Consider the following 98,514-nt stretch of genomic DNA (forward strand, 5'->3'; position numbering starts at 1 on the left):
ACACCAGCTGCGTCGGCCGTAGACTGCGCGGCCTTGGCAGCCTGATCGACCGTGTTGAGCTGGCCGACATTCACTGCATCGGTCGCTTTCACACCGGTCGCGACGTTGGCAATCTGGCTGCTTGCCTGCCCGTCATGGGCGGCATCGTAGGCGCCCAGGTCTTCGTTCCAGCGGAGGCTGTCACGCGCCAGGCCATCGACGCGATCATTGACCGTGCCGATGTTCTGATCCAATGCGCCCAGTGCATCACCAACGTTGCCGTGCTGGGTCACCTCGCCAATGCTGCCATCGGCATTGATGGCGGCCACACCATAAGACGGCGCGGACACGCTGCCGTCGGCATTCACATTGGCACCGCCGCCCAGGGCATTGGCCACGGACTGGCCCGCGTCCTTGATCCGGCCGGCGACGGTTTCCTGCGGGCCGATACCCGCCAGCTGCGTATTGGCCGCACCGGCTGCCGCCTTCGCCTCGTTGGCAGTGACCTGCGCCGCGTCCGCCGCACGCTGGGCGTTGCCGGCATCGGTAGCCGCCGCCGCGGCAGCACTCGCCGCCGAATCGGCGGTTGCCTGTGCCCGGTTTGCCGCAGACGCCGCCCCATCCGCCGTGCGCTGTGCACCATCTGCCGCGACACCAGCTGCGTCGGCCGTAGACTGCGCGGCCTTGGCAGCCTGATCGACCGTGTTGAGCTGGTCGACGTTCACTGCATCGGTCGCTTTCACACCGGCCGCGACATTGGCGATCTGGCTGCTTGCCTGCCCATCATGGGCGGCATCGTAGGCGCCCAGGTCTTCGTTCCAGCGAAAGCTGTCGCGCGCCAGGCCGTCGACGCGGTCATTGACCGTGCCGATGTTCTGATCCAATGCGTTCAGCGTGTCGCCAACGTTGCCGTGCTGGGTCACCTCGCCGGTGCTGCCATCGGCATTGATGGCAGCCACTCCATAGGATGGCGCAGACACGGTGCCGTCGGCGTTGGCGCTGGCGCCGCCGCCCAGGGCATTGGCCACGGACTGGCCCGCGTCCTTGATCCGGCCGGCGACGGTTTCCTGCGGGCCGATACCCGCCAGCTGTGTGCTGGCCGCACCGGCTACCGCTCTGGCTTCATTGGCGGTGACCTGCGCGGCGTCCGCCGCGCGCTGGGCAGTGGACGCCGCCGTGGTTGCACCGTCAGCCGTGCGCTGCGCATTGCCAGCATCCGCAGCCGCCGCCGCAGCAGCATTCACCGCCGAATCAGCGGTTGCCTGTGCCTGGTTGGCTGCAGACGCCGCCCCGTCGGCCGTGCGCTGTGCACCATCTGCCGCGACACCGGCTGCGTCGGCCGTAGACTGCGCGGCCTGGGCCGCCGACTGCGCCACCTTGGCAGCCTGATCGACCGTGTTGAGCTGGCCGACATTGACTGCATCGGTCGTCTTCACGCCGGCCGCGACATTGGCGATCTGGCTGCTTGCCTGCCCATCATGGGCGGCATCGTAGGCGCCCAGGTCTTCGTTCCAGCGGAGGCTGTCACGCGCCAGGCCATCGACGCGATCATTGACCGTGCCGATGTTCTGATCCAATGCGCCCAGTGCATCACCAACGTTGCCGTGCTGGGTCACCTCGCCAATGCTGCCATCGGCATTGATGGCGGCCACACCATAAGACGGCGCGGACACGCTGCCGTCGGCATTCACATTGGCACCGCCGCCCAGGGCATTGGCCACGGACTGGCCCGCGTCCTTGATCCGGCCGGCGACGGTTTCCTGCGGGCCGATACCCGCCAACTGCGCACTGACCGAACCGGCTGTTGCCTTGGCCTCGTCGGCGGTGACCTGCGCGGCATCTGCCGCGCGCTGGGCAGTGGACGCCGCCGACCCTGCGTCAAGCGCGGTGCGCTCCACCTCCCGCAACTGACCCACGTTCACGGCGTCCTGCGTGCCGGTTCCTGCAGCAACATTGACGATTCGATTGGCTCCGGGGGTAGCGCCTTTCTGGGCAGAGTACGTACCTTCCGTCTCATGCCAGAGCAGTGCATTGTCGAGCAGCACGCCTAGTGCGCCGTTTATCTTGACCATCTCCCCATCCAACGCGTCAATGGCGCCGAGCAGCGAGGTCGGTTGCGCCACCGGGACGGTGACGTCACCGGATTGTTGACCGAGGCTCTTGAGCGTCAGCTGCGGCAGAGAAAGCCTGCCATTACCATCCACTTGCGTATCTGGACCGATTGCCGCCGCCACCGTTGCGCCGTCAATGCCCTTGGGCAGTTTGTTCAGGCGATCCTCCAGCTCGGCGCCCTTGGCAGCCAGCGCGACGTCCTTTTGACCCAACTTATTGATTTCCTGATACGCGGCAAACAGCTGCGAGCCATTGACGGCGTCGTAGCTGGTCGCATCAAGCACGCCCGGAGCGACATTGATGAGCTGTCGCGACACAGCTGCGCTACCAACGCTGACGACGCCATTCACATTGGCTTCTGCAAGGCCCGGGGGCAGGAAGTTGTAGCGTGTGCCATTGAGGTCCGTCGGCGAAACAACGCGATGCGGAGCAGTCCGCGCAGCCGTACCGAGCGCAACGCCGTTGAAGTGTTCGGCCACCGCCCCGACGCCGATCGCGACCGCGTCGGCGGCGTTACCCCGTGAATCCTTGCCGATGGCAACTGCATTGCTCATCTCGGCACTGACCAGTGCGCCGCTTCCCATTGCCAGCGAATCCAGTCCATTCGCCTGAGCACTCGCACCGATCGCCACGGCTCGGTTGGCAGTGTTGCCGGTTCTCGCGCCATACCCGACCGCCGTGGACTGCTCGGCCCGTGCGATCGTGTCACGACCAATTGCGGTGGTGCTGTGCCCGTTTGCTTGAGCAAAACGTCCGACTGCGGTGGCGGAATGAGCTTGGGCAGTGGCGCTTCGGCCCACTGCGGTCGAGCGCGCGCCTAGCGCTTTCGTGCCAATCCCCAAAGCCAGTGCCTCCGTGTGCTCGGCGGCCGAGTTGTTGCCAATCGCCAAGGCGTTGCCGACAGAGCCGGTTTCCGCGTCCACCTTCTGAGTGGAGTCCGCTTTGGCAGCTTCACCAATTGCCCAATCGGTAGCGTTCGCTGCCGTAGAATTCCAACCAAATGCAAGGTTTTTGACGTCGATCCTGGCAAGACCAGTTGGGTTCAGGCTGACTTTTCCATTGACCCATAGATCCCCACCCAGGCCGAGTGATGTTGCTCCCACGCCTTCCACTGTAGACGGACGATAGAACAGCACTCCGTTGGGTGAATTCGGAATGGCACTGCATTTGGGATCCTTGTCCTTGAAATTGATGTTGTTGTTCAGCTGCTCCGCCTGGGTCCGCGTGATGGGATCCCATCCCGGTTCGTTGATGCTCACGCATTCGCCATCGGAACCCGAATTGATATGGATGCCATTACCTGCCAGCACCTCGATCGGCAGCCCCATCAGTGCGGCGAGCACCGCAGCGCCGAGCAGGCTTCGGTTGATCGGCCCTGTGGAAAGCGTGACACCACGGCTGGTACCCGAACCATGGCGCGATGCCAGCTCGGACGCTACAACCAGCCTGCCCAGCGCCTTGCTCCAGACTTTGCTGAAAATTCTGTTCATGTTATGGACCCTTATCTATCGAAACGTTGACCGGGCACGCGCGGCCTGGCGAAATCGGGACGCGCACCCGCCCAGCCGCGCCGCTCGGCGCGGCATCGGGACAGGAACGCTTCAAGAGGATCGGACTGGAGCCTTGGCGGACCGTCCGGGTGCAGCCGGGATCAGTCCGGCGGCGGAACCGGACAATCCTGCCCGCCGAGCAACAACAGTCGCCCGCTGGGGCGAGAAGACATTGCTTTCATCTGTCAGTCCGTGTGAATGAGACAAAAGGCACATATCAAGTGCCATGGAGCGAAATGCTAGGAACCGCAGGCCAGCGCGACATCTAGGGCCCGCTCATTCGTTCTCATTCCATCTCATTCGAAATTTTTCCCAGACTTTTCAATGTGTTGCTAGCGAATCGGGCAGCACAAAGAACATCAGGAAGCGGCGCCTCGCCGCTGCTGCCGCCATTCACTGCGGGCCCGGCTGCGCTCTACATGAGCGCGCAGCGCCGCACCCAGGGGACTGTTCACCCCGAGTCCATCACAAACGTCGGCCCAGTAGCCCAACTCCGCCCAGCGGACATAGCGGACATAGATCGGACGCCACGGCCCGGCCTCTTCGGGGATGCTGGCCCAGGGGGCATTTCCCCTTGCAACCCAAAGTACGGCCTCGATGAATTGCCGATAGGCATCATCCCGGCGGTGGACGCGTGCGCGCAGCGGGAGGGCCAGGTGACGTTTGACCTCGCTCCATTGCAGTTCGCTCATGCGGCTGCTGGCAAGCGGATGTGGCTTCATGGTTATGGACAGGTAGGAAGGGCCGCGGCGACCCCATGGTCGACGGCGCGCGTGCACGCTGCACGCTGCACGGCGCGTCACCCTAGGTGAAGATCGCGGCAAGGCTCAATTACGCCCGTCTCATTCATTCTCAATTTCGCCGGTGCGCCGGTCTGTACACCGGCACAGGTCAGCCGGCCATGCCCGATCTGCACGAACAGCAGGTCCGGAAGGCTTGAATCGAGCCTTGGCCTCGCCGTTGCGAGCGGACGCTCCAGTTGAACAGGACGCGGTACTTCCCCTATGTTGCAGCCCAACAGGGCATTGGATCGCCCTGCTTCCAGCGCAGCCGGACGTCGGGTAGCTCACCGCCGTGCTGGCCGCGCCCATTCGCGCCACAACCGCCATGGGATTGGATCCCATGATTGTGAGAACCCTTGAAGCACACCGCACTGATCGCCCTTACCCTCGGCCTGCTCGCGCCGCTGGCCGCCCATGCCGCGCAGGATCTCCCAACGCTCTACCAGGCCTTTGAAGAGGCCGGCAATTCGACGTTGAGCATGGACCAACTCAACCAGACGGTGACATTCACTGCCGTGGCACTGAGCGTTTCCAGCAACCTGGCGGGCGAGCCGCTGATCGAGGCCGGTGACGACCAGGACAATGTCCTGGCCCGGCTGACCACCGACGACGAACAGCAGGCCGCCAAGCTCGGCGCACTGGAAGAAGGTGCCGTGTTCACCGCCAGCTGCACGCTGCAGTTCAGCTCCGGCTCGGACTACCTGTCCTTCGGCGATTGCAGCCTGAAGTAACGACGAAGCCGGCGAAACGCCGGCTTCTCTTCTTTGCCGCTGCGGAGTCGAGCCATGCTCGACTCATGCAAGGTCACGGCCCCGTAGGCACCGGACCATAAATGTTCTCCTGCGGCGTGCCCGGCAGCAGCGCGAAGATCAGGATCACGATGCCCCCACCCGGCACCAATGCCAGCAGGTACAGCCAGCCCGACTGGTTGCAGTCATGCAGGCGGCGCACGGTCACGGCGATCAGTGGCACGATCGTGGCCAGCCACATCACACACAGCAGCACCACCATGCCGATCAGGATGCCAGCCAGTGCATCGGCACTGTTGCGCAGGAGGATCGCCAGCACACCGGCCAGCAGTGTCACCGCGGTTGCGACCAGGAACAGGAACAGCTGGTACATCCAGTATTCGCGGCGGTTGGCGCGACCCTCGAACTGGGCATAGCGCTTCAACGGCAGAATCATTTCCTGCACAGCATCGATCCTTGAAAATGTGGCCGCGCAGTGTGCCAAATGCAGGCGCGCAGGACAATGTGGCGACGAACCATGCTCGAATGCCTTACCGGGGGCCTCTTCAAGCGATCCTTTTGTTCCTCACGGGGCATTTGCGTCAACGCCATTTGACCAGCTCAGCAACATCACTACGCTAGGTAAATGAAGAGCATCTTTATCGCGTTACTCCTGACGTCCACACCGCCCTCAGCAGAACCCGGACACATAGAGCCCGGCTACATAATGGGCAGCCTCAAGGCAAACCCGTCTCCGATGCCTGCCGCGCTCAAAGCAATGGATGCGAAATGGGAAATGGACTACAAAACGCTGCGCCGTTTCCTGTTAAAGGCTGGATGGGTCGCCACGCCACGCGAGTATTCTCACCCTACCGTCTACGGATTTCCCGAGGTCAATTGTGGCCAAGGTTGGCAGGCGGTCTGCTCGTCCGGCTTTCACAAAGGCAAGCAGGAAGTCTTTCTCTGGCTTCATCCAACAGGCACCAACCTGATCCTAATCGGCGCAGATTGACGTATCCGCCACATGCACGGGTCAGCGACCCTTCGCGGCCCTTGCCGCCTCACGCTCCGCGCGCAGCCGATCCAGCTTTTCCTTCAGCTTGATTTCCAGCCCGCGCGGCACCGGGTTGTAATACACCCGCTCACCCATCGCATCCGGGAAACCGGTCTGGTCCAGCGCGATGCCGCCTTCTGCATCATGGTCGTACTGGTACTCGGCGCCGTAGCCGAGTTCCTTCATCAGCTTGGTCGGCGCATTGCGCAGGTGCAGCGGCACCTCTTCGGTACCGCTCTCGCGCACGTCGGCCTTGGCCTGGTTGAAGGCCGCATAGCCTGCATTCGACTTGGCGGTGCTGGCCAGATACAGCACCAGCTGAGCGAACGCGAGTTCGCCTTCCGGGCTGCCCAGCCGCTCGTAGATATCCCAGGCTTCCAGCGCCATGCTCTGCGCGCGCGGATCGGCCAGGCCGATATCCTCGATGGCCATGCGGGTCAGCCGGCGCGCCAAATACGACGGATCGCAACCGCCATCCAGCATGCGGGTCAGCCAGTACAGCGCGGCATCCGGGTTGGAACTGCGTACCGACTTGTGCAGCGCCGAGATCTGGTCGTAGAACTGTTCGCCGCCCTTGTCGAAGCGACGGGTACGGTCGGCCAGCACCTGGGTCAGGGTCTGCGGGGTGATGCGACCACCCTCCCCGCCCGCCAATTCGGCGGCGATCTCCAACAGGGTCAGCGCACGGCGCACGTCACCATCGGCGGCGGTGGCGATTTCCAGCAGCAGTTCGGGAGCGACCTCGATGCCCTCCTCGCCCAGGCCGCGCTCGCGATCACCCAGCGCACGCTCCAGCGCCTCGACGATGTCGGTCGGCGAAACGCCTTCCAGCACATGCACGCGGCAACGTGACAGCAGCGCCGAGTTCAGTTCGAAGGACGGGTTTTCGGTGGTGGCACCGACGAACAGGATGGTGCCACGCTCGATGTGTGGCAGGAACGCATCCTGCTGCGCCTTGTTGAAGCGGTGCACCTCATCCACGAACAGCACGGTGCGCCGGCCTTCGGCGAAGCGCTGCGCGGCTTCGGCCAGCACCTGGCGCACCTCCGGCAGGCCGGACAGCACGGCCGAGATGGCACGGAATTCGGCGTCGGAATATTCGGCCAGCAGCAGCGCCAGCGTGGTCTTGCCGCAGCCCGGCGGCCCCCACAGGATCATCGAGTGCACACGACCGGATTCGACCGCGCGGCGCAGTGCGCTGTCGGGCGCCAGCAGGCGCTTCTGCCCGACCATTTCGTCGAGGGTGCGGGGGCGCATGCGCTCGGCCAGCGGGCGCATGTGTTCCCGATCAACGCTGAGCAGATCGGGGCCGGGGAATGAAGTGGAGCGATGTCTTGGCACGCGGTCATTGTACCGCGACGCCCAACGGTATCGCCGGACGAGCTCTGGTAGTGCCGGCCGCTGGCCGGCAGCCCCGCAATGTGTCGGAAATGAGCCGGAGCCGGCGCCACCCATACATCGGTAAGCCACTGATTCACATAGAGCGTTCTTTCCCGGGGTCCGTGCATCCACATCAGTAACCGAGAATTTGAAACTCAACCCTTCAGGACCCACACATGCGCGATCCTGATTCCAATGCTCTGGAGTTCGTTGCCGGCTGCGCTGTCAATGCGGACATCTACTATCTGGCTGCAGCTCTCGGCCCCGGGCATGAATACTACGACCCGGATCCCGGCCCACCCAGCCGGATGTTCGTCTTTGGCCGTGTACCCCAGGAAGGATGGTTCCATCATGACCTGCTGGACTTCCAGGTCATGTCCACACTATTCATCCCACCAGAAGACAGCGGTGGCACACAGCGCTTACTCGCGCTGGACTATTGGGGACAGCTGGAATGCTACGGCCGCGCTGGCGCCACGATTGAGCGCGTGAATGCGGATACGGGCGGCCTCACCCGCATTCGGCAGCTGGGTGAAGATCTATTCTGCTGCGGTGTGCACGGAATGATCTATCACCGCAACGAAGCTGGGTGGACTCAACTTCCCACACACTTCCCCGCACCCGAGCGCAGGAGTCTCGAGGACGATCTTGATTCGATGGACTTCGAAACGTGGCTTTTGTATTGCGGCCACATATATGAACTTGACGCCGCTGCCCCACTACCCACTGACCCGACGAAGCGTGAGGCCGAGCTGCGCCGGGAGTTCGACGAAACGCGCGGCCAGATTGCTGAGGGCCGCAAAGACCCTGAGTACAGGGAGTGGCTCGCCAGTGTTGACGTGCCCAGTGTGAACGACCTCTGCGGAACCGGTCCAGCAGACCTCTACGCAATCGGCTCTGATGGCCTGATTGCGCACTGGAATGGCTTGAACTGGACGCTGCCCGAACAAGTCACCACTGCGGAGCTGTTTCACGCCTGCAGAACCGACCAAGGTCGCCTCGTCTTTGTCGGCAAGGAAGGCACCATCATTACGGGCGACATTTCCACTGGATTCGAGCACCTACGCCACGACGCAAGCGAGGACATCAACTTCAATTCGGCCTGCCAACATGGGCAACAGATCTTCATCGGCACTGAATATGGAGGCCTGTACGTCTATAGCCTCGAAACCGGCGTAGTTGAACCCCTGCTGGAAGGCATCCCCGACGAGCTGAGAGAAGCGACGATCGTCGACATCAGTTCCGTGGATGGCGTGCTGTGGGTGCTGACACCCTGGGACCTGACGCGATTTGATGGCACCGAGTGGCAGGTGATCGTTCATCCGGACAACGGATGAACCAACCGAAAGCGTGCCAACCAAGGTTGGCACCTACCAGAGCGGGCCAGGTTGGATCGCGGTAGCGCCGGGCCCTGCCCGGCAGATCAGGCCGCAGGGTTCGGTAGTGCCGGCCGCTGGCCGGCAGATCAAGAGAGTGTCAACCAAAGTTGACCTCCACCAAGGCGGTGCCGGTTGACACCCACCAGAGCAGGTAGCGCCGGGCCATGCCCGGCGACCCGTATCAATTACCGATGACGTCGGTGCCCTTCGGCGGGGTGAAGCTGAAGGTGCCGGCGGCAAAGCCCGGGTTGCGCTTCCAGCCACTGAAGGTGATCACGGTACGCTGGCCGACGGCATCCGTGATTTCCATCTTCGCCAGGCCCTGGGCATTGAAGCCCAGCGCGGCGTACTGGAAGCTGGCTTCGGTATCGCGCTTCGGCGACAGCGACAGCCACTGCAGGCCATCCCGCTGGGCGGCTTCTTCGCTGAGGTCGTACTGCTGCTCCAGCAGCGCCGGGTTGATCAGCGCGGTCAGCGGGCTGTTCTGCTCTTCCTTGCCCTGCTCGCGCACAGTGGCCTGTTCCAGGTCCGGCTCGTACATCCAGACCTTCTTGCCGTCGGCCACGATCAGCTGTTCGTGCGGGCGCACGTATTCCCAGCGGAACAGGCGCGGCGCCGACAGCGCCACACGGCCGCTGGTCGATTCCTTCACCTTGCCGCGGCTGTCGAACACCTGCTGGTTGAACTGACCATCCAGGCCCTTCAGGCCACTGGTGAAGGTCTTCAGGTCATCGCGGGCGCCAGCCCAGGCGCTGCCGGCGGCGGCGCAGGCCACGGCCAGGGTGGTGGTGGCAAGGAAACGGCGGAAGCGGAAGTTCATGCGGGAATCCTGTGGGCGCGGGCGCCAGGAAAGGTGGTTGCCAGTGTGCCCGGGGAAAGATGAATGGGCGATCAGGGCGACATTATGCCGCCCCGAACGTCCATCGGCGATTCAGCCGCCGGATGCCGGCAGCTTGCCGTACAGCACCTGGCCACGGAAGCCGCGCCGCACTTCGCGATACAGCGCGCGGAACGCCGGATAGTCCTGCGGCTGGCACAACGCCTCTGGCCCACGCACCGCGTTCTGCTGCAAGCGGTGGTGCACGATCACGTCCTGGCCCTCGCGACTCCAGTCGACCCGGTACTCACCCGCGGCGTTGCTGAAACGCTGGCTGGCCGGGATGGCGATGATCGGTGCATTGGCCGGGAACTGCAGGCGATAGGTTTCCTCGCGCAGGCTGGCATTGCAGTAGAACGGCGTCTCGTTGGCCGGCGCCGAGGCGGTGGCGTACAGGCCGCGCACCGATTCGCCACCCGGCGGGTCCGGCACGGCCATGCCGCCGGCCACGCTGAAGTCGGCGTAGTCCTCGGCCTGGAACGCCATGCGATAGCCGAACGGCCGGGTCAGGTCGACCGGCACGCCCTGGATCTGCAGCTGCCCTCGCCCGTCGAAACCGGAGGCGGCCATGATCTGCTCTTCAGCGCGCGCACGGTTCTGCGCGTTGAGCTGGGAGAACTGGGCGCGCATGCCGATCTCGGCGTTCTCGCCCAGCTTCGGAATCGTCTCGCCGCGCAGGTTGCCATTGGCGTCGAAGGTGAAACGCACCTCCATCGAAGTGGCATTGCGCTCCGGCGTGTTGGCCGGGGTGCGTGCCAGCGTGGCGTCGCGGGTACGCATCACCGGCGCACCCAGATCACCTTCCGGCAGCTGCCCGAAGCGGGCCCACGCGGTGGTTGAATCCAGGTACAGATCGAATTCGGGGATGTAGGTGATGGCGTGGTTGAAGCGGCCCAGCACCGGAATCTTCGGCAGCGTGGGGCCACCGCCGGCACCGATCAGCACCGGCGAGCTGGCGATGCCCTTGGCTGCCAGCAGCGCCTCGAGGATCGTCACGTGGTCCTTGCAGTCACCATAGTGGTTGTCGAGGATGCTCTGCGCGCTGTTCGGCTCAAGGCCGCCGTTGCCCAGGTACACCGCCACATAGCGGATGTTCTGCGCCACCCAGCGGTACAGCGCATCGGCCTGCTCGCGGCGGTCGCTGATGCCGGCGGTGACCTGGTCGGCCAGCGCCTGCAGTTCCGGCGTGACCTGCGCGGCCGGGCCGGCCTTGAGCTGGTAGGCGCGACCCATCTGCGACCAGTCACGATAGGTGCTCGCCATGATGTTCGGGCCAAACTCCCAGCCCGCCGCCGACCAGTTCTGTGCTGGCATGGCTTCGCGCCGCTGGTAGCGCCAGCGCCACTGTGCCTGTCCGTTCTTCACCGTCGGCCGGTCGCTGCCCTGCACGCCGCGACTGTCGACGAACATCGGCAGATTGGCCGGCGCACTCAGGGTGACCTCGGCGTCCTCGTACTCGGTGAAGACGTTGAAGGTTTCCCACAGGCCGAAGTAACCCGGGAAGTACGGCGTAGCCTGCGTGCGGCGCACCTGGTAGTACAGGCGCGTGCCCGGGGCCAGGTTCGGGAACACGATCACCCGCACCTTGCGGTCGGCATACATCGCCGCCGAGGCGCTGGAGTAGCTCTCCTGGGTGTAGATGCGGTCGGCCGGCACGTCGCGGCGCTGGCCATCGGCGGTGATGGTGTAGGCGCCAAGCACCTCCAGCGTCTCCATCTTCTCGCTGTAGCTCAGCCGCACCTGGCTGAACTGCTCGACGGAGGCCTTGGTCTTGAGCAGGACTTCGTAGGTTTCGGTCTGCACATTGCCCGCATCCGGCCGCACCTGGTAGTCGGCGCGGTAACGGACAATGCTGAAATTATTGCTGGCTTCGGTATCGCCGCTGGTGGAAGGCGGCGCCGTGGCGGGCGCGGAGGTGGCGGTGTCTGCCAGTGCCGGGCCGGCAGCCATCAGGGCTGCCAGCGCCAGTGCCAGCGCGCTTGGTACGGGGTGAAGCATGCGTCGGTTCCTTGGACGTCGTGGGGGATACGTCGGGTCTTACTTCGGCGGCGGCGGTGCCAGCACCGTCCGGTCGCCGTTGTGCTCGGGCGGACTGACCACGCCGGCCGCTTCCATGGCCTCGATCAGTCGCGCTGCACGGTTGTAGCCGATCTTCAGCCGGCGCTGCACGCCGGAAATCGATGCACGGCGGGTCTCGGTGACCACCCGCATCGCTTCGTCATACAAGGGGTCGGACTCATCGCCGGCAGAGCTGTTCTCGGGCAGGCCGGTGGCACCGACGACCACGCCGTCGCCCATCGTCTGCACTTCGTCCAGCACGCCGTCGACATAGTCGGCCGGGCCCATCGCCTTGAGGTGCTCGACCACGCGATGCACTTCCTCGTCGGAGACGAAGGCGCCGTGCACGCGCTCGGGCATGGCGGTGCCCGGCGGCAGGTACAGCATGTCGCCGTGGCCCAGCAGGGTTTCCGCGCCCGACTGGTCGAGGATGGTGCGCGAGTCGATCTTGGAGCTGACCTGGAAGGCGATGCGGGTCGGGATGTTGGCCTTGATCAGGCCGGTGATCACGTCCACCGACGGGCGCTGCGTGGCCAGGATCAGGTGGATGCCGGCCGCACGCGCCTTCTGTGCCAGGCGCGCGATCAGCTCTTCCACCTTCTTGCCGACGATCATCATCATGTCGGCGAATTCGTCGATGAAGATGACGATGAACGGCAGCGTCTCCAGCGGGCGCGGTGCCTCGCCCAGCTCCGGGTTCGGCTTGAACAGCGGGTCCATCAGCGGCTGGCCGGCGTCCTGGGCTTCCTTCACCTTCTTGTTGAAGCCGGCCAGGTTGCGCACGCCCACCGCGCTCATCAGCTTGTAACGGCGCTCCATCTCGGCCACGCACCAGCGCAGGCCGTTGGCGGCCTCCTTCATGTCGGTGACCACCGGCGCCAGCAGGTGCGGGATGCCCTGGTAGACACTCAGTTCGAGCATCTTCGGGTCGATCATCAGCATCCGCAGGTCTTTCGGCGAGGCCTTGAACAGCAGGCTCAGCACCATCGCGTTGACCGCCACCGACTTGCCCGAACCGGTGGTACCGGCCACCAGCAGGTGCGGCATGCGCGCCAGATCGGCCACGGTCGAGCGCCCGGCGATGTCCTTGCCCAGCGCCAGGGTCAGCACGCTGGCCGACTTGTCGTATTCCTTCGAGCGCAGCAGCTCGGACAGGTAGATCATCTCACGGGTGACGTTGGGGATTTCCAGGCCGATCACCGACTTGCCCGGAATCACATCCACCACGCGCACCGACTTCACCGACAGGCCGCGCGCGATGTCCTTGTCCAGCGAACTGATCTGGCTGACCTTGATACCCGGCGCGGGCTCGATCTCGAAGCGGGTGATGACCGGGCCCGGGTTGGCGCCGACCACCTGGGCATCGATGCGGAAGTCCTTCAGCTTGAACTCGATCTGCCGCGACAGTGCGTCCAGGGTTTCCTTGTCGTAGCCCACCGGCTGCGGCTTGGGATCGTCCAGCAGGGCGAGCGGCGGCAGGTCCGAACCGTCGCCGTTGACGCCACGGAACATCGGAATCTGCGTGTCGCGCTTGGCCCGGTCACTCTTCTCGATCACCGGTTCCGGGCGCGGCTCGATCTTCACCGGCTCGCGCTTGGCGCGCACCTCGGCATCGGCCTTGCGCACTTCCTGGCGCTCCTCGCGCATCACCCGGGTCTGCTGCCACTCGGTGACTTCTTCCTTCTTGCGCGCCAGCAACGGCGCCAGCGACATCACGCCGCGGCCGATCTTCTCCATCACCGTGAACCAGGACAGCCCGGTGGCCAGGGTGATCGAGGCCAGCAGCAGCACCAGCACGAACAGGTTCGCTCCCAGCGCGCCGAAGCCCACCGTGAGCGAATTGCCCACCAGCTTGCCGAGGATGCCGCCGGCACTGGAGACATCGCCACTGAACAGCCGCACATGCAGGAAGCCGGTGCCGGCGATCAGGAAGCCGACCAGGCCAACCAGGCGCAGCGCCGGGTCCAGGTCGTTCTCGCCCTTGCTCTCGCGCTTGAGGCCGAACATGGCGATCCACGCCAGCGCGCCCAGCACCACCGGCAGCAGGAAGGCGATGTAGCCGAACAGCTGCAGCAGCACGTCGGCGATCCAGGCGCCGGCGCGGCCACCGAGGTTGTGCACCGGCGCGACCACGCTGCCGGTATGCGACCAGCCCGGGTCCGTCGCTGAATAGGTGAAAAGACTGGCCGCCAGGTACAGCAGGGCCGGCGCGATGGCGATCAGACCCAGATCGCGCCAGAGACGCTGGCGGCGTGGATTGTCGGTCGTCGCCGCCGCGGCCGTGCGACGTGACGCCTTGCTGTCGTCGGACTTGGAGCGTTCGGGGACCTGCTTCGCCACCTTAGACCATACCTTTGGAATGCGCTGTTAGTGATTGATAATAAATGAGACGGCGTCAGTTTTCAGTTATGCGACATCCGACAGGGCATTCAGAGCGCCGGAACCACCGCTGGATGACGGCGTTCTGTTCATCGGCTTGAATCGCCCTGCCCCAGCCGCCACTCTATGACCAGCCACGGATGCTGCGCAAATATCGCCAGCGCCTTGTCCCATCTACCTTTTCGCGAGTTTACATGAGCACCAGCCTGCCCTCCCGCCACCAGCGCCTCGTCATCCTCGGTTCCGGCCCGGCCGGTTGGACCGCCGCCGTCTACGCCGCCCGCGCCAACCTGAAGCCGGTCGTCATCACCGGCCTGCAGCAGGGCGGCCAGCTGATGACCACCACCGAGGTGGACAACTGGCCGGGTGACGCCCACGGCCTGATGGGCCCGGACCTGATGGCGCGCATGCAGGCCCATGCCGAGCGCTTCGAGACCGAGGTCATCTTCGACCACATCCACACCGCCGACCTGTCGCAGCGCCCGTTCAAGCTGATCGGCGACAGCCACGAGTACACCTGCGATGCGCTGATCATTTCCACCGGCGCCACCGCCAAGTACCTGGGCATCCCGACCGAAGACGAGTTCAAGGGCCGCGGCGTGTCCGCCTGTGCCACCTGTGACGGCTTCTTCTACCGCGACCAGGACGTGGTCGTGGTCGGTGGCGGCAACACCGCCGTGGAAGAGGCCCTGTACCTGTCCAACATCGCCCGCAAGGTCTACCTGGTCCACCGCCGCGACACGCTGAAGGCGGAGAAGATCATGCAGGACAAGCTGTTCAAGAAGGTGGCCGAAGGCAAGATCGAGACCGTCTGGCACCACCAGGTGGAGGAAGTGCTGGGCAATGACGCTGGCGTGACCGGCGTGCGCGTGAAGTCCACCCTGGACGGCAGCACCCGCGACATCGACGCCCACGGCTTCTTCGTGGCCATCGGCCACCACCCGAACACCACCCTGTTCGACGGCCAGCTGGCGATGAACAACGGCTACCTGGAAATCCGTTCGGGCCTGGGCGGCAATGCCACCCAGACCTCGGTGGAAGGCGTGTTCGCCGCCGGCGACGTGGCCGACCAGCACTACCGCCAGGCGATCACTTCGGCCGGCTTCGGCTGCATGGCCGCACTGGACGCCGAGCGCTACCTGGACGCGCAGGGCAAGGCCAGCTGAGAGGCTGACCCGCTCCTGTAGCGTCGAGCCACGCTCGACTCCGGATGAAAGGCCGACGCCAGTGCGTCGGCCTTTCCGTTTCATCTGCCCTATCCTTCCCTCATGCCCTCCCCCCGCTTCCTCGACTCCCTGCAGTCCATTGCCGCAACCGACTGGGACGCCCTGCACGACGGCCGCAACCCCTTCGTCAGTCATGCCTTCCTTTCCGGGCTTGAACAGCACGGTTGCCTGCGCGAGGACTGGGGCTGGCAGCCCCGGCATTTCACGCTGTGGGAGGGCGGCACTCTGGTCGGCGCCATTCCGGGCTACCTGAAGACCAATTCGCACGGCGAGTTCGTGTTCGACCATGCCTGGGCCAACGCGTATGCCCGTCATGGCCGCGACTACTACCCGAAGTGGCTGGGTGCGGTGCCGTACTCGCCGGTCACCGGCCCGCGGTTGCTGGCCCGTCACGATTCAGAGCGCGCCGCATTGCTGTCGGCATTGCGCGAGGCGCTGCCGGCACTGGACGTGTCCTCGGCCCATATCAACTTCCACACCGCAGTGGACGAGGCGCTGTTCGGCGATGACTGGCTGCTGCGCGAAGACGTGCAGTTCCAGTGGCAGAACCCGGGTGACTGGGCGACGTTCGACCAGTTCCTCGGCGCGATGGACCACAAGCACCGCAAGAACATCCGCCAGGAACGCGCCAAGGTCACCCGCCAGGGCATCACCTTCCGCGTGGTACATGGCGACGAGGCCAGCCGCGCCGACCTGCAGGCGATGTACCGCTTCTATCTGCAGACCTTCCTCGAATACGGCAACGCCCCGGCGCTGACCGAGGCCTTCCTGCGCCATCTGGCTATTTCATTGGGCCGCGGGCTGGTGCTGTTCCTGGCCGAACAGGACGGCGAGCCGATTGCCGGCGCGCTGTGCCTGCGCGGTGGCGACACGCTGTACGGCCGCTACTGGGGCGGCGCCACCCTGCCCGGCCTGCATTTCGAGGCCTGCTATTACCAGGGCATCGAATACTGCCTGCGCGAAGGGCTGGCCCGTTTCGAACCCGGCGCACAGGGCGAGCACAAGCTGGCGCGGGGCTTCCTGCCGACGCTGGTGCGCAGCCGGCACTGGGTGGCAGATACGGAGTTCGCCGAGGCGCTGGGGGACTGGTGCAGACAGGAGCGACGCGATGTGCGGCGTTATCAGCAGGAGCTGCAGGGGCATGGGCCGTTCCGCGTAGAGACTCCAGGCGACAATGCCCGCCCGTAACTCAAAGTTGCCGCGCGCCTAAATGATTTTAATGTGGGGCCAGATGGCGCTATCGATGTCGATGAACTCCACACCCTTGAGCCTCTGACCCGCAGCCTGCCGGAACTCCTCAGAGCAAATCAATGTATGACTGCTCCCCGACATGCCCTTGAATCGAAAAATGGGCTCGACAAAGCCCTCTCTGACGACAAGCGTCTTCACCCGATGGATGTTGCCGTACGTCCTGTCACGAACCAGAAGTGACTCAGGCGCCGCAACGTCAAGAACGTCAAGTTCCTTGAAGATCACCGCGTTATAGCTGAACTGCACCAAGTCGACACCGCGCTTCGACCGCACTGTAAGAGGTGACTGATCGACGAATCCTGCACCTGCGTTGCGACTGATCTCCATAAACCGATCACTCGCAAAGTACGCACCTTGACTGGCGCTACAGATGTCAAACCTCCACCGAGGATCCCAGTTCACCGCGATCATTTCAGGCTGAAAGACTGGAGCGTATTCCCCCTCTCTTCTCCTATGCCATAAGGGCCGTTTGCAGCGCTCATTGTCGGCATAGTAGTGATCGCAGAGGTGCGGGTGCCCCTTGTCAACGATAAAGGCTTCCACAAGCCCGGGACAGCCCGGCTCCTTGAGCCGGGACATCACAAAGAATTTCATCAAATAATCTGGGGATTGGATGTGATCCCCAGACTGACGAGCTCATCTCAGCTCTTCAATAGGATTTTTTGCATATCTTTCAGCGACACAGATGACCAAGCCAGCACAACGCGACCCGTAGCCGGGGCCGATTTACCAGCGGACCTGCGCGGCTTCCTGCCCACGCTCGTGCTCAGCCAACACTGGGCGGCCTATGTAGATTTCACTCGTAGCATCGAGCCTGCTCGACTCAATCAGCTGTACTGGCTGTAGTTCTGCCAGCCACCCACATGGTTCGGCGGTTGCCGGAACCGACCCGGAAGCTCGACCAGATCGATCCCCGCCTCCATCAGGGTGGTCGACATTTCAGGACATGCCCGAGGATCGAATACCTGCGATTCAAGGGCGACGGGAAGGCGCTGCGAATCGTGGCGGAAATACAGGGGATCTCCGCGGCACCAACCGGACTCGCCAGGATGAGCAGTGCCGAGAGGGCAGCAGGATCACGCTCATCCAGCATCGCAACCAAGGCTCCATCTGAGCCTCCCGGCATTCGGGCCAATTCAAGCAGCTCTTGCATGACGACAACACAGGTCATGGCGGTCAGCTCAGGGCATGTAAGCCAAGAGGGTGACTGGCGATGCATCCCTCGGGAATGCAACAAATCTCAAAAAACAAGGAAACCTTCCGACCACCGGGACCGTCAGGTGCACTGCCAGAAATGTCCGCTCACCCGGCACTTCGCGCACCAGAATGTGTAGAGCATGCCGCCACTGCCCCATAGCAGCGTGCCTCCATCGGTGGTCGGCAGCGTCGAATCCAGCTGCATCACGAAGGGCATCTCCTCACCGCAATCGATGCACGCCGGATACCAGGCACTCTGCACCCAGCTGGGCGCGCCGCCCACGCGCGACAGGTTCTGCCGATGGTTGGACTGGCCCCAGTCCTGTTGTTGCCAGCGCGCACTGTCCATGGCGGCCAGACCCACCTCGGCCTGCATCAGATCACCGCTGTCGGTCGGCGTGGCCGGCACCTCCCGATGCTGGCTGGGGTGGCAGCTGGGCAGGCCGGCGGCATCGTGGCGATAGAAGCGCACGGGCGGGTCTTCCCAGCCGCAGCAGTCCAGGCACAGGCCCAGCGTGATCTCACCCGCCGCGCCCGGCTGCAGCGCGCCAGCATCGGTCCGCAGCAGGCGCTGCAGCGGTGCATGGCAGCTGCCACACAGCGTTTCCAGCGGTCCTCCCATCTGCCCGGCGTGATGCACCTGCCCACCACTCCAGGTCGGGTGCAGCCGCCAGATGCGCTTGCGCCAGCTCGGTTCGTCCGCCTTCTGCGCGCGATGCTGTTCGCGGCCAAAGCGGATGTGCAGCGACCGCTCCCCATGCAGGCGGCGCGGCAGCGGCCCATCGGCGACGCCAGCCCAATGCGCCCAGACCTCAGCATCCAGCGCGCCCCAGTCAGCGAGGTAGCCGCGGGCAACGGCATAGTTCTCGGGCTGCGCCGCGAGCAGCAGCGCCCTGGCCCGCGCCATCTCGCGATCGTCATCGGCCTCAGCCAGAATCTGCGCCCACTGCGCGGCAATGGCGGAAGGCAGGCCCCGCCATATCTGCGAAGCCAGCTGCAGCTCATCCTCAATGGCGATCGCCAGCAAGGCCTCCCAGTCGTCCTGCAGCACCTGCGGCGCCTGGTAGCTGGTGAATTCGATCACGCTGGCCAGCAGCTCGCCGCGCTCGCCATCACGATAGCGCCGCCAGGCCTCGGCACAGACCGGCGCAACCGCTTCGTCGGGCAGCAGATCCAGCGCCATGTCGAGAAAGGCCGAGCTGGGCGAACGCCGGGCGAGGGCCAGCAGCATCAGCGCACCGAGCTGGACCGGCTGCTCAGTCGCCAGCGCCAGCAGCATGCTCTGGCTGTCGTTACGCGTGCGCGGGGTGTCGTGCACATCGAGGATGGCGGTGATCGCGTCACTCATGTGTGGGCTCCTTGCCGTTGGACGCTGATGGTGCCAGACATCAGCGATCGCCACGACGAATACAATGAGGACATGACCCGCCAGCTGCCCTGGCGCCTGGCCGATGCGCCGGACGCTCCCTTCCCTCCCGCCGAGACCGCACTGCGCCAGCCCGACGGCCTGCTCGCGGTGGGCGGCGACCTGCATCCGGTGCGACTGCTCAACGCCTATGCCGGCGGCATCTTCCCGTGGTTCAGCGAGGGCGAGCCCATCCTGTGGTGGTCGCCAGACCCGCGCATGGTGTTCCGCACCGAGGGCGTGCATCTGTCCAGCCGCTTCCGCCGCCAGTTGCGCAGCAGCACGTGGGAGATCACCGCCGACACAGCCTTCAGTCGCGTGATGCGTGCCTGCGCTGCAGCACCGCGGCCGGGCCAGGACGGTACGTGGATCAGCCCGGCGATGGTCGAGGCTTACAGCCAGCTGCACGATCTCGGCTTCGCCCATTCCTTCGAGGTCTGGGATCGGCAGACGCTGGTCGGCGGCATCTACGGCGTCGCGATCGGCGCCATGTTCTTCGGCGAGAGCATGTTCAGTGGCGCCAGCGGCGGCTCAAAGATCGCCCTGGCCGCCCTGGCATCCACCCTGCGTGGTTGGGGCTGGGAACTGATCGATGCCCAGGTGGAGAATCCGCACCTGCTGCGGATGGGCGCCGAACACCTGCCGCGCGCGGACTTTCTGGAGCACGTCCGCCTGGCCGTACACCGTGACGGCCGTGAAGGCCCCTGGACCCAGGCGGTTGGACGCTTGCCAGCACGGCGTTTGGCCGGGGGTTAACACAAACTTTGCAAGCCGGGCCCATCACGCGTAAAATACCGCGCCTTAGGCCCAGCGTGGCCGTTTTCTGAACCGCACAGGACTACATGTCGAAAGACGATTCCATCGAGTTCGAGGGCACCGTCAGCGAGACGCTGCCGAACACCACTTTCCGCGTTCGTCTGGAAAATGGGCACGAAATCATCGCCCACATCTCCGGCCGCATGCGCAAGAACTACATCCGCATCCTCACCGGTGACCGGGTCAAGGTTGAAATGACCCCGTACGACCTGACCAAGGGTCGTATCACCTACCGCATGAAGTAAGCGGTCGGCGCACTGCGCCACTCCGACAGGGCCGGCCTCGCTGCTGGCCCTTTGTCGTGCGCGGAAGAAAGTACCCGACACCGAGGTCGTTCGATTTTTTCGTCCTTGTCTGAAATCCAGCATCGCGCCGGGACTCTAGACTCAACGCGTTCTTCACAGAAGGCGTTGCGCGCATGACCTACCTGATCGTCCTGGACCCCCAGTCCGTCACCAGCCGCTGCTACGCCAGCAAGGGTCCGGATGGCACCTGGTTCGGCCAGCCCTGCCTGGTCTGCACCAGCATGGACGCATCGCACCCGCTGTACCTGGCCGTGCAGCGCGAGATCGCACATGCGGGAGGCACCCTGAAGCAGCGCCTGCATATTCCACATGAGGCAGTCGCATTCGTCATCGAGGATGGCGGCGACCAGGGGCGCCAGCAAGGATTCCGCTCAATCGCCGCCTGACGCGCCAAAGGTCATCGTGACCGATCTCACCGTGACGTCGGTCAGCCCTGCTTGCGGCAGATTCGCATTTGCAGCAGCGGCGGCATCTTGGGATCCGATCCAGTCCGGATCGCCACCCCCTGCCCCGCCATGAATCTGTCTTCCCTGCTCATCCCCCTGGCTTTGTCGGCCATCATCCTGGTGGCGCCGGCCGCCCATGCCGCCGACACCCCGCCGGCGCAGTGCGTACCACTGACCGGCGAACAGCAGATCGTTCGCGCCGGCGCCGACAAGAACATCCTGCTTCGCTCCGGCGAAGATCACTATGTCGTGCATTTCCGCAACAGCTGCCCTTCTGCCGTGCTGGCCACCCGCCTCGGCTTCAAGACCGACGGCAAGGAGGCTGACGAGCTGTGCAGCGAGGGCCGAAGCGCTCTGGACACCGGCCGCGGCAGCTGCGAAGTAGCGCGCATCGAGCCAATCGATGCCGAGCGGTTCAAGCGTGAAGCACGCCGCCGCAGCCGCTGACCCCATGGATGGCAAGGGCGGCCGAAGCCGCCCTTGTCATTCCCAGTCTTTCACGCCAAGCCTGTGGCGTCAGCTCATTCCACCGTGACCGGCAGCAGCCGCTCCGGCTCGGCCTGGGTCTCGACCACCAGCTCGTCGTCGCGGACATCGATGCTGACCTTGCCACCGTTGACCAGCTTGCCGAACAGCAGCTCGTCGGCCAGCGGACGCTTGATCTTGTCCTGGATCACGCGGGCCATCGGGCGGGCACCCATCAGCGGGTCGAAACCGTGGTGGGCCAGCCAGTCGCGCGCGGTCGGGGTGGCCGACAGGCTGACGTGCTTGTCCTGCAGCAGCATCTCCAGCTCGATCAGGAACTTGTCGACCACGCGCAGGATGTGCTCGAAGCCCAGCGCCTGGAACTGCACCACCGCGTCGAGACGATTGCGGAATTCCGGGGTGAAGCTGCGGCGGATGGTCTCCATCGCATCGGTGGCATGGTCCTGCTTGGTGAAGCCGATCGAACGCCGCGTGGCCTGCGCCGCACCGGCATTGGTGGTCATCACCAGCACCACGTTCTTGAAGTTGGCTTCACGGCCGTTGGTATCGGTCAGCACGCCGCGGTCCATCACCTGCAACAGGATGTTGAAGATATCCGGGTGCGCCTTCTCGATCTCGTCCAGCAGCAGCACGCAGTGCGGCGTCTTGACGATCTTCTCGGTCAACAGGCCGCCCTGGTCGAAGCCGACGTAACCCGGAGGGGCGCCGATCAGGCGGCTGATCGAATGCGGCTCCATGTACTCGGACATGTCGAAGCGGACCAGTTCGATGCCCAGCTGCAGCGCCAGCTGCTTGGTCACCTCGGTCTTGCCGACACCGGTCGGGCCGGCGAACAGGAAGTTGCCGATCGGCTTTTCCGGGTTGCCCAGGCCCGAGCGGGCCAGCTTGATCGCCGAGGACAGCGTCTCGATGGCCGGGTCCTGGCCAAAGATCACCATCTTCAGGTTGCGCTCCAGATGCTGCAGCACATCCTTGTCGGTGGCGCTGACCTGCTTGGTCGGGATGCGCGCCATCTTGGCCACGATCGCCTCCACTTCCTCGACGTCGATCAGCTCCTTGCGCTGGCCTTCCGGCAGCAGGCGCTGGCGGGCGCCAGCCTCGTCGATCACGTCGATGGCCTTGTCCGGCAGCAGGCGGTCGCCGATGTGCTTCACCGACAGGTCCACTGCAGCCTGCAGCGCCTCGTCGGAATAGGTGACGCCGTGGTGCAGCTCGTACTTGGACTTCAGGCCCTGCAGGATCTCATAGGTCTCGCCGACGGTCGGCTCGACGATGTCGATCTTCTGGAAGCGGCGGGCCAGCGCCCGGTCCTTCTCGAAGATGCCACGGTATTCCTGGAAGGTGGTCGAGCCGATGCAGCGCAGCTCGCCGGAGGCCAGCGCCGGCTTGATCAGGTTGGACGCATCCATGGTGCCGCCCGACGCCGACCCGGCACCGATGATGGTGTGGATCTCGTCGATGAACAGCACCGCGTTGGGCACCTTCTTCAGCGCGGTCAGCACGCTCTTCAGGCGCTTCTCGAAGTCGCCGCGATACTTGGTGCCAGCCACCAGCGCGCCCAGGTCGAGCGAATAGATCACCGCGTCGGCCAGCACCTCAGGCACCGAGCCTTCGACAATGCGGCGGGCCAGACCTTCGGCAATCGCCGTCTTGCCCACGCCAGCCTCGCCCACGTACAGCGGGTTGTTCTTGCGGCGGCGGCACAGGACCTGGATGGTGCGCTCGATCTCGTCGGCACGACCGACCAGCGGGTCGATGCGACCGGCCCGGGCCTGTTCGTTGAGGTTGCTGGCGAACTCGGTCAGGGCATCACCCTTCGGCTCGCCCTCCCCGCCTTCGATGCGGCCTTCGCCCTCGGAGGAGGAGGACGGCTGCTCGCCTTCCTCGCCCAGCTTGGCGATGCCATGGGACAGGTAATTGACCACGTCCAGCCGGGTGACATCCTGCTGGTTGAGGTAATAGACGGCGTGGGAGTCCTTTTCGCCGAAGATGGCGACCAGCACATTGGCGCCGGTGACCTCCTTCTTGCCCGAGGACTGCACGTGGTACACGGCCCGCTGCAGCACGCGCTGGAAGCCCAGGGTCGGCTGGGTATCGCGGCCGTCATCTTCGGCCAGGCGGGACACGGAGGCCTCGATGGCCTGTTCCAGCTCCTGGCGCAGGCGTTCGGCGTCGGCGCCACAGGCCTTCAGTACGGCCTGGGCGGACGGGTTGTCGAGCAGTGCCAACAGCAGGTGTTCGACCGTCATGAACTCATGCCGGGCCTCACGGGCGCGCTTGTAGCACTGGCCGATGGTGTGTTCGAGGTCTTTGCTGAACATGGATTACTCCGGCGGCAGATGGGGACAATATGCGGCCTGACTACGCGATTTCCATCACCCTAGCGGATTGCTGCGTTCAGATGGCGTTAGCAGTACAGATCGCTTGATCTTCATTCACTCCAGGACAGCCCACCCAGCATGAGCGAACCCTACCTGAGCCGCTGGCGATTGCGGCGTGATGGCGCGGCCATCGAAACGCCCCATGCCCAGCTCTGGCCGGTGCTGACCGCCGCCGGCGAACCGGCCATGCTGAAGATCAGCAGCGAAACCGAAGAGCAGAACAGCCATCGCCTGCTGCGCTGGTGGGAGGGCGATGGCGCTGCCCGCCTGCTGGCCCACGAGGGGCCGGCAATCCTGATCGAACGTGCCGGCGGCGACTCGCTGCGGCAACGTTCGATCGAGGGCGACGATGACGCCTGCACCACGATCCTGTGCCAGGTCCTGCAGCGGCTGCACCGGCCGCGGAGCGCGCCGCCAACGGAACTGGTCTGCCTCCGTAGATGGTTCGCCGACCTGCTGCAGCCAAGGGCCGCGCTGCCGCCACTGCTGGAACAGTGCAGATCACTGGCGGTGGCCCTGCTGGAAGAGGAACAGGAAATCCGGCCGCTGCACGGCGACCTGCATCACGACAATGTGCTGGACTTCGGCGCGCGCGGCTGGCTGGCGATCGACCCGAAGCGGCTGCTGGGCGATCGCGCCTTCGATTACACGACGATGTTCAGCAACCCGGACCTCTGTGGCCCGGGCATCCACGTTGCCACACGGCCCGAACGGTTTGCCGCCCGGCTGGAACAGGTCAGCGCCTTGGCCGGGCTGGAACGCGCGCGCCTGCTGCGCTGGATCGCAGCCAGCGCGGGGCTGTCAGCGGTGTGGTTCCGGGATGATGGCGACCCCGCCGAGGTCGACGAGGCGGTGGCGCGGATGGCGCTCGAGGCGTTGGCGGAGGGGTGACCCAGCTGTAGAGCCGAGCATGGGCTCGGCTCTACAGGCTTCTGCCTTGGTAGGTGCCCACCTTGGTGGGCACGCCGTGTCCGGAGTCGATGTACCCGGACGACGATCGGCAGCCGGTCAGGCCTTTTCCATCGTGCACAGCAGCGGGTGCTGGTTCATCCGCGAATACTCGTTGACCTGGGCAACCTTGGTCTCGGCCACTTCGCGGGTGAACACCCCGCACACGCCGCGGCCGCGGGTATGGACGTGCAGCATCACCTGCGTGGCCTTGTCCAGGTCCATGCTGAAGAACTGCTGGAGCACGTCCACCACGAAATCCATCGGGGTGTAGTCGTCGTTGAGCAGCATCACCTGGTAGAACGGCGGCGGCGCCACTTCCGGGCGCGCGGGCTCCACGGCAACGCCGTGCTCGTGATGGGAATCGGGGGAAGACTCATGGGGCATCTGCCCATTATAGAGGCACGGGCAAGCCTGCGTCGGCCCGCCGCAGATTGGACGGCACGCACGCCCACCGTCACAATTGCATCCTCTCCCAACACTGTTTCACAGGATCTTCATGAAAAGGACCCTTCTCCCCGCCCTGCTGATCGCCCTGGCCGCCGCCGGCTCCGCCGCCGCTGCGCCGGAGGGCGACAAGGCCGTGGCCCGCCACCTGGACAAGCTGGGCTACACCTACGAGGTCGACGAGGACGGCGACTACCGCATGGTGTTCGACGTCGAGGGTGACCGCACCCAGATGGTCTACGTGCGTTCGTCGGTGGAAGATTTCGGCACCCACAATATCCGCGAGATCTGGTCGCCGGCCTACAACGCCAAGACCAAGCAGTTCCCGGTGGCCGTGGCCAACCGCCTGCTGGAAGATTCGCAGGACGCCAAGATGGGCGGCTGGGTGAAGCAGGACACCACCGCTATGTTCGTGGTCAAGATCGACGCCGATGCCACCGCCGACCAGCTCAGCGACGCCATCGATGCGGCCATCCGCACCGCCGACGCGATGGAGCTGGAACTGACCAAGAAGGACGAGTTCTGAGTTGAACGCTACGCCGGACCCGCGCTGGGCACCGCACGCCACCGTCGCCACCGTGGTGGTCGACGGCGGCCGCGTGTTGCTGGTTGAAGAGACCATCGACGGCCACCAGGTGCTGAACCAGCCGGCCGGCCACCTCGAGCCGGGCGAAAGCCTGGCCGAGGCAGCCCTGCGCGAGACCCGCGAGGAAACCGGCTGGACCGTGCAGCTGACCCATTTCATCGGCTGCTACCAGTGGACTGCCGGCGACGGCACCACCTTCCTGCGCTTCTGCTATGCGGCGCGCCCGGTCTCGCACGACCCGGCGCAGCCGCTGGACACCGGCATCGACCGCGCGCTGTGGCTGACCCCGGCCGAACTGCAGGCCGCCGGCGAGCGCCAGCGCAGCCCACTGGTCTGGCAGGTGGTGGCCGATTACCTGGGTGGCCAGCGCCATCCGCTTTCGCTGGTCCGGGAGGTCGCATGAGCACTCCGCGCGTGATGGTGGGCGTCTCCGGTGGTGTCGATTCCTCGGTCGCCGCCTGGCGGCTGGTACAGCAGGGCGAGGCCGTAGCCGGCCTGTTCATGCAGAACTGGGCCGACGACGGCAGTGGTGACTGCCGCGCCGAGGACGACCGCCGCGATGCGGTGGCCGTCTGCGGCCTGCTCGGCATCCCGTTCCACTTCAGGGACTTCTCCAGCGAATACTGGCAGGGCGTGTTCGAGCACTTCCTGGCCGAGTACGCGGCCGGGCGCACCCCGAACCCGGACGTGTTGTGCAACCGCGAAGTGAAGTTCAAGCACTTCCTGGATGCGGCCCGCGAGCTGGGCGCCGAACGCATCGCCACTGGCCATTACGCGCGGGTGACCCAGCGCGGCCACCAGTGGCTGCTGCTGCGTGGTGCCGACCGTTCCAAGGACCAGAGCTACTTCCTGCACCAGCTGGGCCAGGAGCAGCTGGCGGCCACCCTGTTCCCGATCGGCGACCTGGAAAAGACCGACCTGCGCCGGATCGCGCGTGACGTCAGCCTGCCGACCCACGCCAAGAAGGACTCCACCGGCATCTGCTTCATTGGTGAGCGCGACTTCCGTGAATTCCTCGGCCGCTACCTGCCGGCCAAGCCCGGCCAGATCCTGGACCCGGCCGACGGCAGCGTGATCGCCGAACATCCGGGCGTGTTCTATTTCACCCTGGGCCAGCGCGAGGGCCTGAACATCGGCGGCGTGCGGGGGCGTCCGGCCGCGCCGTGGTACGTGGTTGGCAAGGATGTGGCCAGCAACGTGCTGTACGTGGACCAGGACCGCGACAGCAAGTGGATGCTGTCCGAGCGCCTGCGTTCGGAAACCGCGCACTGGATCGCCGGTTCGCCACCGGCACGGCGCTTTGAATGCACCGCCCAGACCCGCTACCGCCAACCCGACGAGCCGTGTACGGTCGAGGTGCTGGACGATGGCAGCGTGCTGGTCACCTTCGCGCGCCCGCAGCGCGCCGTTACCCCCGGTCAATCACTGGTGCTGTATGACGGTGACGTGTGCCTGGGTGGCGCGGTGATCGCCGCCACCGATGCGCCGCTGGAACAGAGCCTGCGCACCACCCCTTCCCCTTTTGAGGTAATCGCTGCATGAGTTTCACTGTCGACGACCGCGTCCTGGCCCTGGCCGGCATTGCCCAGGCCCTGCAGCAGGTACGCCGCATCGCCGATACCGGCCATTCCGACGCCGCCGCCGTGCGCACCGCCGTGGACAGCGTGTTCCGCGTCGATGCCTCCTCGCCGCAGGAGGTGTTCGGTGACCGCCATGCACTGAAGGCCGGGCTGCGCCTGCTGCACAACTACTTCCGCAGCCAGGGCCAGGACCCGATCCTGCCCAAGCTGGCCCTGTCGGTGCTGCAGCTGGAGCGCCGCTTCGTTCAGGATGGCGCCACCGTGAACAAGGTCGCCTCCGGCATCGAGCGCGCCCAGCGCCAGGCCGTCGAACTGGGCGACAGCGGCCATCCGGATGTGCTGGCCAACCTGGGAGGCCTTTACGCCGATACCATCAGCCACCTGAAGCCGAGGGTGATGGTGCAGGGCAACCCGCATTACCTGGGCCAGGCCGGCGTGGTGGCCGAGATCCGCGCCCTGCTGCTGGCCGCGGTGCGCTCGGCAGTGCTGTGGCGCCAGCTGGGCGGCAGCTACTGGGACTTCCTGTTTGGCCGCAAGGCGATGATCGAAGCCGTGGACCGGCAGCTGGCCTGAGCCCCATGGGGTCAGAGCCCTTTTCCATGGAAAGGGCTCTGACCCCGAAGCCGCCAAGGCGTCGGAAAACCGGCGCATTCAGAATGCACTTCGAGGCATATCGACGTTAAAGAGAAAGGGGGTACGGCCGATACATCCTCCGTGCACCTCCCGAGAACGTCCATGTACTCACGCATTTTCATCCGTCTGGCCGCCCCCCTGACTCTGACCCTGCTGCTCCCCTTCGCCATCGGTTTCGAATGGCCGGCCGCCCTGCGCTGGGCGATCCTGACCACGATGACGCTGAGCTGGCTTGGCTTTGCGTGGTGGACCACCCGCGCCCAGGCGCACCGTTCCCCGGAACACGCCCGCGTCCTGCGTGAGCAGGACCAGTTGCTGACCGAACTGCGCAACTTCGTCGGCAACGAAATCGACGGTTCGCGTGGCGAAGTGGAACGCGCCCGTGACCTGATCCGCCAGGCGGTCTCCAGCCTGGGCGGCAGCTTCGATGCCATGAACCGCAAGTCGCGCCAGCAGAGCCAGGCCCTGTCGCGCATCGTCGACCGCGCCGGCGATGAAGGCAATGCCGGCCTCGACGTTGCCCGTTTCGCCCAGCACGCCAGCCACCGCATGGAACAGCTGGTGGAAGCACTGGAACAGGTGAGCGGCCAGAGCAGCACCACCGTGCAGCACATCGACCAGATGGCGCAGCACCTGGATGGCATCTTCGCGCTGCTGGAAGACGTCAAGTCGATCGCCGACCAGACCAACCTGCTGGCCCTGAACGCTGCAATCGAAGCGGCGCGCGCCGGTGAAGCCGGTCGCGGCTTCGCGGTGGTCGCCGACGAAGTGCGCAACCTGTCCGAGCGTTCGACCACCTTCAACGAGCAGATCCGCAAGCTGGCGCACAGCTCCAAGGACGCCATCGCCAAGGTGCGCGAGACGGTCTCGCACATGGCCTCGCGTGACATGGACCGCTCCCGCGAAGCCCGCCAGGAAGCGGCGGCGATGCTCGACAACGTGGCCCAGATCAATGCCTCGCTGGGCGACGGCATGCGCGAAGTCTCCGACTGCGCCCGTTCGATCGATGGCAGCGTGGCCGAAGCCGTGCGCGCCCTGCAGTTCGAAGACATCGCGACCCAGGCCCTGGGCGGCGTGCACACCCACCTGGACCGCCTGACCGCGATCAACCGTGAAGCGGTGGCCCTGCAGGAACTGCTGCACCGCAATGGCGGCGTGTTCGACGAAGAGATCGCCACCGCCCTGCAGCGCACCGGCAGCCGCCTGCGCGAACTGCGCAGCGAATGGGAGCGCCCGCCGCACAAGCCGGTTGCCCAGCAGAGCATGGGCGCCGGCACCGTCGAGCTGTTCTGATCCTGATGTCCGCTGCCATCGCCGGCAGCCCGCAAGGCCCCGGTTCGTCCGGGGCCTTTGCCTGTGACCCGCCGTTGGATGCATCCTGTACGCGCACCATGACCCTGATCCGCGCCCTGCCCTCCCTCACCGACACCGAGCGCCCGCGCAACGCGAGCGTGCGTGAGCAGCTGCAGCAGCTGGAAGAGGTCGCCCGCGAAGAGATCCGCGAACTGCAGCAGCTGGCGGATGCGCGCCCTGCCCCGTCACGGGCGGACGAGGCGCTGCTGGGACTGGCGTGGGACCTCGGGCTGGATGGCGAAGCGCTGAGGTAGATCCACGCCATGCGTGGATGGCGTTCACCGCCACCCGGTCCAGACCCATGGCATGATCCGCCCACGCCCCTTACGGCTGGACACGGAGTGTCGTCGCATGAGTACCACGTTCATGACCTGGCTGGGATTTGCTGCGATGGTGCTCATCGCGGTCACCTTTACCTGGCGTCCCGCCTACGCCACCTTGCGGCCGCCCCGGCATCGACCTGTCGCGTTCCTGTTCGGCAGCCTGCTCTTCATGCTGATGGCCTTTCTATGCGCCTGGATGGCGGCAACTGCGATCAACACCGGGCATGTCCATCTAAGCCACCACCGCGCCGGCACCATTGATGCATGGCGGGACATCGAGCCGGTGATGTATTGGCTGATCATCGTGGCGGCGTACGTGTTCGGACTGATGATCGCCAGCTATTCCATTGCGGGCATCGCATTGATGAATCGGTAGATCCACGCCGTGCGTGGATGGCTTTCATCCGCCGGTGTGACGCCTGGCCCTCGCCGCAACATCCGCGCATGGCGCGGATCTACCGGGGTGGCGAAATCGTTGTGGCATGATGCCCCGGACCCGTTCATGGAAGACCGATGGCCATCGCCCTGATCGCAGCGCTGTTGATCGAGACCGTCCTTCTGATGGCGTGGGTGGCCGGCTATTTCAGCTGGGGCATCACCCTGTTCAATGAGCGCATCGCGGCGTCACCGGCCATGCAGGCCCGGCTCTCGCTGGGCAGCCTGGAACGCGACCTGCCACAGGACAAATGGCTGCAACTGGCCTTCCATGCGCTGCCCGACGGCAGCATGGCGTTCCGCGAGAGCTTCGCGCCGAGCTTCGGCCTGCGCTACTTCCCGGTGATGCGCGGTCGTATCGTACTCAACGCGCGACGGCACGAAGTGCGGGTGATCGGCCTGTGCAGCTGGTTCGTGGCAACCCTGACGCTGCTGCTGTTGCCGCTGGTGGCGATGCGCCCGATGGCGGCGCCGATGCTGATGGTGCTGCCGCTGTTCCTGGCCAGCTATCTGATCCAGAAGCGGCGCTATGCGGCCATCGTAGAAGCGCTGCGCATGCAGCTGAAAGCAGAATTTCCAAGGTAGATCCACGCCATGCGTGGATAATCGAGAGGCACAGGCATCCGTGCCGACCAACGGTCGGCACCCACCAGAATCGGCGCCGTCAGTAGATCCACGCCATGCGTGGATGGTCGCGCGTGCAGGCATTCGTGCCGGCCAACGGCCGGCACCCACCAGAATCGGCGCCGTCAGTAGATCCGTGCCACGCGTGGATGGACACAGCAGCCAAGGTCAGTTCCAACCAGTGCAGCTGATCACCGCACCAGCACTGCTTCGCCGCTGGCGTCGGTGCGCATCGGCGTCGGGTGCTGCTGGCGCAGCCACTGCGCCAGGTCACGCGGGCTGAGCGGGCGCGAGTACAGGTAACCCTGGATCTCGTCGCAGCCCTGCCGGCGCAACATGTCTTCTTCCTGGTGCGTTTCCACGCCCTCAGCCACCACCTTCATGCCCAGCGCGTGGCCCAGGTGCACGATGGCCTGGGTTACTTCGGCCGTGCCCGAATCATGCAGCATGCCCTGCACGAAACTGCGGTCGATCTTCAGCCGCCCCACCGGGAAGCGGTTGAGATAATTGAGGTTGGAGAAGCCGGTACCGAAGTCATCCACCGCCAGCGGCACGCCGTGCCGTTCCAGCACATCGAAGCAATGGCGCAGGATGTCGGTGTCACGGATCAGCGCCGACTCGGTCAGCTCCAGCTCCAGCCGCTGCGGCGGCCAGCCGTGGGCATGGCAGATCTCGATCACGCGTTCGGCGAAGCCGCGGTCGCGCAGCTGCACTGCCGACACATTGACCGCGATGCGGTCGAAACGCAGCCCAGCACGGTCCCAGGCAATCGCCTGGCGGCAGGCTTCGTTCAGCACCCAGTCGCCGATGCGCACGATCTCGCCGCACTTTTCGGCAATCGGAATGAACTCGGCCGGGCTGCAATAGCCGATGCCGGGCCGGTGCCAGCGCAGCAATGCCTCGATCGCCGGTGGCTCGCCATGATGCGCGTCCAGCAGCGGCTGATAGGCCAGGCTGAATTCTTCGCGTTCGATGGCCCCGTGCAGGGCATGTTCAAGCTCCAGCTTGCGCTGGATACGGGCCAGCGCGTCCTGGCTGTAGTACTGGTAGGTGTTACGCCCCGCTTCCTTGGCCGCATACATCGCGGCATCGGCCGCGCGTAGCAGCGAATCAAAATCGGTCTGAGCCTCACCGAGCATGGCGATGCCGACGCTGGCACCGACCTTCAGCGTGGTCTCACCCCGGCGCAGCGGCTCGGCCAGCGAGGCGATCAGCTTGCGCGCCACGTGGCCGGCGTCTTCCGGCTCGGCCAGGTCGCGCAGCACCACGATGAACTCGTCGCCACTGAAGCGGCCAAACAGATCGTTGTTGCGCAGGTTCTGGTGCAGGCGCGTGGCCGCGGCCTTCAGCAGCGCATCACCGGTGGCATGGCCAAAGCTGTCGTTGATGGTCTTGAAGCCATCCAGATCGATGAACAGCATCGCCAGCGAGGTGCCACGGTCGCGCGCTTCCTCGATGGCCTCTGCCGTCTGTTCGCCGAGCAGCACGCGGTTGGGCAGGCCGGTGAGCAGATCGTAGTGGGCCAGCAGCTCGATGCGCTCGTTGGCCTCGCGCTCGCGGGTGATGTCACGGAACAGCACCACGAAGCGCGGTGGCAGTCCGTCACGGCGATCCAGCTCGATCAGCACCTGCACCCACACGCGCAGGCCTGACTGGCGGTAGAAGCACAGGTCCAGCTGTTCGGGCAGTCCGCCGCCGGCAATCCGGACCAATGCGGCGTCGAAGGCATTGCGCGAATCCTCGGTGTACAGCGCCAGCGCCTGATCGAGGGTGATCGGCTCCTTGCGCAGGCCGTGAATGCGGTAGCACTCCTCGGTCCACTGCATGTGCCGGGTCTGCACCTCGATCTCGCAGCCGCCGATGCGGCCCAGCGCGGAAACACGGTTGAGCAGTTCGGTGCGCCAGCGGATCAGTGCATCGGTCTGGTGCTGCTCGGTGATGTTCTGCACCTGGCCGAGCAGGCGCTTGGGCTGGCCATCCATGTCCAGCAGCGGCTGCATCCATAGCCGCAGATGCTGCGACGGTTCGTTGCCCCGGGTCAGCTCCAGTTCGATGTTGGCGGCCCGGCCATCGCGCCACAGGCGCCGCCATGCCGCGCGCAACGCACCACGCGAGCGCGGATGCAGCTGCTTCAGCCAGCGTCGCTGACCGGGCGCGCTGCCCTGCTCCAGCGCCAGCATCGAGCGCAGCTCCGGCGACCACCAGAAATGACCACTGTTGGGGTCGAACGACCAGCTGCCCATGCTGGCGATGCGCTGGGCCTCGCTCAGGTGCAGCTGCTGTTCCTGAAGCAGCCCTTCCAGCTGCTTCTGCTGTTCGATATCGGTATGCGTGCCGACCATGCGCAGCGGCTGGCCGTCGGCGGTGCGCGCGACCACGCGCCCGCGGTCCAGTACCCAACGCCACTGGCCATCGGCCTGGCGGAAACGGAACTGTGCGCTGTACTGCTCGCTCAAGCCACGCAGATGCTCGTCCAGTGCAACCCGCACCTGGGCGATGTCCTCGCTGTGCACGCGGGCCAGAATTTCTGTGGCGGTTTCGTCGCCCAGCGCCGGGGTGCGCACCACACGGTCGCTGGGAATGTCCCAGTCCCAGAGGCTGTGGCCGGCACTGTCCAGCGCCAGCTCCCAGCGCCCGCCGCCGCCGAGCGGCACCGGCTCGGGAATGCTCAGCGTGAAGGCCAGCAGATTGCCGGCGCCATCGTGCACGGCACGCAGGTGGCCGTCGTAGTGCCCGTGCGGGCCACCGGGCAGCGTGCAGGCCACGATGCCGCCATCGGCGGCCATCAGGCGCAGATCTTCCAGCATCGGCGCATACGCAGCCACGGTAGCCGGCAGGCCATGCTCGCGCGCAGCCGGATTAGCCGCCAGCGGGCGGCCCGTGCGGTCGACGATGACCAGCGCCGACGCAAGCGGGTGCTGCAGCAGGCTGGCGATGATCCCTTGGTCCACGCGATCTTGCTCCGGATGACACGCCCGTCAGCGGGGCACGCAGTGGTTAACGGCGCCTGCGGCGGATAATTGAGTGGTCTGGGCGCACCTGCGCGGTAAGATGGCCGGCGCCCCTTTCTTCCGCCCTGTCCATGCCCGCAGAACCGACCGGCAACGCCCCAGTTCCCGACCCGCGGATGGCGCAGGCGCTGAGCCGCGACCGGCGCCGGGTGGTGCTGAGCTACCTGGCGATGGCGCTGGCCTGGATGATCTCCACCGACAGCGCGGTGCAGGCACTGGTGCCCGACCCGCAGCAGGCGGCCCTGTGGCAGGGCCTGAAGGGCTCGTTCTTCGCCCTCGCCAGTGCCGGCCTGCTGTATCTGCTGCTGCGCCCGCTGGCCGAGCACGTGCTGCACACCCATGCACGCCAGCAGGCCTCGGAGCTGCGCCTGCGGCAGATGTTCGAAGGCAACCCCGGCCCGATCCTGGTCTATGACCTCGATACGCTGGCGATCCTCGACGCCAATCCGGCGGCCTGTACGGCCTTCGGCTGGGACCGTGACGAACTGCTGGAGCAGACAATCGACTCGCTGTGGCCGCCAGGCCAGGACCTGGCGCTGCAGACCAAGCTGGAAGCGATCCGCGAGGCACCGGAGGAACTGTGCATCCTGCGTACCCAGCTGCAGCTGCGTGACGGCTCACTGCGGCAGATGGAGCTGCGCTCCAACGCCATCAGCTATGACGGCCACAATGCCCGCTTGCTGATTGCCATCGACCGCACCGCCGAAGACCTGGCCCAGCTGCGACGCGACCAGGCGCTGGCGCGGGTGGAGGAAGCCCACGAGCTGGCGCGCATCGGCGCCTGGGAGCTGGACCCCTCCACGGGACTTGGCCGCTACTCGAATCAGGTTTATCGCCTGCTCGGTCGCCGCCCGCCCGAGGCACGGCGCTGGCATCGCTTCGACGAACTGCTGGTGCCGGCCGACCCGGCCACCGCCACCCAGACCGAACAGCTGCTGGCCGAGCTCTGCTCTGGCGATCCCGTGCAGGTGGACGTGCTGTTGCCGTTGCTGTCGATGGACGGCCGTGCATTGATGGTGCATCTGCGTGCTGCCAGCGGCATTGACGAGGCCGGTCGCAACCGCGTGTTGGGCACCCTGCAGGACGTGACCGAGCGCGAGCAGTCACGTCGCCTGCTGCGCGAGCGCGAGGAGCAGTTCCGCGAGCTGGTACGGGTACTGCCCGATGGCGTGGTGATCCTCTCCGACGAACACGTGCTGTACGCCAACGCCTGGGCCGCCAGCCTGTTCGGTTATGGCAGCCACACCCTGCTGGGCGAGCCGCTGTCGGCGCTGGTGGACAGCGCCGATCTGGCCCGCGTGCGCAGCCAGCTGCGTGCCGGCCAGCCCCATCTGGGGCCCGGTCACAGCAGCGTGGTGGCGATGCAGCGCGCTGATGGCCGCAGCTTTCATGCCGGCCTGGCGGTGGGCGAAGTGCGTTATGGCGGACGCGACTGCAAGCTGCTGATCGTGCGTGACCTGAGCGATTCCGAGCGCACCCGCAGTGCGTTGGAAACCAGCAACCGTGAACTGCAGGCGATGGCTGGCCGCCTGTTCTCGCTGCAGGAGGACGAACGCCGCGCGATCTCACGCGACCTGCACGACGATATCGGCCAGGCGATCACGGCGATCAAACTGTCTGCCTATGCCGCGCAGGACGAGGACGATCCGCAGCGCCGCAGCGAGGACCTGGCGCAGATCGTCAGCCTGGCCGATACCACGGTGGCCAAGCTGCGCGACATCTCTACCCTGCTGCGCCCGCCGCAGCTCGACGCGCTGGGCCTGGAAGCAGCCCTGAGCTGGCAGGCACGGGTGCTGTTCCGTTCGTCACCGGTGGAACTGCTTGCCGAGATCGAGCCCCTCCCGCACCGTCCCGACAACAGCATCGAACAGGCCTGCTTCCGTATCGCCCAGGAAAGCCTGACCAACGTGCTGCGCCATGCCCGCGCCAGCCAGGTGCAATTGCAGCTGCGCGATGTCGGCCAGCGCGGCCTGCACCTGCAGATCCGCGACGACGGCGAGGGTTTCGATCCTGACGGTCCGCGCGGGCTGGGCCTGATCGTGATGCGTGAGCGTGCGCAGAGCGTCGGTGGCCATGTGCGGATCGAATCCGCGCACGGCGAAGGCACCCTGATCGACGTTCACCTCCCCTACCAGGCGGCCAGCATGGCCGCCGTTGAGTCACCGGACTACTGAGCCTATGTGGAATCCCAACCAGCCCCCGGTCAGCATCGATGATGCGCCTGATCGCCTTGGCGCCGGCAACCCCGAGCTGCAGGCGATGGTCGCCGAGGCGGCCTCCGGCGGCACCGCGCTGATGCTGATGCATGTCGACATCGACCACTTCGCCTCGGTCAACGAAAACATGAGCGCCGAGGTGGGTGACCAGGCCCTGGTGCTGGTGGCGCAGCGGTTGCAGTCCTACCTGCGTGGTCGCGGCAAACTCTGGCGCCATGGCAGCGATGAGTTCCTGATCGCGGTGCCACGCACCGCCGACGTGCCGCTGCCGGAGGACTTTGCCGAGGAGATCCGGCAGCAGATGGAGCTGCCGCTGTCGGTGCTGCCGTACACATTGTTCATGACCGGCAAGCTGGGCGTGAGCCTGTGCCCGGACCATGCCAGCAGCACCTCGCGCCTGCTCGATCATGCCGAGGATGCGCTGTACCAGGCGGCCCGCGAAGGCGGCAACGCGGTGCGCATCCACGCCGTGGACACGCCGCCGAGCGCGCACAGCGAAAGCATCATCGCCCGCCAGATCGTGGACGCCATTCCCAACGGCGAACTGAAACTGCGCTACCAACCACTGGTCAGCGCCCGCGACGGCCACGTGGTCGGCATGGAAGCGCTGCTGCGCTGGCAATCTCCGACGCTGGGCATGCTGGTGCCGGAACGCTTCATGCGCACCGCCGAGCGGCTGGGCATCATCGTGCAGATCGGCACCTGGGTGCTGGAAGGCGCACTGAAGCAGGCCCGCCTGTGGCGCGACCAGGGCTTCGACGACTTCACCATCGCCGTGAACGTCTCCACCCTGCAGCTGCTGCGGCCGAACTTCTTCGCTGAAGTCATGGGCCTGATCCAGGCTGCGGGCGTACCGGCGCAGATGCTGACGCTGGAGATCAACGAAAGCGCGCTGACCAACAATGTCAACTTCGTGCACGAGACGCTGGCCAACCTGCGCAACGAAGGCATCAGCCTGAGCCTGGACAATTTCGGCACCGGCGATTCCAGCCTCAGCGCGCTGGTGCGCTACCCGGTGGACAAGCTGAAGATCGACCGCAGCTTCATCAAGAGCGCGCCGGCCGGCAACCGTGAGGCGGCCATCGCCCGCGCGATCATCGCCATGGGCCACCAGCTGGGCATGACCGTGATCGCCAACGGTGTGGAATCGCAGGCACAGCTGGGCTTTCTGCGTCGCAACGATTGCGATGTATTCCAGGGCTACCTGTTCGGCGAACCGATGTCGGCCGATGCCGCCGGCATGACCCTGCGCCGCCGCTACCTGCGCCCGGAAGCCTTCGCCGAGACCCGTCCCGACCGCACGCTGCTATTGCTGGACGACGAGGAGAACGTGCTGCGCTCGCTGGTGCGCCTGTTCCGCCGCGACGGCTACCGCATTCTGGCGGCCGGCAACGTGCGCGATGCGTTCGATCTGCTGGCGATCAACGATGTGCAGGTGATCCTGTCCGACCAGCGCATGAGCGACATGAGCGGCACCGAGTTCCTGGGCCGGGTGAAGATGCTGTACCCGGACACGATCCGGCTGGTGCTGTCCGGTTACACCGATCTGAACACCGTGACCGACGCGATCAACCGCGGCGCGATCTATCGCTTCCTGACCAAGCCGTGGAACGACGATGAGCTGCGCAAGCACATCCACCAGGCGTTCCGCACCTATGAGGAGCAGCGCCGCAGCAACGCCGGTCCGGCGCCGGTGGAAAGCGGAGATGGCGGTGAGGATCGCCCGTTGCGGTGATGATCCCCTCTGGTAGAGCCGGCCGCTGGCCGACTGCTCTGGATATCGGCTTCAATGAGGTTGCCGGCCAGCGGCCGGCACTACCAGAAGCGGTCAGCGCGGCTGCTTCACCGGCAGCACCACGCGGAAGCGCGAGCCCACGCCCGGAGTGCTGTCCAGGTCGATGCGGCCGTGGTGCTTGTTGATGATGCTGTAGGAGATCGACAGGCCCAGGCCGGTGCCGCTGCCCACCGGCTTGGTGGTGAAGAACGGATCGAAGATGCGCTGGCGCAGTTCAGGTGAGATGCCACCGCCGGTGTCTTCAAATTCGACCCACACGTGATCGCCATCAACGCCGGTGCGCACCGTGATCGTGCCGCGCTCGGCGATGGCATGGCCGGCGTTGAGCAGCAGGTTCATGTAGACCTGGTTCAGTTCCGACGGCAGGCATTCGACCAACGGCAACTGACCGAACTCCCGCACCAGGGTGACCTTGTACTTCAGCTCGTTCCAGATGATGTTGATGGTCGATTCCAGGCCTGCATGCAGGTCGACCAGCTTCCACGACTCGTCGCGGCCGGAATACGAGAAGTCCTTCAGATCACGCACGATGCGCGTCACCCGCTCGATGCCTTCGCGCGACTCGGCCATCAGCTGCGGCAGGTCGCGGCTGATGAAATCGATGTCCAGGCGGTCACGGATATCGTCGATTTCCGGGATCAGCGCCTTCGGGTCCGGCGCCCGCAATGCGCGCTCGTAGGCTTCGATCACGGTGAAAAGGCTGCGCAGGTACTCCTGCAGGCTGCCCAGGTTGGAGTGCACGTAGCCGATCGGATTGTTGATCTCGTGCGCGACGCCGGCAGCAAGCTGGCCGATCGAAGCCATCTTCTCCGACTGCAGCAGTTTTTCCTGGGTACCGTTCAGGCGCAGGTAGGCCTGCCGCAGCTCCGCATGTCGCTGCTGCAGTTCGCGCTCGTAGTCTTCCTGTCCTTCGATATGGCGGAACAATGCCAGGAAGTGGCCCTGGCCCACCGGGCCGTGGTGATACAGATGGGCGATGACCACGCCCTCGCCCAGCGGCAGGCTGCCGTTCCAGTGACCATGCTGGCGCGCCTGTTCCAGCGCATCGGGCGGCAGCAGTTCACGCAGGCGCTGCGGCGGTGGCAGACCGCCGCCCTCACCACTGGCCAGCAGGTTCTGCGCAGCCGGGTTGGCCAGGGCAACCTGCCCGTCGTCGGTGAACAGCAGCAGCCCTTCGCGCAGGCGCTCAAGCAGGGCCTGCAGCACCGGCTGTGGCGGAAGGGGGGCGGTAACCAGGGCGTTGGCAGCGGACACGGCGACTCGGGGCATTCGAACAGGCGCCCAATATACGCGGTCGTGCTGCGGGCTTCAGCCCGCTTGTTGGGGTTGTGCGACCGCCGTCGCGTCAAGCGACGGCGAGTGGGCGGCGCGCAGTGACGGTGTGCGCCTGGCCCTTGGCATCGTAGGCCGAGGCATCTTCGGTGCGGCCGAGCTGACGCAGTGCCCAGTTGACCTCGCGGCGGCGGCGCGACAGCAGTACGCCATTGGCGCGGTTGCGCTCGGCCAGTTCCTGCAGCTGCTCACCCTCGCCCACCGGCGGCGCGCCTTCCAGCGCACGCAGCGCCTCCAGCTTGGCGCCGGTGGCCCGGATCAGGGCATGCACGTCGTGCTCGACCAGGGCCTGGCGTTCAACGTCCAGGGCCTGGGCAAGACGCTGCAGCGGCTCGCTCATCGCCGCAGTCATCCGTGCAGCTGCTGGTCCAGCTCGAGCATGCGCGATGCGATCGCGTCCGGATTGATCTTGTAGGTGCCGTTCTGCAGTGACTCGCGCACCGCGGCCACGCGCTGGGCGTCGATTGCCGGGGCGGTGGTCAGCTCACGCTCGATGGCCTGCAGATTGGTGGCCTCGCCGGTCAGGCGCAGGCTGTCGGCCGCTTCGACCGGGCGCGCCGCCGCATCGGTGCTGACGCCGGGCTTGTTGGCCGGGGTCGTCACGCTGCGCAGTGCCTGGGGGACCTGCAGGTTGCCGTCGATTTTCTGGCTCATGGGGTGTCCTGGAGTTGCCGTTCACAAGGGATAACGGCCGCAGGGCCGTGATCTTTAGGGATATTTTGCGGTAAATCAACGCGCCACGATTACGTCACCGGCGGCATCGACCGTGCCCTGCACGATCCGCCGCGAGGACAGGTTCTCTACCGAGACCCGTTCGTTTTCACCGGCATCGCCCATTGCACGGCCTGCAATACGGACCTCGACCGAGCCGCGACGCGAGACCAGGGCCACATTGTCTCCTCGCTTGATGAGACGCTGCACCACCAGGTCATTGTTCGACAGCAGGGCGCCGGCCTGCAACGGACGGCGGGCGATGCGGCCGATCGCTGCATTGGGATCGGCCAGCACCGCACCGGCTATCCGGGCGGCATCACGCTGGGCAGTGGTGATATCGGCGGCGGTGAGGGTTTCTCCAGTACCGATTCCGCGGTTGAGCACCAGCACGGTCTGGTTGCGCCGTACCTTTACCGGCACGAACAGGCGCCAGCCACCGGCGTCGGGGCAGCTGACCTCAACCGTGGTGTTGGCAGTGGGCTGCACCTGCAGTGCCCCACCACACTTCGGCAGGCGCAGCGCATCGGCCACCTGGGCCTCGCCCTCGCTGCCGGCCGGCAGCGTCGACAACGCCGCGGTGCGGATGCTGGCCACCGGCTGCCAGTCGGAGGCGGCGGCCCATGGCGAGGCCAGCGCCAGCGCAATGGCGAATAGAGATGTGACCCGGCGCATGGCGCCTCCTGTCGAAGGGATCTGGCCCTGGTGCGTGCAAGGGGTGTGCCAGAGGGGCTTGTGTAGAGTCGAGCTTGCTCGACTGCTTTCATGGCCAGTCGAGCAAGCTCGACTCTACAGAGGCAGGGTCGAGCATGGCGCGACGCCATAAAGGCGGTGCAGAGCACCCGTGTGGCAGACCCCCCTCAAGTTCGGCGCCCACCCCGCCGATACAGCAGCCATGTCCCATGACCTGCTCAACCGGATCGACCAGCGGACCCGACTGGCCGGCCACAATCGCCTGGCGCTGCTGCTGTTCCGTCTCGGCGGACGTCAGCTTTTTGGCGTCAATGTCTTCAAGGTGCAGGAAGTCCTGCGGCGCCCGGAGCTGTTCCAGGTGCCCGGGCTGCCCAGCCAGTTCTCCGGCGTGGCCGACGTGCGCGGCCGCTCGGTGCCGGTGCTGGACCTGGGCCTGGCCATCGGCCACCCCGAGCGTGAGCCCGATGCGGACACCTCGCCCGGCTACCTGGTCGTCACCGAATTCAACCGTTCGATCCAGGGTTTCCTGGTCAGTGGCGTGGAGCGCATCGTCAACATCGCAGTGGAAGACATCCACCCGCCGCCGGAACTGGGCGCCGAATCGAGCTACCTGACCGCGGTGACCCGCTTCCAGGGTGAGCTGATCCAGGTGATCGACGTGGAAAGCGTACTGGCCGACATCGCCCAGGTCCGCGGCGAAGCGGTGCTGGACCCGGCGATGGCAATGCCGGCCGACGGCCCGCAGCTGCAGGTGCTGGTGGTGGACGACTCGCGCGTGGCCCGCCAGCAGATCCGCAGCGTGCTGGACCAGCTGGGGGTGGGCGCCACCCTGCTTTCCGATGGCAAGCAGGCGCTGGACCACCTGCTGCAGATCCACGCCTCGGGCGAGAACCCGGCCGAGCGCTACGCCATGGTCATCTCGGACATCGAAATGCCGGCGATGGACGGCTATACGCTGACGACGGAAATCCGGCGCCATCCGGGCCTGGCTGGCCTCTACGTGCTGCTGCATACCTCGCTGTCGGGCGTATTCAACAATGCGATGGTCGAGCGCGTCGGCGCCAACGCCTTCGTCGCCAAGTACTCGCCGCACGAGCTGGCCGACTTCGTGCTGGACCGCCTGCGCAAGGTCGCGATGGCGGCCTGAGGCCACTGATCCGGTAGTACCGGCCGCTGGCCGGCGACCGCAGATCTAGCGGGGAGCCGGCCAGCGGCCGGCACTACCCTCTCGAATTTGGCACACCCCTTGCAGCTTCCCGGGCAACGTTCCCGTGGGAGTGCACCGTGCGCAACCTGATTACCGACTACCTGGGCGTCCACGCCCAGGCCATGCCGTTGCGCGAACAGCGGATGAAGCTGATCGCCAGCAATCTCGGCAATGCCGACACTCCCGGCTACAAGGCCCAGGACCTGGACTTCGATGCCGCCCTGCGCCATGCCCAGGGGCAGGATGCCAACGGCCTGATGACCACCACCAACGAGCAGCACTACGAGATCAGTAGTGGCCTGAATCCGTTCCAGATCGCGCGCGACGGCGTGCAGCCCAGCCTGGACGGCAACACCGTTGATCCCGATGCCGAGCGTGCCGCCTATGGCCGCGCGGCACTCGAATACCGCGCCTCGCTCAGCTTCGTCGAGAGCAAGGTGCGTTCCATGCTGACCGCGATCACGGGGCAATAAGCCATGAGCAACCTGCCGATCTTCGATATCGCCGGCTCCGCGCTGCAGGCGCAGTCGGTGCGCATGAGCACCATCGCCTCCAATCTCTCCAACGCCGACACCGTCGCCGGTTCCGCCGACGCCGTGTACAAGCCGCTGGAGCCGATCTTCCAGGCCGTGACCAGCAAGAACGATCCGAACATCACCTCGGTGAAGGTCAAGGAGATCACCCAGAGCGAGGCCGCGCCGATCAAGCGCTACGAGCCGGGCCACCCGCTGGCCGATGGCGACGGCTACATCTACCAGCCCGACGTCGATCCGGTGGCGCAGATGGTCAATCTCATCTCGACCTCGCGCAATTACCAGGCCGGCGTGGAGATGCTGACCACCGCCAAGGAGCTGGCCCTGGCCACCCTGACCATGGGCCGCTGAGGCCCGCAGTACCGGATACCGCCATGACCACCGCCGTCAACAACCAGACCAACCAGGACGTCTACGCCGCACTCGGCCTGAACGCCCCCAACAGCAACGCTACGAAGAAGAAGAACACGCTGGACCAGGCCGACTTCCTGCGCCTGATGACCGAGCAGCTGCAGCACCAGGATCCGCTGAAGCCGATGGACAACACGCAGATGGTCGCGCAGATGGCGCAGATGTCCACCGTGCAGGGCATCACCGATCTGAACAAGACGGTGAAGGGTTTCCAGGAATCGATGGCCAGCGACCAGGTGCTGCGCGGTGCGGCACTGGTCGGCCACCAGGTGCTGGTGCCGTCGGAAAAGCTGGTGCTGGAGAAGGAAGGCAGCGTCGAAGGCACGGTGGCCGCGCCCTCGGCCGGCATCATCACCGTCGACGTCACCGATGCCAACGGCACCAAGGTCACTTCACTGAGCGTTGAAGCCAAGGCCGCCGGCGAAACCGCCTTCAAGTGGGACGGCAAGGACGCCAATGGCAAGCGCATGGAACCGGGAAAGTACTCCATCGTCGCCAACCACGTCGACACCGCCGGCAAGAGCACCAAGCTGTCCACCTACGTACAGGCACCGGTGGAGAGCGTGACCGTCGGTTCCGACGGCCTGTACCTGAACCTCAAGGGCCTGGGCACGGCCCCGATCGACTACGTGCTCCGCGTCAGCTGAGCCGCACACCCCGTATCTACCAGGAGCATCCCATGGGCTTCAATGTCTCGCTGTCCGGCATCAACGCCGCCAATTCCGACCTGAGCGTCACCGCCAACAACGTCGCCAACGTCAACACCACCGGCTTCAAGGAATCGCGCGCCGAATTCGCCGACCTGTTCTCGGCTACCGGCTACGGTCTGTCGAAGAACGCCGTGGGTTCGGGCGTCCGTGTCTCCAACGTTGCCCAGCAGTTCAAGCAGGGCCACAACGAACAGACCGGCCGCAGCCTGGACATGGCCATTTCCGGTGAAGGCTTCTTCACCATGAACATGAACGGTACCCGCGTGTACTCGCGCGCCGGCAATTTCCAGACCGATCCGTCCGGCTATGTGGTCAACCCGCAGGGTGCACGCCTGCAGGTGTTCGCGCCGAACGCCGACGGCACCAATTTCGATGCCGGCCGCATGGTCGACCTGCAGCTGTTGACCACCGACAGCCCGCCGAAGCAGACCAGCGAAGTGAAGGTCGGCTTCACCCTGCCGGCCAATGCCAAGCAGCCGACGGTCACCACGTTCGATCCAACCGACTCCAACAGCTACAACCACTCCAGCGGTGGCATCACCGTGTACGACTCGCTGGGTGTCAGCCACATCCAGGTCTCGTACTTCGTGAAGGGCGCCAACCCGAACGAGTGGACCGTGCGCAACTACGTGGACGGCCAGCCGGCCGGCGCGCCGACCCCGGTCACCTTCGACAACAGCGGCAAGCTCACTGCGCCGGCCAACGGCAAGGTCAGCCTCGGCACCTTCACCCCGACCACCGGTGCGGGCGTGCTGAACATGACGCTGGACGTGAGCGGCTCGACCCAGTACGGCGAAAAGTTCGCGCTGCGCAACACCCAGCAGGATGGCTATGCCGCCGGCAAGCTCAATGAGATCACCGTGTCGGAAACCGGCGTGGTCTACGCGCGCTACTCCAATGGCGCCGACAAGCCGCTGGGCCAGGTCGCGCTGACCACGTTCAACAATCCGCAGGGCCTGGAATCGAAGGGCAACAACCTGTGGGTGGATACCTTCAGCTCGGGCACCCCGCGCACCGGCATGCCGGACACCTCCAACCTCGGCAAGATCCAGGCCGGGTCGCTGGAAGCATCCACTGTCGACCTCACCGAGCAGCTGGTCAACATGATCACCGCGCAGCGCAACTTCCAGGCCAACGCGCAGATGATCACCACCCAGGACCAGATCACCCAGACCGTCATCAACATCCGTTGATGAGCTGCTGACCCCGTCACGGAACTCCCCGCATGGATAAAGCCCTTTACGTGGCGATGACCGGTGCCCGCGCCTCCCTGCAGGCGCAGGGAACGCTCAGCCACAACCTCGCCAACTCGGACACCCCTGGCTTCAAGGAAGCGCTGGCCAACACCGAAGCCTTCCCGATCAAGGGCCCGGGCTTTGCCTCGCGGGTGGATGCGCTGCATGTCGACGCCGGATTCAATCGCACGCCCGGCTCGCAGCACATCACCGGCAAGCCGCTGGACCTGTCCCTGCAGACCGGCACCTGGCTGGCCGTGCAGTCCAGTGACGGCAGCGAGGCGTACACGCGCGGCGCGGCGCTGTCGGTGACGCCGAACGGCCAGCTGGTGACCTCCAGCGGCCGTCCGGTACTGGATGACAACAACAACCCGATCGCCATTCCGCCCTACCAGGCGATGGAAATCGGTGCCGACGGCACGCTCTCGATCATCCCGCAGGGCGAAGGTCCGCAGACCATGGCGCAGATCGGTCGCATCAAAGTGGTGCAGGCGCCGGATGAACGCCTGGAGCGTGGCCTGGATGGCCTGTTCCGCAACACCGACCCACTGCAGCCGTTCGCGCCGGCACAGGGCACGGCCGTGCACAGCGGCCAGCTGGAAGGCAGCAACGTAGACGCCGCTGGCGCGCTGGTGCAGATGATCCAGCTGCAGCGCCAGTACGAAATGCAGGTGCAGGTGATCAAGCACGGCGACGAGAACGCGCGCAGCGCCAACAGCATGCTGCGCCTGGGCAGCTGACGGAATTCCGGCGCCGGCTGATGCCGGCGCTGGCACACCGCTTGCACACCCGCATACAAGGGCCGCACCACGCGGCCGGCTTCACCAGACAGGACATCGAAGATGAACCAGGCATTGTGGATCGCGAAAACCGGACTGGATGCGCAGCAGATGCGCATGTCGGTGGTTTCCAACAACCTCGCCAACACCAACACCACCGGCTTCAAGCAGGACCGTGCCAGTTTTGAAGACCTGTTGTACCAGCAGGTGCGCCAGCCCGGCGGCTCCTCGTCGGCGCAGACGCAGCTGCCGACCGGCCTGCAGCTCGGAACCGGCGTGCGCGTGGTCGCCACCGCCAAGAATTTTGAACAGGGTGGCCAGCAGCAGACCGGCCGCGCCCTGGACGTGATGGTCAATGGCCGCGGCTTCTTCGAGGTTCAGATGCCTGATGGCAGCTCGGCCTACACCCGTGATGGCTCGTTCAAGATCAACCAGGACAGCGAGCTGGTCACCAACAGCGGCTACCCCGTGCAGCCGGGCATCCAGATTCCCGAAGGCGCGCAGTCGGTCACCATCGGTACCGACGGCACCATCAGCGTGAAGATGGCCGACGGTGCAGCGTCGGTGGAAGTGGGTGCACTGACCCTGACCGACTTCGTCAATCCAGCCGGCCTGCAGGCCCGCGGCGAGAACCTGTTCCTGGAGACCACCGCTTCTGGTCCGGCACAGAACGGCAATCCCGGCCTCAACGGCCTCGGCACTGTGGTGCAGGGCGCGCTGGAAGGCAGCAACGTCAACGTGGTGGAAGAGCTGGTGTCGATGATCGAAACCCAGCGCGCCTACGAGATGAACGCCAAGGCGATCTCCACCACCGATTCGATGCTCGGCTATCTCAACAACAAGCTCTGACCGGCCAAACCGGGAAACTGCCATGTCGCCCATTTCCAACTTCGCCCGCACTACCCTCGCCTGCGCCGTGGCCGCCCTGCTCGGTGGCTGCGTGATCGCGGGCGACGTGCGCCCCTACCCGACGATGGCACCGATCCAGCCGATCATGCCGCCGCAGGCCCAGCCGACCGCCGGTGCCATCTACGCCGCCGGCCCGACCCTGCAGCTGTATTCGGACCGCCGCGCACGCGATGTTGGCGACCTGCTGACCATCACCCTGCTGGAAAACACCACCGCACAGACCAGTGCCAACACGGCCACCAACAAGGAATCGAACCTGAGCCTGGGCACGCCGTCCATTCTCGGCGCTCCGGTCACCCTGGGCGGCAAGGACATTCTGAGTGCTACGGCCAAGGGCGCGCGTGACTTCACCGGCAAGGGCAACAGCGCGCAGAGCAACCGCCTGCAGGGCAGCGTCACGGTCACCGTGGTGCAGCGCCTGCCCAACGGCAACCTGGTGGTGCAAGGGCAGAAGAACCTGCGGCTGAACCAGGGCGATGAGCTGGTGCAGGTGCAGGGCATCGTCCGCCCGGGCGACATCAGCCAGGACAACACCATTCCGTCCAGCCGCGTGGCCGAAGCCCGCATCGTCTACGGCGGCCGCGGCCCGGTTGCGCAATCCAACGCGATGGGCTGGCTGAGCCGCTTCTTCAATTCCGGCCTGACGCCGTTCTGAGTATGGCCATGAAAGCTCTCTTCTCTTCAACGTGGCAGCGACGCATGGCGTCGCTCTACGGATCATTCTTCCTTCTGCTGGCAATGGCTGCGCCTGCCAGCGCCGAGCGCATCAAGGACCTGGCCCAGGTCGGCGGCGTGCGTGGCAATGCGCTGGTGGGTTACGGCCTGGTGGTCGGCCTGGACGGCAGCGGCGACCGCACCAGCCAGGCACCCTTCACCGTACAGAGCCTGAAGAACCTGCTCGGCGAGCTGGGCGTCAACGTACCGCCGAACGTCAACCCGCAGCTGAAGAACGTGGCCGCCGTGGCGATCCACGCCGAACTGCCACCGTTCGCCAAGCCCGGCCAGCCGATCGACATCACCGTGTCCTCGATCGGCAACGCGGTGTCGCTGCGCGGCGGTTCGCTGCTGATGGCACCGCTGCGCGGTGCCGACGGCCAGATCTACGCCATCGCCCAAGGCAACCTGATCGTGGGTGGCTTCGGTGCGCAGGGCAAGGACGGTTCCCGAGTCTCGGTGAACGTGCCCAGCGTCGGCCGCATTCCCAACGGTGCCACCGTTGAGCGCGCCCTGCCCGATCCGCTGGCCAACGGCGGCGACATCACCCTGAACCTGCACAACAACGACTTCACCACGGTCTCGCGCATGGTCGCCGCGCTCAACAACGCCTTCGGCGAAGGTGCGGCGCGTGCGGTCGACGGCGTGACCGTAGCGGTTACCGCGCCGACCGATCCGGGCGCACGCATCGGCCTGCTGGCGCGCATCGAGAACCTGGAACTGACCCCCGGCAGCGCCCCTGCCAAGGTGGTGGTCAATTCGCGTACCGGCACTGTGGTCATCGGCCAGCAGGTGCGCGTGGGGCCGGCTGCGATCTCGCATGGTTCGCTGACCGTGACCATCCAGGAAAACACCAACGTCAGCCAGCCCAATGCGCTGTCCGGCGGCCGCACCGTGGCCAGCCCGCAGTCGACCATCACCGCCACCAACGACGGCAGCCGCATGTTCAAGTTCAGCGGCGGCACCACCCTGGACGAGATCGTGCACGCGGTGAACGCGGTAGGCGCGGCACCGGGCGATCTCATCGCGATCCTGGAAGCCCTGAAGCAGGCCGGCGCATTGAGTGCCGAGCTCGAGGTGATCTGATATGCGCATCAATCCCGCATTCGATCTGCACCCGGCGCAACAGAACGATCCGGCCAAGATCGACAAGGTCGCGCGCCAGCTGGAAGGCCAGTTCGCGCAGATGCTGGTCAAGAGCATGCGTGACGCCAGTTTCGGCGACTCGCTGTTCCCCGGCGAAAACAAGATGTTCCGCGAGATGTACGACCAGAAGATTGCCGAGGCGATGACCCGCGGCAAGGGCCTGGGCCTGTCGGGCATCATCAGCCGGCAGCTGTCCGGCCAGGCCGCCGAGGGTCCGGCGCTGGATACCCGTGTGGACCCGGCCAAGGCCAGCCGTGCCTACCAGCTCAATGCACCGGCCAAACCGGCACCGTCGCTGCCGCTGGAAGACGGCAGCCAGGCCGTGCGCCTGCTGCAGCAGATGGCCGCCGGTGCGCAGCAGGGGGCACAGGCGGCTGTCGCGCCGATGGAGCAGGCCCTGGACCTGATCGCCGGCCGTGAGAGCAGCAGCATGCACCGCTCGCTGGGCACCGAAGATCCGTACATCGGCAGCCTGCAGGGCGAGGACTGGGCCGCCAGCAGCGACCAGTGGGCGGCCACCGCCAGCAACCGCGGCACCGCGATCAGCCCGGCCGATGCGATGGCCACCCGCACCGCCGTCGCCCAGCTGGGCGAACACACCCCGGAAGGCTTCGTCGCCAGTATCTGGCAGCACGCGCAGAGTGCAGCCAAGGAACTGGGCGTGGATGCCCGCGCCCTGGTCGCCCAGGCGGCGCTGGAAACCGGCTGGGGCAAGCGCCACATCAAGCATGCCGACGGCAGCACTTCGCACAACCTGTTCGGCATCAAGGCCAATGGCTGGAACGGCCAGCGTGCCGTGGCCGGCACCCATGAATACGTCGATGGCGTGCGCCGCAACGAGACCGCCAGCTTCCGCGCCTACAGTTCGCCGGCCGAGAGCTTCGCCGACTACGTGCGCCTGCTGAAGACCAGCCCGCGTTACCAGCAGGCCCTGCAGGCCGGCACCGACGTGCAGGGCTTCGCCCGCGGCCTGCAGCGCGCCGGCTATGCCACCGATCCGCGCTATGCGGCCAAGATCGCCGCGATCGCCGGCGGACCGACCATCGAGCGCGCCGTCAGCGCCGTCGCCGATGCCGGCTCGCGCCTTGGCCAGACCTTCGCCAGCACCGCAACCGCGGCGCTGGGTATCACTCGTCGTTGAGGAACCCCATGTCCAGCGTACTTTCCACCGGTACCGGTGCCCTGCTTGCCTTCCAGCGTGCGTTGGCGACCACCAGCCACAACGTGGCCAACCTCAATACCCCGGGCTACAGCCGGCAGAAGGTCAACTTCGCCACCGCTGATCCGCAGAACTACGGCTACGGCACGGTCGGCAACGGCACCCGCATCACCGACATCCGCCGCACCGCCGACCAGCTGGCGATCTCACGCCTGCTCGACAGCAGCGGCGAGCTGGCACGCCTGAAGCAGCTTTCCAGCATGGCCGACCGCGTCAACGCGCTGGTCTCCGATCCTGCGACCAACGTCTCCGGCGTCTGGTCCAACTTCTTCGATTCGGTCAGCGGCCTGTCCTCCAATGCCTCCGGCACGGCCGACCGCCAGAACATGCTCGATGGCGGCAAGGCTCTGGCCAACCGCTTCGTGCAGCTCAACACCCATCTGAACAACCTCAACAGCGAGGTCAACAACGGCCTGCTGGCCGGTGCCACCGAGATCAACCGGCTGGCGCAGGAAATCGCGCAGATCAACGGCGCCATCGGCACCAACATCGCCACGGCCGCACCCGACCTGCTCGATCGTCGTGACCAGCTGATCACCCAGCTGATCGGCTACACCGGCGGCACGGCGGTGATCCAGGACGGCGGCATCATGAATGTCTACACCGCCGGCGGCAACGCCCTGGTGGTAGGCACCACGGCGACCAAGGTCACCACCGTGGCCGACCCGTACCAGCCCGAACGCCTGCAGCTGGCCCTGGAAACCCAGGGCAACACGATCCGGCTCGATCCGAAGGCCGTCGGTGGCCAGATCGGTGGCCTGATGGAGTTCCGCGACACCGTGCTGACCCCGGCCCAGGCCGAACTGGGCAAGCTGGCCGTGGGCCTGGCCGAGACCTTCAACCAGGCCCACCACCAGGGTGTTGACCTGTACGGCAATATGGGCGGCGACTTCTTCAACATCGGCAACCCGCGCGTCACCGCCAACAACAGCAATACCGGCACTGCCAGCCTCAGCGCGACCTATGGCGACCTGGGCAAGCTGGACGCGCAGAACGTAGTGCTGCAGTTCGATGGCACCAACTGGAAGGCCAGCCGGGCCGACACCGGCGCCAGCGTGCCGCTGACCGGTTCCGGCACCGCTGCCGACCCGTTGATGATCAACGGCGTCAAGCTGGTGGTCGGCGGCACGCCATCGGCCAATGACCGCTTCCTGCTGCAGCCCACCGCAGGCGTGGCCGGCAGCATGGAGATGGCCATCACCGATCCGTCGCGCATTGCCGCTGCGGCTGCGGTCAAAGGCGCGGCCGCGACTGCCAACACCGGTACCGGCAAACTGAGCGGCGTGACCGTGACCGATGCGAGCAACGCCAACCTGCGCAACCCGGCGGCCATCGTGTTCACCTCGGCCACCACCTATACCATCGATGGTGGCCCACCGCAGACCTACACCCCCGGCCAGACCATCAGCGCCAACGGCTGGAGCTTCGTGCTGGACGGTGCGCCGAAGGTCGGCGATACCTTCAACATCACCCCGACGCCGGCCGGCTCCTCGGACAACAGCAATGCCGCCAAGCTGGCCAAGGTCGAGAGCGCCAAGGCGTTCAACGCCGGCACGGTGACGCTGAACGGCGCGCTGGGCGGCCTCACCACCCAGGTCGGTGCCGCGGCCCGTTCTGCCGAGTACTCGCTGGACGCCCAGCTGGTGATCAACGACAAGGCGCAGGAAGCGCGCGATGAAGTGTCCGGCGTCAACCTGGACGAGGAGGCCGCCGACATGCTGCGCCTGCAACAGGCCTACCAGGCGGCCTCGCAGCTGATCTCCACCGCCGACAGCATGTTCCAGACCATCCTGGGAGCCGTCCGCCGATGAGCAGCCGCATCTCCACCAGCATGATGTACAACCAGTCGGTGTCGCTGATGATGGCCAAGCAGGCCAAGCTCAGCCACCTGGAGCAGCAGATCGCCACCGGCAGCAAGATCGTCACCGCAAAGGACGATCCGGTCGGCGCAGGCGCAGCGGTCGGACTGGACCGCAGCCTGGCCGCACTGGACCGCATGAAGCTCAACGCCGGCAACGTGCAGAACCGGCTGGGCGTGCAGGAAAATACCCTGGCCCAGGTCAACGACCTGATGGGGCGGGTCAACGACCTGACCATCCAGGCCAGCAACCCCGCGTTGAGTGCGGCCGACAAGAAGACGCTGATCACCGAGCTGAACCAGATCCGCGACGGCCTGCTGTCGCTGGCCAACGCCGAGGACGGCACCGGTCGCTATGTGTTCGGCGGCACCAACGATGGTGATCCTCCGTTCGCCAAGATCAACGGCAAGGTGGTCTACCGTGGTGACCAGACCCAGCGCCAGATCGAGGTCGGCCCCGATACCTACGTCCGCGATGCGCTGCCCGGCAGCGAGATCTTCATGCGCATCCCCACCGGCGATGGCTTCGTCGATGGCGGCGCCGCGGCCGGCAACACCGGCAACGGCGTGCTGACCAACATCACCCGCGATGGCAGCGACAGCTGGAACGGCCAGAGCTTCAGCGTCCGCTTCACCGCCGCCAACCAGTACGAAGTGCTGGATGGTGCCGGCAATGTGACCGGCACCGGCACCTACAAGGCCGGTGATGATCTGGAAGTGAACGGCGTACGCCTGCAGATCACCGGTGCGCCTGCCGCAGGCGACAGCTTCAACGTGAAGCCGGCGAGCAGCCGCGACATCTTCGACACCATGGACAAGCTGATCACCGCGCTGGACGCCGACACCGGCACGACCGCGAAGATGAGCGCACAGCAGAACGAGCTGCAGAGCGCATTGCGCGACGTGGCGCGGGCGTCGGAGCGGATGATCGACTCGCGTGCAGCCGGTGGCGCGCAGCTGAAGGCACTGGACAATGCCGCCGACATGCGTGAGGCCAACAGTGTGACCCTGAAGACCACGCTGTCGCAGATGCGCGACCTGGACTATGCCGACGCGCTGAGCCAGTACCAGCTGCAGAGCACCGCGCTGCAGGCGGCACAGACGATCTTCTCGCAGATGCAGTCGATGTCGTTGTTCAACAAGATCCGCTGACGCATCTCCTGCGTCACCCCTGAAAGGCCGCGATGCCCTGCATCGCGGCCTTTTTCGTTTCTGCGGTCCGTTGCCGCGGAGCACGCCAGGCCAACAGCCCGCCAGCCCGTCTTCCGTGGATTTTCCGTGATTGCCCATCAAGCCCGGCTGGCCCCCGCCGATACCTTCATCAGCGCTGGCTGGGCTTGCCCAGCCGCCCCCTCCGGGGCCGCCTTCACGCCCCTCCAGGGCTGGAAAACCCCGGAAAAACAGCCTCCGGCAACGAATTACGGCTCCAACGGAATTCACGGCTAAAGGTTGTTGACAAAGCGCCGTTATTCATTTGGCAACAACGAAGCACACAGCCACACAAAAAAACAGGCGGCGCTTCGTTTCATTCACCAACGGGTTCCATATAAGAGGAGACGACCCCATGGCACAGGTAATCAACACCAATACGATGTCGCTCAACGCTCAGCGCAACCTGAGCACCAGCGGCAACTCACTGGCCACCACCATCCAGCGCCTCTCGTCCGGCCTGCGCATCAACAGCGCGAAGGACGACGCCGCCGGCCTGGCGATCTCGGAGCGCTTCAGCACCCAGATCCGCGGCCTGGACGTGGCCATCCGCAACGCCAACGACGGCATCTCGCTGGCCCAGGTCGCCGAAGGCTCGCTGAGCGAAGTCGGCAACAACCTGCAGCGCATCCGCGAACTGGCCGTGCAGGCCTCCAATGCCACCAACTCCAGCAGCGACCGCAAGGCCCTGCAGGCCGAAGTAACCCAGCTGGTCAGCGAAATCGACCGCGTCGCCAAGCAGAGCGACTTCAACGGCACCAAGCTGCTGGACGGCTCGTTCACCAGCCAGCTGTTCCAGGTCGGCGCCAACGCTGGCCAGGCGATTGCGATCAACAGCGTGGTGGATGCAAAGGCTGAATCGTTGGGGGCCACCACCTTCGTCGATGCCGGCAAGATCACCCTGGACAACGCAGCAGTCGATGCCGCAGCCGGCAAGATCGTCGGCGTCAAGGTCGGCGCGATCAACGTCGGTGACGTGTCTTTCGACTACACCGCCCCGGGCGCTGCAACCGGCCCGGCGCTGGCCGCGATCCAGAAGTCCAACCAGGACAACGCCACCAAGGCACTCGCTGCAGCTCTGAACGGCAAGATCGGCGAGACCGGCCTGCATGCCGCGGTGTCCGCCACCGCCGGTGAGATCACCCTGACCTCGGTCAAGGACGAAAACACTCTCGCCAGCGTGACCGTCCAGGCAGGCGCCACCCCGGCCAACCTGAACACCCCGGCCGCAGGCACCACAGCCGCGCATGTCGCAGACATCAAGATCGACTCGGTTGCCGGCGCCCAGCAGGCGCTGGAAATCGTCGACAAGGCCCTGGAATCGGTCAACAGCGTCCGCGCCGACCTCGGCGCGATCCAGAACCGCTTCACCTCGGTGGTGGCCAACCTGCAGACCTCCTCGGAAAACCTGTCGGCATCGCGCAGCCGCATCCGCGATACCGACTTCGCCAAGGAAACCGCCGAACTGACCCGCACCCAGATCCTGCAGCAGGCCGGTACGGCCATGCTGGCCCAGGCCAACCAGGTGCCGCAGGGCGTGCTCAGCCTGCTGCGCTGATCTGCACCTTGATCGACCACCGGGCGGCGGCTGAGCTGCCGCCCGGCTCCTGAAATACGTACCACCTTCGCCAAAGGAAAAGCACCATGGCACAAGTCATCAACACCAACACGATGTCGTTGAACGCTCAGCGCAACCTGAGCACCAGCGGCAGCTCGCTGGCCACCACCATCCAGCGCCTGTCCTCCGGTTCGCGCATCAACAGCGCCAAGGACGACGCCGCCGGCCTGGCGATCTCCGAGCGCTTCGGCACCCAGATCCGCGGTACCGACGTCGCCATCCGCAATGCCAACGACGGCATTTCGCTGGCCCAGGTCGCCGAAGGTTCGCTGTCGGAAATCGGCAACAACCTGCAGCGCATCCGTGAGCTGTCGGTGCAGTCGTCGAACGCCACCAACTCGGCCAGCGACCGCAAGGCGCTGCAGGCTGAAGTTACCCAGCTGAAGTCGGAAATCGACCGCGTCGCCAAGCAGTCCGAGTTCAACGGCACCAAGCTGCTGGACGGTTCGTTCTCCAGCCAGCTGTTCCAGGTCGGCGCCAACGCTGGCCAGGCCATCGCCATCGACAAGGTCGTCGATGCCAAGACCAGTTCGCTGGGCGACGCCACCTTTGCCAATGTCTACAAGGGCACCAAGCTGGGCGTCACGCCGGCGCAGCCGGGTCCGCCGCCGGTTCCGGCCGTCGACACCGACAAGGCCACCGCTGACATGAGCATCGACAAGATCACCGTCAAGGTGACCGACGCCGATGGCAAGGCAACCGACGTCACCGTTGGCGCCTTCACGATCAAGGCCGGTGAGTCGATCACCAAGAGCACGGCCGCCGCCATCAACGCCAAGATCGGCGAAACCGGCGTCCAGGCTTCGGTCGACGACGCGACCATCAACCTGACCTCGGTCAAGGCCGGCCAGACCTTCAGCCTGACCTATGCGACCGCCGCCAACGAAGCGGCCGTGGGCCTGACCCAGACCAGCACCAACGGTGGTGCGCTGACTGGCGCCACTTCCAGCAAGCTGGACAACGTGGACGTTTCCACCGTTGCAGGTGCACAGCAGGCACTGGAGATCGTCGACAAGGCGCTCAGCTCGATCAACAACACCCGCGCTGACTTGGGTGCGATCCAGAACCGCTTCACCTCGGTCGTCGCCAATCTGCAGACCTCGACGGAAAACCTGTCGGCCTCGCGTAGCCGCATCAAGGATACCGATTTCGCCAAGGAAACCGCCGAACTGACCCGCACCCAGATCCTGCAGCAGGCCGGTACGGCCATGCTGGCCCAGGCCAACCAGGTGCCGCAGGGCGTGCTCAGCCTGCTTCGCTGATCCACGGCAAGAAGGTTCCGCTGCCGCCGGTTGAATACGGCGGCAGCGGCAACCCGGAAGCCACGGTGCACGAAGGCGCGGGCCATGCCCGGCCCGGGAACACTCCCGAACCGGCTCGGTATCGCCCGCTCCTGCGGACCTCTCTTTCAGCGCTGTACCTTTGACTGTACGTACCGGGCGGCTTCGTCTCCCCCCGATTGTCAGTAGCCTGATCCCTCCCCTGCATTGGGGGAGGGTCTTTTGCAGACCCCAGGCAGCCTGCGGTGAATCCACCCGCACCCTGCCCCAACCCTCCTGCAACCTGCGTGCCAAAACCGGTCCCGGGGCTCTGGCACGGCGCATGCATCAACGAAGTCCTCAAGACCCAGCGGCGCAGGCCGCTATTTTCGTTGACGACGGTCCGCCGCAACGCGGATGGACCCGAATACCAGGAGAAACGACGTGGCAGACTTTGGATACGGTGGCATTGGCTCGGGACTGAATATCTCGGACATCGTCAACCAGCTCGTCGCGGCCGATCGCAAGCCCGCCGACAATGCCCTGAACCTGCAGCAGTCCAAGACCAAGTTGCAGCTGTCTTCGATCGGTACGGTAACGGCCGCCTTCGACAAGCTGAAGACCGCGCTGACCGCGCTGAAGGCCACCACCGCCTTCGACACCCGCACGGTGTCCGCCACCGGCAAGGCACAGCCCGCCAACACCGAAGATGTGCTGACGGCATCGGTGGCACTGTACGATCTCGGCACGACCAAAGGGGCGGCTGCCAACGGTACGCACCTTGTAGAAGTAAAGTCGCTGGCCACCGCGCACAAGCTTATCGCCGACACTTCGGTCCCCAAGACCGATACGTTCGGTGCCGGAACCTTGACGCTGACCGTTGGCGTCGGTGACAAGGCCAAGACCCTCAATGTGGAGGTGGAAGCCGGCGACACGCTGACCACCATCCGCAACAAGCTCGACGCAGTCGGTCGCAAGGAAGGCGTGCAGGCCACGCTGATCAGCTCAGGTGACAACCAGTACCTTTCCATCGCGCAGGAGAAGACCGGCGCGGCCAGCGCAATCAAGCTGGAATATGGCGGCAGCGACCCGAAGCTGGGCGCACTGGTCGGCAGCCTGAAGCAGAACACGGCGGCCGCCGACGCCGAACTGACCATCGACGGCGTGAAGGTGGTCAGCGCCAGCAACACCGTGGCCGACGCAGTTCCGGGCCTGACACTGAATCTGAAGACGACTGGCAAGAGCACGGTGGTGATCAGCACCGACACGGCCGCAGCCACCAAGGTGATGCAGGACTTCGTGACTGCGTACAACGCGGCGCTCGCCGCGATCAACACCGAGACCAAGTACGACGCAAAGACCAAGGAAGCATCGACGCTGACCGGCGACGCGCAGATGCGCGGCGCCACCAGCCAGTTGCGCTCGGTGATGTCTGGCGTGCTCAAGGAGCTGGCCGGCGACGCCCTCGATGCCAAGGCGATCGGCCTGCAGACCCGTGGCTTCCCCAACGCCGATGGCAGCCTGGTACTGGATGCCACCAAGTTCGCCGCAGCTCTGGGCAGCCAGCCGGAGCGCATCCGGCAGGCCATCACCGGCGACAAGGGCGGCGCGGGCCAGCTGTACTCCTTGGTTGACGGCTATGTCAGCACCACGGTTGGCAAGGAAGGCGCCTTCGTTGCGCGTACCAAGGGCCTGAACAACACACTGGATGGCATCGACAAGCGTCGAAAGGCCTTGGACGTACGCATGAAAGGCGTCGAGGAACGCTACAAGAAGCAGTTCATCGCGCTGGACAGCCTGATGGGCAAGCTGCAGCAGAGCAATTCGTCACTGCAGCAGCAGCTGGCACAGCTGAACCGCTAAAGGACTGCGTGCAACGCTCAAGTTTGGCGTGTAACGCACCGATAACGGACGCAACAGCAATCAACGCCGCACCGCCGGCAACGGTCCCCACGACCTGCCGGCGGCACCCCGCGCAAGGAGAATCACGAATGTACGGTTCCAGCCGTCAATATGCCGAGCAGTACCGCCAGGTGGGAGTGACCAGTGCGGTCGCCGATGCCGATCCGCACAAGCTGGTGGCGATGCTGCTGGCCGGCGCGCTGGAGCGCGTGCGGCGTGCCCTGGCCAGCCTCGAGCGTGGCGACCAGGCCGGCAAGGGCAAGGCGATCGGCGAGGTCTGTGCGATCGTCGGCCACCTCAACGGCTCGCTGGACCATGAAGCCGGCGGCGAGATCGCCGGAAATCTGTCGGCGCTGTACGACTACGTGCTGCAGCGCCTGACCGAGGCCAACCTGCACAACGACCGCGCCGCGCTGGATGAGTCGCTGCAGCTGCTGGGCGAGATCGACAGCGCCTGGAATGCGATCCCGCAGGAACAGCGCCGCCCGGCCGCGGTGGCGCCATGAGCCTGCACGAACTGCACGCCCAGCTGGACGCCTTCGAGAAGGCCCTGGGCGAAGAGTCCCTCGACCAGGCCGACAGCCTGCTCGACGGTCACGACAGCACGCTGCATGCGCTGCTCAGCCAGCCGCTGACCGCCGCCGACCACGCGCCGCTGACCGCGCTGTTCGAACGCCAGCAGAATCTGCTCGGCCTGCTGCGCCAGCGCCGTGATGCGGTCGCCGCACTGATGAACGATGGCCAGCGTTCCCTTCGCGCGGCGCATGCCTACCTGCAGGCAGAATCGCTGGCATGACCCAATTGCCGACCACGTCGCTGCATCACCCGGCCGAAAGCGAGCTGTTCGACGAAACGCTCAGCTGCGAGCTGGCCCTGCCGGCCGAGTTCCAGGCGGGCAGCGCCGCTGGTCGTACCAGCAGTGCCGAAGGCCTGCTGCGCAGCCTGGCCCTGGTCGAGGACAGCCGCGTCGACGAGCATGACGACCGCAATGAGTCCAGCCTGCAGCTGCAGCGGCTGGAAGCCAAGCTGGATCTGGCGATGGTGCTGCTCGGCCGTCTGGTACGCCAGCAGGGCCAGGAACTGACCCTGCGCCCCGTGCGCTGGTCTCGCCGCGGCATCCGCCTGCAGTTGGGCCCGCGAAGCGGCGCCAGCCCCGGCCAGGCAGGCCTGGTGCGCCTGCAGCCCAGCGACTGGCTGCCCGACCATATCGATCTGCCCGTGGAAGTAATCGCCGAAGCGGCGGATGGTGGTGGTGGTCACTACCTGTGGCTGCGTTTCCAGCGTCTTGGCGATGGCCTTGAGATGGCAATGGAGCGGCATCTGTTCCGCCTGCATCGCCGCCAGGTGGCCGAAGCACGCCGCGCCCGCTGAAACCTGCCACCATGACGCCGGATGGGCAACCCTTGGCGCGCCCGTTCAGCTAAGTTAAGGTGGACTCCCCTCACGGACCTCCAACGTGCCTGTGCGAGTTCTCATCGTCGACGATCACACCCTGGTCCGCGCCGGCCTGGCGCGGCTGCTGCAGGGGTTTGCCGACGTGCAGCTCGTCGCCGAGGCCAGCAATGCCGAGCAGGCACTGCAGCTGGCCCTGCAGCACGCCCCGGACGTGGTCCTGATGGACCTGTCACTTCCCGGCCGCACCGGCCTGGAAGCCCTCAGTGACATCCGCCTGCGCGCCCCCGGCACGCGGGTGGTGATGATGACCATGCACGACGACGCCGCCCACGTGCGCGATGCACTCGATCGCGGCGCGGTCGGGTTCGTGGTCAAGGATGCGGCGCCGCAGGAGCTGGAACTGGCGCTGCGTGCCGCGCACGCCGGCCAGGTGTTCCTGAGCCCGCAGATCTCGGCCAAGATGCTGGCGCCGATGCTGGGCCGCGAGAAACCCACCGGCATCGCCGCGCTGTCACCGCGCCAGCGCGAGATCCTGCGCCGCATCGGCAAGGGTGAGAGCAACAAGGAAATCGCTGCCGACCTTGGCATCAGCGTCAAGACGGTGGAGACCCACCGCGCACGCATGATGGAGTCGCTCGGCTGCCGCCGCGCCAACGATCTGCTGCTGTTGGCCGCGCGCCACCAGCACGAGCTGGAGTGATTGCCTGCGAATGGGGTCAGATCCCTTTCCACAGGAAAGGGACCTGACCCCTGCCCAGCACTGCACCGGCGACGAATTCCCGTCACCCTGACACGCCCCGACAGGAATCCGTACACGGCGCAGCCCGCTTAACCCGGCACCTACACCGGAAATCAGCAACTTAGCGGCGACCATCGTCAACATTCCGCGCCAATGTAGGGAATACCCCTACACCCTGTCAGGACATTCACGAAGCCCCTCAGGAACCCCCTGATTCCGCCCCCGCCGGATCAAAAGCAAGATGCGTTCCACAAGGCGCCGGGGAGCGGTGCCGGGGAACCACGATGAAGGCTGCACTCTCGACCCAGCTGGGCCAACAACTTCACCTCACCCCGCAGCTGCTGCAGTCGATCCGGCTGCTGCAGCTCGATGGCCTGCACCTGGAACAGGAAATCCAGCGTCTGCTGGACTCCAATCCGCTGCTGGAGATCGAAGAGGCCGAAGCGCCCGCCGCCGATGCCACCGAGGCCAGTGCCACCACGATGGACACCGCCGCCTTCGACGAGCTGCCCGAGTCGTCGATGTGGGACGTGGCCGGCGCCAGCTGGCAGGACGGCGACGACGACCGCATGGCGCGCATCGCCGCCGGCGAATCCAGCGACCCGCAGCTGCGCGTACTGCAGCGCCTGTCGCTGGACATGGACGATCGCCAGCTGGCTGTCGCAGCATTCTGGCTCGATCACTGCGACGAGGCCGGCTACCTGCAGGCACCGCTGGACCAGCTGCAGTTGCTGGCCAGCGCTCAGTTCGACATCGCCGCCGACGGCGTCGAAGCCATCCGCCAGCAGCTGCTGCACGGCGAGCCCGCCGGCATGGCCGCGCAGGACCTGCGCGAAGGCCTGCAGGCGCAGCTGCGCAGCCTGCACGGCGCGGTTCCCGCCCGCCACCTGGCCGCCCGCATTCTCGATGGCGCGCTCGACGCGCTGGCCGCGCACGACTACCCCGCCCTCGCCCGCCTGCATGACGCCGAAATCGACGACGTGCGCGAGGCGGTGCGCCTGATCCTCTCGCTGCAGCCGCGCCCGGGTGACAGCCTGCTGCCCGAACGCAATGCCGTGGTGGTGCCGGACGTGGTCGCCTGGCACGCCGACGACCAGTGGAAAGTGGCACTGAACCCGGCCACCAGCCGCCGCGTGTCGATCAACAGCCAGTACGAACAGGCCCTGGCAGAGACCAGTGAGGCCGCACCGGCACTGCGCGAAATGCTGCAGGAAGCGCGCTGGTTCAGCCGCGGCCTGTCGATGCGCTACGACACCCTGCTGCGCACCGCGCGGGTGATCGTCGAGCGCCAGGCCGCGTTCCTGGTGCGTGGCGAGGAGGCCATGGCACCGCTGACCCTGAAGGAAGTGGCCGAGGAAATCGGCATGCACGAGTCCACCGTCTCGCGCATCACCACCGGCAAGTTCCTGCAGACCCCGCGCGGCACCTTCGAACTGAAGCACTTCTTCGCCGTGCGCCTGGAAGGCGCCAGCGTCTCCGGCCAGGCCGTGAAGGCCATGGTCCGCCGCCTGATCGACGCCGAACCGGCCGGCCGCCCGCTGGCCGACGAGGCCATCGCCGGCCTGCTGTCGCGCCAGGGGGTGAACATTGCCCGCCGAACCGTCGCAAAATACCGAGAACAACTGGACATCGCCCCGGCCCGTGAACGGCGCCGGCTTGGCGCCAGGCAACCGCAGCTGGCCCGGGTGGGCTGAAAAGGATGTTGGACATGAACAAGCTCACGGTCCTGTTGGTCGATGACCACGAGGGCTTCATCAATGCGGCGATGCGCCATTTCCGCAAGATCGACTGGCTGCAGATCGTCGGCAGTGCCGGCAACGGCCTGGAAGCGATCGAGCGCTCGGAAACGCTGCGCCCGCAGGTGGTGCTGATGGACCTGGCGATGCCGGAAATGGGTGGCCTGCAGGCCACCCGCCTGATCAAGTCGCAGGACGATGCACCGTACATCGTGATCGCCAGCCACTTCGACGACGCCGAGCACCGCGAACACGCGCTGCGCGCCGGCGCCGACAATTTTGTCAGCAAGCTGTCCTACATCCAGGAAGTCATGCCGATCCTGGAAGGCCTCAGGGAGGATCGATCGTGAGCGAATCGCGCATCCTGGTGCTGGACAACGACGCCGTGCGCGCAGAGCGCACCGTTGCCCTGCTGGAATTCATGGATTTCAACCCGCGCTGGGTGTCCGACGCAGCCGACTTCGACCTGGGCCGCCAGCGCCAGAACGACTGGATGGCGGTGATCGTCGGCAGCCTGGACGACACCACTGCCAGCACCGCGCTGTACCACTGGCTGGGCGGCAGCAACCTGCCGCCACCGGTACTGCTGGCCGATGGTGATGCCACTGCGTTTGCCCAGCAGCACGGGCTGCACGAAGCCAACATCTGGCCGCTGGAAACGCCGCTGCGCCATGCGCAGATGGAAGCCCTGCTGCGCCGCGCCAGCCTCAAGCGCCTGGACGCCGAGCACCAGGCCGGTGCCGCGCAGGATCAAGGCCCGACCGGCAACGGCCCGGCGGTGACTGCGCTGCGCACCATGATCGAGCAGGTGGCCGCGTTCGATACCACCGTGCTGGTGCTGGGCGAATCCGGTACCGGCAAGGAAGTGGTGTCGCGTGCGATCCACCAGCGTTCGCCGCGCCGTGATGGCCCGTTCGTGGCGATCAACTGCGGCGCCATTCCGGCCGACCTGCTGGAAAGCGAACTGTTCGGCCACGAAAAGGGTGCCTTCACTGGCGCACTGACCGCGCGCAAGGGCCGTTTCGAAATGGCCGAGGGCGGCACCCTGCTGCTCGACGAAATCGGCGACATGAGCCTGCCGATGCAGGTGAAGCTGCTGCGCGTGCTGCAGGAACGCAGCTTCGAGCGCGTCGGTGGCAACCAGACCATCCGCTGCAATGTGCGCGTCGTGGCCGCGACCCACCGCGATCTGGAAACGCGCATCGCCGAAGGCAAGTTCCGCGAGGATCTGTTCTACCGCCTCAACGTGTTCCCGATCGACGTGCCCGCCCTGCGCGAGCGTCGCGAAGACCTGCCGGCGCTGGTGGAAACCATCGCCGCACAGCTGGCCCGCACCGGTCGTGGCGAAGTGCGCTTCACTCCGGAAGCCCTGCAGGCACTGGCTGGCTACGAGTGGCCCGGCAACGTGCGCGAGCTGACCAACCTGGTCGAGCGCCTGGCGGTGCTGCATCCGGGTGGTTCGGTGCGCGTGCAGGACCTGCCGGCCCGCTACCGCGGCGACGCTGCACTGGCGGCGGTAGCCGCACCGGCACCGGTACAGCCGAATGCCAGCGAAGAACGCCTGGACCTGCGCAGCTTCTCGTTCCACACCCCTGGCGGCGGCAGCCAACCGGCACTGGAGCACGGCATTGCCGTCAATCGCGCCGCGGCACCGGCGGCACTACCCGATGAAGGCATGGACCTGCGCAACCACATGGCCAACATCGAACTGGGCCTGATCAACGAAGCGCTGGAACGCACCCAGGGCGTCGTCGCCCACGCCGCCCAGCTGCTCGGCCTGCGCCGCACCACCCTGGTGGAAAAGCTGCGCAAGTACGGCATCGAGCGCGAGCAGGCCGAACTGGCCGGCTGAAGCGTGCTACCAGCATGAAGGGGGCACGAACGCCTGGGCTTGCCCAGGCGTTGGTGTTTGTGGCGCAGCTGCACGACGTCAGCAGATCCACGCCATGCGTGGATAGAGACCGTGGCCGCGCCCTGACAACGCCGCGCATTTGCACAGATTCCTACAGACAACGTTGCCGCGTTCCGGAGGATGGAGTGGGACTTCCCAACGAGGTTCCACCATGCAACGCATCACCCTGCTCGCCGCCCTGCTGTTTCCGGCACTCGCCACCGCCGCCAACTGCACCCTGCCCATTCCAGATGACTGAAAGCCACCCAGCCGGTCCCGCCCACTACACCCTCCTGCTGACCTGCCAGACAGACCGCCAGGGTCGCTTCATCTACACCCAGCACGACGGCCCCATCGCACCGCGCCAGCGCCAGAATTCCGGCCGCTGGACCCTGCAGCCCTAGGCCAGAAAACCGACGCCGGTTAAATGGCGCCACGACCGGGGTCAGAGCCCGTTGCACAGCAACGGGATCCGACCCTGGGCCGACCAACGGTCGGCACCCACCAAGAGCAGGCCATGCCATTCCGGCAGATTACGCAGATCTGTCGAAGGCGGGGTGGGTCCGGTTGCGGGGGTGTCCGCGGCATGGATGCCGCGGCCAAGCCCCCAGGGACGGGTTTACGGCGTCCCCCGTAACCGGACCCACCCCGCCACCCCACGGATAGCCCGATTTTGACGTTGATGTTGACGTGGCGTCGGCGGGTGCAGGGCGCAGCCCTGCCACCAAACACCTACACCCTCACTTCACTGAATCGAAAACCGGTTTCGGCACGGCACTTGCACCTGCTCCAGCAGACAACCCCATCCCCTGTTTCTGGAACCGTTGCAGATGTCCCACTCCGTCACTTCGATCCTTTCGCAGATCCGCTCCTATCAGACCCAGATGGGACAGCCGGCGCTCAACCCGCTGGGCGAAACGCCGCGCAGCAACGCCCTGCCGGGCACGGTGCTGGATGCGCCGCAGGCCCAGCCGGCCAGCTTCACCGAAACCCTGCGTGGTGCGATTGCCGGCGTCAACGATGCGCAACAGAAGTCCGGCGCCCTCGCCAAAGCCTTCGAAATGGGCGACCCCAGCGCCGACCTCGCCAAGGTGATGGTCGCCTCGCAGCAGTCCCAGATCGCCTTCCGCGCCACCGTGGAAGTCCGCAACCGTCTCGTCCAGGCTTACCAGGACGTGATGAACATGCCGCTGTAAGGAATAGAGACGCATGGCACTGACGCTCTCCAAGGACAGCCTGAACGCCGAAAAGGCCGGGCAATGGTTCGACCGCCTGCAGAGTCTGCAGATCACCCGTCGGCTGGGCCTGATGGCGATGATCGCGGTGGCGGTGGCGGCAGGCCTGTCCGTGTTCTTCTGGTCGCAGAAGCCGGGCATGGTCCCGCTGTACACCGGCCTGGACCAGAAGGCCACCGCTGAAGCGACCGACCTGCTGCGCGCCGCGCAGATTCCGTTCGCGCTCGACCCGGCCACCGGCGGAATCACCGTGCCGGAAAAGAACCTGCATGATGCCCGCCTGAAGCTGGCCGGCTCCGGCCTGACCGACAGCGGCAAGCTCGGCTTCGAGCTGATGGAACGTGATCCGGGCTTCGGCGTCAGCCAGTTCGTGGAAAGCGCACGCTACCAGCATGCGCTGGAAACCGAGCTGTCGCGCACCATCAACACGCTGCGCCCGGTGCGCGATTCGCGCGTGCACCTGGCCATTCCCAAGCCCAGCGCCTTCACCCGCCAGCGTGACGTGGCCAGCGCCTCGGTCACCCTGGAACTGCGTGGTGGCCAGCAGCTGGAACGCAGCCAGGTCGATGCCATCGTGCACATGGTCGCCGCCAGCATTCCGGACCTCGCTCCGGAACGGGTGACCGTGGTCGACCAGAGCGGGCGCATGCTCAGCATCACCGACCCGAACAGCGAAGCGGCGGTCAACGCCGCCCAGTTCGAGCAGGTGCGCCGCCAGGAAACCTCGTTCAACCAGCGTATCCGCGAACTGCTGGAGCCGATGACCGGCCCCGGCCGGGTCAACCCGGAAGTGAGCGTGGACATGGATTTCTCGGTAACCGAGGAAGCCCGTGAGCTCTACAACGGTGAACCGCAGAAGCTGCGCAGCGAGCAGATGAGCGAGAACACCACCAGCACCCCGGGCCCGCAGGGCGTGCCGGGCGCGACCAGCAACAGCCCGCCGGGCCAGCAGGCTGCACCCGCCACCGCACAGACCCCGACCGAAAGCAGCAAGAACGCGACGCGCAACTACGAGCTGGACCGCACCCTGCAGCACACCCGCCAGCCGGCGGGCCGCATCAAGCGTGTCTCGGTGGCGGTACTGGTGGACAACGTGCCGCGCGCCGGTGCCAACGGCAAGGTCAGCCCGCAGCCGTTGTCGGCCGCCGAACTGACCCGCGTCGAGGCACTGGTCAAGCAGGCCGTCGGTTTCAATGCCGAGCGCGGCGACACCGTGTCGGTGATGAACGCCCCGTTCGTGCGTGATACCACGCCGGTCGAAGGCCCGGCCTGGTGGGAGCTGCCGTGGGTGCACGATGCCGGCCGCATGCTGCTGGGCGCCGTGGTGGTGCTGGCATTGCTGTTCGGCGTGCTGCGCCCGGCATTGCGCGCGATCACCGGCCAGAACAAGAAGAACGACGAACAGGCTCTGGAACCGCACACCGCGGACGTACAGCTGGTCGATGACGATGGCATGCCGCTGCCGGCGCTGGGCGCCGACCGGGCCAGCCTGGGCGGGCCGGACGCACTGGCCCTGCCGGTGGATTCATATGAGGAACGACTGCGGATGGCGCGTGAAGCCGTGAAGACCGACTCCAAGCGCGTGGCCCAGGTGGTCAAGGGTTGGGTGGCCAATGACTGAGGCAGCATTGACTGGCGTGCAGCGCGCCGCCGTACTGCTGCTTTCGCTGGGTGAGCTGGATGCGGCCGAAGTGCTGCGCCACATGGAACCCAAGGAAGTGCAGAAGATCGGCATCGCCATGGCCACCATGACCGACATCACCCGCGAACAGGTGGAACGGGTGATGGACCAGTTCGGCCAGGAGCTGGGCTCGAAGACCTCGCTGGGCGTGGGCTCGGACGACTATATCCGCAACATGCTGGTGCAGGCACTGGGCAGCGAGAAGGCCGGCAACCTGATCGACCGCATCCTACTCGGCCGCAACACCACCGGCCTGGACGCGCTGAAGTGGATGGACCCGCGTGCGGTGGCCGACCTGGTGCGCAACGAGCACCCGCAGATCATCGCCATCGTGATGGCGCACCTGGAAACCGACCAGGCCGCCGACGCGCTGAAGCTGCTGCCGGACCGTACCCGCGTGGACGTGCTGCTGCGCATCGCCACCCTCGACGGCATTCCGCCGAACGCGCTCAATGAACTCAACGAGATCATGGAGCGCCAGTTCGCCGGCAACCAGAACCTGAAGTCGTCCAACATCGGCGGCGTGCAGTGCGCGGCCAACATCCTGAACTTCATGGACAGCGGCCAGGACCAGGCGATTCTGGGCGAAATCGCCCGCATCGATGCGCCGTTGAGCAACCGCATCCAGGACCTGATGTTCGTGTTCGACGACCTGGTCGACCTGGACGACCGCGAAATGCAGCTGGTGCTGCGCGAAGTGAGCGGCGAGCGCCTGGGCCTGGCCCTGCGCGGCGCCGACATCAAGGTGCGCGACAAGATCACCCGCAACATGTCGCAGCGCGCGGCAGAAATCCTGCTGGAAGACATGGAAGCCCGTGGCCCGGTGCGCCTGTCCGACGTGGAAGGCGCACAGCGCGAGATCCTGGCCATCGTCAAGCGCATGGCTGATGAAGGCACCGTCACCATCGGTGGCAGCGCGGAGGCCATGCTGTGAGCAACGTCGTGCGCTGGCTTGCCCCGGACCTGCTGGCCCAGCCCGAACCGGTGCTGGATCAGGAGGATGCGTTCGAACTCACCGAGCCGGAGCCGCCGCTGCAGCTGCCGACCCTGGAGGAAATCCAGGCCATCCAGGACAGCGCCGAGAAGGAAGGCTTCCAGCACGGCCATGCCGAAGGTTACGGCCAGGGCCAGGCAGAGGTGCGTCGCCTCGCCGCGCAGATCGAAGGCATTCTCGACAACTTCAGCCGACCGCTGGTGCGGCTGGAGAACGAAGTGGTCGGCGCACTGGGCGAACTGGCGGTACGCATCGCCGGTGCGCTGGTCGGCCGCGCCTACGAAGCTGACCCGGCACTGCTGGCACAGCTGGTCGGTGAGGCCATCGACGCGGTGGGTGGCAGCACCCGCGAGGTCGAAGTGCGACTGCACCCGGACGACATCGCCGCCCTCGCCCCGCTGTTGAGCCTGCCGCCACAACAGCGCCTGGTGCCGGACACCAGCCTCAGCCGCGGCGATCTTCGCGTGCACGCCGAAGCGGTGCGCATCGACGGCACCCTGGAAGCCCGACTGCGAGGCGCGCTGGACGCGGTGATCCGCCAGACCGGAGCCAATGCATGAACCCCGATCCGCAGCCGACGCCGCCACCGGCCGACTGGGCCATGGCCCGCAACCTGCGCCTGGCCCGTCGGCTCGATGGCCTGCGCGTGGATACCGCCCATGGCCGTGGCCTGATCCGCGAAGGCGTGCTGCGCCGCGCGGTCGGACTGACCCTGGAAGCCGTCGGCTGCGAGGCGCCGCTGGGCGCCAGCTGCAAGGTGGAAGTGGTCGATGGTGGCTGGGTCGATGCCGAAGTGGTCGGCTTCGCCGGCGAGCGCACTTACCTGATGCCCAGCGCGGAACTGCACGGCCTGCTGCCCAATGCACGGGTGGTGCCGTCCGCGCGCCGTGGCGGCGTTGAAGTGGGCGAAGGCCTGCTCGGCCGCGTCATCGACAGCGACGGCGTGCCGCTGGACGGCAAGGGCCCGATCCGCGCCGAGGGCCATGTCGGCATGGCCGGCGTGTCGATCAATCCGCTGGCACGTGAACCGATCACCCAGCCACTGGACGTGGGCGTGCGTGCGATCAACGCGCTGCTGCCGATCGGCCGCGGCCAGCGTGTCGGCCTGTTCGCCGGCTCCGGCGTCGGCAAGTCGACGCTGCTGGGCATGATGACCCGCTACACCGCCGCCGACGTGATCGTGGTCGGCCTGATCGGTGAACGTGGCCGCGAAGTACGCGATTTCGTCGAGACCACGCTGGGCGAGGAAGGCCTGCGCCGCGCCGTGGTGGTGGCCAGTCCCGCCGACCGGCCGCCGCTGGCGCGCCTGCACGGTGCCTACCGCGCTACCGCCATCGCCGAATGGTTCCGCGACCAGGGACTGAACGTGCTGCTGCTGATGGACTCGCTGACCCGCTTTGCCCAGGCACAGCGCGAGATCGGCCTGTCGGTGGGTGAGCCGCCGACCACCCGCGGCTACCCGCCGTCGGTGTTCGCCAAGCTGCCGGCACTGGTCGAACGCGCCGGCAATGGCGCCAAGGGCCGTGGCTCGATCACCGCGTTCTACACGGTGCTCACCGAAGGCGATGATCCGCAGGATCCGATCGCCGATGCAGCGCGCGCGATCCTCGACGGCCACATCCTGCTCTCGCGGCGCGTGGCCGACAGCGGCCTGTACCCGGCCATCGACGTCGAATCGTCGGTCAGCCGCGTGGTCACGGAAATCGCCGACGAGCCGTGGCGCCTGCGCATCCGCAAGTTGAAGCGACTGGTCTCGGCCTACTCGGCCAACCGAGACCTGATCGCCATCGGTGCCTACCAGCGCGGCAACGACGCGGCCACCGACGAAGCCCTGGAACGCTGGCCGGAAATCATGGAGTTCCTCGGCCAGGACGTTGCCAAGGCCGCAGATCTCCCGCACAGCCAGGCGGCGCTGCAGCGCCTGGTGGAACAAGAGAGTTAAGCCATGAACCAGTCCAAGCGCATCGATCCCCTGCTCAAGCGGGCCCAGGAACACGAGGACGCGGTCGCCCGCGATCTGGCCGAACGCCAGCGCGTGCTCGATACCCATCTATCGCGACTGGACGAACTACGCCGCTACGCCGAGGAGTACGCCAACGCGCAGATGGCGGCGACCAGCCCGGCGCAGCTGCTGAACCGCCGCGCCTTCCTCGACCGCCTCGACAGTGCGGTCGAGCAGCAGCAGGCCACGGTCAACGGTAACCGCGAGAAAGTAGAGGCAGAGCGCGCCCGGCTGATCCTGGCCAGTCGTGACAAGGCCGTGCTGGAACAGCTGGCCGCCAGCTACCGCGCGCAGGAGAAGGTAGTGACCGACCGCCGCGACCAGCGCGAAATGGACGACATCGGTGCCCGCCGCGCCCGCCTGGTACAGGCCGAAGACCAGGACGGCGCCGAGCAGGGAGGCCGCTCGTGATGCCCGCGCCATTGGCCAGCAGCGCCAACGCGCAACCGCAGAATTCCGGTAGCAGCGCAACGCGCGCGCCACGCGGTGATGGCAACAAGGAATTCAGCCAACTGCTGCAGGGTGGCTCACCGGGTGCCGATGCACCCTCGAAACTCTCGAACACGCCCACGCCGTCCACGCAGGGGCCGGCATCCGACAGCAATGGCCAGGCTGGTGCCGAGCGCAGGCCGGACAGCGCTGCCGCACCCGAAGAGACCGCAGCCGCGGTGCCCACAGTGCAAGCCAAGCCCGCTGCCGAAAAGGACGCCCCGGCGACGGCCGAGGAAGCCCCGTGGCCACCGCTCGGCCTGGCAGGACTGGTGCTGGCGGTACCGACACCTGCCGATCCTGCCGCCACTCTGCCAGCAGTGACAGCTACGGCCGCCGACGCAGACGGCAATGCACTACCCGCCCCCGCTGCACTACCGGTCGCAGCAGCCCTGCCGCCTACAACAACCGCGACCGCTACGGCCACCGCCGAGGGCAACGCCCCCAGCGAAGCCGACCAGCCGACCCCACTGCCGTTGCCTGAGCTGGTACTGCCCGGCAAGCGCAGCGAGCGCGGTGAAGGCAGCGACGCACTCCTCATCGGCGACCGTGCCACGGCGCCGCTGCTGCATGCACCGGGCAACGCGGCCGTGCAGGATCTGAAGGCCGCGCTGGCCACGGGTAATGCCATCTTCAACGGCGAGCCGACACCGAAGCCGGTGCTCGGTGACGATGGTTTCGATCAGGCCATTGGCGCGCGCCTTGGCTGGCTGGCCGACCAGAAGATCGGCCATGCCCACATCCGGCTGAGTCCGGACGACATGGGGCCGGTCGACGTGCGCCTGCAGTTGAACGGCGACAAGGTGCATGCCAGCTTCAGCAGCCCACACGTGGATGTGCGCCAGGCTCTGGAAAGCAGCCTGCCGCGCCTGCGCGAACTTCTCGGCGAACAGGGTTTCCAGCTGGCTCATGCTGATGTCGGCCACCAGGCGCCCGGTGGTGACGGCAATGCGTCGGGCCAGGCCGGCGGCGGCGGCATGGCAGGTGACGGAGAACCGTCGCCGGGCGACGCCAGCGTGTCGTCCGCGCAGTTGATCCGCCAGCGCGGGTTGTTGGACGCCTACGCCTGACAGGCGTGCCAACCAAGGTTGGCACCCACCAGAGCGATGCGGTTGGCACCTACCAGAGCGGGGCGGTTGGCATCCACCAGGGCACCGGGGCAATAGAGCCGCCCCTGCCAGTATCGCGCTGGTGGGTGCGGAGCTTGCTCCGCACGGCGCCACCGGCACGCCGACGGAATTCCGTCCCCCCCTCTGCCCCGCCTTCGGCACACCCCTTGCATATCCCGGTGAAGCAACCCTCAGGAGCTTCACCCCGTGGCCGCAGCCGCTGACAAAACCAAGAAGACCGCCGAGAAGGACAAGGCCGCCAAGCCGCGTAGTCCAATCCTGATCACCGCGCTGGTGGCCGTACTGGCCGCCGCTGCCGCCGGTGGCGGCGTCTGGTTCTTCACCCAGTCCAAGCACGAAGAGAAGACCGCACAGGCCCCGAAGAAGGCCAGCACTCCGGCACCGGCGCAGTACTTCGCGCTGGACCCCGCGTTCGTGGTCAACCTCAACGGCCCGGTCGACGGCCCGCGCTACCTGCAGCTGGAAGTGCAGCTGATGACCCGCGACCCGGCCGCGCTGGAAGCGATCAAGACCCATGCCCCCGCCATCCGCGCACGCCTGCTGATGCTGTTCTCGCAGGTCAGCCCGGACCAGATCGCCGATGTGGCCGGCAAGCAGAAGCTGCAGGCCTCCTCGCTGGCCGAGGTACAGAAGGTGCTCAAGGCCGAGACCGGCAGCAACGGCGCCGACGATCTGCTGTTCACCAGCTTCGTGACCCAGTAAGGGCCCACCGATGAATGACCTGCTGTCCCAGGACGAGATTGATGCCCTGCTCCACGGCGTGGACAGTGGCGCGGTCGAGACCGATGCGGAGCCGCCGTCAGGCGAAGCACGTTCGTACGACTTCGCCAGCCAGGACCGCATCATCCGTGGTCGCATGCCGACCCTGGAAATGGTCCACGAGCGCTTCGCGCGCCTGTGGCGGATCGGCCTGTTCAACCTGATCCGCCGTTCGGCCGAACTGTCGGTGCGCGGTATCGAACTGATCAAGTTCAACGACTACATGCACTCGCTGTATGTACCGACCAACCTGAACCTGATCCGCTTCAAGCCGCTGCGCGGTACCGGCCTGATCGTGTTCGAACCGACCCTGGTGTTCGCCATCGTCGACAACTTCTTCGGCGGCGACGGGCGCTACCCGACCCGCATCGAGGGCCGCGAGTTCACCGCCACCGAAATGCGGGTGATCCACCTGCTGCTGAAGCAGACCTTCGCCGACCTGCGCGAGGCGTGGGCACCGGTGATGGATGTCGACTTCGAATACATCAACTCGGAAATCAACCCGCACTTCGCCAACATCGTGACGCCGCGCGAATACGTGGTGGTGTGCCGCCTGCACGTCGAACTCGACGGCGGTGGCGGCGACATCCACGTCACCCTGCCGTATTCGATGCTGGAGCCGATCCGCGAGCTGCTCGACGCCGGCATCCAGAGCGACCGCAATGATCGCGACGAGAGCTGGGGCCAGACCCTGCGTGAACAGCTCAACATCGCCGAAGTCACCCTGTCCAGCGTGCTGGCCAGCAAGCGCATGACCCTGCGCGACCTGACCCAGCTGAAGGTCGGCGACATCCTGCCGATCGAGCTCAGCCCGCAGGTGCCGCTGTGCGTGGAGAACATTCCCGTGTTCACCGGCGAGTTCGGCATCGCCAACGGCATGAACGCCGTGAAGATCACCGCTACCCATCCGCCGGGCACCCGCCCGCGCGCACCCGTCATCCAGGAAGACCCGCAATGAACGATATCGACGCCCTCGAACCGACCCCGGCCCAGTTCAGCAGCCTGCAGGCCGATGAGGCGAACGGTCCGGACCTGAACCTGGACGTGATTCTGGACGTTCCGGTGACCCTGTCGCTGGAAGTCGGTCGCGCTCGCCTGCCGATCCGCAACCTGCTGCAGCTCAACCAGGGCTCGGTGGTGGAACTGGAGCGCGGCGCTGGCGAATCGCTGGATGTGTTCGTCAACGGCACCCTGATCGCCCATGGCGAAGTGGTGGTGATCAATGACCGCTTCGGCGTGCGCCTGACCGATGTGGTCAGCCCGAGCGAGCGGATCCGGAGACTGCGTTGAGCCTGCTGGCCTCCACCCTGCTGGCGGTCGGCAAGACCGCCGCGCCCATCGGGCCCCAGGTCGGCCAGCACGCGGCCGCCGCACCCAGCCTGTTCGGCGCGGTGCTGGCGCTGCTGGCGGTGCTGGCCCTGGTGATCGGCCTGGGCTGGCTGCTCAAGCGCCTGCCCGGCAGCGGCTTCCGCCCGGCCGACGGCATGAAGCTGGTGGCCAGCCTCAGTGTCGGCGCCAAGGAGCGTGTGGTGGTGGTGGAGGTCAATGGCCAGCAACTGCTGCTGGGCGTCACCGCCGGCGGCATCAACACCCTGCACACCCTGCCCGAACCGCTGCCGCCGCCCGCCCCGGTGCGCGTGCCGGACTTCAAGAACCTGCCGAATTTCGCCCAGCTGCTGCAGCAGCGGCTGCGCAAGGACCCCTGACATGCGTGTCACCCGTACCCGTCTTGCCACCCTGATGCCGTGGCTGCTGATGCTCGCCCTGTGCCTGTTGCCGGCACTGGCGTTCGCTGCACCCGGCGCACCGACCACCCCGCTGCCGGACATCAACGTCGGCAAGATCGGTGGTGCGCCGGTCAGCCTGCCGCTGCAGACCCTGCTGCTGATGACGGCGATCACCCTGATCCCGTCGATGCTGCTGGTGCTGACCTCGTTCACCCGCATCATCATCGTGCTGGGCCTGCTGCGCCAGGCACTGGGTACCGGGCAGACGCCCTCCAACCAGGTGTTGCTGGGCCTGGCGCTGTTCCTTACCGCAATGATCATGCTGCCGACCTGGGACAAGGCCTGGAGCACCGGCATGGCGCCCTATCTCAATGGCGAGATCGACTTCCAGACTGCCTGGACGCTGACCACCTCGCCATTGCGCGCCTTCATGCTGGCGCAGATCCGGGAGACCGATCTGATGACCTTCGCCGGCATCGCCGGGCACGGCACCTACGCCAGTCCCGATGCGATCCCGTTCCCGGTGCTGGTCGCCTCGTTCGTCACCAGCGAGCTGAAAACCGCTTTCGAGATCGGCTTCCTGATCTTCATCCCGTTCGTGATCATCGACCTGGTGGTGGCCAGCGTGCTGATGTCGATGGGCATGATGATGCTGTCACCGATGCTGGTGTCGGCACCGTTCAAGATCCTGCTGTTCGTGCTGGTGGATGGCTGGGTGCTGACCGTAGGTACGTTGGCGGCGAGCTTCAATCCGGCGTGATTGAGAGGCAGTCGAGCGTGGCTCGGCTCTACAGAAGCACAGTCGAGCGCGGCTCGACTCCACATAAGCAGATGGACCCCGAATGTCTCCCGAACTTGCCTTGACCGAACTGCGTGGCGGCCTGATCACCGTGTTGTGGGTGGCCGGCCCGCTGCTGCTCACCGTGCTGGTGGTGGGCGTGGTGGTGGGCGTGGTGCAGGCCGCGACCCAGCTCAACGAACCGACCATCGCCTTCGTTGCCAAGGCGGCGGCGCTGACCGCGGTGCTGTTCGCGCTGGGCAGCCTGCTGATCGGCCACCTGGTTGAATTCACCACGCTGCTGTTCCAGCGCATTCCACACCTGATCGGCTAGGACACGCGCTTCGATGGACGCCGCCACCCAGATGGCCGCCGACGGCCTTCAGGCCTTCGGCATGATCGGCACCGTGCTGTGGACCATGCTGCGCATCGGCGCGGTGGCCATGGCCATGCCGATGGTCGGTACCCGTGCCGTTCCCGGACGGGTGCGCGTGATACTGGCCGGCACCCTGGCCATCGCATTGGCACCGCTGCTGCCGCCAGTACCGGACTGGACCGGTTTCGATGCCGCCACCGTACTGACCATCGCCCGCGAGCTGGCCATCGGCGTGTCCATCGGCTTCCTGCTGCGGCTGGTGTTCGAGGCTGGCGCGATGGCCGGTGAACTGATTGCCCAGGGCACCGGCCTGGCCTTCGCGCAGATGAGCGATCCGCTGCGCGGTGGCACCTCGGGCGTGATCGGCCAGTGGTTCTACCTGCTGTTCGGCCTGCTGTTCTTCACCGCCAACGGGCACCTGGCGCTGATCTCGCTGGTGGTGGACAGCTACCGGGCGCTGCCGATCGGCGCTCCGCTGCCCGACCCGCACGCCTTCTTCAGCATCGCCCCGACCTTCCTGCTGACCGTGCTGCGCGGCGCACTGACCCTGGCCATTCCACTGATCGTGGCAATGCTGGCGGTGAACCTGGCGTTCGGCGTGCTGGCCCGTGCGGCCCCGGCGCTGAACCCGATCCAGCTGGGCCTGCCGGTCTCGTTGCTGCTGGGCCTGTTCCTGCTGGCCCTGCTGGCCGGGGAAATGGGCCCGCCGGTGCAGCGCCTGTTCGACGCCGCCTTCCAGGCTGCGGACGCGGTCACACACTGACCCGATCATCACGTTTTACTGCTTGCCCTTCCCCCGGGTCTGCGCGTTAGAGTGAATGCGCGGCAACCGGGGGGATGCCGCACGTGGCCGCCGCCCTGCGTCGGCCTGCCTCATGCATGCCCCACCGTGGTTTCCGTCGACAGGCAGGTCCGGGAGACTGACGAATGCTGGTAGGCACGTACAACCCGTGGCTGGTGGCGATCTCGCTGCTGGTTGCCGTGATGGCTTCGTACACTGCGCTGGCGATGGCCGGGCGCACGGTCACCGCACCCGGCAGGGGCGCGGCGTGGTGGTGGCGCCTCGGAGGTGGCTTCGCCATGGGCCTGGGCATCTGGTCGATGCACTTCATCGGCATGCTCGCCTTCGACCTGCCCATTCCGCTCGGCTACGACCTGCCGATCACCCTGCTTTCCCTGGCCCTGGCCATCGCCTCGTCGGTGTTCGCACTGTGGCTGGTCTCGCTGCGCACCCTGCCGCATCCGCGCCTGGCTGGCGGCGCACTGCTGATGGGCACCGGTATCGCCGGCATGCACTACGTTGGCATGGCTGCAATGCGCATGCAGCCGGGCATCGACTACGACCCCGGCTGGCTGCTGTTTTCGCTGATGGTGGCGGTCGCTGCTTCGTGGACGGCCCTGTATGTGGCGTTCCGCCTGCGTGCGCAGCGCACCCGTGTTGGCGACCGTCTGGCAGCGGCCGGCCTGCTCGGGCTGGCGATCGTAGGCATGCACTACACCGGCATGGCCGCCGCGCGCTTCCCGGAAGGCAGCATCTGCGGCGCGGCAGTCGGCGATGGACTGCAGAGCGAATGGCTGGCCATGCTGGTGGTGGTGCTGACCGTGGCGATCCTGGCCGTGGTGCTGGTGGTGTCCTGGCTGGACCAGCGGGTGGAGGCGCAGCTGCTGCGCCTGCGCAATTCCCTGTTGAGCACCTCGCTGACCGACGCACAACAGGAACTGACCCAGGCTGCACTGCACGACCCACTCACCCGCCTGCCCAACCGCCTGCTGCTGCAGCGTCGCATCGTGCAGGCACTGGCCGAGGCCGAACAGGGTGGCAGCCGTTTCGCCGTGATGTTCATGGACCTGGACGGCTTCAAGCAGGTCAACGATGCCTATGGCCACCAGGCGGGTGATGCACTGCTGGTGGCGGTGGCCGAACGCACGCGCCAGCTGCTCCGGCCCAACGACCTGCTGGCTCGCCTGGGCGGTGACGAATTCGTATTGGTGGTGCGCATCGAGCACGACGAGGACCTTCCGACCCTGGCGCGCCGCATCCTGCAGGCGGTCGGCAGCGGGCCGTTGCTGGCCGACAACGAACTGCAGGTGACCGCCAGCATCGGCGTGGCGATCTGTCCCGACCACGCTGCCAGTGAGCGGCAGCTGATGGCCTTTGCCGATGCGGCGATGTACCAGGCCAAGGAATCCGGTCGCAACGCCTTCGTGCTGTTCGCCGACTGGATGAATGACAGCGCCGAACAACAGTTCCGGCTGCTGGCCGACCTGCGCCGGGCGATCGGCAGCGAACAGCTGTTCCTGCACTACCAGCCGAAAATCCAGGTAGCCACGCAGAAGGTGGCCGGTGCCGAAGCGTTGATCCGCTGGCGCCATCCGGAGCATGGCCTGATCCCGCCGGATCGCTTCATCCGGCTGGCCGAACGCAGCGGTGCGATCAACGACATCGGCCGCTGGGCGCTGGACCAGGCCTGCCTGCAGCTGCGCCGCTGGCACGACGCCGGTCACGAAGGCTGGTCGATGTCGGTGAACCTGTCGCCGGTGCAGTTCAGTTCGCCGCACCTGCTGCAGGATGTGCGTGAGGTGATCGAACGCTACGACATTGCCCCGCGCCACCTGGTGCTGGAGATCACCGAAAGCACGGTGATGCGCGATACCGATACCAGCCTGCGCCTGCTGCAGGCGCTGTCGGCACTGGGCGTGGGCATCTCCATCGATGACTTCGGCACCGGCTACTCCAGCCTGCTGTACCTGAAGCGGCTACCCGCGACCGAGATCAAGATCGACCATGCCTTCGTGCGCGATCTGGAGCACAGTGCCGAAGATGTGGTGATCGTCTCGGCCATCGTGGCGCTGGGCCATGCGCTGGACATGGACATCGTGGCCGAAGGCGTGGAAACCGCCGCGCAGCGCGCCTACCTGGAGCGGCTGGGCTGCGATTACCTGCAGGGCTACCTGCTCGGCCGCCCGGTGGATGCGGCGCGCTTCATGCAACTGCACGACCTGCCCCGGCCGCGGGTGGAACTGGCGCAGAGCCCACCGCCCAGCGACAACGCTCCCCTGTAGCCGAGCCTGCGCCCGGCTCCCGCCGGGCATGGCCCGGCGCTACCATTGGGTGTCGATCCCCAGTAGATCCGCGCCATGCGTGGATGAGCCGTTCCACCGTCATCCAAGGAAACGTCCGTGGCCCTGCGCACCACTCTTGCTGGACTGTTGCTGGCCCTTGCTGTCGGCCAGGCCGCCGCCGCTGATCTGCCGTGGTCGTTGCCAGCCGATGCTTCCCCGGCCCAGGTCGACGCCGCCCTGCAGGTCCTCGGCAAGGGCGTGTTGAAGTCCCCCAGCCTGACCGATGCACAGCGCGGCCACGCGCTGCTGGCGATGGGCCAGACGGCCGAAGCGCGGCAATCGATCCAGCGGGTACGCACATCGCTGGCAAGCGACGGTGACACCGCGGCGATGCAACGCTGGCTGCCGATGCTGCTGCTCGCCACCGCCGGCGAGCGGGACAACGCCGCCTATACGCGTGCCTTCCACAGCACCTTCGCTGCCCTCGACGACGTCGCCGCGGTGCAGGCCGATGCCGTGCTCTCGGCTGAGCCGGCCCCGGTGCGCGCCCAGCTGGAGAAGGCCATCGCAGCGCAGGCGGGGGCTGCGACCGTCACCGAGGCCGTCGCCCTGGAACTGCTGCGCCTGCGGGCGGTACTGCGTGCACAGACCCTTGCCGCCGCACTGGCCCCTCCGCTGGTCGCGGCGGAAGCGCAGCGCCGCTTCGCCATCGACGATGCGCTGCGCATCCCCGTTGGCGATGGCGTCGTGCTGTCGGCGCAGCTGGCTCGTCCCCGCGCCGCATCGGTGCCCCTGCCGACGGCAATGCTGTTCACCATCTACACCGATCCACCGAAGAACCGGCAGAAGATGCTGCTGGCCGCCGCGCATGGCTATGCCGGCATCGTGGTCGATGCACGTGGCAAGGGCCGGGGCATCGGCACCATCGCTCCCTATGAGCATGATGGCAAGGACGCCAACGCGACCATCGAATGGATCAGCCATCAACCGTGGAGCGATGGCCGGGTCGCCATGTATGGCGGCAGCTACGAGGGCTTCACTGCCTGGGCGGCGGCGCGCCATCACCATCCCGCATTGAAGACCATCGTGCCCTACGTTGCCGCCATCCCCGGCCAGGGCCTGCCGATGGAGAACAACGTGTTCCTGAGTGCCAACTACGGTTGGGCGTTCTATGTGGCCAATGGCCCGATGCTGGACAACGACACCTACAACCAGAACGAGCGCTGGTCGCAGCTGCCGCGCCGCTGGTATGCCTCCGGCCGCCCTTACCGGCAGATCGATCAGGTCGACGGCACGGCCAACCCCTGGCTGCAACGCTGGCTCGATCACCCGGCGTACGACGCTTACTGGCAGTCGATGGTTCCCTATGGCGACCAGTTCGACGACATCCGCATCCCGGTACTGACCATCACCGGCTACTACGACGATGGCCAGATCTCGGCACTGCAGTACTTCAAGGACCACCTGCGGCACCGCCCCGATGCCGATCATGCCCTGCTGATCGGCCCCTATGACCATCGCGGTGCGCAGTCGGCCATCAAGCCGATGCAGCTGCGCGGATACGACCTGGACGCCGTCGCGCAGTTCGACACGCCTGCACTGACCTTCCAGTGGCTGGACCATGTGCTGCGCGGCGCCCCTCGCCCGGCGCTGGTGCCCAACCGCGTGAACTACCAGCTGATGGGCACCAACCGCTGGGGGCATGCGGCAACGCTGGACGCCGCCGCGGGTGCCCACCGCCGCTACCATCTGTCGGCCGCACCCGCTTCGGCCGATGGCTACCACCGCCTGCAGGAACAGCCGCCAGCCCAGGGCCAGCTGGGGCAAACCGTGGACCTGGCCGACCGCGGTGAAATGCGGCATGGCTACTATCCGTTCCCGATCATCGCGGCACAGGACGAAAGGGATACCGCGCTGTCCTTTGCCACCGACCCCTTTGCCGGTCCGATGGATCTGGTGGGCAGCTTCTCCGGCGACCTGAAGGTACGGATCAACAAGCGCGACTTCGATTTCACCGTCACCCTGTACGAGCTGCTCGCCGATGGACGCCGGATGCAGCTGTCCTATTACATGGGCCGGGCCAGCCATGTGCGTGACCCGAGCACGCGCCAGTTGCTGCAGCCCGGCCAATGGACCCACCTGCCCTTCGATCGCACGCGCATGGTCGCTCGCCACCTGGCTGCAGGCAGCCGCCTGCTGGTGAAGGTGGATGTGCTGAAGGACGCCATGCACCAGGTCAACCACGGCACCGGCCGTGATGTCAGCAACGAATCGGCCGCCGATGCGGGCGCCCCGCTGCAGGTGGACTGGCACAGCGACAGTGTTCTGACGATTCCCCTCCACCTCGCCAGCGACACCCCCCAGTAGCGCCACGCCACGCGTGGATGGGGCCGCCCCGCTCCCTGCCTCGGAAGATCCCCGCCATGCGTGGATAGGCAACGGCCCATCACGGAACAGATCTTGCACGCACCCCGGCATCCCCTGCCGCAGTGCCCGTGATGTCCGAGAACGAATCCGCCGGCGAAAAGACCGAACAACCTACCGAAAAACGCCTGCGCGACGCCCGTGAACAGGGCAACCTGCCGCGCTCGCGCGAACTCGGCACCGCCGCCGTGTTCGGCGCCGGCGTGCTGGCGGTGATGGCCATGAGCGGTTCGATAGGCCGCGGCGCCAGCGCCTGGATGAAGCACGCGCTCAGCCCCGAACAGAGCCTGCGGCAGAACCCGAAGGAACTGTTCGGCCACTTCGGCGACCTGCTGCTGCAGTTCATGCTGGTGATCGCGCCGCTGGTGCTGGTCTGCCTGCTGGCCAGCTTCGTCGCCCCGCTGGTGATGGGCGGCCTGCGCTGGTCGCAGAAGGCGTTGCTGCCTGACATCAACCGGATGAACCCGATGAGCGGGCTCAAGCGCCTCTATGGCCCCGAGGCCATTGCCGAGTTCACCAAATCGCTGCTGCGCGTGGCGTTCGTCGGCGTCGCCGCCGGACTGGTGGTCTGGACCGGCTTCGACACCCTGCGCGGGCTGATCCACCACCCGCTGGAGACCGCCATCACCGACGGCCTGGGCTTCACCCTGCGCCTGCTGCTGGCCACCGCCGGCGCCATGCTGGTGCTGGCCGCCATCGATGCCCCGTACCAGCGCTGGAACTGGATGCGCAAGCTGAAGATGACCCGTGAAGAGCTGCGCCGGGAAATGAAGGAAAGCGAGGGCAGCCCCGAGGTCAAGGGCCGCATCCGCCAGCTGCAGCAGCAGATGGCCAACCGCCGGATGATGGAAGCGGTGCCCACTGCCGACGTAGTGGTGGTCAACCCGACCCACTACGCGGTGGCGCTGAAGTACGAGGGCGGCGCCATGAACGCCCCCACCGTGGTCGCCCTTGGCGTGGACGAGACCGCCCTGCGCATCCGTGAAGTAGCCGACGGCAACAAGGTCGCGATCGTCTCCGCCCCGCCTTTGGCACGCGCCTTGTATCGGGAAGGCCAACTCGGAAAGGAAATCCCCGTGAGACTGTATTCGGCCGTCGCCCAGGTCCTGTCCTACGTCTACCAGCTGCGCGCCTGGCGCACTGGCCCGATGCCGGACGCCCCGCACATCCAGGTGGATGAATTCGGCAAGGGAGGCCGCCCGTGAGCGCCCAGCCCTCCACCGGTTTCAACACCCGCCGCGCCCTGGAAATGATCCGCCAGGGCCTTGGCGCGCCGCTGATCGTGCTGGCCCTGCTGGCCATGGTCGTGGTGCCGCTGGCAGCGCCGGTGCTCGACGCGCTGTTCACCTTCAACATCGCCATCTCGCTGATGGTGCTGCTGGCGGTGGTCTACGTGAAGCGCCCGCTGGACTTCACCATCTTCCCGATCGTGCTGCTGATCACCACCATGCTGCGGCTGGCGCTGAACGTGGCCTCCACCCGCGTGATCCTGCTCAACGGCCAGAACGGCCACGACGCCGCAGGCAAGGTCATCGCTGCCTTCGGCGAATTCGTGATCGGCGGCAACTACGCGGTGGGTATCGTGGTGTTCGCGATCCTGACCATCATCAACTTCGTGGTGATCACCAAGGGCGCCGGCCGCGTCTCGGAAGTGACCGCGCGCTTCATCCTGGACGCGATGCCCGGCAAGCAGATGGCGATCGACGCCGACCTCAACGCCGGTTTGCTGACGCGTGAAGAAGCCAAGCTTCGCCGCGAGGAAGTCCGCGAGGAAGCCGACTTCTACGGCGCGATGGACGGTGCCAGCAAATTCATCCGCGGCGACGCCATCGCCGGCATCCTGATCCTGTTCATCAACATGCTCGGCGGCCTGGCCGTGGGCGTGCTGCAGCATGGCATGCCGTTCGGCGACGCGGCGGCCACCTACACCCTGCTGTCGATCGGTGACGGCCTGGTGGCGCAGCTGCCGGCCCTGCTGGTCTCCAGCGCCGTGGCCATGCTGGTCACCCGCGCCTCGCGTTCGCAGGACATGGCCCAGGCCATGACCGGCCAGGTGTTCGGCCAGTACCGCGCGCTGGCGATCACCGCCGGCATCATCGGCGTGGTCGGCCTGGTGCCGGGCATGCCCAACGTCGCTTTCCTGACGCTGTCCGCGATCCTCGGCTTCATCGCCTGGAAGGTCTATCGCAAGGGCAAGGCTCCGGCCGCCGACGCCGCGGCCGGCGGCACCGATGCCGCCGCACTCAATGCACTGGGCCGCCAAGCCGCGCCGGCACCGACTGCGGAACTGAGCTGGGACGAGCTGCGTCCGGTCGATCCGCTGGGCCTGGAGGTCGGCTACCGGTTGATCCCGCTGGTGGACGCCAACCAGGGTGGCGAACTGATGGCGCGCATCAAGGGCGTTCGCCGCAAGCTGACCCAGGACGTCGGCTTCCTGATCCCGTCGGTGCATATCCGCGACAATCTGGAACTACCCGCCAACGGCTACCGCGTGCTGGTGCACGGCGTGCCGGTAGCCACCGCCGAGATCCACCCCGACCGCGAGCTGGCCCTGGACCCGGGCAGCGCCCTCGGCGCGCTGGAAGGCATCGCCGGCAAGGACCCCGCGTTCGGCCTGGATGCCACCTGGATCCAGCCGCACCAGCGTGCCCAGGCAGAAACGCTGGGCTACACCGTGGTCGACCCGGCCACCGTGGTCGCCACCCACCTCTCGCACCTGATCCGTGAGCACGCGCCGGAACTGCTCGGCCACGAAGAAGTGCAGCATCTGCTGGCCAACCTGGCCAAGAGCGCACCCAAGCTCGTCGAAGATCTGACGCCGAAGGCGCTGCCGCTGTCGGCGGTGGTGCGCGTGCTGCAGAACCTGCTGGTCGAACGCATTCCGATCCGCCAACTGCGCAAGATCGCCGAAGCACTGGTCGAACACGCGCCGAACAGCCAGGACCCGGCCGTGCTGACCGCCACCGTGCGCACCGCACTGGGCCGCTTCATCGTGCAGGAGATCGCCGGAATGTCGGCGGAGCTGCCGGTGTTCACCCTCAACCCGCAATTGGAACGTGTCTTGCAGGAGTCCACGCAGGGCAACGGCGCCGCGCTGGAACCCGGACTCGCTGAGCGACTGCACCAGAGCCTGGCCGAATGTGTCAGCAAGCAGGAAGCCCGCAACGAGCCCGCGGTCGTGCTGGTACCTGGCCCGGTGCGCGCCGCGCTGGCCCGCCTGGTCCGCCACAGCGTTCCGTCGCTGTCGGTCCTGGCCTACAGCGAGGTGCCGGAGGACAAGCGCCTGAAACTGGTCGGAACGATCAGCTGACGCCGCCCTCCGATGCGCCAGAAAACAGACACCACTTTCGAACCAACGCAACAGACAGATACCAAGGGGAACCCGCACCGTGCAGACCACCGACCACCCGAGTTCTCCGACCGCCACCCCGCCGTCTTCGTCCCGTGACCACAGCATGAAAATCAAACGATTCGTCGCCGCCGACATGCGCTCGGCCATGAACCTGGTGCGCAAGGAACATGGCCCTGACGCCGTGATCCTGTCCAACCGCCGGATCGAGGAAGGCATCGAGATCGTCGCCGCCGCCAACTACGATGAGAGCGCCGTGCAGCGTGCGCTGGAAGCCTCGCGTCGCGACATCGCTCCGCCGCCGGCGCCGAAGCCGCGCACCGCCGCCGACGCGGTGATCGCCGCCGTCACCCGCCGCCGCAGCAGTACCCCGGCGCCGGAACCGGTCGCCGCCACCACCTCGGCCGTGGCCGCCCTCGCCCGCGCTGCGGTCGGCGCCACCGGCCGCACCCTGGACAGCGCCGACGAGATCGTGCCGACCCGCGGCAGCACCGGCTTCGCCGCCACCCTGGCGCGTGCCGCCGTCAACGAACCGGCGCTGCCGGAACAGATCTTCGCTCCGTTCGCCGAAGCCCCCGTTGCACCGGCACCTGCCAACGCCGTGCCGGCCAACCGCGCCCACTTCCAGATCGATCCGCCGCAGGCTGCGGATCACGAAAGCCCGGCCCCGACGGTGCAGCCGCCGCCGCTGCCGGCCGCTGCTGTGGCCGCCACCCAGCCGGGAATCGCCGCCAGCGAACCGGCACCGGCTGAAGCCAGCGACGAAACCGACCCTGCCCCCGTGCTGGCCCCGGCACCGACGCTGACCGTGGTTGCCCAGGACGACGCCGAGATCCGCCAGCTGCGCCAGGAAGTGGCGGGCATGCGCCAGGTGATCGAGCGCGAAATGAACCGCTTCACCGACGAGCGCCTGCGCGGTTGCCCGGTGCGCGCCACTGCGCTGGACCTGATGGACGAGTACGGCTTCGACGCCGGCCTGGCCCGCGACGTGGCCATGCAGATCCCGCTGGAGACCGAGGCCCACCGCGGCCGCGGCCTGATGCTGGGGCTGATTTCGCGCAAGCTGCCGATCGCCCCGGTCGACCCGCTGGAAGAAGGCGGCGTGATCGCCCTGGTCGGCCCGACCGGCGCCGGCAAGACCACCACCATCGCCAAGCTGGCCTCGCGCTTCGCCGAGAAGCACGCGCCGCGTGACGTCGCCCTGGTCACCACCGACACCACCCGCATCGGTGCCCGCGAGCAGCTGTACGGCTACGGCCGCCAGCTCGGCATCGCGGTGCACGAGGCCAACAGCGGCACCGACCTGGACCAGCTGCTGGAACGCCTGAAGGACTACAAGCTGGTACTGATCGACACCGCCGGCCTGGGCCCGCGCGACCGCGCACTGGCCGCCCAGCTGCAGTGGCTGCGTGCCGCCCGCCAGGTGCGCACCCTGCTGGTGCTGCCGGCCAACACCAGCTTCGGCGACATGGACGAGGTGGTCCGCCGCTTCGGCGCCGCCAACCTGCAGGGCCTGGTACTGAGCAAGCTGGACGAGACCGGCCGCTTCGGCAACGCCCTGTCGGTGGCCGTGGACCACGCCCTGCCGATCACCTGGGTGACCGATGGCCAGGACGTTCCGGAGGACCTGCACCGGGCCAGTGCAGCCAATCTCGTACTTCGCCTTGAAGATTTGCGCCGCGCGGCCGATATGCCCTGCAACCCGGAGTTGAACCATGCCGTCGCGTGAGTACGCCAAGCTGACCAAGACCTTCCCGCTGTCGGCCACCCGCAGCGAGCCGCTCGGCCCTGTGCGCACCATTGCCGTCACTGGCGGCAAGGGCGGCGTGGGCAAGACCAACGTTTCGGCCAACCTGGCCGTGGCGCTGGCCGGCATGGGCAAGCGCACGCTGCTGCTGGACGCCGACCTCGGCCTGGCCAACATCGACGTGATCCTGGGGCTGAATCCCACCTTTACCCTGGCCGACCTGGTCGCCGGCCGCTGCACGCTGGACGACGTCATCGTCGAAGGCCCGAACGGGGTGCTGGTGGTGCCGGCCGCGTCCGGCCGCCGCCACATGGCCGAACTGGCCCCGGCCGAGCACGTCGGCCTGGTCAACGTGTTCTCCGAACTCGAGCGCGAGTTGGACATCATGGTGGTGGACACCGCCGCCGGCATCACCGATGGCGTGCTGACCTTCTGCCAGGCCGCGCAGGACACCGTGGTGGTGGTCTGTGACGAGCCGGCCTCGATCACCGACGCCTATGCGCTGATCAAGGTGCTGTCGCGCGAGCGCGGTGTGGACCGCATCCAGGTGGTAGCCAACATGGTGCGCGACCCTAACGAGGGCCGCGTGCTGTACGAGAAGCTGACCCGCGTCTGCGAGAAGTTCCTCGCCGATGTCTCGCTGAACTACCTGGGCTGCGTGCCGCAGGATGACTGGCTGCGCCTGTCGGTGCAGCGCCAGCAGCCGGTGGTGAAGGCCTACCCGTCCAGCCCGGCCGCGCTTGCGATCACCGAGATCGCGCGCCGTACCGCACGCTGGCAGGCGCCGACCGAACCGCGCGGCGGCGTTGAGTTCTTCCTCGAACGCATCCTCAAGCAGCGAGGGGTGGCCGCATGAAAGGCGCAGCCCAGTACAGGGAAGTCCAGCGCTCGGCGGCCAACGAGGTCATCGCCCAGCATTCGGACCTGGTGCGGCGCATCGCCCACCACCTGGCCGCACGCCTGCCGGCGAGCGTCGAAGTCGACGACCTGATCCAGGCCGGCATGATGGGCCTGATCGAAGCGTCGCGCAGCTATGACGCCGACCAGGGTGCTTCGTTCGAGACTTACGCCTCGATCCGCATCCGCGGTTCGATGATCGATGAGATCCGCCGTGGCGACTGGGTGCCGCGCTCGGTGCACCGCCGTGCACGTGATGCCGCCGCCACCATCCGCCGCCTGGAACAGAGCAGTGGCCGTGCCGCCAGCGCCACCGAAGTGGCCGCCGCGATGGAGATGCCATTGCCCGAGTACCTGCGGCTGATGGAAGACGCCGCCCGCGGCCAGGTGCTGAGCCTGGAATCGCGCATCGAGGACCAGGGCGAGCTGGACACCGTGGCCCAGGGTGGTCCGACCCCGCAGCAGGTGCTGGAGCGCGGCGAGTTCGGCCGCGAGCTGGGCAAGGCCATCGGCCACCTGCCCGAGCGCGAACAGCTGGTGCTCTCGCTCTACTACGAGCAGGAACTGAACCTGAAGGAGATCGGCGCGGTGCTCGGCGTGAGCGAGTCGCGGGTCTGCCAGATCCACGGCCAGGCGGTACTGCGCCTGCGTGGCCGGCTGAAGCTGTTCGAGGCTGCCGACGCCGGCCTCGAAGAATGAACATCCCCGAGGCGGCTGCCCCCGGCCGTCCGGAATGAACAACAAAGGAATTCTGCTTTGAACAAGAACATGCGCATCCTGATCGTCGACGACTTCTCGACCATGCGTCGAATCGTCAAGAACCTGCTGGGCGATCTGGGCTTCACCAACACCGCCGAAGCCGAGGACGGGCATGCCGCGCTGTCGCTGCTGCAGAGCCAGCCGTTCGATTTCGTGGTGACCGACTGGAACATGCCGGTGATGACCGGCATCGAGCTGCTCAAGGCGATCCGTGCCGATGCCAAGCTGAAGACCCTGCCGGTGCTGATGGTCACTGCCGAAGCCAAGCGCGAGCAGATCATCGAAGCCGCCCAGAGCGGCGTGAACGGCTACATCATCAAGCCGTTCACCGCGCAGACGCTGGAAGAGAAGCTCGGCAAGATCTTCGAACGCCTGGCGGCCAGCGCCTGATGGATACCACGGTCGACAAGAACGCCCTCGCCCTGCGCCTGCAGGAAGCCCTGGACGCACTGGAGTCCGGTGACGAGGCCGCCTGGCGGCAGCGCATCGACGGACTGGTCGCGCTGCGCACGCAGCCGATGATGAGCGGCCTCTCGCGGCTGGCCCGCGAACTGGGACAGGCGCTGGGTGAACTACCGACCGTACCCAGCGAAGCCGGCGAACTGGACGATGCCTGCGCGCGCCTGGACCACGTGGTGGCGATGACCGAACAGGCCACGCACCGCACCCTGGACCTGGCCGAGGAATGCCGCAGCCTGACCGAACAGCTGCGCGCCGAAGGCCTGCAGCCTGGCCAGGACGCGCAGCTCGAGCGCATCCGCCACAACCTGACCGAGATCGCCCTGACCCAGAGCTACCAGGACCTGACCGGGCAGATCATCCGTCGCGTGGTCGGCATCGTCCGCCGCGTGCACGAAGGCTTCGGCGCACTCGGCCTGCCGCCGGAACAGCATCGCACCGACCCGGAACTGGCCGGGCCGGCACTGAAGGGACTGGACCGCCACGCGGTCTCGCAGAACGACGCCGACGACCTGTTGTCGGATCTGGGGCTGTAAGCATGAGCGCGGTATCCGACGACATCACTGCCGATTTCATCATCGAGGCACAGGAAATCCTGGATCGCCTCGGCGAACAGCTGGTGTCGCTGGAGCAGGCACCGCAGGACAGCGATCAGCTCAACGCGGTGTTCCGCGGCTACCACACGCTCAAGGGCGGCGCCGGCTTCCTCGGCGTCACCGCCATGGTCGAGCTGTGCCACGCCGCTGAAGAAGCGCTGGGCGCCGCCCGCGCCGGCCAGGCGGTGCTGCAGGCCCACCACTTCGACGCGGCCCAGCAATCGCTGGATTACCTGCAGTCGATGCTGGATGCCGTGTCTTCCGGCACCGAGCCAGGCTATGCGCCGCCGGACCTGATCGCCCAGTTCGACGTACATGGCAGCGCCGTGGCTGCACCCGCCACCGCAGCACCCTCTGCGGGCGGCAGCGACCTGATCACCGACGACGAATTCGAGGCCCTGCTCGACCAGCTACACGGCGGCAATGCACCGACCGCCGTCGCGCCGGCAAAAAAAGCCGACGACGGACTGATCAGCGAAGACGAGTTCGAAGCCCTGCTCGACCAGCTGCACGGTGGCGCCGCACCGGGCACCAAGCCTGCCGCTGCCGTGGCGCCGGCACCGGTTGCAGCCCCGCGACCGGCCGCCGCACCGGCACCGGCGGCAAAGCCGGCTGCCAAGCCGTTGGCCGAGGCCGAACACACGGTGCGCGTGGACACCAAGCGCCTGGACGCGATCGTCAACCTGATCGGCGAACTGGTGCTGTCACGTAATCGGCTCAAGACTCTGCGTGCACGCCTGCGCGATGAAGAGCTGGACCGCGCCGTGTCCACCCTGGACATCGCCACGGCCCGCCTGCAGTCGGCGGTGATGCGTACCCGCATGCAGCCGGTGGGCAAGGTCTTCTCCCGCTTCCCCAAGGTTGCCCGCGACGTCGCCCGCTCACTGAAGAAGGAAGTGGACCTGGAGCTGATCGGCGCCGAGACCGAGCTCGACCGCAACCTGGTCGAAGCGCTGGCCGACCCGCTGGTGCACCTGGTCCGCAACGCCATCGACCACGGCGTGGAAATGCCCGACCTGCGCGAGGCGCAGGGCAAGCCGCGGATGGGCCATGTACGCCTCTCGGCGCAGCAGGAAGGCGACTACGTCAGTATCGAGGTGCAGGACGATGGCGCCGGCATCGACCCGGAAAAGCTGCGTGCCAAGGCGCGCGAGAAGGGCCTGATCGATCCCGAAGCGGCCGCCCGCCTGAGCAGCGAGGAATGCCTGCATCTGGTGTTCCTGCCGGGCTTCTCGACCAAGCAGCAGGTCACCGACATCTCCGGCCGCGGCGTCGGCATGGACGTGGTGCAGTCACGCATCCGCGAACTGAGCGGCCAGATCCAGATCCAGTCGGAGCTGGGCCGTGGCAGCCGCTTCCTGATCCGCGTGCCGCTGACCCTGGCGATCCTGCCGACCCTGCTGGTGCAGGCAGGTGAGGACGTCTACGCGTTGCCCCTGGCGCGCGTGATGGAAGTGCTGCACGCGCCGCGCACGTCGCTGGGCTGGTTCGATGGCCGTGCCGTGCTCGACCGCCGCTCGCACACCCTGCCGCTGGTCGATCTGCGCCAGTGGCTGGATGTGACGCCCGCCGCCTCGCCCCTGCTGACCATCGTGGTGCTGCAGGCCGGCGAAGCGCGCTTCGGGCTGGTCGTGGACCAGGTGCGCGGGCGTGAGGAAGTGGTCATCAAGCCGCTGCCGAAAGCCCTGCGCGGCCTGCGCGGTTATGCCGGTGCAACCTTGATCGGCGATGGTCGCATGGCCCTGATCCTGGACGTGGACGGGCTGCGATGACCCCCGCCGGGCGTCCCCCGGCGACCCGAAAACTGTGACTACCGTCTGTACGCGATCTACCGGTGTCTCAAGTCCCATTCATACACGCCGATACCGGAACCATGGATAGACTCAGCCTCATTGGACTCTTTCTCGCCCTGGCCTCGCTGGTCGGTGGCAGCATCCTCAAGGGCGCCGGCCTGGCGTCGTTGTGGTCGCCTGCGGCGTTCGTGATCGTCATCGTCGGCACCGTCGCCGCGATCCTGCTGCATACCTCGCCGGCGGTGTTCAAGCATGCGTTCAAGATCGTGCGCTGGGTGGTGCGCCCGCCGCACAGTGATCGCCGCGAACTGATCCAGCAGATCGTCGAGTGGAGCAACATCGCCCGCCGCCAGGGCCTGCTGGGCCTGGAATCGCAGGTGGAAGCACAGCAGGACCCGTTCCTGCGCAAGGGCCTGCAGCTGCTGGTAGACGGCGTCGAACCCGAATCGATGCGGCACATGCTGGAAATCGAACTGGGCAGCCAGGAGCACCAGGACCAGGCCGCCGCCAAGGTCTTCGAAGCAATGGGCATCTACGCCCCGACCCTCGGCATCATCGGCGCCGTGCTCGGCCTGATCGCGGTGATGAAGAACCTGGCCGACCCGAGCAAGCTCGGCCACGGCATCGCCGCTGCGTTCACCGCCACCATCTACGGCATCGCCTCGGCCAACCTGCTGTTCCTGCCGGTTGCCGCCAAGCTCAAGAGTGTGATCTCGCACAACACCCGCGACCGCGAAATGGTCATCGAAGGCCTGATCTCGATCGCCCAGGGCGAGAACCCGCGCAACATCGAAACCAACCTCTCCGGCTTCCTGCACTGACATGGCCCGCCGCAAGCACCACGAAGAGCACGCCAACCACGAAGCATGGGCGATTCCCTATGCCGACCTGATGACGCTGCTGCTCGCCTTCTTCGTGGTCATGTACGCGATTTCCTCGGTCAACGAGGGCAAGTACCGGATCATGGCCGACGCGCTGACCGATGCCTTCGGGGGCGCACCGCGCACGATCAATCCGGTGCAGGTGGGTAACAAGCAGGTGCAGGGTGGCGGCTGGGACAGCCCCTCGGTGATCAAGTCCGGCACCAAGATCGGGCCCTCGGCGCCGGCGCCATTGCACGACCCGACCCTGCTGCCATCGATGGCCTCGCAGATGCGCATGCCGGTGTCGGTGCACAACCAGGAGCAGATCGCGCGGGCCGAGCGCCAGCTCAACAGCATCGCCGACCGCCTCACTGCCGCACTGGCGCCGCTGATCGACCGCGGCATGATCAGCGTGCGCCGCACCGAGCTGTGGATCGAAGTCGAGATCAACAGCGACATCCTGTTCCCCACCGGCTCGGCGGCGCTGGACGTGCATGCGCGGCAGACCCTGGCCAGCCTGGCCGAGGTCCTGCGCGACGTGCCCAACAGCGTGCGCGTGGAAGGCCACACCGACAACGTGCCGATTGCCACCGCCACCTTCCCGTCCAACTGGGAACTGTCGGCCGGGCGTGCGGCCAGCGTGGTGCACCTGTTCGCCGACCAGGGCGTGCAGCCATCGCGGCTGGCGATGGTCGGCTACGGCCAGTTCCGCCCGCGCGAAGAGAACGACAGCGCGCAGGGCCGCAACCGCAACCGCCGGGTGATGGTCATCATCCTGGCCGACACCTCGCATTCGGTGGACCCGCTTGGCCAGCGCCTGAACGCAGCCACCGGTGCCACCCAAAGCACCGACACCGAACAAGCCGCGGCAACTCCGGCTACCGCCCCCACCTCCCCCATCGCACCGGTGAAGTTGCCGCCGGTGCCGGCTGGCAGCCGCGTCGGCGCCGCCGTTCCCCCGGCAATGAAGGAGTAAACCGATGCGCATCTGGGCAGTCGCCAACCAGAAGGGCGGAGTCGGCAAGACCACTACCACCCTCGCCCTCGGCCGCGGCCTGGCCGCGCTCGGCCATCGCGTGCTGCTGATCGACCTCGATCCACATGCCTCGCTCAGCCGCGCCTTCGGCGTGCCGGTGGACCCGCCGCCGGCCGGCGTACTGGAACTGTTCGGCGCCCCGCCGGCCGATCTTTCCAGCCTGTGCCATGCCAGCAACATCCACGGCCTGGACTATGTCTGTGCACAGTCCGCGCTGGCCACACTGGAGCGCCGCAGCGCCAACCAGCCCGGCCTCGGCCTGGCCCTGCAGAACGCTCTGGCGCGCCACCAGGGCCAGCATGACTACATCCTGCTGGACTGCGCACCGACCCTCGGCCTGCTGATGATCAACGCACTGGCCGCAGCCGACCGCCTGATCATCCCCACCCAGGCCGAGCCACTGGCGCTGCATGGCCTGGATGGCATGGTCCGCACCGGCGAGATGGTCGAGCGCTCGCGCCGCCGCCCGCTGCCGATCTCGATCCTGCCGACTCTGTTCGACCGCCGCACCCGCGCCGGCAACGAGTCACTGCGCACCATGCAGGACCGTCATGGCAGCCGCGTGTGGGAAGACGCCATTCCGATCGACACCCGCATCAGCAACGCCTCCGGCCTGACCCTGCCAAGCGTTGGTGAGGACTACCCGGGCCGCGGCCTGGCCGCCTATCGCCGCGCCCTGAACTGGATCCTCGGCGAGGATGCCCGCGCCCTGGAGCAGGCCGCATGAACAGCACCGGCGTACTGGACGACTATCTGGACGAACTGCTGGGCGAAGCGATCGCCGTGGCGCCACCGGTTGCACCGCCACCGGCCAGCGACGAAGCGTGCCCGGTGATTGCAGCGGACACCGAACGCGAGCCGACATGGGACGATCTGCCGGCCGAAGTGATCTACGAAACGGAGACTGTTGCCGCTGCCCCGGCAGAGGACGACGCAGCACTGGAAGCCGCCTTCGAGGCCGCCGCAATGCCGGTCGCCGCTCCCGAACGAGAACCGACCTGGGACGATCTGCCGGCCGAAGTGATCCACGAGACCTCCCCTGCCCCGGTCGCCGCCAAGGCAGGTCCGGAACCCACCTGGGACGATCTGCCGGACGAAGTGATCTACGAGACCGATCCGGCCGACAGCCTTCGCCTGGCCCACACTGACAGCCCCGGCCTGCAGGCTGCGTTCGAGGCCGCAGCCGGCGGCGAGGACGTTCCTGCGCCACCACCGGCCGTAGTCGCAGCACCCGCTCCAGTGGCGCGCACCGATGCCGCCCCGCCACCGCGCGTGGCCGTGGACGCGCCAGCAGGCAACCGTCCGAACAGCTGGCAGGAACTGCAGGCACAGGCACACCGGCCCGCCAGCAGCCCGCATCCGCAGAACCGTCGCGCCGGCGAGCGCACCTCGCGCTGGCTGCGCCTGCGCTGCGGCACCCAGGCGTATGCACTGGAACTGCTGAAGGTGCAGGAAGTGGTGCTGCCGGTGCCGCTGCTGCCGTTGCGCGGCACCGCGCCGGCCATGCTCGGCATCATGAACCTGCGTGGCCAGGTGGTGCCGGTGATGGATCTCGGCCTGCACCTTGGCGCGGCGGCCGCCGAAGACGACTCACAGACCCGCATCGTGGTGCTGGAGGAAGACGGCGAGACCATCGGCCTGCGCGTGTCGGCGGTGGAAGATGTCGCCAACCTCACCGATTCGCAGATCGAGCCGCCGGATACCGCGCGCATCTGCCAGATCTCCAACGACCTGTTCCGTGGCGTCGCCCGGGTCAGCCAGCGCCCGATGATCCTGCTGGATGCCACACGGTTGTTGAGCTGAGCTGGAAAAAGGGGACGGAGGGGATTAAGTCGCAAGTGGCTCGACGCTTTGCGCCGACGCGGTGCCTGTCGGGGACGCCGTTGCCGAGGGCGGCTGCAGTAGAGCCAGGTCGATTGCGACTTAATCCCCTCCGTCCCCTTTTCAACAGCGACCGCATCGACGCACCGCGTCGATTCCCCTAAAGAACCCTGCCGGGGTGCCGTTATGGATCACGGAACCGTTTGTCCGGAGCAACGATGAGCACTGTCGAACTGGGTGGGGATCTCGGCATCGAGAGCACCGCCGAGCTCAAGAACCGCCTCGCCCCATTGGTGGCACAGGCAGGCGAGCTGACCCTGGATGCAAGCCAGGTCGCCCGCATCCACACGGCCGCCGTGCAGGTGCTGTGTGCGTTCGTGCAGGCCCGCCGCGAGGCAGGCCTGGGCACCGGCTTCCACGGTTGCACCGCAACCTTCCGTGACGCCGCGCGCCTGCTGGGCGTCACCCAGGCCCTGGGCCTGGACGTAACCCATGACAACCTGAAATCTGTGGAGAACGCTGCATGAGCGCACGTATCTTGGTGGTGGACGATTCGGCGTCAATGCGCCAGATGGTTTCCTTCGCCCTCACCTCGGCCGGTTTTGCCGTCGAAGAAGCCGAAGACGGCGCGGTCGCGCTCGGTCGTGCCAAGGGCCAGCGCTTCAATGCGGTGGTCACCGACGTCAACATGCCGAACATGGACGGCATCGCGCTGATCCGCGAACTGCGCCAGCTGCCGGACTACAAGTTCACCCCGCTGCTGATGCTGACCACCGAATCGGCCGCCGACAAGAAGTCCGAAGGCAAGGCCGCCGGCGCCACCGGTTGGCTGGTCAAGCCGTTCAATCCGGAACAGCTGGTCGCCACCGTGCAGAAAGTGCTGGGCTGATCGCCCGCCACCGCTCCCCCTCTTCGCTTCCGGACCACCACTGCCATGAGCATGGACCTGCAACGCTTCCACGCCACCTTCTTCGAGGAGAGCCGCGAAGGCCTCGACGCGATGGAGGCTGGCCTGCTGGCCCTGGAATCGGGGCAGCAGGACGCGGAGATCATCAATTCGGTGTTCCGCGCCGCCCACTCGATCAAGGGCGGCGCCGGCACCTTCGGCTTCGACGCGATCGCCGGCCTGACCCATGTGCTGGAGACGCTGCTCGATGAGCTGCGCGCCGGCAAGCGGGCACTTGAAGGCCATGCCGTCGACGCCATGCTGTCCTCGGTGGACGTGCTGCGCGCCCTGCTGCGCGAAGCCGAACACGGCCAGGCTGCCGATCCGGCTGCAGTCGCTGCGGTGAAGGCGCGCCTGGAAGCGGTTCTTTCCGGCCAGGCCGCAGCGAGTGCCCCGGCTGCCGCCGCAGCCAAGGTGGACGATACGCCGGAAGCCTGGCAGATCGGTTTCACTCCGGCACCGTCGCTGTTCATGAGCGGCAACGACCCGCTGCGCATCATCCGCGAACTGGAACATCTCGGTTCGCTGGAGGTCGCCGCGCGCATGGAACGCCTGCCGGGCTTCGCCCAGCTCGACCCGCTCGAGGCCCACCTGGCGTGGGACCTGGGCCTGGTCGGCAAGGTGCCGCGCAGCAAGATCGAAGACACCTTCGCCTGGGTGCTGGACGACTGCGAACTGGACATCCGTCCGGCTGCGCCGCCGAGCCTGGCCACCGAGGCACCTGCCACACCCGCCCCTTCCACACCGGCTGCCGTTGTACCGGCGGCACCCACCGCCGCTGCCAGCAGCGGTGGCGGCCAGGAAGCGGAAACCTCGATCCGCGTCAGCGTCGACAAGGTCGATGCGCTGATCAACCTGGTCGGCGAACTGGTCATCACCCAGGCCATGCTCAAGCAGGTCTCGCACGCACTGGACCCGGTCCACGCCGAGAGCCTGTTCGCCGGCCTGGACCAGCTTGAACGCAACACCCGCGACCTGCAGGAAGCGGTGATCGGCGTGCGCATGCTGCCGGTCGATGCGGTGTTCCGCCGCTTCCCGCGCCTGGTCCGCGATCTGTCCAGCCGCCTTGGCAAGCAGGTCCGCCTGCGCACCGTCGGTGAAGGCACCGAACTGGACAAGGGCCTGATCGAGAAGATCGCCGATCCGCTGGTGCATCTGGTGCGCAACTCGATCGACCACGGCCTGGAAATGCCGGACGTGCGTCGCGGCGCGGGCAAGGACGAGACCGGCACGATCACCCTGGCGGCTTCGCACCAGGGCGGCCACATCGTCATCGAAGTCAGCGACGACGGTCGCGGCCTCGACCGCACCAAGATCCTGGCCAAGGCCCACGAACGCGGCCTGGCGGTGCCGGACAACCCGACCGATTCGCAGGTCTGGGACCTGATCTTCCAGCCTGGTTTCTCCACCGCCGATGCGGTCACCGACCTGTCCGGCCGTGGCGTCGGCATGGACGTGGTCCGCCGCAACATCCAGGCGCTGGGGGGCGAGGTGCAGATCGAAAGCAGCCTCGGCGCCGGCACCCGCACGCTGATCCGCCTGCCACTGACCCTGGCCATCCTCGATGGCATGACCGTGGCGGTGGCCGGTGAAACCCTGATCCTGCCGCTGGCTTATGTGCTTGAGGCCCTGCAGCCGCAGGCCGAGGACATCCGCAGCATGGCCGGCGAAGGCCGCGTGCTGCGCGTGCGCGGTGAGTACCTGCCGATCCTGTCGCTGAGCGAGTACTACGGCTACGGCAACCGCGCACCGGGCAGCGAATCGCTGGTGGTGGTGGTCGAAGGCGATGGCCAGAAGATCGCGCTGGAAGTGGACGAGCTGGTCGGCCAGCAGCAGGTGGTGGTGAAGAACATCGAGAACAACTACCGCCGTATCGGCGGGGTGTCCGGTGCCACCATCCTTGGCGATGGCCGCGTGGCCCTGATCGTCGACATCGGCGGACTGGTGCGTTCGCTGCGGATGCCGCAGGCCGCCTGATCCACGCTGCAGGCGTGTACTGGACCGCCGCCCTTCGGGGCGGCGGTTTTTGTTTGCGCGCGCCCTGCCAAGGGATTTGACCCCAACCCACAGCGCCCTGCATTCCGTGAACTCCGTCAATGCGACGGTTTCGCGCGCAACTACGCCATGCCAGCGCAAGCCCCGCCACGGCGTCACTTTCGCGCCGTCATCCCTACGCAACCGAATGTGATCTGCGTCCATAAAGTCCATCCGAACTGCGCCGCTATTTCGCTTTGACGGCCGTCACCGAACCCCCACCGGGCACCACCGTTCGCTCTGCAACCACCCCCAGCCGACGCAACGACGCCGGCGCCCTGCCCACCTGGAGCACCCTGCATGAAGTGGTTCCACGATCTGCCCATCGCCCGCAAGCTGGCCGTGGGGTTCACCCTCACCACCCTGATGACCGTCGTACTGGGTGCCTTCGCCCTGGTCCGCCTGTCCGAGGCCAACGCGCAGCTGAGCGCCATGGCCTCCAACGATATTCCGTCCGTGCAGTACCTCGGCGAAGTGCGCTCGCAGCTGGGTGAGTTCCGTACCTATGAGCTGGCCCAGCTGAGCATGCTGGACCAGCCCGAGAAGGTGGCCGACTACAACAAGCGCATGGACGACACCGCCGCCGTCGTGCGCGAACAGCTGGCCGCGTACGCCAAGCTGCCGGCCGGCGCCAAGGAGCGCGAGCTCTACCGCGCCGTGCAGGCCGACGTCGATGGCTACTTCGCAGCCAATGCCAAGCTGCGCGAAGCGGCCACCGCCGGCGATGGCGTCGTCGCACGGCAGATCTCCGACGACCAGTCGCGCCCGCTGCGCCGCAAGGCCTTTGAAGACCTCAAGGCACTGGGCGCGTACAGCAGCTCGCTGATGCAGGGCAAGATCGACAACGCCAATGCCACCCACCGCAACAGCATGCTGGCGATCATTGCCGCCGTCGTACTGCTGGTTGTGGTCGCCGCAACCCTGGCGGTGGTCATCTCGCGCGCCGTGGTCGGCCCGCTCGGCAAGGCCGTGAACGCCATCCAGGCCGTCGCACGCGGCGACCTCAGCGTCACCACCCAGAGCACCGGCAAGGACGAGGCTGGCCGCATGCTGGCGGCCACCACCGAAATGACCGCGATGCTGCGCCGCTTCTCCGAGCAGACCCAGCTGATGGCGCAGATGCACGCCGGCCCGGACATCAGCCATCGCATTCCGGAAGACTTCCCGGGCGTCTATGGACAGCTGGCCAGCGGTATCAACACAGTCATCTTCGAACATCTCGACTCGATCCGCGATGCCATCGACGTGCTCAACCAGTACGCCACCGGCAACCTCGCCCCGGACGCACGCCGCCTGCCGGGCAGCCGCGCGATCCTGCACGAGTCGATGGATGCGGCCAAGGCCAGCCTGCTCGCCATCAACACGCAGATCCAGCAGCTGGCCTCGGCCGCCGCCGCCGGCGACTTCAGCCAGCGCGGTGATGCGCAGCGTTTCGATCACGACTTCCGCGTGATGATCGAGCAGCTCAACAGCATGATGCAGGTGGCCGACGGCAACCTCGGCCAGCTCTCGAAGCTGCTGCAGTCGATCGCCGCCGGCGACCTGACCGCACGCATGGACGGCCAGTTCAACGGCGTGTTCGCACGCATGCGTGACGACGCCAACACCACCGTTGCACAGCTGACCCAGATCGTCGGCCAGATCCAGGCCAGCGCCAGCAGCATCACCCTGGCCGCCGGCGAGATTGCTTCGGGCAACAGTGATCTGTCGCGCCGCACCGAGCAGCAGGCCGCCAACCTGGAAGAGACCGCTGCCTCGATGGAGGAACTGACCTCCACCGTGCGCCAGAACGCCGAGCACGCCCGCCAGGCCAACCAGCTCGCTATCGGCGCGCATGGCGTCGCCTCGCAGGGCGGTGAAGTGGTCGGCCAGGTGGTCAGCACGATGTCGGCCATCGAAGCCTCGTCGAAGAAGATCGCCGAGATCATCTCGGTCATCGACGGCATCGCCTTCCAGACCAACATCCTGGCGCTGAACGCCGCGGTGGAAGCCGCACGTGCCGGTGAACAGGGTCGTGGTTTCGCCGTGGTCGCCAGCGAAGTGCGCACCCTCGCCCAGCGCTCGGCCGCTGCCGCCAAGGAGATCAAGGGCCTGATCGATGATTCGGTCGGCAAGGTCGCCGAAGGCTCCAGCCTGGTCCATCAGGCCGGCAGCACCATGGGCGAGATCGTTGCTTCGGTGCAGCGCGTGACCGACATCATGGCCGAGATCTCTGCGGCCTCGCAGGAACAGAGCGCCGGCATCGAGCAGGTCAACCAGACCGTGGTGCAGATGGACGAGACCACCCAGCAGAACGCCGCGCTGGTGGAGGAAGCCACCGCCGCCGCGCGTGCAATGGAAGACCAGGCCGTGCAGCTGGGTGAAGCCGTGGCCCGCTTCCGGCTGGCATCACAGGGCGCCACCGCCGCGCCGGCACGCCTGACCACCGCACCGCTGCCACGCCAGGTGGCGGCCGCCGCGCCGGCTGCCAGGCCCGCCCCCGCTCGTGCGCTGCGTGCATCGGCGGCGCAGCCCGCACTGGCTGCGGACGGCGACTGGCAGGAGTTCTGACCCCTTACGCGACCCCGGACGCATGGAAAGTGATGCAATTCTCACTTCATAATCCGGC

The 98,514-nt window shown here is 66.6% G+C and carries 91 protein-coding genes; 75 read left to right on the top strand and 16 right to left on the bottom strand.

Features of this window, described 5'->3' with window-relative positions:
* Together AC13GF_RS20050 and AC13GF_RS20055 are read right to left on the bottom strand one after the other, a co-directional pair.
* A partial coding sequence (locus AC13GF_RS20050) for an ESPR-type extended signal peptide-containing protein (protein ID WP_483005768.1) occupies positions 1-3,581 on the bottom strand: 3,581 nt, incomplete at its 3' end.
* Between the two features lie 419 nt (positions 3,582-4,000).
* Positions 4,001-4,333: a transposase gene (locus AC13GF_RS20055; protein WP_483005769.1), complete on the bottom strand. Its 333-nt coding sequence runs from the start codon at positions 4,331-4,333 to the stop codon at positions 4,001-4,003.
* A 446-nt stretch (positions 4,334-4,779) separates the two neighbouring features.
* Here AC13GF_RS20055 and AC13GF_RS20060 point away from each other — a divergent pair, with 446 nt between their 5' ends.
* The gene (locus AC13GF_RS20060) at positions 4,780-5,154 is read left to right on the top strand and encodes a hypothetical protein (RefSeq protein ID WP_483005770.1); all 375 of its coding nucleotides are present in this window, start codon (positions 4,780-4,782) and stop codon (positions 5,152-5,154) included.
* A gap of 73 nt (positions 5,155-5,227) precedes the next feature.
* On the opposite strand, the gene AC13GF_RS20065 is transcribed toward AC13GF_RS20060, so the two are convergent.
* A complete protein-coding gene (locus AC13GF_RS20065) occupies positions 5,228-5,617 on the bottom strand; it encodes a DUF805 domain-containing protein (protein ID WP_126928680.1) in 390 nt (129 codons plus the stop codon).
* A 261-nt stretch (positions 5,618-5,878) separates the two neighbouring features.
* On the opposite strand from AC13GF_RS20065, the gene AC13GF_RS20070 reads away from it, so the two are divergent.
* Positions 5,879-6,163, top strand: coding sequence for a hypothetical protein (locus AC13GF_RS20070; RefSeq protein WP_483005771.1), 285 nt, complete (start codon positions 5,879-5,881; stop codon positions 6,161-6,163).
* A gap of 21 nt (positions 6,164-6,184) precedes the next feature.
* On the opposite strand, the gene AC13GF_RS20075 is transcribed toward AC13GF_RS20070, so the two are convergent.
* Positions 6,185-7,483 carry a replication-associated recombination protein A gene (locus AC13GF_RS20075; RefSeq protein WP_223276803.1) on the bottom strand — a complete coding sequence of 433 codons (1,299 nt, stop codon included), beginning with the start codon at positions 7,481-7,483 and terminating at the stop codon, positions 6,185-6,187.
* 278 nt (positions 7,484-7,761) lie between these two features.
* On the opposite strand from AC13GF_RS20075, the gene AC13GF_RS20080 reads away from it, so the two are divergent.
* On the top strand, positions 7,762-8,922 hold the full coding sequence (locus AC13GF_RS20080; RefSeq protein ID WP_483005772.1) for a hypothetical protein: 1,161 nt from the start codon (positions 7,762-7,764) through the stop codon (positions 8,920-8,922).
* A 223-nt stretch (positions 8,923-9,145) separates the two neighbouring features.
* Here AC13GF_RS20080 and lolA read toward each other — a convergent pair whose 3' ends face one another.
* The 3 genes from lolA to AC13GF_RS20095 form a co-directional block, all read right to left on the bottom strand.
* Positions 9,146-9,784: an outer membrane lipoprotein periplasmic chaperone LolA gene (lolA, locus tag AC13GF_RS20085; RefSeq protein WP_483005773.1), complete on the bottom strand. Its 639-nt coding sequence runs from the start codon at positions 9,782-9,784 to the stop codon at positions 9,146-9,148.
* 111 nt (positions 9,785-9,895) lie between these two features.
* Complete coding sequence (locus AC13GF_RS20090; protein WP_483005774.1) at positions 9,896-11,839, bottom strand: DUF3857 domain-containing protein; 1,944 nt, start codon at positions 11,837-11,839, stop codon at positions 9,896-9,898.
* A gap of 39 nt (positions 11,840-11,878) precedes the next feature.
* Positions 11,879-14,239, bottom strand: coding sequence for a DNA translocase FtsK (locus AC13GF_RS20095; protein WP_483005775.1), 2,361 nt, complete (start codon positions 14,237-14,239; stop codon positions 11,879-11,881).
* Between the two features lie 233 nt (positions 14,240-14,472).
* Between AC13GF_RS20095 and trxB the strand changes: the two genes are divergently transcribed.
* A complete protein-coding gene (gene trxB / locus AC13GF_RS20100) occupies positions 14,473-15,444 on the top strand; it encodes a thioredoxin-disulfide reductase (RefSeq protein WP_057501125.1) in 972 nt (323 codons plus the stop codon).
* Positions 15,445-15,546: 102 nt separating this feature from the next.
* Complete coding sequence (locus AC13GF_RS20105) at positions 15,547-16,692, top strand: GNAT family N-acetyltransferase (protein ID WP_483005776.1); 1,146 nt, start codon at positions 15,547-15,549, stop codon at positions 16,690-16,692.
* 18 nt (positions 16,693-16,710) lie between these two features.
* Here the strand turns inward: AC13GF_RS20105 and AC13GF_RS20110 are convergent, their stop codons facing one another.
* Together AC13GF_RS20110 and AC13GF_RS20115 are read right to left on the bottom strand one after the other, a co-directional pair.
* On the bottom strand, positions 16,711-17,349 hold the full coding sequence (locus AC13GF_RS20110; protein WP_483005777.1) for a hypothetical protein: 639 nt from the start codon (positions 17,347-17,349) through the stop codon (positions 16,711-16,713).
* 682 nt (positions 17,350-18,031) lie between these two features.
* Positions 18,032-19,300 carry a hypothetical protein gene (locus AC13GF_RS20115; protein ID WP_483005778.1) on the bottom strand — a complete coding sequence of 423 codons (1,269 nt, stop codon included), beginning with the start codon at positions 19,298-19,300 and terminating at the stop codon, positions 18,032-18,034.
* 72 nt (positions 19,301-19,372) lie between these two features.
* On the opposite strand from AC13GF_RS20115, the gene aat reads away from it, so the two are divergent.
* The 4 genes from aat to AC13GF_RS20135 all read left to right on the top strand — a co-directional run bounded on the left by aat (position 19,373) and on the right by AC13GF_RS20135 (position 21,371).
* A complete protein-coding gene (aat, locus tag AC13GF_RS20120; RefSeq protein WP_483005779.1) occupies positions 19,373-20,113 on the top strand; it encodes a leucyl/phenylalanyl-tRNA--protein transferase in 741 nt (246 codons plus the stop codon).
* Positions 20,114-20,199: 86 nt separating this feature from the next.
* Entirely contained in the window at positions 20,200-20,418 is a 219-nt protein-coding gene (gene infA, locus AC13GF_RS20125) for a translation initiation factor IF-1 (RefSeq protein ID WP_005409596.1), read from the top strand.
* A gap of 173 nt (positions 20,419-20,591) precedes the next feature.
* Positions 20,592-20,864, top strand: a complete 273-nt coding sequence (locus AC13GF_RS20130; RefSeq protein WP_032127354.1) for a hypothetical protein — start codon at positions 20,592-20,594, stop codon at positions 20,862-20,864.
* A gap of 129 nt (positions 20,865-20,993) precedes the next feature.
* Positions 20,994-21,371 (top strand): hypothetical protein, encoded by a 378-nt coding sequence (locus tag AC13GF_RS20135; protein WP_483005780.1) that lies wholly within the window; start codon positions 20,994-20,996, stop codon positions 21,369-21,371.
* 74 nt (positions 21,372-21,445) lie between these two features.
* Here the strand turns inward: AC13GF_RS20135 and clpA are convergent, their stop codons facing one another.
* On the bottom strand, positions 21,446-23,731 hold the full coding sequence (gene clpA, locus AC13GF_RS20140; RefSeq protein WP_483005781.1) for an ATP-dependent Clp protease ATP-binding subunit ClpA: 2,286 nt from the start codon (positions 23,729-23,731) through the stop codon (positions 21,446-21,448).
* A gap of 138 nt (positions 23,732-23,869) precedes the next feature.
* On the opposite strand from clpA, the gene AC13GF_RS20145 reads away from it, so the two are divergent.
* Positions 23,870-24,682 (top strand): APH(6) family putative aminoglycoside O-phosphotransferase, encoded by an 813-nt coding sequence (locus tag AC13GF_RS20145; protein ID WP_483005782.1) that lies wholly within the window; start codon positions 23,870-23,872, stop codon positions 24,680-24,682.
* A 117-nt stretch (positions 24,683-24,799) separates the two neighbouring features.
* On the opposite strand, the gene clpS is transcribed toward AC13GF_RS20145, so the two are convergent.
* On the bottom strand, positions 24,800-25,126 hold the full coding sequence (clpS, locus tag AC13GF_RS20150) for an ATP-dependent Clp protease adapter ClpS (protein WP_006444529.1): 327 nt from the start codon (positions 25,124-25,126) through the stop codon (positions 24,800-24,802).
* A gap of 112 nt (positions 25,127-25,238) precedes the next feature.
* Here clpS and AC13GF_RS20155 point away from each other — a divergent pair, with 112 nt between their 5' ends.
* The 8 genes from AC13GF_RS20155 to AC13GF_RS20190 all read left to right on the top strand — a co-directional run bounded on the left by AC13GF_RS20155 (position 25,239) and on the right by AC13GF_RS20190 (position 30,681).
* Positions 25,239-25,712 carry a hypothetical protein gene (locus AC13GF_RS20155; protein WP_126928694.1) on the top strand — a complete coding sequence of 158 codons (474 nt, stop codon included), beginning with the start codon at positions 25,239-25,241 and terminating at the stop codon, positions 25,710-25,712.
* Position 25,713: 1 nt separating this feature from the next.
* Positions 25,714-26,175 carry an NUDIX hydrolase gene (locus AC13GF_RS20160; protein WP_483005783.1) on the top strand — a complete coding sequence of 154 codons (462 nt, stop codon included), beginning with the start codon at positions 25,714-25,716 and terminating at the stop codon, positions 26,173-26,175.
* Positions 26,172-27,314, top strand: a complete 1,143-nt coding sequence (mnmA, locus tag AC13GF_RS20165; protein ID WP_483005784.1) for a tRNA 2-thiouridine(34) synthase MnmA — start codon at positions 26,172-26,174, stop codon at positions 27,312-27,314. The genes AC13GF_RS20160 and mnmA overlap by 4 nt, the downstream gene beginning before the upstream one ends.
* Complete coding sequence (gene hflD, locus AC13GF_RS20170; RefSeq protein ID WP_087922503.1) at positions 27,311-27,925, top strand: high frequency lysogenization protein HflD; 615 nt, start codon at positions 27,311-27,313, stop codon at positions 27,923-27,925. Before mnmA ends, hflD begins: the two co-directional genes overlap by 4 nt.
* A gap of 162 nt (positions 27,926-28,087) precedes the next feature.
* Complete coding sequence (locus AC13GF_RS20175; RefSeq protein WP_483005785.1) at positions 28,088-29,278, top strand: methyl-accepting chemotaxis protein; 1,191 nt, start codon at positions 28,088-28,090, stop codon at positions 29,276-29,278.
* A gap of 98 nt (positions 29,279-29,376) precedes the next feature.
* The gene (locus AC13GF_RS20180; protein ID WP_447171639.1) at positions 29,377-29,592 is read left to right on the top strand and encodes a hypothetical protein; all 216 of its coding nucleotides are present in this window, start codon (positions 29,377-29,379) and stop codon (positions 29,590-29,592) included.
* A 97-nt stretch (positions 29,593-29,689) separates the two neighbouring features.
* Positions 29,690-30,037 (top strand): hypothetical protein, encoded by a 348-nt coding sequence (locus AC13GF_RS20185; RefSeq protein WP_483005786.1) that lies wholly within the window; start codon positions 29,690-29,692, stop codon positions 30,035-30,037.
* A gap of 137 nt (positions 30,038-30,174) precedes the next feature.
* On the top strand, positions 30,175-30,681 hold the full coding sequence (locus tag AC13GF_RS20190) for a hypothetical protein (protein ID WP_483005787.1): 507 nt from the start codon (positions 30,175-30,177) through the stop codon (positions 30,679-30,681).
* 230 nt (positions 30,682-30,911) lie between these two features.
* On the opposite strand, the gene AC13GF_RS20195 is transcribed toward AC13GF_RS20190, so the two are convergent.
* Positions 30,912-33,671: a bifunctional diguanylate cyclase/phosphodiesterase gene (locus AC13GF_RS20195; protein WP_126928699.1), complete on the bottom strand. Its 2,760-nt coding sequence runs from the start codon at positions 33,669-33,671 to the stop codon at positions 30,912-30,914.
* Between the two features lie 131 nt (positions 33,672-33,802).
* Between AC13GF_RS20195 and AC13GF_RS20200 the strand changes: the two genes are divergently transcribed.
* Together AC13GF_RS20200 and AC13GF_RS20205 are read left to right on the top strand one after the other, a co-directional pair.
* Positions 33,803-35,905, top strand: coding sequence for a sensor histidine kinase (locus tag AC13GF_RS20200; protein ID WP_483005788.1), 2,103 nt, complete (start codon positions 33,803-33,805; stop codon positions 35,903-35,905).
* Positions 35,906-35,909: 4 nt separating this feature from the next.
* Entirely contained in the window at positions 35,910-37,682 is a 1,773-nt protein-coding gene (locus tag AC13GF_RS20205; RefSeq protein ID WP_032127372.1) for an EAL domain-containing protein, read from the top strand.
* 93 nt (positions 37,683-37,775) lie between these two features.
* Here the strand turns inward: AC13GF_RS20205 and AC13GF_RS20210 are convergent, their stop codons facing one another.
* The 4 genes from AC13GF_RS20210 to flgA all read right to left on the bottom strand — a co-directional run bounded on the left by AC13GF_RS20210 (position 37,776) and on the right by flgA (position 40,460).
* Positions 37,776-38,996, bottom strand: coding sequence for an ATP-binding protein (locus AC13GF_RS20210; RefSeq protein WP_010485880.1), 1,221 nt, complete (start codon positions 38,994-38,996; stop codon positions 37,776-37,778).
* A 91-nt stretch (positions 38,997-39,087) separates the two neighbouring features.
* Complete coding sequence (locus AC13GF_RS20215) at positions 39,088-39,426, bottom strand: flagella protein (protein WP_010485882.1); 339 nt, start codon at positions 39,424-39,426, stop codon at positions 39,088-39,090.
* Positions 39,423-39,728 (bottom strand): flagellar biosynthesis anti-sigma factor FlgM, encoded by a 306-nt coding sequence (gene flgM, locus AC13GF_RS20220; RefSeq protein WP_019337421.1) that lies wholly within the window; start codon positions 39,726-39,728, stop codon positions 39,423-39,425. The genes AC13GF_RS20215 and flgM overlap by 4 nt, the downstream gene beginning before the upstream one ends.
* 75 nt (positions 39,729-39,803) lie before the next feature.
* The gene (flgA, locus tag AC13GF_RS20225) at positions 39,804-40,460 is read right to left on the bottom strand and encodes a flagellar basal body P-ring formation chaperone FlgA (RefSeq protein ID WP_295554208.1); all 657 of its coding nucleotides are present in this window, start codon (positions 40,458-40,460) and stop codon (positions 39,804-39,806) included.
* Positions 40,461-40,680: 220 nt separating this feature from the next.
* Between flgA and AC13GF_RS20230 the strand changes: the two genes are divergently transcribed.
* The 55 genes from AC13GF_RS20230 to AC13GF_RS20500 all read left to right on the top strand — a co-directional run bounded on the left by AC13GF_RS20230 (position 40,681) and on the right by AC13GF_RS20500 (position 98,456).
* Positions 40,681-41,625, top strand: a complete 945-nt coding sequence (locus AC13GF_RS20230; RefSeq protein ID WP_049436370.1) for a chemotaxis protein — start codon at positions 40,681-40,683, stop codon at positions 41,623-41,625.
* Between the two features lie 137 nt (positions 41,626-41,762).
* Complete coding sequence (gene flgB, locus AC13GF_RS20235) at positions 41,763-42,158, top strand: flagellar basal body rod protein FlgB (RefSeq protein WP_010485889.1); 396 nt, start codon at positions 41,763-41,765, stop codon at positions 42,156-42,158.
* A gap of 3 nt (positions 42,159-42,161) precedes the next feature.
* Positions 42,162-42,569 carry a flagellar basal body rod protein FlgC gene (gene flgC / locus AC13GF_RS20240; protein ID WP_010485892.1) on the top strand — a complete coding sequence of 136 codons (408 nt, stop codon included), beginning with the start codon at positions 42,162-42,164 and terminating at the stop codon, positions 42,567-42,569.
* A 23-nt stretch (positions 42,570-42,592) separates the two neighbouring features.
* Complete coding sequence (locus AC13GF_RS20245) at positions 42,593-43,276, top strand: flagellar hook assembly protein FlgD (protein ID WP_262235167.1); 684 nt, start codon at positions 42,593-42,595, stop codon at positions 43,274-43,276.
* 32 nt (positions 43,277-43,308) lie between these two features.
* Positions 43,309-44,532 carry a flagellar hook protein FlgE gene (gene flgE, locus AC13GF_RS20250; protein ID WP_024958569.1) on the top strand — a complete coding sequence of 408 codons (1,224 nt, stop codon included), beginning with the start codon at positions 43,309-43,311 and terminating at the stop codon, positions 44,530-44,532.
* A 32-nt stretch (positions 44,533-44,564) separates the two neighbouring features.
* Entirely contained in the window at positions 44,565-45,314 is a 750-nt protein-coding gene (locus tag AC13GF_RS20255) for a flagellar basal body rod protein FlgF (protein ID WP_024958568.1), read from the top strand.
* A gap of 102 nt (positions 45,315-45,416) precedes the next feature.
* Positions 45,417-46,202, top strand: coding sequence for a flagellar basal-body rod protein FlgG (gene flgG, locus AC13GF_RS20260; protein WP_005409571.1), 786 nt, complete (start codon positions 45,417-45,419; stop codon positions 46,200-46,202).
* A 22-nt stretch (positions 46,203-46,224) separates the two neighbouring features.
* Positions 46,225-46,917, top strand: a complete 693-nt coding sequence (flgH, locus tag AC13GF_RS20265) for a flagellar basal body L-ring protein FlgH (RefSeq protein WP_099473115.1) — start codon at positions 46,225-46,227, stop codon at positions 46,915-46,917.
* Between the two features lie 2 nt (positions 46,918-46,919).
* A complete protein-coding gene (locus AC13GF_RS20270) occupies positions 46,920-48,062 on the top strand; it encodes a flagellar basal body P-ring protein FlgI (RefSeq protein WP_024958567.1) in 1,143 nt (380 codons plus the stop codon).
* Position 48,063: 1 nt separating this feature from the next.
* Positions 48,064-49,263, top strand: a complete 1,200-nt coding sequence (gene flgJ, locus AC13GF_RS20275; RefSeq protein ID WP_483005789.1) for a flagellar assembly peptidoglycan hydrolase FlgJ — start codon at positions 48,064-48,066, stop codon at positions 49,261-49,263.
* Between the two features lie 8 nt (positions 49,264-49,271).
* Positions 49,272-51,152 (top strand): flagellar hook-associated protein FlgK, encoded by a 1,881-nt coding sequence (gene flgK / locus AC13GF_RS20280; RefSeq protein WP_483005790.1) that lies wholly within the window; start codon positions 49,272-49,274, stop codon positions 51,150-51,152.
* Positions 51,149-52,351, top strand: coding sequence for a flagellar hook-associated protein FlgL (flgL, locus tag AC13GF_RS20285; protein WP_043395591.1), 1,203 nt, complete (start codon positions 51,149-51,151; stop codon positions 52,349-52,351). The genes flgK and flgL overlap by 4 nt, the downstream gene beginning before the upstream one ends.
* Before the next feature lie 412 nt (positions 52,352-52,763).
* A complete protein-coding gene (locus AC13GF_RS20290) occupies positions 52,764-53,966 on the top strand; it encodes a flagellin (protein ID WP_483005791.1) in 1,203 nt (400 codons plus the stop codon).
* A gap of 86 nt (positions 53,967-54,052) precedes the next feature.
* Positions 54,053-55,288: a flagellin gene (locus AC13GF_RS20295; RefSeq protein WP_483005792.1), complete on the top strand. Its 1,236-nt coding sequence runs from the start codon at positions 54,053-54,055 to the stop codon at positions 55,286-55,288.
* Positions 55,289-55,729: 441 nt separating this feature from the next.
* Positions 55,730-57,148: a flagellar filament capping protein FliD gene (gene fliD, locus AC13GF_RS20300; RefSeq protein WP_483005793.1), complete on the top strand. Its 1,419-nt coding sequence runs from the start codon at positions 55,730-55,732 to the stop codon at positions 57,146-57,148.
* 128 nt (positions 57,149-57,276) lie between these two features.
* Entirely contained in the window at positions 57,277-57,693 is a 417-nt protein-coding gene (fliS, locus tag AC13GF_RS20305; RefSeq protein WP_005409561.1) for a flagellar export chaperone FliS, read from the top strand.
* Positions 57,690-57,983 carry a hypothetical protein gene (locus tag AC13GF_RS20310; protein ID WP_010485909.1) on the top strand — a complete coding sequence of 98 codons (294 nt, stop codon included), beginning with the start codon at positions 57,690-57,692 and terminating at the stop codon, positions 57,981-57,983. Before fliS ends, AC13GF_RS20310 begins: the two co-directional genes overlap by 4 nt.
* Entirely contained in the window at positions 57,980-58,558 is a 579-nt protein-coding gene (locus AC13GF_RS20315) for a PilZ domain-containing protein (RefSeq protein ID WP_010485910.1), read from the top strand. Before AC13GF_RS20310 ends, AC13GF_RS20315 begins: the two co-directional genes overlap by 4 nt.
* A gap of 91 nt (positions 58,559-58,649) precedes the next feature.
* Complete coding sequence (locus AC13GF_RS20320; RefSeq protein ID WP_005413261.1) at positions 58,650-59,282, top strand: response regulator; 633 nt, start codon at positions 58,650-58,652, stop codon at positions 59,280-59,282.
* A gap of 323 nt (positions 59,283-59,605) precedes the next feature.
* Positions 59,606-61,015: an RNA polymerase factor sigma-54 gene (gene rpoN, locus AC13GF_RS20325; protein WP_483005794.1), complete on the top strand. Its 1,410-nt coding sequence runs from the start codon at positions 59,606-59,608 to the stop codon at positions 61,013-61,015.
* Between the two features lie 14 nt (positions 61,016-61,029).
* Positions 61,030-61,407 (top strand): response regulator, encoded by a 378-nt coding sequence (locus AC13GF_RS20330; protein ID WP_010485922.1) that lies wholly within the window; start codon positions 61,030-61,032, stop codon positions 61,405-61,407.
* The gene (locus AC13GF_RS20335; protein WP_483005795.1) at positions 61,404-62,909 is read left to right on the top strand and encodes a sigma-54 dependent transcriptional regulator; all 1,506 of its coding nucleotides are present in this window, start codon (positions 61,404-61,406) and stop codon (positions 62,907-62,909) included. Before AC13GF_RS20330 ends, AC13GF_RS20335 begins: the two co-directional genes overlap by 4 nt.
* Positions 62,910-63,199: 290 nt before the next feature.
* A complete protein-coding gene (locus AC13GF_RS20340; RefSeq protein ID WP_483005796.1) occupies positions 63,200-63,352 on the top strand; it encodes a hypothetical protein in 153 nt (50 codons plus the stop codon).
* A 426-nt stretch (positions 63,353-63,778) separates the two neighbouring features.
* Positions 63,779-64,144, top strand: coding sequence for a flagellar hook-basal body complex protein FliE (gene fliE / locus AC13GF_RS20345; RefSeq protein ID WP_005409552.1), 366 nt, complete (start codon positions 63,779-63,781; stop codon positions 64,142-64,144).
* Positions 64,145-64,157: 13 nt separating this feature from the next.
* Positions 64,158-65,804, top strand: coding sequence for a flagellar basal-body MS-ring/collar protein FliF (gene fliF, locus AC13GF_RS20350; protein ID WP_049444832.1), 1,647 nt, complete (start codon positions 64,158-64,160; stop codon positions 65,802-65,804).
* A 7-nt stretch (positions 65,805-65,811) separates the two neighbouring features.
* Positions 65,812-66,798 carry a flagellar motor switch protein FliG gene (gene fliG / locus AC13GF_RS20355; RefSeq protein ID WP_024958226.1) on the top strand — a complete coding sequence of 329 codons (987 nt, stop codon included), beginning with the start codon at positions 65,812-65,814 and terminating at the stop codon, positions 66,796-66,798.
* The gene (locus AC13GF_RS20360; RefSeq protein ID WP_483005797.1) at positions 66,795-67,418 is read left to right on the top strand and encodes a FliH/SctL family protein; all 624 of its coding nucleotides are present in this window, start codon (positions 66,795-66,797) and stop codon (positions 67,416-67,418) included. Before fliG ends, AC13GF_RS20360 begins: the two co-directional genes overlap by 4 nt.
* Entirely contained in the window at positions 67,415-68,800 is a 1,386-nt protein-coding gene (locus AC13GF_RS20365) for a FliI/YscN family ATPase (RefSeq protein WP_005413257.1), read from the top strand. Before AC13GF_RS20360 ends, AC13GF_RS20365 begins: the two co-directional genes overlap by 4 nt.
* Before the next feature lie 3 nt (positions 68,801-68,803).
* Positions 68,804-69,271: a flagellar export protein FliJ gene (gene fliJ / locus AC13GF_RS20370; RefSeq protein ID WP_005416437.1), complete on the top strand. Its 468-nt coding sequence runs from the start codon at positions 68,804-68,806 to the stop codon at positions 69,269-69,271.
* The gene (locus AC13GF_RS20375) at positions 69,271-70,419 is read left to right on the top strand and encodes a flagellar hook-length control protein FliK (protein WP_483005798.1); all 1,149 of its coding nucleotides are present in this window, start codon (positions 69,271-69,273) and stop codon (positions 70,417-70,419) included. The genes fliJ and AC13GF_RS20375 overlap by 1 nt, the downstream gene beginning before the upstream one ends.
* Before the next feature lie 246 nt (positions 70,420-70,665).
* Complete coding sequence (locus tag AC13GF_RS20380) at positions 70,666-71,181, top strand: flagellar basal body-associated FliL family protein (protein ID WP_010482427.1); 516 nt, start codon at positions 70,666-70,668, stop codon at positions 71,179-71,181.
* Between the two features lie 10 nt (positions 71,182-71,191).
* Complete coding sequence (gene fliM / locus AC13GF_RS20385) at positions 71,192-72,196, top strand: flagellar motor switch protein FliM (RefSeq protein ID WP_032129211.1); 1,005 nt, start codon at positions 71,192-71,194, stop codon at positions 72,194-72,196.
* Positions 72,193-72,528, top strand: coding sequence for a flagellar motor switch protein FliN (fliN, locus tag AC13GF_RS20390; protein WP_005409543.1), 336 nt, complete (start codon positions 72,193-72,195; stop codon positions 72,526-72,528). Before fliM ends, fliN begins: the two co-directional genes overlap by 4 nt.
* Positions 72,525-72,944, top strand: a complete 420-nt coding sequence (gene fliO / locus AC13GF_RS20395; RefSeq protein WP_483005799.1) for a flagellar biosynthetic protein FliO — start codon at positions 72,525-72,527, stop codon at positions 72,942-72,944. Before fliN ends, fliO begins: the two co-directional genes overlap by 4 nt.
* A 1-nt stretch (position 72,945) precedes the next feature.
* The gene (gene fliP, locus AC13GF_RS20400) at positions 72,946-73,725 is read left to right on the top strand and encodes a flagellar type III secretion system pore protein FliP (protein WP_043395553.1); all 780 of its coding nucleotides are present in this window, start codon (positions 72,946-72,948) and stop codon (positions 73,723-73,725) included.
* An 82-nt stretch (positions 73,726-73,807) separates the two neighbouring features.
* A complete protein-coding gene (locus AC13GF_RS20405) occupies positions 73,808-74,077 on the top strand; it encodes a flagellar biosynthetic protein FliQ (RefSeq protein ID WP_005413254.1) in 270 nt (89 codons plus the stop codon).
* Positions 74,078-74,090: 13 nt separating this feature from the next.
* Complete coding sequence (fliR, locus tag AC13GF_RS20410; protein WP_483005800.1) at positions 74,091-74,882, top strand: flagellar biosynthetic protein FliR; 792 nt, start codon at positions 74,091-74,093, stop codon at positions 74,880-74,882.
* Between the two features lie 164 nt (positions 74,883-75,046).
* Positions 75,047-77,182, top strand: a complete 2,136-nt coding sequence (locus AC13GF_RS20415; protein ID WP_483005801.1) for a putative bifunctional diguanylate cyclase/phosphodiesterase — start codon at positions 75,047-75,049, stop codon at positions 77,180-77,182.
* A 117-nt stretch (positions 77,183-77,299) separates the two neighbouring features.
* A complete protein-coding gene (locus tag AC13GF_RS20420) occupies positions 77,300-79,549 on the top strand; it encodes a CocE/NonD family hydrolase (RefSeq protein ID WP_483005802.1) in 2,250 nt (749 codons plus the stop codon).
* Between the two features lie 131 nt (positions 79,550-79,680).
* Complete coding sequence (gene flhB / locus AC13GF_RS20425; protein WP_043033586.1) at positions 79,681-80,811, top strand: flagellar biosynthesis protein FlhB; 1,131 nt, start codon at positions 79,681-79,683, stop codon at positions 80,809-80,811.
* 44 nt (positions 80,812-80,855) lie between these two features.
* The gene (gene flhA / locus AC13GF_RS20430; protein ID WP_483005810.1) at positions 80,856-82,916 is read left to right on the top strand and encodes a flagellar biosynthesis protein FlhA; all 2,061 of its coding nucleotides are present in this window, start codon (positions 80,856-80,858) and stop codon (positions 82,914-82,916) included.
* Between the two features lie 145 nt (positions 82,917-83,061).
* Complete coding sequence (gene flhF, locus AC13GF_RS20435) at positions 83,062-84,684, top strand: flagellar biosynthesis GTPase FlhF (protein ID WP_483005803.1); 1,623 nt, start codon at positions 83,062-83,064, stop codon at positions 84,682-84,684.
* Positions 84,671-85,558, top strand: a complete 888-nt coding sequence (locus tag AC13GF_RS20440; protein ID WP_010482449.1) for a MinD/ParA family ATP-binding protein — start codon at positions 84,671-84,673, stop codon at positions 85,556-85,558. The genes flhF and AC13GF_RS20440 overlap by 14 nt, the downstream gene beginning before the upstream one ends.
* Complete coding sequence (locus AC13GF_RS20445; RefSeq protein ID WP_049401180.1) at positions 85,555-86,298, top strand: RNA polymerase sigma factor FliA; 744 nt, start codon at positions 85,555-85,557, stop codon at positions 86,296-86,298. Before AC13GF_RS20440 ends, AC13GF_RS20445 begins: the two co-directional genes overlap by 4 nt.
* Positions 86,299-86,355: 57 nt before the next feature.
* Entirely contained in the window at positions 86,356-86,748 is a 393-nt protein-coding gene (gene cheY / locus AC13GF_RS20450) for a chemotaxis response regulator CheY (protein ID WP_006365466.1), read from the top strand.
* Positions 86,748-87,353, top strand: coding sequence for a protein phosphatase CheZ (locus AC13GF_RS20455; protein ID WP_006442968.1), 606 nt, complete (start codon positions 86,748-86,750; stop codon positions 87,351-87,353). Before cheY ends, AC13GF_RS20455 begins: the two co-directional genes overlap by 1 nt.
* A 2-nt stretch (positions 87,354-87,355) precedes the next feature.
* Entirely contained in the window at positions 87,356-89,185 is a 1,830-nt protein-coding gene (locus tag AC13GF_RS20460; protein WP_483005804.1) for a chemotaxis protein CheA, read from the top strand.
* 101 nt (positions 89,186-89,286) lie between these two features.
* Positions 89,287-90,027 (top strand): flagellar motor protein, encoded by a 741-nt coding sequence (locus tag AC13GF_RS20465; RefSeq protein WP_126930401.1) that lies wholly within the window; start codon positions 89,287-89,289, stop codon positions 90,025-90,027.
* A 1-nt stretch (position 90,028) separates the two neighbouring features.
* On the top strand, positions 90,029-91,045 hold the full coding sequence (motD, locus tag AC13GF_RS20470; RefSeq protein ID WP_483005805.1) for a flagellar motor protein MotD: 1,017 nt from the start codon (positions 90,029-90,031) through the stop codon (positions 91,043-91,045).
* A 4-nt stretch (positions 91,046-91,049) separates the two neighbouring features.
* Positions 91,050-91,832: a ParA family protein gene (locus AC13GF_RS20475; protein ID WP_483005806.1), complete on the top strand. Its 783-nt coding sequence runs from the start codon at positions 91,050-91,052 to the stop codon at positions 91,830-91,832.
* Complete coding sequence (locus AC13GF_RS20480) at positions 91,829-92,908, top strand: chemotaxis protein CheW (RefSeq protein ID WP_483005807.1); 1,080 nt, start codon at positions 91,829-91,831, stop codon at positions 92,906-92,908. The genes AC13GF_RS20475 and AC13GF_RS20480 overlap by 4 nt, the downstream gene beginning before the upstream one ends.
* 236 nt (positions 92,909-93,144) lie before the next feature.
* Entirely contained in the window at positions 93,145-93,453 is a 309-nt protein-coding gene (locus AC13GF_RS20485) for an STAS domain-containing protein (protein WP_049444859.1), read from the top strand.
* Entirely contained in the window at positions 93,450-93,815 is a 366-nt protein-coding gene (locus AC13GF_RS20490) for a response regulator (protein ID WP_005409521.1), read from the top strand. The genes AC13GF_RS20485 and AC13GF_RS20490 overlap by 4 nt, the downstream gene beginning before the upstream one ends.
* A 45-nt stretch (positions 93,816-93,860) precedes the next feature.
* Positions 93,861-95,849 carry a chemotaxis protein CheA gene (locus tag AC13GF_RS20495; protein WP_483005808.1) on the top strand — a complete coding sequence of 663 codons (1,989 nt, stop codon included), beginning with the start codon at positions 93,861-93,863 and terminating at the stop codon, positions 95,847-95,849.
* 357 nt (positions 95,850-96,206) lie between these two features.
* Positions 96,207-98,456: a methyl-accepting chemotaxis protein gene (locus AC13GF_RS20500; protein WP_483005809.1), complete on the top strand. Its 2,250-nt coding sequence runs from the start codon at positions 96,207-96,209 to the stop codon at positions 98,454-98,456.
* Positions 98,457-98,514 lie beyond the last annotated feature (58 nt).

The organism is Stenotrophomonas sp. 22LJNL06-5-1, assembly GCF_056861455.1.

Bases quoted from the DNA above. Each gene is read 5' to 3' on its own strand.
- AC13GF_RS20055 (WP_483005769.1), bottom strand. From the start codon at position 4,333: ATGAGCGAACTGCAATGGAGCGAGGTCAAACGTCACCTGGCCCTCCCG.
- AC13GF_RS20070 (WP_483005771.1), top strand. From the start codon at position 5,879: ATGGGCAGCCTCAAGGCAAACCCGTCTCCGATGCCTGCCGCGCTCAAA.
- AC13GF_RS20075 (WP_223276803.1), bottom strand. From the start codon at position 7,483: ATGCGCCCGCTGGCCGAGCGCATGCGCCCCCGCACCCTCGACGAAATG.
- AC13GF_RS20080 (WP_483005772.1), top strand. From the start codon at position 7,762: ATGCGCGATCCTGATTCCAATGCTCTGGAGTTCGTTGCCGGCTGCGCT.
- lolA (WP_483005773.1), bottom strand. From the start codon at position 9,784: ATGAACTTCCGCTTCCGCCGTTTCCTTGCCACCACCACCCTGGCCGTG.
- AC13GF_RS20090 (WP_483005774.1), bottom strand. From the start codon at position 11,839: ATGCTTCACCCCGTACCAAGCGCGCTGGCACTGGCGCTGGCAGCCCTG.
- trxB (WP_057501125.1), top strand. From the start codon at position 14,473: ATGAGCACCAGCCTGCCCTCCCGCCACCAGCGCCTCGTCATCCTCGGT.
- AC13GF_RS20105 (WP_483005776.1), top strand. From the start codon at position 15,547: ATGCCCTCCCCCCGCTTCCTCGACTCCCTGCAGTCCATTGCCGCAACC.
- AC13GF_RS20110 (WP_483005777.1), bottom strand. From the start codon at position 17,349: ATGAAATTCTTTGTGATGTCCCGGCTCAAGGAGCCGGGCTGTCCCGGG.
- AC13GF_RS20115 (WP_483005778.1), bottom strand. From the start codon at position 19,300: ATGAGTGACGCGATCACCGCCATCCTCGATGTGCACGACACCCCGCGC.
- aat (WP_483005779.1), top strand. From the start codon at position 19,373: ATGACCCGCCAGCTGCCCTGGCGCCTGGCCGATGCGCCGGACGCTCCC.
- infA (WP_005409596.1), top strand. From the start codon at position 20,200: ATGTCGAAAGACGATTCCATCGAGTTCGAGGGCACCGTCAGCGAGACG.
- AC13GF_RS20130 (WP_032127354.1), top strand. From the start codon at position 20,592: ATGACCTACCTGATCGTCCTGGACCCCCAGTCCGTCACCAGCCGCTGC.
- AC13GF_RS20135 (WP_483005780.1), top strand. From the start codon at position 20,994: ATGAATCTGTCTTCCCTGCTCATCCCCCTGGCTTTGTCGGCCATCATC.
- clpA (WP_483005781.1), bottom strand. From the start codon at position 23,731: ATGTTCAGCAAAGACCTCGAACACACCATCGGCCAGTGCTACAAGCGC.
- AC13GF_RS20145 (WP_483005782.1), top strand. From the start codon at position 23,870: ATGAGCGAACCCTACCTGAGCCGCTGGCGATTGCGGCGTGATGGCGCG.
- clpS (WP_006444529.1), bottom strand. From the start codon at position 25,126: ATGCCCCATGAGTCTTCCCCCGATTCCCATCACGAGCACGGCGTTGCC.
- AC13GF_RS20155 (WP_126928694.1), top strand. From the start codon at position 25,239: ATGAAAAGGACCCTTCTCCCCGCCCTGCTGATCGCCCTGGCCGCCGCC.
- mnmA (WP_483005784.1), top strand. From the start codon at position 26,172: ATGAGCACTCCGCGCGTGATGGTGGGCGTCTCCGGTGGTGTCGATTCC.
- hflD (WP_087922503.1), top strand. From the start codon at position 27,311: ATGAGTTTCACTGTCGACGACCGCGTCCTGGCCCTGGCCGGCATTGCC.
- AC13GF_RS20175 (WP_483005785.1), top strand. From the start codon at position 28,088: ATGTACTCACGCATTTTCATCCGTCTGGCCGCCCCCCTGACTCTGACC.
- AC13GF_RS20180 (WP_447171639.1), top strand. From the start codon at position 29,377: ATGACCCTGATCCGCGCCCTGCCCTCCCTCACCGACACCGAGCGCCCG.
- AC13GF_RS20185 (WP_483005786.1), top strand. From the start codon at position 29,690: ATGAGTACCACGTTCATGACCTGGCTGGGATTTGCTGCGATGGTGCTC.
- AC13GF_RS20190 (WP_483005787.1), top strand. From the start codon at position 30,175: ATGGCCATCGCCCTGATCGCAGCGCTGTTGATCGAGACCGTCCTTCTG.
- AC13GF_RS20200 (WP_483005788.1), top strand. From the start codon at position 33,803: ATGCCCGCAGAACCGACCGGCAACGCCCCAGTTCCCGACCCGCGGATG.
- AC13GF_RS20205 (WP_032127372.1), top strand. From the start codon at position 35,910: ATGTGGAATCCCAACCAGCCCCCGGTCAGCATCGATGATGCGCCTGAT.
- AC13GF_RS20215 (WP_010485882.1), bottom strand. From the start codon at position 39,426: ATGACTGCGGCGATGAGCGAGCCGCTGCAGCGTCTTGCCCAGGCCCTG.
- flgM (WP_019337421.1), bottom strand. From the start codon at position 39,728: ATGAGCCAGAAAATCGACGGCAACCTGCAGGTCCCCCAGGCACTGCGC.
- flgA (WP_295554208.1), bottom strand. From the start codon at position 40,460: ATGCGCCGGGTCACATCTCTATTCGCCATTGCGCTGGCGCTGGCCTCG.
- AC13GF_RS20230 (WP_049436370.1), top strand. From the start codon at position 40,681: ATGTCCCATGACCTGCTCAACCGGATCGACCAGCGGACCCGACTGGCC.
- flgC (WP_010485892.1), top strand. From the start codon at position 42,162: ATGAGCAACCTGCCGATCTTCGATATCGCCGGCTCCGCGCTGCAGGCG.
- AC13GF_RS20245 (WP_262235167.1), top strand. From the start codon at position 42,593: ATGACCACCGCCGTCAACAACCAGACCAACCAGGACGTCTACGCCGCA.
- flgE (WP_024958569.1), top strand. From the start codon at position 43,309: ATGGGCTTCAATGTCTCGCTGTCCGGCATCAACGCCGCCAATTCCGAC.
- AC13GF_RS20255 (WP_024958568.1), top strand. From the start codon at position 44,565: ATGGATAAAGCCCTTTACGTGGCGATGACCGGTGCCCGCGCCTCCCTG.
- flgG (WP_005409571.1), top strand. From the start codon at position 45,417: ATGAACCAGGCATTGTGGATCGCGAAAACCGGACTGGATGCGCAGCAG.
- flgH (WP_099473115.1), top strand. From the start codon at position 46,225: ATGTCGCCCATTTCCAACTTCGCCCGCACTACCCTCGCCTGCGCCGTG.
- AC13GF_RS20270 (WP_024958567.1), top strand. From the start codon at position 46,920: ATGGCCATGAAAGCTCTCTTCTCTTCAACGTGGCAGCGACGCATGGCG.
- flgJ (WP_483005789.1), top strand. From the start codon at position 48,064: ATGCGCATCAATCCCGCATTCGATCTGCACCCGGCGCAACAGAACGAT.
- flgK (WP_483005790.1), top strand. From the start codon at position 49,272: ATGTCCAGCGTACTTTCCACCGGTACCGGTGCCCTGCTTGCCTTCCAG.
- flgL (WP_043395591.1), top strand. From the start codon at position 51,149: ATGAGCAGCCGCATCTCCACCAGCATGATGTACAACCAGTCGGTGTCG.
- AC13GF_RS20290 (WP_483005791.1), top strand. From the start codon at position 52,764: ATGGCACAGGTAATCAACACCAATACGATGTCGCTCAACGCTCAGCGC.
- AC13GF_RS20295 (WP_483005792.1), top strand. From the start codon at position 54,053: ATGGCACAAGTCATCAACACCAACACGATGTCGTTGAACGCTCAGCGC.
- fliS (WP_005409561.1), top strand. From the start codon at position 57,277: ATGTACGGTTCCAGCCGTCAATATGCCGAGCAGTACCGCCAGGTGGGA.
- AC13GF_RS20310 (WP_010485909.1), top strand. From the start codon at position 57,690: ATGAGCCTGCACGAACTGCACGCCCAGCTGGACGCCTTCGAGAAGGCC.
- AC13GF_RS20315 (WP_010485910.1), top strand. From the start codon at position 57,980: ATGACCCAATTGCCGACCACGTCGCTGCATCACCCGGCCGAAAGCGAG.
- rpoN (WP_483005794.1), top strand. From the start codon at position 59,606: ATGAAGGCTGCACTCTCGACCCAGCTGGGCCAACAACTTCACCTCACC.
- AC13GF_RS20330 (WP_010485922.1), top strand. From the start codon at position 61,030: ATGAACAAGCTCACGGTCCTGTTGGTCGATGACCACGAGGGCTTCATC.
- AC13GF_RS20340 (WP_483005796.1), top strand. From the start codon at position 63,200: ATGACTGAAAGCCACCCAGCCGGTCCCGCCCACTACACCCTCCTGCTG.
- fliE (WP_005409552.1), top strand. From the start codon at position 63,779: ATGTCCCACTCCGTCACTTCGATCCTTTCGCAGATCCGCTCCTATCAG.
- fliF (WP_049444832.1), top strand. From the start codon at position 64,158: ATGGCACTGACGCTCTCCAAGGACAGCCTGAACGCCGAAAAGGCCGGG.
- AC13GF_RS20365 (WP_005413257.1), top strand. From the start codon at position 67,415: ATGAACCCCGATCCGCAGCCGACGCCGCCACCGGCCGACTGGGCCATG.
- fliJ (WP_005416437.1), top strand. From the start codon at position 68,804: ATGAACCAGTCCAAGCGCATCGATCCCCTGCTCAAGCGGGCCCAGGAA.
- AC13GF_RS20375 (WP_483005798.1), top strand. From the start codon at position 69,271: ATGCCCGCGCCATTGGCCAGCAGCGCCAACGCGCAACCGCAGAATTCC.
- fliM (WP_032129211.1), top strand. From the start codon at position 71,192: ATGAATGACCTGCTGTCCCAGGACGAGATTGATGCCCTGCTCCACGGC.
- fliN (WP_005409543.1), top strand. From the start codon at position 72,193: ATGAACGATATCGACGCCCTCGAACCGACCCCGGCCCAGTTCAGCAGC.
- fliP (WP_043395553.1), top strand. From the start codon at position 72,946: ATGCGTGTCACCCGTACCCGTCTTGCCACCCTGATGCCGTGGCTGCTG.
- AC13GF_RS20405 (WP_005413254.1), top strand. From the start codon at position 73,808: ATGTCTCCCGAACTTGCCTTGACCGAACTGCGTGGCGGCCTGATCACC.
- fliR (WP_483005800.1), top strand. From the start codon at position 74,091: ATGGACGCCGCCACCCAGATGGCCGCCGACGGCCTTCAGGCCTTCGGC.
- AC13GF_RS20415 (WP_483005801.1), top strand. From the start codon at position 75,047: ATGCTGGTAGGCACGTACAACCCGTGGCTGGTGGCGATCTCGCTGCTG.
- flhB (WP_043033586.1), top strand. From the start codon at position 79,681: ATGTCCGAGAACGAATCCGCCGGCGAAAAGACCGAACAACCTACCGAA.
- flhA (WP_483005810.1), top strand. From the start codon at position 80,856: ATGATCCGCCAGGGCCTTGGCGCGCCGCTGATCGTGCTGGCCCTGCTG.
- flhF (WP_483005803.1), top strand. From the start codon at position 83,062: ATGAAAATCAAACGATTCGTCGCCGCCGACATGCGCTCGGCCATGAAC.
- AC13GF_RS20440 (WP_010482449.1), top strand. From the start codon at position 84,671: ATGCCGTCGCGTGAGTACGCCAAGCTGACCAAGACCTTCCCGCTGTCG.
- AC13GF_RS20445 (WP_049401180.1), top strand. From the start codon at position 85,555: ATGAAAGGCGCAGCCCAGTACAGGGAAGTCCAGCGCTCGGCGGCCAAC.
- AC13GF_RS20455 (WP_006442968.1), top strand. From the start codon at position 86,748: ATGGATACCACGGTCGACAAGAACGCCCTCGCCCTGCGCCTGCAGGAA.
- AC13GF_RS20460 (WP_483005804.1), top strand. From the start codon at position 87,356: ATGAGCGCGGTATCCGACGACATCACTGCCGATTTCATCATCGAGGCA.
- AC13GF_RS20465 (WP_126930401.1), top strand. From the start codon at position 89,287: ATGGATAGACTCAGCCTCATTGGACTCTTTCTCGCCCTGGCCTCGCTG.
- motD (WP_483005805.1), top strand. From the start codon at position 90,029: ATGGCCCGCCGCAAGCACCACGAAGAGCACGCCAACCACGAAGCATGG.
- AC13GF_RS20475 (WP_483005806.1), top strand. From the start codon at position 91,050: ATGCGCATCTGGGCAGTCGCCAACCAGAAGGGCGGAGTCGGCAAGACC.
- AC13GF_RS20480 (WP_483005807.1), top strand. From the start codon at position 91,829: ATGAACAGCACCGGCGTACTGGACGACTATCTGGACGAACTGCTGGGC.
- AC13GF_RS20485 (WP_049444859.1), top strand. From the start codon at position 93,145: ATGAGCACTGTCGAACTGGGTGGGGATCTCGGCATCGAGAGCACCGCC.
- AC13GF_RS20490 (WP_005409521.1), top strand. From the start codon at position 93,450: ATGAGCGCACGTATCTTGGTGGTGGACGATTCGGCGTCAATGCGCCAG.
- AC13GF_RS20495 (WP_483005808.1), top strand. From the start codon at position 93,861: ATGAGCATGGACCTGCAACGCTTCCACGCCACCTTCTTCGAGGAGAGC.
- AC13GF_RS20500 (WP_483005809.1), top strand. From the start codon at position 96,207: ATGAAGTGGTTCCACGATCTGCCCATCGCCCGCAAGCTGGCCGTGGGG.